Raw genomic sequence first — 88,870 nt, forward strand, 5'->3', positions numbered from 1 at the left:
ACACATCTGATCCGTAGCAAGCCAAATCTTTTTAAGCGGCTCCAATAATATACTAGGGTCATAAATTTTCTTTTTGCCTGGTTTTTTAGGTTTTTTATCAGCGATGGGTAACTGCCTTAATAACCTAGCTGCAGCTTTACGATGATAACCATGGGTTTCGCAAAACTCATCCAACATACGTTTTTTTACAGCACGATTACCACAGCGATAACGCCAACGTTGTGTTTTTAAATATAAATCCATCCTCAATTCTCCCATGCCATTCTCCCTCCTTCGGCAACAGTGATATTGAGGCAACGATGCAATTTATATGCTTATCTGGCTTCGGCTTCGGCAACAGGTAATTTGAGGCAATGCGAATATACAAAAAGATCAATTGATTTAATATTATCTTAAGAATTTAACGATAAAATGCCGTCATTTTTAAACTATTCATGCGAATGCTGGGATAAAAACGCCCAAAATCAAATTCTGTATGAGCGGAGGACTGGTACAACTTAAGTGATCTTAAATCAATAAGCTGGATTTGTTGAATAGATTTTTAAGTTTATCAGCGGCGTTTAACAAAAACTCAACCTAAAAGTTACGTTTTTTCTATATTTTGTTGCTCCTTTTCTTAAATCATCTCATCACATCAAGATCTGCACCAATTGATACGACTCCTTAAGACTAATTCAATACTTGTTTCTTTTCATTTTAAATTAATTAATTTTTTAAGGTACAAAAATGACAATACGCTATTTATCTTTTGATTTTGATGGATGTTTATTTAATAGGGAATACGCTGCTTTACCACATGACAATTTTAGCAAGCATCTGGGTGATGCGGTTCTTGTTAAAAACAGAACGTTCCTCAATTGGCTTAAAGAGGAAAATGTTAAATTTTCAGCAGCCTACGCATTTATTGGTTCTACCCGGCAAGATTATCTTACCGATCTAATGAATAGTGGTTTTATGTATAATTTTAGGGGTTCCTGTTGCTCGGCAATAAAAACTATTTGTAGCGACCTCGGTATAAACCTGGATCCATTAATGCTGGCAGATATAGAAGGAGACTTGGAAAGTGGTACTTCATTCAATCGCATAATGGATGAGATTAACAATAATACGTGGATGGACTCTGATAAGAATATCCATAAACACGTATCTTTGGACGTGGACAAAGTAGATGAATTTAAAAGAACTATTCTTTTTGCACAGATGCAAAAAGCGGCAACAGAGCATCCGAATGAAGAAATAATATTCGATTTTTTTGATGATCGATTGGATATATTGTTTACTTTAAAAGATTATTTTACCAAACATCCACATCTAATCCCCAAGAATGTACATTTACGTTTACATGCTTATGCAGGAAAGGATGTTAGCCTAAAGGCAGAAATTTCTGGTGTGGGAGCGCCCCTATCTAAATATAGATTCTGCCTCAAAACAATGCATGAAAATCTTCAAGCCTTAGATGATTTTGCTGTAGCTCTTAAAGAATTTACGATCCAAGATCCGTCTGTAGAAAAAGTAGTGTCTATTATCAAAGAGATAGCTGACCTTGGATTATTTATCGATCACAAAGATAATGTAAATAGATTCTTTACTGAAAATCCCAATGCCCCTTTTGCTGTCCATCCAAGTAACCTCACTATTCCAGGCTTATTCACCTTCACTGCTGCTCAGAAGACAGATCAGGGTATTAATCATATAAGATATGGTTTGGATAGAGATGGTAAGTTATTTGCAGTTGATGAGCATAAACAAATTGAAATAGAGATTCTTCCTGAGGGATTACTGGCTACTTTGGCAATGCATTTTAGAGTACTTAAACAATCTTGCAAACATCAAGAAAAGGAACAAAAGCCTGAAATTCAAGCTGAGCCCAAGGCTGAAAAAATTTCAACAGGCCAAGCTCTTTACCAGAAAATGACAAAGAGTCCTTACTTTGTGGCAGATGCATCGCAGGTTAAAACAGTTCTTGAACATCATGATTATCCTTTTGTGATACGAGAGAGTAGTGCCAAAGTATATGGAATGCTCACGTTTACCCTCGTATCCAGTACCGATAAAGGGATTATTTCTTCACGCTATGGACTGAATCATCAAGGTGAGCTCTTTGGCCTCGATGATAAAGACGCTTATAAGATAGAATTTTCAGGAGATTTATTGGATGCTTTGAAATCAGATAATTTTAAGGTGAAAGAACGTATAAAGAACACGAAAAACCTGGAGAGTATTACGTTTATTCCGAGTCAAAAAACAGCGAATGCAGAAAATAAAGCGGGGGTAGCAAATAGACTTTTTGTTGCAGAAAAAGGATTCTTTGCAAATTCACCTAAACCGCAACCCACTGAAGCACCTAAACCTAGCTTGGATATGCAATACTAAATAATACAAGACAAGCATAAGCGTAGGCCTATGCTTGTCTCCTACCGGTTCTTAAAACACTTCAGATTATTTCCATCCATTCACATTGATCCAATCTCACCAACAACGCATTTTTATAAGCATTTTTATCAAAATCCTCTTGAACCTTTTATAGAGATAAGTTAATTATCAAGATGGGCCCTAAATATTCAATGGCATTGATTGGTGTACAAAAAGGATTTACTATGCAAACAAAAATACCTGCCTCAAAAAAAAATTCAAAAACAAATCCTATTGACAGCAGAGCCTTGCCTCTTCAATTAATACAACATGCCGAACCCGATCGAACATACTATATAAGAAGCACTGCTACAGAAATAGGCAATTTTTTTTCGCTACGGGTCAAAGAGCTCTATAACACATTGGCCTGGACTTTTTCTTTAGACTCTATGGATTGGAGCACTTTTAAAAAATATATGTGGCCGGCGATTTCATCAGGGGCTGCGTTACTTGTTGGCGATTATCTAACCCCATCTCTCAGTGAATACCTCATAGGAAGCCCGGAATATGATTTTGTTATCAAATTTCTTTATGGCGCTGCCGTATTAGGCTATTGCGCATTAAACCGGATTACAGACAAGAAACTTGATTCAGGAGCCGCGCTATCTGTCGCTGTAGCCAGTGAAATTACAGCAATTGTTTATATGTACAGCTCCGTTTTTAAAGGCACCACTTTTTTACTCAATGAGCAAATTTCTGATGAATATTCATTAATTGCTGGTCTGGGAGCCAGTGCCTTAGTTGTTCCAAGCGGAGTTTCTTATCTGACTCAAAAAATACAAGAGCTGCTGGTCCGCCTTCAATACAATCGCGGGGCACAGCGCTCAGACACCTCAGTGATTTCCAGTGGCCTAACTCCCTTATCCAATCTTTATTTTCAAATAAATCACTTCATCGCCAGCGAGTTGATGGTCAGTTCGCGCGCTTTTCAATTAGGATTGATTTCTCATAATATTCGTTATGCCGACAGAATTGTCCAAAAATTTCGTAACTTACCGGCATTATTGGCGGATTTGGCCCCATCAACCATAAAAAAAATGCGTGTGCAGCAAGAAAAGCTGGACCATGATTATGAATACAATCATAAAGTACACAAGGTTTTAAGATGTACCGCAAGCGGTCCAAAATTTGTTCAAATTCCTCGCTATCAGCTTCGTACAGGAGATTTGGTTTTTTGTGATGAGAGCATCAATTTAGATTGTGTGCCGATATCTGGAGAGTTGATTGCTTTACAACGAAATTTAGAAGGTAATTTTACACAAACGCTGGAGCGAAAAAAATTTAGTGTCAATCTTAAAGCTCAAAATGGTGAAGATGTTTGGATTGAACATCATACCAAACCTGATTTTACGTCAAATTACAAAAAAGTAGATTTGTATGCGGTAAGGGACGGTAAACAAGCGGGAGTGCTGGTAGGTGACAAGCTAAACACATACGGCCAGGATAATATTTTTATTCAAATCAAACCTGAGAAAGAACTGTTATTAAATAGCAATTATGAGAAAAAAGCCTACATTAATGAGCTTATCGCAAAGCGCAAACAAAGAAATGTCTTATATTCTATTTTAGGCTCCATAATTATGGCGGCTTTCTTACAAAGGGACATTACCCAAATACCTGCAGAAACACTTAGGCTGATGTTCACGCTTTTTCAAACAATGATTCCCTTTTCTGAAGCTTTTTTACGTGAAACAGTAAATAGTCGTTTGATGAAAAAACTGAATAGTAATTTAGGAGATCAACCATTTGAGACTATTGACGCACTTCGAATCGTGGATTTATGTAATGCCTTGGGCGGATACTATCGTGAGCAGTTTGCCAATGGCGTTGCTATTATTTCGGATAAAACGGGAACCCTAACTACGACACGCATGGACGTGCTCGGTTTATGGACCTCGGACATGCCATCAGAGATACAGCATCTCCTCAAGGAAAAAAAAGACAATATGCTTCTACCTGAAACGGCACGATGGCTTAAATCATTTGAAGTATTTTGTTATGCCTTTACAAACAATAAAAAAGAATTAGAACCCGAAGAACATGCTATTTTGGAGTTGTTCAAAACTTTATTGGTGGATCAACACTGTTTGGAAGTAACGACTCTTGGTAACAATCATTATAGAAAGGTGATTACTGCCGCAGAAAAGCAAAAAGAGATCGAGACATTTCATTTGGGTTTATATCGTACGTTTGGGGGACGCTTTACCCTTGTTCATGATGGGGCGGATTACGCTCTTGTCTTTTGCGGAGTGCCTAAAGCCGATGCGTTTCAAAAAACACCGCTGTTGCAAGACTATAGCAAAATGCAAAGTCGCACCGCAGTCTTATCCCGTGATTGGTGTATCGCTCAAGCCAAACTTAATGAACACGACTTTACGATTTTAAAGAAATTATTTGATATAGATGATAAAAAAGAGATTGAGCGTTTCCTTCTAGAACATTCCGACTTACTTAAAAACTTGGAATATCACGGAACATTTATTATTGATAATCCCGTTAAAAAGGGTGCAGAAAAGTTTATTGCTCAGTGTAGAGAAATATCGGTCCCAGTATTTGTAGCTACCGGTGATACAACGAAAGCTGCCGTAAATATTGCCAAAGTATTATGTCCGGAAAATGCAAAAAACATTATCACTATTCGAGCAGCCCATATTGAAGAGGAAAACATTAAGCTTTTAAGCGAAGAACTTTGTACAGCTGATTCCGCTGTGATATTTGCGGGTATTAATGAAGCGATATTAGCGCGCTTTCAAAAATTAATGGATCGAGATAAAGCAAAACGCCCTGTAATTATTTTTGCAGAAATGAGCACTGAGGGCAAAGGTACTCTGGCTCGTTATCTCAAAGATCATAATTATTTTGTTGTTGCCAATGGGGATGGCACGAATGATGTGATGATGATGAACAATTCGAATGTAGTCATTGCCCATCATTCAGATGATGGTACTTTTGCCCCCGGGGTGGATGCGTTATCGAACATCAGTGAAGAACAGCTACGAAGATTATTTGGTTCCGAGAAAACCTTTTATGAGCTTTTTGATATTCATCTTCCCCAGAGCTTGTTTGTACAGCAATTCGCTCCTTTAGCAAACTCACAAGAAAAACCGACTATGGCCTTGGCACTAAAAAGTGGAAAAATGACCTTTGATTTGGCTAAAGCAGTAGGAGCTAATGTGACCGAAATGCATCAGCAACATTGGTATAGTGTTGCCTTTGATTTGTTGTGGTTATGGATTGCGTTTTACGAAATCAATCAAAGCGCCGATTTACCCATGGATAATCGAAATATCAATGCATCCACGTTGATTTCCAATACTATAGGAATTGCTTTAATCATTGCGGTTTTGGAATCTTTAACCAATTATGCTTTATTTAACGAGTCGACCAATTTGGCCAGTATGCTGATTATGTTGAGCGTATTGCCTCTAGTTCTCAAGAGCGTTTTTTCGGGTTTTAGAATGGTTCAGGAACGCTTGTATCCAGAACCCCAAATCGTCGAAGTTAAAGAAGAAGCAGAACCGCCTTCTAATCGCTCCATCTTCAGTTATTTGGGTTCTTTTTTTTCGCGTAAACCCACAAAACAATTGGACAATGTTCCGAAGGTACCTGAGTTAAAGTAGAACACACTTTGCTGGTTACATTCATCCCGAACGTAGAGAAGGGTCTGTGGTCAGGTGGAGTGGCATTATCATCATGCAAAAATCAGCAGATCCTTCGTCGTAAATTACTCAGGATAACTGGGGCGCTATTTTGCTCTTCAGCTTAATGAGGCAATCCACTGCATTAAACGCAGAAGGATACGCTGAAAGACACGGGTTTGAACTACGAACATGCTCACTTAATTCTTCAATAGTTGATCCAGTAATAATTCCATTACCCACAACAACATCGTTTAGCGCAAATTGAGTGAAGCAGTATCGAATATGAGACATGATATGCTCATAGTGATCAAGATTTAATTTAAGGATTAATCCCAGTGCAATATAACCATCAAAGGTTTTTTGTTGATGGTAGGTATTAATCACAAACGGAATCTCATATGCACCTGCTTGTAATAACTCCACTTGATAATCGTAACCTGCATTTTTGACTAGCGTTTCACAAAGGCCGAGTTGTTCTGATGCCAGATCTTTATGGATACCAGAGGAAATAATTAGAATCTTAGGCATATGCAACTTTATTATTTTTTCTATTTTTAAAACGGATTAAATAGTCCACGGCATTAATTGCTTCTTGAACTCGTTCTCCATTTTCAACTCGTTCGCACAAAATATCCATACTTGGAGCAGAAATAATTCCATTGCCCAGGGTTAGTCCATCTAAAGCAAATTGAATAAAACATTCTTTAACATGTTCCCAAATAAACTCATAATGATCCGTACTTCCTTTAAGTAACAAGCTCAATGGTAAGTAGCCATCAAAGGGATTAACGCGGTGGTAATGTTGTATCACAGTCGGGATTTCATAAGTTCCTGCTTCAACAGTTTCAACCTGATAATTGTAGTCATATTGTTTTAATTTATTTAAACAAATTTCTAACTGTCTTTCAGCTAAATCTTTATAATAATTAGACCAGACTATCAATATATTCGGTTTTTGCATCGCTTACTGCTCGCCTCCAAGTGAATAATAATTTTACATAAAAAAGGAGCCCCCCACAATATTATTATGAGTACAAATAGGTAACCCTTTTGGCTAACTGAGCTGTTAATAAAACAGAAAAGCCCGAGCAATTGCACTTGAAACATAATAACAAAAGCTACACGGTTCTATTTCTTAGTAAAAGTAACGCTGAAATGAGCAGCAATACGCCACCAACGGCAATCAAACCAGCACTGGATAGAATGGATAATAAATTAGAACCAAAACCGGTGACCATCCAGGCAAATGCCATTACTGCACCGGAAATTCCCATTACCCATCCTTGCGATTGAGCATCCACAGCATTGGAAAATAAAGTTAATAAACAGGCAAATGCCATAATATCAAAAGTTGCAATAGCTATTGCCAAGGGCCATTGTAACAAAGCATTAGGGATAACATAAACCAGTAACTGCCCCAAACCAGTGAGAACGAGAGTCAATACAGCAATGTGGTGTACTTTATATCGATTCACACACAAAGGCATGCCAATTAGGATACCAATAGCAAAGCCCAAACCAATCATGCCTTGTACGGCACCTAGCTGCCAATTGGTGTAATGATAAGCCATCTTCATATGCACAATGATGAATTGAAAATAAAGACTAAACCCCATTTGCATCAATAAAAACACCAAAGCGAGAATACGTACCGATTGATGCTGAAATGCTTCAATAAAAATTTGTATCGGGCGAAAAATGGAAATTTTCTTATGAGACAAAACTAAAACAGTATCTTGATATCCAAACTCTATCCAAACCCAGGCAATGAATGCAAGCAATGCGGCCATCAGAAACGGCGTGGTAAACGTAAACCAGGGCAGTAATTGTTGATCGGACATCACTCCGCCAAGTAAGGGGCCAAGAACGGAACCAAAACTAAAACTCATGGAAATTAAACTCATGTTTAAGGCTTTGGTTTCGGGAGTACTCAAATCAGCAATGGAGGCTTGCGCTATGGGTTGGCTACCGGCCATTAAACCGGAGAGCGCTCGACCAATAAGTAATAAACTCAAACACGAAAAGGCGACTCCCATCCCCATTAGCAGAAAACTGATGGTTATCCCCAGCATGCATAATAACAATACTTTTTTTCGTCCCCAAACATCGGATAAATCGCCCATAAATGAGGTGCCAAAAAACATGCATAAGGGATAAAGCATATAACTCAATCCCAAATAAAAATGTTTCACTGCGATACTGGCATCGGCAGTTAATACAGGACTATGCTCTGCTGTAAATAGTGCCGTCATCACTGGATAAACGAGCCCAAAACCTAAAGCATCAATGACGACTGCGAAAAAACAAGGGGCAGTTTTTCGAAACATATATGAAACCTTGGGATTAAGAATATAATTACTAATATAGTGATATTGCAATGGGTTTGTCTAATAAAGAATAAGTAAAAAAACTTTTTTCTGGCTCATTGCCTTGCTTGCTGGAGAGGATCGTTGCTCGTTTTTATAGATCGAGTGATAATTTATTTTCTGCAATCAACTTTAATGCGGCATCGACAACTTGTTCATCATAAAGCACACCCCTGCCCCGTTTAATTTCTGCTACTGCAACCTCAATACCTAATGCTGGTCTGTAGGGTCTGTGAGAGGTCATCGCCTCCAAGACATCTGCTACAGAAACCACCAAGGTTTCAGGCAAAATCTCTGTTCCTTTTAATCCTCGAGGATAACCACTGCCATCCAGACGTTCATGATGCTGTAAGATAACCTCTGCAATGGGTTCTTTAAGAGGAACATCTTTTAAAATATCATAACCCGCTTGTGGATGTATCTTTATGAGTTCCATTTCAATTGCGGTAAGTCGAGTTGGCTTGGAAAGAATTTCTGCAGGTATTGAAATTTTCCCTATATCATGAACGAGGCCCATGAGCTCAAGCGATGAACAACGTTCAGGAGACCATCCCAATTCCTCACCAATTGCCTTCGCAATTAATCCTACGCGACGCTCATGGCCTGCTGTATAGGGGTCACGAAGCTCAACCATATTGGAAACCGCGAGAAAAGTTCCTTTTATAGCAGATTCTAACTGAGCTACATAATGATCGATTTGCTCTCTTGCATGTTGAATCTGTGTCACATCATCCACTATAGCAAGAAACTCGAAATGTCCCTCCCAGGAAACCACCGTCGTATCAATCCTTAGAATTAAAGAAGCACCATCACTTTTTCTCTTTAATGGGAGGTTATAGGCAATACTCGATTTGCCACAATCCAACTGTCGCCAATAATTGAGAACCCGTTCTTTGGTTGATTTGTCCTCTACTAAATCCAGTAATCCCATCGATAACAGTTCTTCCTCTTTGCGGCCGACAAGCTCGCAAAAGCGTGGATTGACATACAAAAATCGTTTTTTGCTACGTATAAATACGCCAACATGTGCTTGTTCAATAAACGCACGAAAGTGCTCTTCGCTTTCTTTAAATCGCTTTTCGGCCTCCGTCGCTTTTTGCTCCGACTGAAATCGGGTCAGTGCATTCTGTAATAACGTAGCTATCGAGTCTAAGAGCTTTGATTCCTCCGGTAAAAAAACAGGCTCTGACCTTGGTGGTTGCGCACGATAAGATACGTTGATTTTTACTGGAGAATGATTTTCAATTCGAAATTCTTTTTCTAATTGGTAAGGCATTTTTTCCGCTTTTGGGTCTGACTTAAACTCGCCCCAGTCGCTTTCTATAGTTGCAGTCATTAGCTCCGGAAATTGAAACGCTTGCGGCAACACGTTCACTGTTTGTATAAATAATTCTTTAATATTCAAATTTCTAAGTGCGACTAAATTAGCAATCGTATAAAGACAGCGAAGTTCTTTAATGCGTTCACTCAAGTCATAAGTCAATTTGTTCCGCTCTTTTTCAAGAGCCTTACGCAATGTAATATTTCTTACTATTTGTACCCATGAATTAGGAAAAAAATCAGAGGCAATAGCTGATATACTGCATTCTACCCATTCATTCTTTTCAGTCTCAATTTCCACAATAAACTGGCGTCTTGAAGTAGACAATTGCGAGCACACAGGGCATCGTTCTTGTTCTATAGACTTATTATGAAAAAGCTTGTGGGACGATAAGCCCACTAACTCCTCTGATTTTAAATGAGCGAATGCTCCGGCAGCCCTGTTCGCTTGACTAATTGTACCTTCGGATTGAACAATAAGAGTAGGATCAGGAATGTTATCGTACGTCGTTGCAACACGTGTCAACATTGCAAAAGGATGACGTAATGTTTGTACCACCAACGCAACGTAGATAAACCAAAAGGAGAATATTCTTAATATATGGCCAACTATATTTTCTATACCAAATAAACTTTTATAATGAGACAGTGATAAATCGGAACCTATCATCGAGATAATGCTCAAGCTCATATACAATAACATCTCTTTCGACATCATTGCTTTTTCATACCAAAGCAATATGAGGGTTATACATAAGATGAGAATAACACCCAGTTCACAATAGAGTTTGAACCAGGTAACCCCGTAATTCTGAATATAGGTCGTGGGAAAATTACCCGTAAAAATAGCAGTAAAAATGGCTAGCGTTATAAAAAATAAAAAAACATTAATTACCCAAAGCCTCATGGTATGTCTAAAGAAATAAATAGCAAAAAGAAAAGATAAAGCTTGATAGATTCGGGCAGAAACCCAAAGCTGAGTGCTCAGATTCCCTCCGCCATGCGGTAATATATTCATTCCTTCGTAAGCTAGAAGATGAGCTATATCGAGGATTGCATACCATCCTGCTGCTAAAGAAATAAAAACCACATACTGATTTTTTGTGAATTGATTCGTCGTCGCCGCTACTGTCATGGTCGTTAATGCGATAAACACTGAAATTAACTCTGCCAAGGTATGGAAAACGAGAAAATTCGTTTCACGCTCAATTAAGACACAGACTAAGGACAGGATTACAGGCGGCAAAAAAACGCGCCAAGTAGGTGGGGGTTCTGCAACATAACTAGCATAGCTTCCCCTATCGATACGCATCCATATCCTCCCAGTCACTAGGCCTCTTGGTGGGTCTCCATAAACCTGAAATGGAATTGACCAGTATAAAAAATCTCACTTTTAATTATAGTTGCAATTAAGCAATTTAGGTTGAAGAGCTTTGCAATAGTTCTTAAAACTTGAGTACGACATTTAAATAGGCCTGAACCATCTTTATTGCCTCCCACCATAAAGAACAAAAAAAACACAAATTGTATTTCAATTTCATATTGCCTTAATTATTTATTGTTAAAATCGATTTAAATTTATCCAACATCATATTAATGAGGCTTTTTATGCAAGAGAAGAGAGATCCATCCACCATTAAAACAGCAAAGAAAAAAAATGTTTCCTGGAATGATGGAAAAACCGAAGGAAAAATAGAGGAAAATTTCCTCGAGGTGAATACGAGTGCATCTCCAACCAGACAAGTATTAGAAAAAGAGATCTCCGAATTAATGCAAAGTGGGTATTCAGAGATTGAAGCCTCATCTATGGTTGGCAAGGCACAAACACCTAGTGGGGAAGTGATTATAACCAATCCGGTATTTTATGATTCAAAAGAAAAAATAGCGGAACGCAAGTTTTCAGCAGCACAAACAAAGCCCATAAACGGTAATACCTCTGATATTCCACAAGAAAATGCTGGAAAAACTGAATCTTTAGAGAGAGAAGCAGCAAACCGATATAGCTTTTTCACACCAACGGTTATTGGGGTGGGTGTGGGTGTAGCTGTAGCATTTGCTGCAACAATAGGATTCTCTAAGAGTTAATTAGGAAAGCCCTTTTTCATTTTGTGTTTTTAATATGCCTGGTGGGTTTACCCAGGCTATCCAGTCAGGTGTTAAAATAACCACTCTTTAAACCCTTGCGCCCCCTTATGCTCCCCTAAACTATTGCTCATTAAATTCAGTTATCCAAAATTTTTGCGATGCGTTTATGTTTTTAGGAACAGAGGTTACTACTATTGTTTGAACCATTGGAGGGTTAAATGGTCCATCCGCGGTTGCCCATTGGTAGGTTATTTTAAATTTCCAAGCGTTTTTACTTTGGACTACTTTTTTAATTTCGTAAGAAGTAATCCATGGGCTGGAAACACCAGAAACCCAATAAGGCCAACGATCTTTAAACTTGTCTTTTAATTGATCCGAAAACAACATGAATTGGACCGCGCCATTACGTTCTTTATTAGCTTTTGCAAACAAAGTTGCAACTTCATCGAGCTTTTTCGGGGCCAACGCCTTCTCCAACATGGAAATTCGCGCGGCATCTGATTCCGCTTGTGATACCTGTTCAGACATACTGCTTGCTGTAGCAGAAAACAAAATCATTAAACCGCTTATGAGGTATATTTTTGCAGTGTTCATCTTTTTCTCTTCATTAGGAGGGCTTAGATCTATTATTTTATATGTTAATTTGACATTGATGTCTAATACTCCAAACTAGGTACTGGAGGTGTACTTTTTAAAAAGCTCAATCAAAAGCTTTGCTGATGGCCCCATTTCTTGAGGTTGGTGGTGCACTAAATAGACTGGATAGGTTCTTATATTATTTTCTTCCATATTCAAAGCAAGGATGGGTAAATTTCGCCCCTCAACCATTTGCTGCGGTAGCCAGGCAAACCCAATCCCATGTACAACACATTGAATTTTCATTTCCAGGGTACTTACTTTCCAATGAAACTCAGATCCTAACCAACCTTCGTTTCGTTTTTTATTTAACCCCGAATCCTGAGCAATGAGGTAGCGTTCATCATAGAGATCTTCAAGGATAACCTGTTTTTGATGCAAAGGACTGTCTCTGTGGGCATAAGGAAGAAAATGAACATCCATCAATTTATTGCCGGTATAACCTTCCGGGATTTTTGAAATAATGGCTAACTCGGCATCACCATTAATTAGTTGATCGCTCGGACCTGATAACAACCCATGAGTGATAATCAGCTTGGTATGTTTATTCTGCTGGCCAAATTGTTGCAACACGGCCATCAATACAGAGGATGGAAAAATCTCATCAATTGCCAGTCGGAGTGATTTTTCATAAATTGATTTTAAATTAATTGCCGCATTCTCTACATTTTTTGCCGCCCTGGTAATTTGTCGTGATAATTTTAGAATTTCCACGCCTTGTTCTGTCAGCACAGCCTTACGCCCATCAAGCCGCAGTAATTGTAACCCCAGCATGTCCTGAAGTTTTGCAATTGTATAGCTGATATTCGATTGGCTTTTATGCAGTTTCAATGCTGCTTTAGCAAAGCTTCCTTCGTCAATTACAGCATGTAATACACGCCATTGTTCAAGAGTGACTTTTGTCATAGTGCATCAACGCGAATCCATCAAAATATTAGATATATCTAGTCAAAATTATGCGCTTTTTTAATTTAAATAGCCAATTATAATCAATTTGTTTGATTAATAAGGAGCAATAATGAAGAAATTACTGTTATCACTCATATCCAGTGGTCTATTGATTCATTCCGTTTCCGGGATTGCAGGAGCGCTTCAGGAAACGAATAAACAGATTGTCACTCAATTTTATCAAAAGGCCTTGAATGAAAAGGACTTTGATGGAGCACAAAACTACCTGGGAGCCTGGTACATCCAACATAATCCTATGGCTCAGGATGGAATTGACGGTTTAAAAAATTACATTAATTATCTGAAAAATACTTATCCGCAATCACACAGTGAAATCAAGCGAATTTTTGCCGAAGGGGATTATGTGATGGTACATGTCCATTCGGTCTTGGAGCCTGGAGCGCAAGGACAAGCCATTATTGATATTTTTCGTCTGGAACACAATAAAATTTATGAACATTGGGATGTTACGCAACCTATTCCCGATGAATCTGCGAATAGTAATGGGATGTTTTAGAGGGTAATTTCTACTCCCCTCATCCGCCCGATGGCCCCTTCTCCTCAACAGGGAGAAGGGATTCAATAGTTCCATAATGAAAAAACATCAATATTATCTACTCTCCGATTATTGGAGAGGGTAAGAGCCATATTTGACCACCTACAAAACCATTATGTACACTTATTATGTAGCAAAACTATGGATTCTATTTATGTCAAAGCCATTTATATCCCAAATTCATCCCCCCACTTCATTTGTTGAACCCCCATTCTGGTTTATCTTTCATGGCGAAGACATTCTTTTACAGAACCATTCCATACCCCAATTTTTTAACAACAGCACACTTAATCTTGCTATTGAGCGTCAAATTTATTTAGGGACATATGGAACTACTCCATGTTTTGCGGTGCAGATTCATAAGCAACCCGAGGTACTGCCGCAAAATGCAACTTTTCAACATATTCGTCAGGCTCATGAGCTTCTAGGTGACGAAGATCTCTTTTTCCTTGTTTCCAAGGCCAAGCAACTCTTGCATTGGGATCGAAGTACTCAGTTTTGTGGGTGCTGCGGCCACCAAACCCAATACAGCACCAAAGAGCGTGCTAAAGTATGTTCCGTATGCAACTCATTAATTTTTCCTCAAATTGCACCCGTTATGCTGGCATTAATTTGGCGTGATGATGAACTCTTGCTTGCCCGTTCTCCGCATTTCATGCCCGGAATTTACAGCATCTTGGCAGGTTTTGTAGAACCTGGAGAAACGCTTGAACAGACAGTTATGCGCGAAGTAAAAGAGGAAGTGGGCTTAACGATAAAAAACCTGGCCTATTTTTCTTCCCAACCCTGGCCATTTCAAAGTAATTTAATGCTAGGCTTCATTGCCGAGTATGACCGTGGCGAAATTCAAATCGATGAAACCGAAATTGAAGATGCCCAATGGTTCTCTATCAAAAAACTCCCTCAACTACCCAAACCCATCAGCCTTTCACGCCAAATGATTGATAAATATTTGGCCATGCGATCTCGGTGATGTCTACAAAACCCACCAAATGATATATGATTGCTCAATCCATCAATTAGAAAGACGAACTGTGCATTAAATTCAATGAAAACCCATACTGAAATTCTCGATGATCTCGACTTATTATATGAAAAAAATCAATTACCAACGATTGAATCGTCAGTTGAGCCTAATGGCGGGGTCTTAAACATTGATAAAGTCCTGGCGGATAATCCAGAATGCTGGGATACCATCGCCATAAATTCCGCACAACTCGAAAAAAAAACGATCATTCTCAAATGCAGCTTGAGCGAAACCTCCGAAAATCTCTATCTGAAACAACGGATTATAAAAAAGCTGCTTGATGATAATTTTTCTGTGTATGTTCCCACAAAGGAAGGTTTAAAAAAATTAGAAGATGCGGAGGAAGTTGATTACATCCATCTCCAATATAGTGCACTGAATCCATCCCAAGAAGCAGATGCATTAAAAAAATTAAATCTCGTCGGTGATCGGATTTCTTTTTTGGATGCTCCTAAATTTGATGCGCTCTGTATCAAAGTTTTAAGTTCCCCTGATGTATTTTTTAATTTTCTCAATTCATTAACGCTGTATTTACCTGATCTTTTCAGTGATCTGAATGACTCTGAATTTGTTCGGAGAGATTTAGTCGGCGCACTCGAATGGTCATTTGATTCTCAACCTAATAAGGATAGAGATTGGCGGCGAAAATACATTCATTTTGAAAAAGAACTCGGATGTGAGCCACAAAAAAAACCAATTCCTCAATTTTTACAATCCAGTTTGTCACCTCATCAACCCACCATCGAACCGGACAAACTTTATTTCGCCTATTTATTAAAAAATCATCCTGAGATACTTAAAAAACCAACTCATATCTCATTAACAAACAGCACCGTACCTCTATCTTCTTTTCTCAATAAGCGAGAAGGTCTACTCTCCTTGGCTATGGAAAATTGCGAATTGGAGTCCTCGTCTGAAGATGAGGAAAATGAAGAGCCACTCCTTACTACTTCATTAAGATTTTTATTGGCAGAACAGATTAATTTTTCTCCTGAATGGCTATCAATCTTATTAAACAATTCACCAAACTTGATATCACTTTGCCTCATTGACGGGACAATTGCAAAGAATTCGCCGCTCCACCTGCACTCTAAAAAAATAGCCAATTTAAATACGCTTTCCTTAAGCAGTGTTAAAACATCGATACGCCACATAAATACATTAATTAATGCCATAACCAACTTAAGGGAGTTGGCACTAACCAACCTGTTCCTATCCTGGGAGGAGCCGCTGCAAATTAATACTCCTCTTATTCACTTAAAAGAACTTTCCATTAGCTCCAGTTTCATTTTGGATGATATATACACCCTTGTAAACTCTGCTCCTAATCTCGAAACGTTAATTATTTCTGCATTTGATTGGACAGAATATGGCGAGCCTCTCATCCAACCTGATAAACAATTCAAATCGTTAAAAAAAGTTATCCTAGGCCAAGGTCAAATAGCTCCCGAGCAGCTCTATAGCCTATTAACTGCTGCACCGAATCTAACTCATCTTGAAGTATCATCCTGCTATCTTGATTTTGAATCGATTCATTTTGCATCGAACTCATTGCCCAATTTAAAAACACTCATTGCCCCAGGAACCAATCTTTCCTCCGAGCAACTGCTCAATCTTTTCGCCGCTGCACCAAATTTAAATGAAGTTAAAATTGATAATCCAGATGATCTTCTTGCTTTACTGACTTACCTAAAACATGGTTCGCTTTGGTCTTTAAATCACATTACTTTTTCTTTAAATGCATTAAGGCTTTCGGAATTAAATCAATTAATTAAAATAGCACCTAATTTAAAATCAATCTCGTTCCCCACACCACGAAACAGAAATGATTTAGTTGCGATACAATGGTTTCAACACAGTTATCCGCACATTGAAATCAACTTATCAGAAATCACATCCGCACCAACACAAAAATATGAATATACTGATGGCTCTTTATCTCTTGATGGAAATATAGGCGAGACAGAGCAGATTCCAAACTTGCCTGCACGCACGATGTTCAAAGCGAAAGAAGGCCCCACCCCTCCCGTTTCGAGTTATCATCTTAATACATTTTTTTGGTTTCCTATCAGTAAAAACTTTAAACCCTTTATCCCCTTAGAAGAAAATTTGGAGTCAGTTCCTGCATCCCTAAAATGCACCACTCAAGATTTAGAAGAACAATTTAACCAGCCAGAAACGGCTAAAAAACTCGTTTATGGTCAAATTACTTTTGAAAACCCCTTAGTGGATGAATGGATTCAGTTACCTGCATTAAGCAATTGTGATAAATTGCTCAACTATGCAGCAGAAATCCCTGATTTTGAGTTAAAAAAGTGTAACACTTCTGGTTATCATTTCATTAAGTTTAAAAAAGAACTTGAATCCTGTCTTGTTAATTACGTCATTGAACCAGGAAGTAACGTTGATTTCACCCTGAAAAACAATGTACCCAAAGAACATTTAGAATGGATCTCCAAATTATCTTTTGATGTCACAGGATCGTTAATTAACTGTCCTGAGTATCAGAAACTGTTAAAACTTGATGCGACACAACGCATTCAAGCTCTGGCCAAATATTGCCGCTTTGAAAAAGAATCCGCTGCATCCGACATAAAAGGGAATGCAATTGACGTATTAAACTCCTTAATCAAACAACGAGCTGGAGTGTGCAGACATCGAGCCCAGCTCTTTTCCGCGTTGGCAAACGCATTGCAAATTGAGGCTAGCCTTATCGGTAACGATGTCCATCAATTCGTTCTTATTAGACACCAGGATATGCATTTTACGCTGGACTTAGGAGGTGGTGTTGCTCACGTGATGGATCTCCCCCTGCCGCCGCTGACCAAAAGAAAGGCCGAAAAGACGTATGAACAAAACAAAACTAAAAAAACAGTTAGCCCTTTAAAACCAGATAACCGCTTTCAAACTTGGAACAGTGTACCGATTCAAGCCCAAAATGCAGATGAACTTGCAAAAAAACTTACCTCCAGGGATTGGTGTGCGAAGCAATGGCTTATTTTTAAAGACAACCAGGGAATAGAAGCGCTACACCAAGCATCTTCAACATATAGAAACACTTTTTTCTCGCGTGACCTGGACTCCCTGGTTCTCCATAATTTGCACGTGGAACACAATAATGAACAACAAGTGGATAGCCCCATAAGTCAGTTTTTAAAGAATGCAGCTTTAAATCCGGGCGAATCATATAGCTGGTTTATTAACTGGTCAGATCCTAAGGCTCGCCATGTTAGCTTAAACAGCATTATTGACAATGAAGCCCCTAATCTTGGCGGTCTTTCTGTGCCACCGAACGTGCATGTAGTTGTGGGAATGGATGAGGGATCTGCGTTTAAAATGGGTGATGATTTTTATTCACGATTTGATGCCATCAGCCAGGCACCTGAAATACCCTCGATAGCATTACCAGAAATTAAGCTCAATCAACCTGTAGGTGATGATGACGTCCTTTTTCCTTCCTCCTTAAATTGGGAATCTATTTTTCTAGGAAAACATACATTTGATGAGGGAACTTTAGATATTCTTCCTGGCGCACTCCTGAAAGCCGCCAAGAATAAGACCGCCAAATTAATTGTGCATAATCCACCGTTTGAAGATCCTAAATTTCGTTTCTTGATCACTGAATTAATGGCAAAAAAAGGTTTTTTCTTTAATGGAGAGTGGCATGAATTGCCTAAGGACTTTCATCTGGAATTTGCACAACCTGACTTGAGTACTTATCCTGACGTCATCATACCCATGGCCGCGGCCGGGAAAAAACGAATTGTTAACCAAACAACACTCCCTCTATTTTCCAATCAATACAAAATTACCGAGAATCATACGCTTAAACCACTTCCCGGATTTTTTGCTTTGGATCAATCACTTGAACTGCTGGTGACCGACAATTTAACAGAAATTCAATGGTACAGCCTCTTGAAGGAAGCAAAAAAAGCACAATGTGCACTAACGATTAAGGCCACACCCAAAGTATTTGTTCCAGAACCTTTAAAAAAATCAGTCATTCCCATCGAAGCATTAGGACAGAACAATCGCCTCATTATTGCTAATGATTTAGATGATGCTGAAGAACACTACAAACCTGCAGATGCCATCACGATTAATATCGATCCAAAAACCAATTTTAACAGTTTGTTTTTCCACGTCTCTTTAAAAAACAAACTGTTTAAAGGTGAAGAAACAGAATTACTTAAAGCCATCAAAAAAGGCAAACCAATAATTCTCAAAGGACAATTTTCGACAACCTTAGCGCAACAATTACAAACTCTTTTTATTGATCCCCCTACTCTTTGGGTCAATGGAGAGACCGTTTCCACTCAAAACATCACTTTAATTAGTGATAATGCAGCCCCGTTTAAAGCCATCCATAAGATCATTCACCGTTATAATCCGGAAGAAGACTTTGCACGATTAACTTCCGAACAGGCAGAACAATTAAAAAAAACCTATCAACAGCTCAAACTAACACCATGTCATAGCCATTTCATTAATTTACCCAACAACACAGCACACCATTCACAATGGCTTGCTGCTTTAATAAAAAACTTGGAGTTAAGCACAGGAATCCTTCCAGAGATTGCAGAACCAACCACACCTGAGATGGTAATGAACCATCTGGCTCATCATCCATTTGTATTTCTAACCAGTAAAACCGGAACTGGAAAAAGCTATTTTGTCCAAAAAATCTTGCCTAAGTATGGAAGAGAACATCATAAACCCATCACCATCTATCATGAATTGACAGGAGTAAAAAACTGGCTTGAACATAAAGGTGAGAGTCAACCTATACTATTTATTGATGAAGCCAATTTAAGTCAGGAGCATTATGCTTTGTTTGATGCATTTGCTCGCGGCGATAAAGAATTTTGGTATGAAGGTACATGTTATCCATTAAAAAATCATAAAATCATCTTTGCTGGCAATCCTACTCATTATGAGGGACGTTTTGAGCCTAATTTATTTAAACGGTTCCCCAACTACTTGCCTTTCGAAGGACAACCGCTACAAAAAATATTAACGCCGCTACTTGAGCCCAATGATGATGCGAATGATTTATTAAAACTCATTGAGGCGTACTATGCCAAAGCACAAGATGCCGGACTCAATATTACTCCTCGTAATGCTCAAATGATCTGTTTGCGCTATTTTATTTTAAAGGAGAATTCGCAAACCAAGTCCATGACGCATGATTTCTTGATGCGTTATGCTATTTTAAGTGAAATCAAAACATTAAGTCTGGATAAAAAGCTGAGTCAACACCTTCGCTATGACATAAAGCAAGGAAAAACCTGGCGCGATGAGAAGAAACAACTCAAAGCAGTATTGCAACAACTCCATCCAAAAACTGCCGATACGAAATTCATCTGGACGGATTCGCGGAAAAAAGTTGCTTTAAGCATTGAAATGCTGCTGCTGATTCGAGAAAAAAAGATAAGAGGTGAATGGGATCAGGAGCTGGGTATTAACGGGATTATTCTTGAAGCAGAGCCAGGCCTTGGCAAAAGCCAGTTAGTCCATACCTTACTCAAAGCAAAAAGAATTGAATACATAACGATTTCGCCCACCAATCCTAAAGAAGTACAAAAAAAACTCCTAGATGCATTTCATAAAGGCCAGGTTGTTTGTATTGAGGAGTTTAATACCCAAATACATGAACAACTACTCAATGCCATGCTTTCAGGCTATGATTTAGAAGGCAATACGCCTAATAAACCAGGTTTTTGCCTCATTGGCACTCAAAATCCAACGACATTTCACGGCAGACAGCCCTTATCCAAAGCGCTCGATAATCGGCTGATGCTCACCCAGTTAAGTCATTATAACTTTGATGAATTTATCAAAATTCTGACAGAAAAATTTAAATTACTTGTAGATACGGCCCAAAACATCACTATGGAGTATTTTGCAGCCCGCACCTATGCACAAAGCCAAAGCTTATTCCCTCCTCCAAACCCACGTAATGTCATGAATGTTGCGGAAGAAGAACGCAACAGGCAAGAAATATTAGTGTACAAATAATAACTTCGGTAGCTTGGGTACAGCGCGGAATCCTGAGCAAGCGCTATACCCCCCAAAAAAGCCACGGGTTAAGGCGTTACCTTCATCCAACTAAAATAGTCAGCAGTCAGGGTGAAGGACTACATTCAAAAAACTGTTGAATCCATAGAACTTCTTCTAAGCAAGGGCTACACTTGAGCTATATAGTTAAAAAGGAATAATCAAAATGGACAAATCAAAGTTTTTAAGCAAAGTTCTAGGACTTTATTTGATTCTTGTTAGTTTAGCGATATTTCTCAACTTGGAACAGTTTACAATCTACGTCCAAGAACTGCTTAAAAATGCACCCTTAATGCTTGTACTCGGTTTTTGGACTCTTATTCTTGGGTTACTTATGGTTGTAAGCCATAATATATGGCAGGGGAATTGGCGGCTTTTAATAACTATTATTAGCTGGATCGTATTGCTAAAAGGGGCAAGTATGATTTTGTATCCTCACTATATCGACTACGCAACCTTTCTCTTTATGCAAAATAAAAATATCGCCTACAGCACTGCCGGATTTGAGCTGATTTTGGGAATAATCCTTAGTTATCTCGGTTTTAAACGTTAGGAATGAATTTCAATCCCACTTCCTGATAGGTGTAATAAATTCATTGGGTTCCTAGTCAATTCATAGCTTATTAGGTTAAAGTATGATGTCCGATTATTTTTTCAATTAAGGGAATACTAATGAAAATTTTAGCAAAATCACTTTTTTGTACTGTCTTTTTGGCCAATATTGCTTTTGCTGATGATCAAGTAGCACAATTTAATACGCAAATCCAAAATCAGTTAAAGCAATTACAAGCGCAACAACAGCAACAAACACAACAACTTAACACGCAACTCCAGGCACAAATTCAAAAAGTTCATAATGATTTACAGCAACAAATACAAACACTAAATAGCCAACTGCAAAATCAGATAAAAACAGTACAAAGTCAATTGCAAACCCAAATACAAACGGTGAATACACAAGTGCAACAATTAGCAGGGAAGCAAGCTCAACCAGTATCCGTACCTGCTCCCCAAAAATAGTCAAAAATCCATTCCCGCGAATGCGGGAATCCTTCTGCGCTACGTCTGTTTATCTGCCTTTTTTTATTAACTTGTAAATCACTTGATTTCTTTTTAGGCAAAAATCCATTAAGAGTATATAATTAAAATTGAACTGGCTTCGAGCAATAAGTTAATTCATGAGCTAGTCCAGTGAGGGGAATGAGTGAGGGAACATGGCAAGACGTAAACTAGATTACAAAGAGGTGGCTGAGGCTGCTGAACGAGTTAAAAGGCAAGGCCGAGAACCATCCCTTATTAATGTGTGTGAAGAATTAGGAATAATTACACCTACCTCTAACCTATCTATCCTGCTTGAAAGATGGTATCACACCCAACCGGAATTTCAGCGTTCTGTTAAAGCGCCGCTTTCAGAAAATATTAATGTAAAAACTCATGATATTCTTGAAAAGAATGTAGAGCTGGAAAAATCTTTATCCCTATTGCGTGCCACGCTTGAATCAACTGCTGATGGCATTATGATGGTAAACGGCAAAGGGCAAGTAGTTGATTGGAATCAAAAATTCGTAGAAATGTGGCGTATCCCCTCCCATATGTTGGAATCAGGTACTGAAAGTATTGGTTTTGAATATATTTTGCAACAACTAAGCAACCCCGAAGCAGTAATTGCAGATGTAAAATATCTTTATGAAAATCCAGAGTGGCAAGGAGAACTACCTGTTTTGCAGTTTAAAGATGGCCGAATTTTTGAGCGATTTACCCAGCCGCAACGAATCGGTGCGGAAATTGTTGGAAGAGTATACAGTTTCAGAGATATTACCCAAAAATTGCTGGAAGAGGATGAACTTCGTATTCGAGAACGAGCCATTGAAGCAAGTACACACGGGGTTGCGATTCTTGATATTTCTAAACCCGATTTGCCAATTATTTACGTTAATAAAGCATTTGAACGCATTACAGGATACAGCGAAAGACAAATATTAGGACAAAATCTGTCTTTTTTACATGGTAGCAAAGTAGAGCATGTAAATCATAAACGGATTACTCTGGCGATTAAGGAATTACGTGAAGAAACTGTGGAATTAGAAAGTTATCGACGCAGTGGTGAGGTTTTTTGGTGTGAAGTGAGTGTAGCACCAGTCAGAGATTCATTTGACAACGTCAAGCATTATGTTTGCATCATTAACGATGTCACCCAACGCCGTGAGATGGAACAACAATTAATTCAACAAGCAACTCATGATTCGCTCACCGAATTACCCAATAGGGTTTTATTAATCGACCGTGTCGATCAAGCAATTTTACTGGCCAAGAAAAAAGGCTCTATGCTGGGTTTCTTATTCCTTGATCTCGATCACTTCAAAATGACGAACGATACTTTGGGGCATAGTATTGGCGACAGACTGTTGCAAGCCGTATCCAACCGTTTGTTGATTGCTACTGATGATTTTGATACCGTCTGCCGCTTGGGTGGTGATGAGTTTGTGGTTTTGTTACATGATGTAGCTACTGAGCTGCAGGCACAACAAAAGGCAGAAGAAATACTTACCTCTATAGCCAAACCGATTCAGATTGATCAACATAATTTAAAAATCACTGGTAGTATAGGCATCAGCTATTACCCTAAGGATGGCGATGACTATGAATCTTTAATGAAATGTGCTGATTTATCGATGTATCATGCTAAAGATAGCGGTCGCAATACGTATCGTACCTATGATAAAGAAATGAATATGCGCATCATTAATCGCATGCAACTGGACAATGCATTGCGTGATTCACTCAAGCGAAAAGAGTTTCATCTGGTGTATCAACCCTTTATTAATTTGGCTACGAATAAAATTATTGGCTTTGAGGCGTTATTACGCTGGCATAGCCATATTTTAGGAGATGTTCCTCCTAATGAATTTATAGGTATGGCCGAGGAAAATGGCTTAATTCTTGATATTGGCATGTGGGTTTTGCGAGAGGCATGCAGTCAACTTGTACGTTGGCATCGTCAAGGTTATGACCAATTAACTATGGCTGTAAATATTTCCGGCCGACAATTCCGTCAGGCTCACTTATCGGAAGTCATTGAAAACATTCTTCTTGAAACAGGTTTACCTGCCAAATTTCTGGAATTGGAACTCACAGAAAGCCTGCTTGTTGATAACGTAAAACATGCAGTCGAAACCATGTATGAGTTGAAAGACATGGGGACAAAATTAGCTATTGATGATTTCGGGACTGGCTATTCGAGTTTAGCTTATCTCAAGCAGTTTCCTGTAGATAAATTAAAAATCGATCGCTCTTTTATCAGTGAGTTAGTCAATCGAGAAAATGATGCAGCCATCACAAGAGCAATCATTAACTTAGGCCATAGCTTAAATTTACAGGTATTAGCAGAAGGAGTTGAAACCGATTTACAACGCCAATTTATAATGCAACATGGTTGTGACTATGCTCAGGGCTATTATTTTGCAATGCCTCAAAAAGCAGAAGACTTAAAAGATTTTATTCGCCAACACATTTAAATTTCGATAACACCATAAGCCATTCGTTACGGTGCTAAGAAAAATGATGTTATAAATTTCCCTACTATTTTTTCTAATGTTTCTCAAATCGGTACGATTCTTGCTGGTAAAAATTACGCTGTAATTTTGAGTATTTTTTATGGTGAATTGATTATTAATGTATAAGCAGTCGTAGTAATTGTCGTCGGAAGTGAATCTCAGTACGGGCGAGGATATTTTATGCCCATCGGTTTACAACAATATGTTCACTCACGACTGCAATCGTCCCAAGGAGACTGGAATGAAAGAAGTAACCATTATTGGTTCGGGTTTGGCGGGAGCCTTACTTGCACTCTATTTGGCTAAAAGAGGCTATAAACTTGAATTATTTGATGCACGCCCCGATGTAAGACTCATGCGTGCAAATGATGGGCGCTCAATTAACCTGGCTTTATCATGCCGTGGTATTACGGGCATGGAAGGGGTAGGCATCATGCCACTGGTGAAAAAACTCATGGCTCCCATGCGGGCTCGTGCGATTCATGAAATTCAAGGACAAATTAAATTTCAATCGTTTGGCCGACATCATGATGAATACATTAATGCAATCCTAAGAAATGAACTCAATAAATTATTACTTTCTGAGGTAGAAAAATTTCCCAAGGTAAAACTCAACTTCAATACGAAACTCATTGAATTGGATGTTGAGAATAAATTGGCGATGTTTGAATTACCTGATGGCGCCTTTTTAAAACAAAACTATGAACTTCTCATTGGTGCTGATGGCGCTGGTTCCTGTGTTCGTGAGTACTTGCAGGCGAAGCATTTGGTACACGCATCACGTACTTTCTTACCTTATGGATATAAAGAGCTATCTATAGGGCTTCCTGGCCAAAATCACCTTGTTCACGAACATTTACACCTCTGGCCCAGGGAAGCCTTTTTATTGTTAGGTAATCCTAATCTTGATCAATCCATTACAGGATCCCTATTCTTACCACATGAAGGAAAAAACAGCTTTGCTGAGCTGGATAATGAATTGAAAATTAATGCTTTTTTTAAACAATCATTCCCGGATGCTTATGTCGAAATGCCTCATCTAGTTGAGGAATTTACGCAACATCCTACAGGTAATATGAGTACGATTAAATGTGAGCCATGGTATTACCAAGATCAATGCCTCCTAATAGGAGATGCGGCTCACGGTGTCGTTCCTTTTTTTGGCCAGGGAATGAATAGTGCGTTTGAAGACTGCCGTATTTTGAATAAGCTTCTGGATCAATATCATGATGATTGGCAGGAAGTAATGCCCGAATTCTATCGTTCAAGAAAAATAAATACTGATGCAGTCGCACAAATGTCTATGGATAACTTTCATGAAATTCAAATCGACATCAGAGACAGAAGTTTTAACTTAAAAAAACAACTGGAACATGAATTAATGCGTCGATATCCAGAACATTATGTTTCAAAACATGTTTTGGTCATGTTTACCAATACCCCTTATGCAGATGCTCAAGCACATGGGGAATTACAAGCGGAATTTTTAAATGAAATATGCGATAACGTGGAGCGAATTGAAGAGATTGACTGGGATAAAGTAGAGAAAAAACTGAAACAATATGACAAAAAATTGGCATAATTGATTTGAATTTAAAAATAAGCAAAAAATTCAAGGGATTGCTTTGCCAAAAATTTGACATATAGATTATTATTTATTCATTTAAATGGCGGAATCAAGTTGCCTTTTATTGAAAAAGGGCATAAATGACCTTTTTTCATGGTTTTTTGAGGGATCATTAGAAAAAAAGTTGGTATGCGAAATGCATTGTTAAAAGTGTCCAACAAATTTTCTCATGGAGATGGCTATGAAAATCATACAAGATTATATTGATTCCAAACAACAAGAATTCATGAATCATCCTTTTTTTGAAATACTAGAACAATTGAAAAGTTTAAAAGAATTAGGCTATTTTGTTCCTGAATTAACCTTTTGGGCTATGACGTTCCAGGATATTTTAAGAATAAACGAAGAGCGAGTAACCGACCCCTATTTACGAAAAGTCGCTCGTCACCACAGACTTGAAGATGCAGGCCATGAAAAATGGTTTCTACATGATAAGAAGTACATGGGAGCAGTCAATATCGATTCAGTAAATGATACCAATGATGTAAGCTGGCTCTACAGTAAAGAAACTCAATTAACTCGCGATGCTGCTTATGCTATCTTAGCTGAAGTATATAAAGCGAATGATGAAATTCTCAATATTGTTCTCCTCTTAACGATTGAATCATCAGGACATGTGTTCTTTGAAAAAGTTTCAAAACAAGTGAAAAAAACAGGGGAAGATAAAAATCTCAAATATTTCTCCACATCACACTTGGAAGTTGAAATGGCCCATGCCTTGTTTGAAGAAGAAATGGAACGCTCTTTGTTCTCAAGACAAGTACCCATTCACATTCGCCGCGAAGCCTTAAAAATGGTAGACCGATGCTACGATGCATTTAACAAGATGTTCGATGGCTTGATTATTGCTTGTAACCGAAGACTCGAACTGGCAAAACAAAGGAATCATCAAGATGCTGCAAACAAAGAACCAGTGGAATTCATTTCACATAAAGCAGTGTAAAAAAAAGTTTGGACAAGCGATGCTCAGTGATGAGCATTCGCTTGTTTTTTTCCGCGAAGATTTCGGTAAGCTGATTCACTCAGATCCAATTGCCGCTTTTGAACCTCAAACCATCGCAGAAGTACAATCATTCATACAGTATGCTCATGAAAATCAACTACCTGTCACTATCCGTGGTAATGGAATGAGTCAGAGTGGGCAATCACTTACCGTTTCTGGTGGCATGCTCCTTAATATGAAACATTTTAATCATGCTTCAGAAGCTGATTCAAACTCCATCTGGGTTGAAGCCAATACGTCGTGGGCTTCATTATTGGATAATACGTTAAAACAATCTATGACCCCATATGTTGTCCCTCATAATTGTAATTTAACAGTTGGAGGCGTTCTCTCTGCCGGCGGCATGGGTGCTTCATCATTCAAATACGGTAGTGTAACGGCCCATGTCAACGCACTAGAAATAGTGCAAGCTAATGGCGAGTTGATCCAAACAGAACAACAATCCTCTTTAATGCAAGCCTGTTTAGGCGGGCAAGGACGTTTTGGACTGATTACCAAAGCCTGTATTGCACTAAGACCTTGTTTAAAAAATGTTAGAACGTTCTTCTTAATTTATTTAGATAAGGACGAATGGCTTAATGATTTGCTTTTATGTCAAACAAAAGCAGATTATGTAGAATCATTTTGTACCCCGGCAATACAAGGTGCGAAATTATCGGCAAAAGGGCGAGCGCCTTTTGCCCAATGGTTTTATTGCCTTCATGTAGCGCTTGAATATGACAATCTACCACCCGATTTTTGTGATTTAGGATTAAAGCCCTGGCGCTTGCTACATACCCAAGATGAGTCCATTCACTCTTATTTACATCGTCATGATTCACGTTTTAATGCAATGAAAATAACCGGGCAATGGGACTTACAACATCCTTGGTATGAATGTTTCATACCCGGTTCTCAATTAAATAATCTGGAAGAATTATTGGCTACTTTGCCTTTACACTATGCTACCGTGGTACATCTTGCCCGGATTGCGCCTCTTGCTCCAGCTGGATTTCTGCAACTGCCTAAAGACAAGGATATTTTTGCCTTCATGATCCTTAATCCGGGCTTACCTAACTCATTGATTCCAAGTTGTTTAGAAACCATAAAACACTTGGACGCACTCTTTTTATCCCAAGGTGGCAAGCGCTATCTTTCCGGATATTTGGGCGACTCTCCAGATACAGAGTTTTGGCAAAATCATTTTGCAGAGCGGTATGATGATTGGATTAAATTAAAAGAACTATATGATCCACTGCATATTTTTTGTTCTACTTTGTATCATAATTAATTAACCTGGGTGCAACGCATCGGCTCCCCTGAAAACTGTGATTTTTAAATCAGGGTTTCGCTGCGCTGCCCCCAAGCCAATCGATTTACTCACCTGTGCAGGGTCTTAGGCTTAAATTCCATTAAAGTGAATAAACTATTTGTTGGATAACTGTTTTCAAAGATAAATCCCGCAGGTTCAATTGATTGTTGCCATTCGGACAAGGTACGTTGTCTGCCGCCAAGTAATACCATCATCACAATATCCATCGTTTTATTAGGATGGGGCTCATGGTCATCAGGCATTACTTGTTCTGCAATAAATAAAGTCGCATTTTGGGGCATTTGTTGGGCGCAGTTCTTTAATATTTTATGCATCATTTCATCGTTAAAATCATGCAAAACTCCTTTGAAAATATAAGCATCTGCTGGAGGGATACTCGCAAAAAAGTCACCTTCCTGGAGACTCACTTGATTAGAAAATGCTTTTGAATCCAATTGGCAAATCACTGCCGGTGTATCAAAAAGAATAGCCTTTAAAGTGGGATATTGCTTGGTAATTGCTTTTACAAGCCCCCCTCGCCCGCCGCCCATATCAACAAAGTTGGAAAAAGTAGCAAAATTGTATGCATTGCTAATTGCCACATCATCATAAGATGATAATTTAGCCATCCCTCGATCAAAATTTTGCTGTTTCTCTGCATTTTTACCGAGAAAGCTAAAGAAATCATCGCCGTGTTGTAGCTCAAATGCAGATTTTCCCGTCTTAAGGCTGGCGTCCAACTGAGAAAATGCTTGCCACCAAGCATCATCAACCATACATAATACATCGCGCACGGAATGAGGATCATCGTCACACAGCGGTTTGGATAATTCGGTCAATGAATAAACGCCATGGTCGTAATTAAATAAATCATAACTACTTAGAAACTTTAACACCCTATCAAGCAATTCGGGTTGACTCTCTGTGGCTTGGGCCAATTCGTCGATCCTTTTCGGCCCAGAAGCCAGATGATTTGCTACACCCAATTTGGCTACAGCATGTAGTGCTCGTGAAACAACATACCAGCGGGACATAATAGCTAATTGAATATGTGGTTTATCCATGTGAGATTGCATATATAATTCCTTTTAATACGGTCCATTTATTATTTGTTAATTAGATCAAAAAGTTAAGTATTATTATTTATTTAATTCTATCCGAAAAGAAATGTGCGCATTGAAATCGAACTATTCTCAATCGCTTCATAAATGAAAACCAGTTCGTCTTCATCATGTGCAGCACCTAAAATATATAACAATGGATAGTAGTGATCAGGAGTAGGAACACTGAGCTTCCCCGCAATCGTATCACGATAGTGAGTAATTAATGCTGCAAAATCTCTGGCCATTAATTTTTCTTTGAACCATTCATCAAACTCAACTGCCCAATCATAAGGCGTTGATTTGCGCTCCCAACTAATCTTGGAAAGATTATGTACTAAATTACCACTGCTGACGATAAGAATGTTTTGCTCTCGAAGTAATTGTAATTGTTGACCTATTTGATAATGAAACTCCTCAGGTTGTTCTATGTCGATACTGAGCTGGACAATAGGAATATCCGCCCGAGGATATATATGTCGCACCACGGACCAAGTTCCATGATCCAATCCCCATTGTTCGTCATCCAGTTTGATCGAAGTCCGAGTTACGATGGTTCTAATGCGTTCTGCCGTTTCAGGAGAACCTGGAGCGAGATATGCTATGTTAAAAAGCTTTTTGGGGAAGCAATAAAAATCATGGATCGTTCTTGGATTTAACATATGCGTGACCCAGGTACCTTTAGTCAACCAGTGCGCTGAAATGCATACAATTGCCGTTGGTTGAGGAATTTTGTTACCCAGAGCTTGTAAGCTCAACGTAAATTTATTAGTTTGAATTGCATGCATGGGACAGCCATGACCAATAAAAATTAATGGCATGCGCTTGCTGCGTTCCAAATCATCCTTCATGTCCATAATGAAGCACCGTAAAATCAGTACTCGCTTAGTATCATATTAGTTCAAAAAATGCAGGATGCTAAATTAGCGGGCATTTATTATACAAATATCCCTTTTGCAAAATATAGTGTTATGGTTGTATCTCGTATATTAAAGAAAAGCTTATAGTCGCAATCAATCGCGAATAATTAACGACCACTTAATATATTTTTAGTACACTCTGCGCAAATTAACCATAAGGTAATTAATTATGTGGCACTTAAGAGTAATGCGTGAATTATTAAAAACGCTCCCCAAAAAAAATAGAAAAGGTGGAGAAGTTTTTTTAAATGAACTCTTTCTATCTGTTAAAGCAGTAGGGGAAAATCCTGAAATAGAATTTTTTCTAGGTCTTATTGAGAAATCTTTTTTAAAATTTGAAAATCAGAAGCCTTGTTCAGTCTCTTTAACCGAGTTTTCCAGACATATTTTTGGTCTTACTCTGCTTTATATTAAATCCAGTGACGAGCTCGCTATCTGGAATAGTGATTTTATTCCCAAAATAAGAAAAATTGAGCGATTTTTAGCCTTCGAAAAGGGACAGTCGATGGTCCAATTTCTTAACCAACTTGAAATAAATGTGTTTGCAAGTTTAGAGTACAAAATGAACATCAATTTCGCTCATTTAAGGTCCATTTTAAGTAAATGCACCGCCTTGGAGCTAAGCGAAAACGGCACCTCCGAGATAGCTCGATTTTTTACTGATACTTATGCTAAAGAGTTGGATGAAGAAAATTGTTGCGATGCGTTTAAACTGATCATCCAAGATGCCAAGACACACCTTGAAAGTCAGAAAAATGAGACTTTACCGCAGATTTCTCTCGTTAAATCTCAATTAAGCCTATTTAAAACAATTAAAGCATCAAGTGATGGCTCAGAAAGCAAACACGAATACATGAAAATGCGATAGTCATGAATTCCGGGACATCCAAGTCCCGGACAATTAATTCATCCAGGGTGTGAAGTACTATAAGCCTACTCACTCCGCCAACATCGCTGCATGATTTAAGCTTGCGATCCTGACTCCAAAACCGACCAGTAAACCTCCCATAATTTTAACAATGTAATATTGCAACCGATTTAGATTAGTTTTGACATACTGATGGGTAAGCATATAAGCGAGGCAGGAAAACCAAATCATGTGAATTAAGGCAATTTCAACTCCATAACCTAACTCAGTCATAATCGAATGACCGGGCTTTACCACTAAAGTAAAAAATGCCAGTAAGAACATAATTGCTTTGGGGTTTAAAAGATTGCACAACAAACCTTGATTAAAAGCGTGCAAACCGGTAATGGAATGGGATGAATGGTTGGCATCCAATTTCATCATTTCGCGCTTCGCGAGTAAGCTTTTGATGCCAATATAGATCAGGTAAGCAGCCCCCAGGTATTTTATAATGCTGAACGCCAGTAATGATTGTGAGATCACAAGAGCCAATCCTAAAATGCAGTAGCTTGCATGAATTAAAAGACTCACTGAAACGCCAAGAGCAGTATAGATTCCTTCTCTTCTGGAATAAAGTAAGGAATTTTTAGCAACTAGAGCAAAATCAGGACCAGGAGAAATCGCCGCCAACATAATCAACATACTTATAGACAAAAACTCTTGCACAATATTCCTCCCTAAAATCACAAAAAAAATAATTATATCACAACCTTGGATTGCATAGGATGTCCCGATTTGCTTGAAATCAGTTTATGGTTATTAAATCTTGTTATCCCGATAATAGGTAATGAAATTCTTATCTGCGCTCAGAGGCTGCAGTGCATAAGCTTCTTGAGTTAAAGAGCACTGATAGTCAAAAACGGCCCCTATGTTCCCCGCTGTGAAGTGAGACGCATCTTTTCCCCCATGACCATCATAAATCCCTATCAAAAAAGGTTGTGAAGGAGAAAGAGTTTGGATCGCAATTGAAATATTATCCCGCGTCCCCCGTTCGAGCGCTTTATTCGCAAGCATTTTTGCTAATTGGTGTTCTTCTAGTTTGTTTGCCAAGGGTATTTCATTTAAACAATTAAAAAGCCACTGTTCATGTGCTTTTTGGGTTTGGCCTGCTAATGGCTCTGTAAAACCATCACATGTTGTAATAATTTGAACCGTTCTTACGCATTCTGGAGAAATGCCAAGGGAGTCACTCATCTTATCGAGGTAATGAATATCGATTTGTGCATCAGCACAAACTACTCCATCATTATAATCAAAATCACCTATCGCGCGAGATACTGCCAGCTGACCATTGATGCGATCGAAAAAGACTACGCCGCCTGCTTTTTGAATACGCTCCATCTCAAACGCAGGGTGATGAATAATACTATTTAAGCGTACTACACCGCTTAACTTCGCCTGCATATCGTAAATAACCGCAAAACAAAGGGAATCGGCTAAAGTTGCGGTGATTAAGTTCCGATGACCATCATATACTGTCGTCGACGCCGTCGTGCCCCCATGCATCACATTACGCCCTAAAATGTTAATTACGTGATAACTGGTCCATAAACGACGACCTATCTCCTGTGGGGTAAGTAGATTAAAATGATTTGGAGGATACCAACATGCAAAAGCGGCATCTTCTTGGCTCGGGCGTGCGCCCATGGTCTCATATAAACCAAATCCATGTTCCTTTACACGTTCACAAACATCAATCCCATCATCAGGAAGTGACGTGATGTATTGAATGCTTTGCATGCTTTTTCCTACCAATACCCCCTTTAAAAATATAGCACATAGACTTTGCGAGAATCAGTAAAAACTCTTGTCTTTAAAAAAGGAACGATACTTCAAGACCCGATCCTGCTGGCACTTCGCTTATATTGCTTCCTCAGTTAATTGAGTTAAATAACTGCATTGAATTAAATAATCAAGGTATTTATTGAATACTGTTTCATCAATTTTTTCACAATAAATGCCGTGATGAGCTAACTGAGTTTTTGTATAAGTACAATCGATTTTCGCCTTATTGTTGTGGAGATATAAATCAAACAATGAACTGTCTTTATCTACTACTTTTTCCGTAAAGAAGGGACGTAACGGAGAAAATGAGTGATTTAATTGATTTTTCTCTTTAATCATTCGTTCCCATTCAGGGTATGTGACATCCTTTACCTTAAAACCCTTGGCTCTAACATATCCAAATAATTGCTCTACACTAACTTCCTGTGGGTTTATTAGATGATACGTATCAGACTGATGTGGTTTTTCCATAGCCAAACGAGTAATTGCTTTTGCGACGTAATCGACAGGAACAAAATTGAACCCCACGTCCAATATTGGTCGAGCCCCTAGCTCGATACATCCCTTGAGGATACGACACACCACATCATCCTGGTTCCAATAACCGGTTTGACTTTCCCCCGTAATCAGGCTAGGCCTGTAAATCGCCGTTGGAATATTATAGGTTCGGGCATGAAGTACCAATTGCTCTGCCAACCATTTTGTTTGATTATAGCCACCATAAATTCCTTCTTGGGGTGAAAGCTCAGTGTGCTCGCTGATCACCCTGTCATCCATTAAATCAGCCGACATAAAATAGCCTACGGTGGAAATATAATGCAGTGCTTTCAGCTTTCTGTACCCAGCCAGATCAATAAGTTGTTTTGTACCAAAGACATTGCTTGCTGCAAGTTTTTGATATGGATAAATAAAATTAAGTACCGCGGCTCCATGAAAAATAAGATCGACCGTATCCGCCAAATAGTACCAATCATGCTTGGAAAGGCCCAAATTATTTTTTTCCAAATTCCCTAGAACGACTTTAATTCGATCATAATAAACCGGACTCCATACACCATAGTGTTCCATATTTTTTATTACTCTGCTTATTCCTGTCGCGTGTGAACCGGCCTGAACAAGACAGGTAATCTGCCAGCTCGTATTGGATAACAGCTCACGTAGCACATATGCTCCCAAGAAACCTGTGCCGCCGGTTAATAATACATGTTGGGGAGTTGCCTTGGGCAAAGAGTTAATATGGGTTGTCATGTTTTTATACTGATTAAACTCAGCAACCAAATCAATCGGGGTATGAGAAACCAGTAACTCCTTTGTTTTACCTGAGAACAAATCCATTATTTCGCCCAAACTTGGATCTTTGAGTAGAAACTCAATGGATAGGTCTTTTTCAGTGGCTGTTGAAAGGACATAGTACAACTCGCCCAGTTTGAATGAATTGACTCCCAATTCGCTTAACTTTTTTTCTTTATCTAAAACCGTAATATCTTCATTAAAAATGGGGTGAAGCATTTGAGCAATGTCTGCCGTTTCAGCATGCAGTGTCTTTTCAGGCTCCCCTGCTAAATTCTTTGCGAACGTATCGATGCAGATAATATTTAAATCGCCTTGTAGATATTTTTTCTTACATAGTAAACGTTGCGTTTTTCCGCTGGTTGTTTTGGGAACTGATTTACGCGCCACAAGAGCCACAACGTCTGCATCAATTCCATGGACTTGTAGCACATTGCTTCGGATGGTTTTGATTATTTCTTCTAAAGCCAGAGCTTCAACGCCCTTTTTGATTTCTTGAACGATAACCAATAATTCATGATCCTGTTCTTCTATGGAAAAGATGGCACAGCCGTGCTCCTGTAGATGGGGATGGCATGCATGAATGGTATCTTCCAAATCATGAGGGTAATAATTACGACCACGAATAATAATTAGATCATTCAAACGCCCGGTTACATAAAGTGATCCCTGATCCAGATAACCCAAATCCCCGGTGCGTAAAAAAGAATGCGCCTTAGTTGCGAGACGAGCATTAAAGGAGTGTTTTGTTTCCTGATCTAATTGCCAATATCCCTGAGCAACACTTTTACCTGCCACCCATATTTCCCCAACCACCCGTTCTGGACATTCATACAAAGTCTCAGGATTTACAATTGCAAGATAGCAAGTGTCAATGGGCTGTCCACAGTTAATTAAACTGCGGGCATCAGGATGGGATTTATCACAATAAAGTACTTCTCCCTGCTCGAGAGCATTCTTATCAACCCACTGGTAGCTTATTCCTTGTTGGCGATTCCCTCCTGTGACCATCAATGTCGACTCAGCGAGTCCATAGCAGGGATAGAAAACCTCTGGGGAAAAGCCACAAGGTTTAAAACGTTGGATAAAACGTTCAATAGTTGCCCTGCGAATGGGTTCTGCTCCGCTCATTGCACATTGCAAACTACTTAAATCCAAGTGTTCTTTTTCTTTCTCAGTGACTTTACTCGTACATAAATCATAAGCAAAATTGGGAGCTACCGTAGCCGTAGCCCGATAATGTGCAATCGTTTCCAACCAAATTGCCGGGCGTTGTAAAAAGGTCAATGGCGACATCAATTTTACGGGAATCGTGCTAAAAACAGGTTGTAATATCCCGCCGATAAGCCCCATATCATGATAATGAGGTAACCAGGAAACACTGATATCTTCTTCAGTAAGACAATTCGCTTTTTCAATTACTAATAAATTATGCAGCAAATTACCATGGCTCACCATCACTCCTTTGGGTTTTCCAGTGGAGCCTGAGGTGTATTGTAAAAAAGCAATATGATGCTCAGTAAGAGAGGGAGTACGCCAGGTATCCGGAGCATTAACCCAATCTTCGGTAGTGATGAATTGTATCACTGCACAATCATCAAATTTTGCATTCAATTTTTTGATTTGCACCATCAGCTCTGTTGTTGTCAAAACAACATGTGCCCCTGAGTTTTTAATAATACGTTGGGATTTCGCTGCCCAATCTTTTGTGGTGGGTGGATAAGAGGGTACGGCAATAGTCCCTGCATACAAACAGCCAAAAAAAGCAGAAATAAACTCAAGACCAGGAGGATAAATAATTAAGACACGATCACCATGATGTGTTACTTCCTGCAAAACACTTGCTATTTTCTTTGCCTGTTCTGCTAACTCAAGATAAGTCAGGTTATTATTTTCCTTTATTTTTCTGTTTATGAACGTATAGAGTGGAAAATTCGGATTTTTTTCTACTTTTTTTTCCAGTAAATCGACCAAACTAGTGTAACAATTTTCCCCCATACCAAACCCCTAAATCCAAGATAATTATGGCTGAACTTTATTAAGAAATGCATGAAAACTCTTCAGCGTAATTTATTATGGAAGATCTATTTGAAAAGTACAGCAATCTCAGACAAACTAAAAAAGTTAAAACGAAGTTTTGTAGGACTAATCGAATGGCCAAATTCATAGTGAAAGCAATTCTGAAATTAAAAGAAGCGAGCCGTTATTCTTTTGATGGATTCAAAGCGGCCTTTCAAGACGAATTCGCATTTCGCCTTGAGCTCTTAGTGGGCATCATTGCCTTACCCGTTGCCATTTTTATAGGAAAAACCTACATTGAGCGGGCTTTATTAATTAGTACTTTGCTCCTAGTTATCGTAGCTGAATTATTAAATTCAGCTGTAGAAACCACATTGAATCGAATTGATCGCTCTTGGAACCCGTTAACGAAAAAAGCCAAAGATTTGGGCTCCGCTGCGGTGTTCGTCACACTTATTAATGCACTCGTAGTGTGGATTATGATTATTATCTCTCGCCTTCAAGCGTAGATCTAAAGGTAGACTTCGCTCGCAATTAATGCGTAAAAGTTGCTGTATTTTGAATAAATTGAGTGATTTCCTCTAATTGAGTTTTTGCAATATATTCATTTTGCTCTTTTTCCGGGTCGATCTGCGCCAGTTTTTGATACAGTTTCTCAATGTTCTCATGTCGGCCTTTGCCCCAAATTTTGGAATGGCTGAAAAAGTAAAAGAATCCTGCTGTCGTCTTTGATTGACCTAGTTGGTGTAATTGTTGCAATTGATCTAGAGGTGATAAAGGCGAACTTAAAATACTCGCAATTTTTCTCATCCCGGTGCTGTTCGTATTTATAAATTTTTCCGTTAACTGTTTATTATTTACCATTACCTTGACGCATTCATTAAAACTATACATCGCGTTCTTAAATTTCAGATTTTCCTGTTGCAGCATATGAATTACATTTTCTACATTAGGGTAAGGATTATCTTCATCATCAAAATCTACGCTGCGATTTTCCTTTACCAATTTTTTTGACAATTCGTAATGAGACTTAGGTAAGGAAAATTTTGAAATTTCACGGTAAATTGCCATTCTTTTTTGAAGCATTCTTCGATTAAATGCATCACTTAGTACATTATGTTCATACAATTGGTTATCCCTAAATGGGGATAGGGAATGCTTTGCTTTCAATAAATTCATACGTTGATGGTAGGCCTCAAACGCTTCAAAATGTTGAGACATGACCGCCCAGTTATCATTAAAATTTTTATACGCATCCATTCTTGAAGGCAGAGTAATAAGAAATTTATTGACTTGTTCAATTGTAGGACGCTCTTCGGGTTTTCTACTTTGGAGACCGCTCAGTAACATCTTAATGTCGTCTAAAAGATAGGGATCAATTTCGGATACATCATAACCCGTAAATAAACCATCAAAACAATAAGAAACACTAGCTAAATCTCTGAGGTTTGTCGCTAATTCCTTATATTTTAAAATATACTTTGCACCAAAAATTTCACCCAAAATTGCTGCTAACGCATACATATCCGATTGATAAGTACTGCCCTCCCCCAAAATGACCTCCGGAGCCATGTAAGCCAATGTTCCCGAACGTTTTAGATTATTCCTTGAATCAATGTCTTCAGCCAAACCAAAATCGATAAAAATAATAAAAAATTGCCCATTATCTAGCTTTTTATAACAAATGTTTGCTGGCTTAAGATCGCGATGGACCACATTTTTTTGCTGTAACAAAAGCTTCTCGCTAGCAACGCGAGCCGCAACTTCCAGTCGGAACTGAAACGAATAATTGTAGCTGGGCGTAAAAGGCAATAGCTTATCAAGACTGGTGCCACAATCCTCCAGGATTGTAATTACTTTATCTTGTGCTCCAACAACACCAACAACATTTACCCCATGTTTTTTTTGTCTTGCTGCTTCTTTTAAAGTCCGCGACAAGAGTTCAGGATAGCGTGTATCTTCTGTTGGCCGTTGAATTTTGATCACATCATTTACTGGGACTAGTTGGGCTTGATACCCCTTTTTTTTTGAATCATGAGTTACAACTATTTTATATTTTGATTCATTTACTGAACCAAAACCACCTTTGCCTTTGTGGGTATTATCAATAATATGCCATTGATTTTTACCCGATCGAACTAGATTATGACTAAAGGTAAATTGCTCATCGCTTGAAAAGAGACTTAATTTTGATGATTTTCCTGAAATGGAACTATTAAACAGTGAAGGTAGAAAAGTTATACTCTCTTTTTGTTTAAACAAAAATTTTGCAACTTTGCCATCCAGGAAAATAGGGCCTTTTTTATTTTTCCACACTACTTCAAAATCAGTATACACCATATTTTGTCCATAACACTTGAAGCAAAAAACAGGATGTTCATAATATCAGCTTCTTCTTGTAAGAAGAAAAAAAATTTAAATCCACTTACGAGAATTGATGATTCGGGTTAATATAGGCGCTTATTACAGCATTTGCGTACCAATTAAACCGAAAAATGTCCATACCAGTACCTCATAAAAAATGCGTTTCCTGCGTTGTTCCAGTCTACAATGAAGAGGCAGGAATTTCAGAGTTCATTGCTGCATTGACGGATACCCTGCAAAAACTTGGCTATGCTTATGAAATACTTATTGTGGATGATGGCAGCCACGACAACACGCCGCTGATTATTCAACAATTAAGAACTCAATTTGTGCTTCGCTGCATTCGTTTTAGTCGAAATTTTGGTAAAGAAAATGCCATCAGCGCAGGTCTTGATCATGCCCAAGGTGACGCCGTTATCTTAATCGATGCCGACTTCCAACACCCTCTCGAACTTTTAAGTCAATTTCTTTCCAAATGGGAAGAGGGTTATGATATGGTTTATGCCGTACGACAAAATCGTTCCGATGAGTCCTGGCTGAAAAGAACGTGCGCCAAAGCGTTCTATCAATTTACCTCACGAATAAATCGGATTAATATCCCTGCAAATGCTGGAGATTTTAGACTCCTGGATCGAAAAATCGTAAAAGCACTCCAGAAATTACCTGAACGAAATCGATTCATGAAGGGTTTATACAGTTGGGTCGGATTTAAACAAATTGCAATTCCTTTTGAAGTCCAACCTCGTAAAGCAGGTTCGTCACAATGGAATTTTTATTCGCTTTTGGATTTGGCAATCACTGGGATTACATCATTTACTGCATTTCCGTTACGGATGATTGCAATTGGTGGAATTGGCGTGGCAACCCTGGCAATACTTTACGGCCTTTGGATTATTATCAGTACCCTGATTTTTGGTATAGAAACACCTGGTTGGGCAACCATAGTCACCACAATTACTTTCTTTGGTGGTTTGCAACTCTTTGCCTTGGGTGTAGTGGGTGAATACATTGGCCGCGTCTTTGATGAAGTCAAACACCGGCCTCATTACGTTATTGATGAGGAATCCAGTTTTGATGACAACCAAACTGAAATTAAGGCATAGACTCATTTTTTTTATAGGTATTGGTAGTTCTGCTGCGTTGATACATCTCTTTACTGTATTCAATTTAGTGAAATATATGCATGTGCAGGCACTAGTAGCCAATATCTTTGCCTTTTTAATTGCCTTTAATGTCAGCTTTTTAGGGCATAAGTATTTAACCTTTTCTCAATTACATGATGAAAAAACCTTGAGTTTACCCCATTTTTTTATAGTCGCCGCTTCCGCGGGACTCATTAATGAAATGCTTTATTTCTTACTTTTACGTTACACTAGCTTAAATTACCTGTTTGCTTTATTTCTCGTTTTAGGCTGTGTTTCCGTTTATAGCTTCATCATCTCCAGATTTTGGGCCTGCCGTCAGATTCAACGCAATAAGTCCTGATGGTCAAAACCAACTCTTAAAAATATACTTGCGCTTACTCCTAACCACCAACAACCACGTCATCCTTGTAGATGACGGATATTTTTCGGGCAGTCTATTCCAGTGTGCGCCTACGCTGGAACAAACCAATTAAATTTCGACTTCACTTTGTTCGAGGATAATTTCCTCTTCACCTCGAATGCATTGAACTGTTCTCTTTTTTACATCAAAAACATATTGTAATCTGCAATATTCTCTCGGATTAGAGAGCAGATTTGGATTAAAAACAACGAGATTAATCCCTTGTAAATGGCGAGCAGAAGGAACAATCAATAATGGATGTCCTTCATGAGCCACCCTTCTACCCGTTTCTTGGCATTGAGTATAATTATCCGGATCAACAAGCCAGGGGAACTCTTCTTTTTTTGCAGTCAGATCAAGCCCCAATCCTTGGCAATAAACTTTGGCAACTCGTCTGTCGATGATGACGGTATCTTGTGTTTGAAAAATTTCCCACGAATCTTTGATTTCTTGAATAAAATGATACTTTGTTTCATAAATCGTCGTTTTCAATGTTTCTGAACCATACCAGCATGCAATTGCACCATCGCTATAACGCGAGCTTGTTATCTTTTCAAATGGATAATCAATAAAATCATTCTTACTGTAATCAAATGCGCGTTGTATTAACGATTGATGGGTTAATTCAGGATGGGTATAACTTTCTATGCTATTGGCTGCGTCCCAATTTACTGGATCATCACTGAGATCATCAAATAAATCCTGGGATACTTTTATTCCCCTTATATTTCTAAAAACATCTTGTGAATATTCCCTGACAGTATCAAACAAAGACACGTTTACTGACCTCGCATAAAATCTGTGAGCCGCCTTATTTGAGCAATTCCAATGTAACCTTGCTCCAGCATAAGGTCTAAAGGGCGAAGATTATGGAGTTTTTGATTCCTCCCTTTTATCCATTGATAGACTATCTCTCGATTGTATGGATAAAGAATTCTCAGGTTTTTGTGAATTCCCAAAAGATTACCTACTCGCTCGATTGTATCTCTGCCAGATATATGAGCTGTTCCTTTTTTAAATTTGGCAAGTTGCGCGGGACTGATACCCCCTAAAAGCTCACACTCCTCTTCATTTTTCAATTGCCAATGCTTGAAAAGTGCAACCACGTTCTGGGTATTGCGTTTGAGAACGTCTTCACTTAAATCTTGAAAGGTAAAAGGTGCCAATTGTAAATGATTCATGCCAAAACCCTCTATTTATAGATAATTATAGTATATAAATAGATTTATACAATTAATTTTGCCATGAGATGTTGGCATTTGAACCCCATACAGAAAAATTCAAGAAATTAAACCCAGTTTTTAGTCGATAGTAAATTGTCAGTGATTACGTTTTTCGTGGAGGTTTCGATGTTGAATCATGTGTTATCAGGAGATAGAAAATCAGGACACATGCCATTAACTACTTCAACAGGCTCACGAATGATGAGGCGATTTCCAACCATTTCCTTCACTTTGGGTAATATGGCATCCACCTTATCCATTGTATCAATGAATTGCACTACTAAAGGAAGTTTGCTTCCTATATCAACCAATGATGCAGAGACAACGGGATTTTTAAGCGTAAACCCAGCAACTGCGCGCAACACCATTCCACTGGCTATTTCAGCCTTATCAAGCATACTCAATAACTCAAGATGCAAAGGGCGATGTTGCCATTTATCTGCTTCGTTGATATAGATGGAGACTTTTACGTGATTCATTTTAGATTGCCCGAGCGAGCACTATACCCGCAACAACAGCCAATAATGAAAAAAGATTATTGCAAATAAAATTTAGTGCAGCAAGTGCATAATCACTTTGTTCTGCCAGTACATAGGTTTCATAACTGAAACTTGAAAAGGTGGTATAAGCCCCACAAAACCCAACGGCAACAAACGAGCGCCATCGGGGATCAACTTCCACTCGCTCTAAAGTCCAGGCAAGAAAGAAACCTAATATGAAGCTTCCAGTAAGATTAACAATGAATGTTCCAAAAGGAATATCTGCTGATAAATACTTAACGGAAAAACGACCTACGAGATAGCGTAAATTCGCACCGATGATCGCCCCACAAGAGATCCAAAAAACGTCATTCAAGGGTTTCTTCCTTTTTATTCCAACAGCTCATAATTACCAAAAAGATAATACATAAAAAGAATAAGCGAGTAAATTTAACCTGAAGTTACTTTAGGAATATAATAGATGCTCATGCTGCTCCAACTGAATATGAAACTCATCGCAATCCCTTAAAAATTCGTCACTTGAAAAATAATTAAATTCCTTGATGCGTGCCTGAGCGATAGGATCTGTACTGTGAGAATTTTCTCCCGGGTGACACATTATTAAAGTATTTTCTCTGGCAATGCTCATCCATTTTCTAAATAATTCTCTATAGTTTGCATTGGGTGCAAAATCATAAATTCCAGAGAAGTATCGATGATGTGGGATGCCTAATTTGATGAGCTGTTTCAATAGGGCCTTTCCCCCAGTTAGATGCAGTACTTTTGCTTTAAATCGGTATTGAGGCAAATTCATGGAAGGCCAAGTGGAACGAATATATGTTCCATAACTTTTCAATTTTTGTGCATAGAGATCCAAAATAACGTTCCGAATTACGGGAAATTGATGAACATGTTGGTGGCCATCAATAAAATCCGGAGGCTGTTGCATGACCCTGATAAATTGCTCCAGCTGCGCCAAAAATTCTTTTGCAATAAACGACAATTTCATTGAGCGCATATGCGTTTTTATCAACAACTCAGGTAAAGTAAAGCACGCTTTTTCAGGAATAGATGTTAAATAACCTTCTGTCAGATTGAAATGTAAACCAATTTTGATGGGCTTGATTTCTTTTAAGGTAAGAAGTTTTTTGGCATAAGGAATAAATCCAGGACTATTCACCATGCAGCTTACAGCGGACAAACGTCCCATGCGTACTAATTTTAGAATTCCTTCTGAAACTCCGGAATCCAGGCCAAAATCATCCGCACACAAGGTTATGGTTTTCGAATCAATCACAATTGAGGGCCAATATTTATAACAAAGGCATATGATATATCATTTTCTCTAATAAGGTGTAGTTTGGGCGCAGCAAAGCAGAGGGAAATTCGATACATCAAAGCAATAAAAGTCCCAGGTTTCGCTTCGCAATACCCAGGCTACATTAATACATCGAGAGTCAACAATTTATTTTATGCGGCTTCCGAATGTACTTTCACTGCAAAGAAACGCGCACCCAAGATATTGATGCATAAACCACCGATGACCAATAATCCTGCAGCCAGTTTCCATAGCTGGAACGGTTCACCCAAGACTAAAACTGAACTTAGGATGGCAACAATAGGTACCAATAAAGTAAATGGAGCAACCACTCCCACTGGATAACGAGCAATGAGCCAGTTCCAAACTCCATAACCTATCCAAGTTGAAGCAAACACAATGTAAAACAATGAAATAGCACCGCGCCAACTTAAATGTTCATAGGTATAAACAAAACTTGCAGGTCCCTCAACCATTAAAGAAAAAAGAAACATGGGCAAACATGCAACAAAACTTCCCCAAGCAATAATTGCCATCATATTGTTGCTATTCCCTTTAATTTTCTTAGTGATCAGGTTCCCAAATCCCCACGTTGCCGCAGCGGCAAGAATAAAAAGAAAACCAGCCAAAGAGATATCACTATCAAAATGCATCGCAACCAAGCCAATTCCAATTGAAGCAACCAGTGCACCAATAATCTGCCCTATGTTCGGCTGTTCACCTAAGAAAATCCCAGCAAAAAACATACTGAAAAATACTTGTGTTTGCATCAGTAAAGAGGCCATTCCAGCAGGCATGCCGATGTTCATGCCCATAAAAAGGAAGGCAAATTGCAAAGCAAACATAACAAAGCCATACAGAACTATTACTTTGAATGAACCTTGAGGAATTTTAATAAAAAAAATAGCCGGAACACTCGCCAATAAAAAGCGTAAGGAACAGAGCAACAGCGGTGAAATTTCTTCCAGTCCAAAAGAAACAAAAAGAAAATTTACCCCCCAAATTACAACAACTAAAAGAGCTAATAAAAGATGTGTAACAGGCATCATCAGTGCTCCGACAAAAACCTTATTTTAGCCTAAACACTGTAATAAAGCCATTTATTTAGTTTATTTTTTAATCACTTAAGTGATTAAAAAAAGTAAAATTTGATTACTAATAAGTGATTGCTGAACATGACTCTCACCATAAAAATTTAATTTCTATTTTTAATGCATCACGTTAAACTGGATTTCTTTTCTAACTGAGTTGAAAACGCCTGTGAGGTGCCATAAAACGGCCTAATACCTTAGGTTTCGCCATTCACCCAGGCACGTTTCTACATACTCTACTTTTTATGGATTAAATGATGAAAGAAATTATTCTTGCTACCAGTAATCCCGGTAAAATTAAAGAATTGCGTGATTTATTAGCTCCTATTGAGTGCATTCCACAAACCGATTTAGCAATTTCAGATGCAGTAGAAAATGGTTTAAGCTTTATTGAAAATGCACTCATCAAAGCACGTCATGCCAGCTTGCTCGCAGGAAAACCAGCTTTAGCTGACGATTCTGGGTTAGTAGTGCCAGCATTAAATGGCGAACCAGGGATTTATTCTGCGCGTTATGCGGGCAACAAGGCAACCGATGCCGAGAACATCGGTTTGTTGTTGGAAAAAATGGCTCATGTTCCTTCAAATCAACGGGAAGCCTGGTTTTATTGTGCCATCGCATTGGTGCACCATGCAAAAGATCCTACTCCTATCATCGCAACAGGCCTATGCAAGGGAGTGATTCATGACCTCCCCCTTGGCGAGGGTGGATTTGGATATGATCCAATATTTTATATTCCTGATTTTCAATGCACGGTAGCTCAATTACCTGCTAAAATTAAAAATAATATCAGTCACCGCGCACAAGCTTTAAAGCAATTGCGTGATCTACTTAAGAATAGATGATGGATACCGATGCACTCTTTGCGCAAGCATATAAATTCCAGTACGAAGGTCAACTGCCCCAAGCCATTAGCCTTTATGAGCAAATATTGTCCCAGGAGCCCAAACATCTGAATACCTTGCATTTTTTAGGACTCACTTATGCTCAATTAGGCGACATGGATAATGCGATTCTCTATTTGTTACAAGCACTCTCACTAAGTCCTGATAATGCCAGTCTGCTTAATAACCTGGCGAATGCATACAAAAAACTACATCAACTTGACAAGGCAATTGAATATTATCAACACGCCATAGCACTGCAACCAAATTATGCCCAAGCTCATAACAATCTGGGAACAGTCTATGCATTAAAAAAAAATTATGCGCAAGCATTGTTACATTATACCCGAGCGGTTCATGCTGAACCTGATTTTAGTGCAGCACATTTTAATTTAGGCTTGCTCTTGCTACAAAATAATCAATTGGATGCAGCTAAAACTCAATTTAATAATGTCATATCCTTAAACCCTTTTCATACTGAAGCACTTTTCTATCTCGGAGTGTTGCATCTTGAAAAAAATGCACTTGTCGAAGCAGAACAAGCATTTCAAAATGTTTTGGAGCAAGACAGTAAGCAAATAGAAGCGCTTTCCAACTTGGGCGTAATTGCTTTAAAAAGACATCAAAACCAATTGGCAATCGATTATTTCAGCAAAGCATTGGCATTGGACAATGAGAATGTTGAAGCACGTAATAATTTAGCAGCAACATTCATGCACCATGATCGTTTTGAGAATGCGCTCATGCATTATGATGTATTGCTGCAAAAAGAACCTGATAATATTGAATACTTATACAATTCCGGCGTAGCGCAAATGGCGTTAGGCCATTTGAATGAAGCCATAATTCTTTTTGACCATATACTCGAGTTAGAACACAATCATACCTCGTCACTCAATAATCTGGCTGCAATTTTCATTAAGTTAGAACAAAGAGATAAAGCAAAAGAATATCTGGAACGTGCTTTGGCGATTAATCCTCAGGACATAATAAGTGCTCATATGTTTCACGCCCTCACTGGAGGCGAACAAGCAAAAACCACTCCGGAGTATGCACATAATTTATTTAATAACTATGCGCTTTATTATGACCAGCATATGAAAGGAACACTCAACTATTCCATCCCGCAACACGTGGCACGAGTAGTCCACCAACTCGAATTACCAGCAAACACCCACACTTTGGATTTAGGTTGCGGAACGGGTTTAACCGGGATCGTTCTTCGTGAACTCAGTAAACATTTAACCGGTGTTGATATCGCAGAAAAAATGCTGGTTCAGGCCAAAGAAAAAGAGGTTTATGATAATTTGGTGAAAGCTGAAATCAATCAATTTCTTGAACATAATAAAGCATTTTATGATCTCATTGTCGCAGCCGATGTGTTACCGTATTTTGGTGAACTTGACGCACTTTTTCATTCCATTTGTCACCATTTAAAACCTAAAGGCTATTTTATTTTCACTACTGAAATCAGTCTAACGACCCCCTGGTCGCTTGAAACAAGTGCGCGTTTCAGCCATCATCCTGACTATATCAAAAAATTAGCGGAACAAAATCAGTTTCGGTTTGTAAGGCAAGAGAAAATTCCAGCGCGCATTCAAAATGAAAATATTTTGGAGGTTATGCTTTATGTTCTAACAATTTGAATAATTTAAAGCAAGAAAATAAAATAGTAATATAATTATATATAGGGGTCTTAGGAATGACTCTGTCGCTTCTATGATAGAGCAAGGAGCTTATATGTCAAAGCCCATTAAAGGACTTAAATTTATCGAAGTACCGCAACTGAGCTCCAGCGAACAGCGCGAGATCGATCGAAAAATTGCGTTTGAAACAGCCAAGTCCTTTCACAGCATGGTCAAGCTTGGCGCATTTGCCAATATATTTGGTGCGCTACTGTACGTACTTGCGGTGTATAATTCTACCCGGCCTGTGTTAATCATATCCTGGTATAGCATTATGGTGCTTGCAAACTTGTTCAATGTCTTATGGGCCTTTCGTTTTGAATACAATCATATAACCCGCAAAGAAATTCTTAAATGTCGAACAGGTTTTCTCTACTTTGTTATTTTAATCTGTCTGATATGGGGCAGTATTGGTATTTTGTTTATGGATGATGGAATGGATCAACAGATGACCACCATTATCTTTTTATTCGCTGTTTTGATTTGTTTTTCCTTCTCAACTGCAATTGATTTAACAATGGGGATCATCAGTATTGCGTGTTTACTTACCCCAACAATTTTATATCATCTATATTTAATGATTGATTTATTTCATTCTGAAGCCAGTCGCATTAGCATGTCGGTTAGTGGCTCATTTCTCGTGCTTGGGATATTTATGCTCATTGCATGCATTGTTGGGAATAGGATCATTTTAAAAATATTTCGTTTGGGTTATGAAAACGCGTTACTTAGTCATAAACTGGAAAATATGAATACCTTGTTAGAGCAACGAGTTAAAGAGCGCACCGAAGAATTAGAAAAATCACTGAAATTGGTAACCTACCAGGCCACACATGATTTATTAACCGATTTACCTAACGAGCGATTTCTTTATGATCACATTCAAAGTGTATCTGAAAGAGCCGTTAAAGAGCACCAAAAATTTGCCATTGCCTGTTTCTCATTGAACAATATGATGAAAATTAATGACAGTATCGGTCATCAAGCATCCGCTACTATTATTCATCGTATTGCCCAACGGTTGGCACAACTTGCAGAAAAAAATAAGAAATATTTCATTTCGCTATTACGCAAAGATGTATTTGTTATCTTAATAGATCCAATCATTGATGCACTGGAAGTGGAAGACAGTACTCAGGATTTGTTTGCTGTACTAGAAAATCCTGTGTATGTTGCCCAACAAGAATTAAACTTAACAGCAAGCGTAGGCATCAGTATATTTCCGACTGATGGTCGAGATGTAGATACACTGATTACCCACGCAGAGGCAGCGCGAACACTAGCTACCGAGCGAGGAGGAAATAGTGTACGCATTTACAATACCGTTATTACTGCAGACGCCTCCAGACAATTGAATATTGAAAATCAACTCTATCGTGCGATTGAAAACAATGAACTCATCTTACATTACCAACCCTTTATTGATTTAAGAACAGGAACAGTTTGCGGTGCAGAGGCTTTAATTCGCTGGAAAAATCCTATGTTAGGCATGCTTTCTCCAATGGAGTTTATTCCTTTAGCAGAAGCCAACGGCATGATTCTTCCTATTGGTGAATGGGTATTAAACACGGCATGTCATCAATTAAAGCAGTGGCATAACAGTGGCTCTAAATTAGTTTTGTCGGTTAATTTGTCAGCAAAACAGCTCGTACAACACGATCTTGTTGACCGTATTGAGCAAATTTTAAATCAACTAAAGCTTTCACCCAAGTACCTTGAGCTCGAATTAACAGAGTCCAATGCATTTCAAAACGAAGCCATTCCAATTATTAATAAATTTACCGAAATGGGTATCTCTCTAGCGATTGATGACTTCGGTACCGGTTATTCAGAGTTTGGTAATCTTAAGTTATTTAAGGTCAACAAAATAAAAATTGATAAAACCTTTATTCAAGATATCGAAGTCAGCATTGATAGCAGAAATATTGTAATAAACACGATTGCCTTGGCCCATAGAATGAATATTGATTGTCTGGCAGAAGGTGTAGAAACACTGGAGCAAATTAAATTTTTAAAAGAAAACGGATGTTACATCATGCAAGGCTTTTACTTTAGCAAACCCCTGGATGTCAAAGATTTTTCTGAGTTCTTAAAAACTCACTCCACAAATACCTATGAAGCATTGACTAACTGGTGAGACAAATACATCCCTAGCCCAAATGGAGCGAACCCAGATAAGTTTAGATCGGTCGTCGCCGGATTAGGTTTAGCTCTCCCAGGATACAATAATATCTCTCAAGATAGAGATGACATTATTTGCGAGTATTGATAGCATGGTGCAACCAAAATGGAATTTAGCAAATGGAAGTTGCTCATGCAGAACATTGTTAATGTATTACAAAACAGAGCGCAAAAATATCCTCATCAAGAAGCAATTCTTTACTTGGAAGATGGTGAACATAAGACAGCTGAACTGACCTTAGCTGAGTTGGATTACCAAGCAAAAATCATTGCCGCACATTTAAAAACCCGGCAAATCACTGGCAATAGGGTCATTCTTCTTTATCCGACTGGGGTTGAGTTTGTCATCAGTTTAATCGGATGTTGGTATGCCGGCGTCATTGCTGTGCCAATCCCTTGCCCTAAAATAGATGAATTTGCGAAACATGAGGCACTCCTGAATACTATTGCTGAGGATGCTGATATTGCCGCGGTCCTAAGCTTATCTCAGTATCATTCAAATATTGAAACATCCTTAAAAAGAAAGGTACCTGTACTGGCTACTGATGCAATCAAAACTCAGTCCGCAGAAGATTATCAATCAACCCTAATTAGTGATGACACCGTAGCCTACCTACAATATACCTCAGGATCAACTTCAACCCCCAAAGCCGCAATCATCACCCATGGAAATTTAAAGCATAGTTTGCAAGAGACCATTAAAGCCTGGCATTACACCAAAAAAAGCATCACCTTGACCTGGGCTCCCCATACTCATGTATATGGTTTGGTATGTGGGATATTAGTGCCGCTATATCACGGAACGCAAGCCATCATAGTACCCCCGACCGCGTTCATTAACAAACCAGTTACCTGGTTATCCGCTATTTCAACGTATCGAGTAACCCATAGCGGTTGCCCTAACTTTGGGTATGATATTTGTGTGCGTGATATCAAGGAAACAGAACTTACGCAACTCAATTTAAAACACTGGAAAGTAGCAGTTAATGGGGGAGATATTGTTCAATATCAAACGATTATTGATTTCGCTAACAAGTTTCGTTCTTGCGGATTTTCATTAAATAAGTTTTGTTCCGCATACGGAATGTCTGAATTATCTGGTGCAATTGCAGTCACACCTTTTGGTTGTGAACCACATTCCTTACCACCTCAAAACGATGCAAATCCTCTTCAACGACGATTAGTCAGCAGCGGTAAATTATTGGCAGGATTGCGGGCAATTGCTGTTGATCCTGAAACAAAGCAACCTGTTGCTGCTGGAGAAACTGGTGAAATTTGGTTATCCGGAAAATCACTGGCTCATGGGTACTGGCGGCGTCCTGATGAGACTCAAACCGTGTTTCAAGCAACCATTCCAGGAAGTGACCTCCACTATTTTAAAACGGGAGACCTTGGATTTATTTTAGATGATGAAATTTATTTAACCGGCAGATTAAAAGAGGTCATCGTGGTTTATGGAAAGAAATATTATCCTCTTGATTTGGAAATCACAGTAGCCCATGTACTCTCTCAGTTCAAGCTTAATCTTCCGCAAGTAGCATTTTCTACAGAAATTGCTCACAAAGAAAAAATTATTATAGTGCAGGAACTGACAGAAGAAACGCCTCAATCACTATGGCCTGAAATCAAGAACGCCATTCATCATGCAATCACCAAGCATCATGGAGTCGATGTTCATGAAGTGGTTTTATGCCCTAAAGGAGCCATTCCTAAAACAAGCAGTGGCAAATTACAACGAAAAAAAGCGCAATCACTATTTAATGAGCAAAATCTGCTGGTATTGACTCAGGATTTATCCGAGAACACCACTACAAAAAACAATGTAAGCCATAGTAAGCAAAATCAATTCACCGCTTTAGTAGCCAATGTACTAAACATAGATGAGACAGAAATCGACATAGATGCCCCTCTGAGTCGCTATTCTTTCGATTCGATTAATATTATTCATCTTACTACAGTGCTCAACGAAACCTATCAACTTAGCCTATCTCCTGCTGCTTTGTATGAATATGCCACTTTAGCAGAATTTTATACCGATTTATTAGCTAAAAAATGCGTTGAAACATTGCCTTATGGAGAAAGGCAACATGTCGATGAGTCCAATGATATTGCCATTATCGGCATGAGCGGCGTGTTCCCACAAGCTCCCGATGTAGATACCTTTTGGGATAATTTATCGCAGGGGAAAGATTGCATCAGTGAAGTGCCCTTATCACGCTGGAACTGGCGTGATTTGACTGTGAGATGGGGTGGTTTTATTGATCATATCGAGCAATTTGATGCAACCTTTTTTAATATCTCACCTCGCGAAGCTGAGTTAATTGATCCACAACAACGATTATTTCTCCAAACCATTTGGAAAACAATTGAGGACGCTGGATACAGCCCTTCAGCCCTGGCCACATTGAAAACGGGTTTGTTTGTAGGTGTATTTAATCATGATTACGCCGAATTACTGCAAAAAAATGAGGTCATGGACGCCTATCTTACAACAGGTACTATGAACAGCATGATTGCCAATCGTATTTCCTACATTTTAAACCTACGTGGACCAAGTGAGGCAATTGATACCGCATGCTCCAGTTCCCTCGTTGCCGTTCACCAGGCAGTCCAAGCGCTTTTACACGGTGATTGCGATCTTGCCCTTGCTGGCGGAGTGAATGCTTTGATCACCCCCACCTCATTTATCGCCGCCAATCAAGCGGGGATGTTGAGTGCGGATGGGCGTTGCAAAACTTTTGATAAAAATGCCAATGGCTATGTACGTGGTGAAGGTGCGGGTGCCATTTTATTGAAAAAATTAACTCAGGCATTAAACGATGGCGACCATATTTATGGAGTGATTAAAGGCACTGCAGTGAATCACGGTGGACATGTCAATACACTCACCGCCCCCAATCCCAATGCCCAAGCAGAAGTAATCATCGCTGCGTGTCAACGTGCGCAAATAACAGTTGACAGCATTCAATACATCGAGACCCATGGAACTGGAACGCCATTAGGAGATCCCATTGAAATTAATGGCTTAAAAAAAGCATTCCAACACCTGGCATTGGAACAACAACTTGAATCCTTACCCAAACAATATTGTGGATTAGGGGCCGTGAAAACACATATTGGCCATTTGGAATCTGCAGCAGGAATTGCGGGAATCATTAAAATTCTATTAGCGATGCGTCATGAACTTTTACCAGCTAATCTACATTTAAATGAATTAAATCCTTATATTGATATTGAAGACAGTCCATTTTATCTCGTGAATCAGCCAACCAAATGGCCGAAAAAAGCAAATACTCCAAGAAGAGCGGGAGTGAGTTCATTTGGCTTTGGCGGCGCCAATGCTCATATTATCCTTGAGGAAAGCCCCGGGCGAACCCAAACCTCATTTTATAATCACTCATCCTATCTAATTTGCTTATCTGCAGTGACAACATCCGCATTGCAGCAACGAGCGGCTGAGTTACTCAAATGGCTGGAACAACAGCGAGATGTACCTTCTTTAGCTGCGCTCAGTTACACTCTGAATGCAGGCAGGCAGCATTTTTCCAAGCGTTTTTGCGTGATTGTGAAGACAGTTGAAGAATTACAGGAGCATTTGAAGTCTATTTCATCCTGTGAGAATATCGAGCAATACGTGCTTACAGCAGAGCTGTCCAATACAAATCATGAACATACTTCCGATTTGAATCGCATACGCAGTGTATACCTGCAAGGCAAATCGATTGATTGGAGCACTATCTATGGTGATTATAGAGAGAAAATATCGCTTCCTACTTATCCATTCGCCAAAGAATCACATTGGGTAGAACTCAAAAGTAAATCGCCTCAGGGTATGCATCCATTAATCGATGAAAATATCTCTACGTTTTCCGCATCTGTTTTTAGTAAGCAATTTTCAGGCAATGAATTTTATTTGCAGGATCATCGGTTAAATGATGAAGCGGTCTTGCCAGGCGCTGTATGTTTGGAAATGGTGCGTGTTGCCGCCAGTCTGGCTGCAAATAATCAGCAAGTAATCACGCTAAGTAAGATAACCTGGAAAAAACCGATAAAAACTCGGGATTTATCCTCTCCCCTGCATGTCCATTTAGTTCCTGAAACCGATTGTGTCTCATTTGCATTAACCGATGAAGATGGAACTGTTTCCTATATGAATGGGGATATTTATTGCGCAGACCGCTCTCCAGATGCTCCGCACCTTGCGCTTAATATTCAGGAATTAAAATCTGCTTTACCCCAAACTCATGCACCCGATGCCGTTTATACCTATTTTAACAATATAGGTATAACCTACGGTCCTGCTTTTCAAGTGATTAAAACGCTAAACTTTGATGAGAATAACCTTTTAGCAGAACTTACCCTGCCTGCAAACCTTCCCATCAAGAATAACGAATTTATATTACACCCCTGCTTGTTCGATGGAATTTTACAAACCACTCAGGTACTGCTTAAAAATCGCGAAATGCTTTACCTGCCCTTTTCTATAACACAAATCGATATTTATAAGGCGTTAACCAATACGTGTTATGTACGTGCCAACTTGATTTCTGCTGTAGATAATCAGCATATGCCGGTATTTAATATTCAAGTTACCGATACCGAAGGAACCCTCTTATTGGTCATTACAGGATTTACCTTATGCGCAGTGCATGAGGCGGTTAAACCTGAAGCAACGGTAGCTTATTATTCTCCCAAATGGGACATTCAGCCGCTGCACTCATCAAGCAAACATCCAGACTCCATCCTGATTTTAGGAAGTGACCCGCAATTCATACAATCGATTAAGGAACACGTTCCAGTTCACACTGCCTCATCCCTGCGTGTACAAGACACTAATCCCGAAGATATCAGTATCGACTCGCTCAGCGAGTGTATTATTATTGCTCTGGAAAACTTCAATGATGAACCCTATTCAGCCCTAGAAATTCAAAAAAATTTGGAGCGTACCCATCATCTGCTCCAAACGCTAACAACCCAAATCTGCAAATTAAAGCCCAGGCATCCAGTGCAATTAGTTTGTATTAGTAAAAATCATTCTCTTTATTCACGTGCTTTAGTTGGCTTTGCAAAAAGCCTGCACCAAGAACAATCCAATATCTCATGTCGTTTTATTGAATTACACGATCTCAGCCTGCTTGCGCAGGAACTAAGCCAAAATGAGATTGAAGTCCGATACGATGCACAGAACCATCGATACGTTCGCCGTTATGAATTGATTCCTACCTCAATGGCAATAGCACCAATACTTAAGAAGTTTGGCGTTTATTTAATTACCGGCGGTATGGGAGAACTCGGTTATTTGTTTGCTACTTATCTGGCAGAGCATTATCAGGCCAAAATTGTATTAACAGGCCGTTCCCTCCTGTCAAAACAGCATCAAAAACGGATTGCAGCACTGGAACAGAAGAATGCCTCGGTAGCTTATATCGCCGCGGACGTATCATCCTACGAAGAAGTCCAGGCCCTTATTCAAAGTACCAAGGAACGTTTTGGTGCAATTAATGGCATTATTCATGCTGCCGGCCTTATCCATGATGGATTTATTATTAATAAAACACCCCCTGAAATCGCCAATGTGTTAGCACCTAAAATTTATGGCACTTGCAATTTGCATGCGGCAACGCTTAAAGAACCTTTAGATTTCTTTGTGCTTTTTTCCTCTGTCGCAGCCGTGTTCGGTAACGCAGGGCAAAGCGATTATGCCTATGCCAATTGTTTTCTGGATGAATTTGCCAACGAACGTGAACGACAACGAGCGCTGGGTCATTGTTTCGGACATACTGTTTCGATTAACTGGCCACTTTGGGAAGAAGGAGGATTACACATTGCTCCAGAATACCAACGGGTCCTTGAAGAAAACCTGGGCATTATCAGTTTATCAACACAACAGGGATTCACCGCATTTTTGCAGGCATTGCAGCATAATACCCAAAATTGGATTGTGCTTTCTGGATATCAACAAACACTCATGAGTGCATTGCAAAATAAATCGATACTAAATCAATCAATAGCGACTCAGCGCCCCGCACTTAACTCGACTCTTCGTAAACAAACTGAGAATTTTTTAACAAAAATACTGGCTGATACATTGAAGTGTTCCCCAGAACACATTGACCCCAAATCGCCTTTCGAAAAATATGGCATAGACTCCTTGATGATCATTCAGCTCAACCAGCGTTTAGCCAATGAATTTAATGCGTTACCCAAAACATTATTTTTTGAATACCGAAATGTGGCCGATTTAGCGGAATATTTCATGGAACATCGTGCCAGTGAATTAATGCCACGCTTATCTGATGTTGAAGTTCCCATGATACATTCCATTCCTCCGTTGGTCATTTCGCCCAGTGTTATGAAAAATACACCAAGGTCGCAAGATATCGCGATTATTGGTATGAACGGACGTTATCCAGAAGCCAAAGATTTGACCACATTTTGGCACAATCTATATACAGGAAAAGACTGTATACGCGAAATTCCGAAGGAACGATGGGCTTTGGCGGACTATTTTGATCGAAATCAAAATAATCCCGGAAAAACATACAGTAAATGGGGTGGTTTTTTAACCGATGTCGATCAATTCGATCCCCTATTTTTTAATATTTCACCGCGCGAAGCTGCATTGATGGATCCCCAGGAGCGATTATTTTTAGAAACAGCTTGGAAAACCATAGAAGATGCAGGGTATGCCCATGAGACGTTAGCCGGAAAAAAAGTGGGGGTCTATGTAGGCGTGATGTATGGGCAATATCAGTTATTTGGTAATGAATCAGCTCATGCGAATCAATTTGCTCCAACAAATTCAGTATTTGCTTCCATCGCCAATCGCGTTTCCTATTTTTTTGATTTTCATGGTCCAAGTATTGCACTAGATACGATGTGCTCTTCCTCTCTTACTGCAATTCATTTAGCCTGCCAGAGCCTTCACGAAGGCGAATGCGAGATGGCTCTTGCTGGTGGGGTGAATCTTTCCTTGCATCCTAATAAATATCTGTTGCTAAGCCATGGAAAATTTTTGGCAAGTGATGGGCATTGTCGCAGCTTTGGTGAGGGTGGCGATGGCTATGTACCCGGTGAAGCTGTCGGTGCAATACTATTAAAGCCCTTGGATAAAGCATTAGCCGATGGCGATGCTATTTATGCGGTGATTAAAGGCAGCCATCTTAATCATGGTGGAAAAACAAACGGTTACACCGTACCCAACCCCAACGCCCAGGCTGAGTTACTTGCTGAAACATACCAAAAAGCCCATATTAATCCAGCACAAGTGAGTTATATTGAAGCACATGGCACCGGAACCTCACTTGGCGACCCGATTGAAATGGCCGGATTAAATAAAGTATTTAGTCAAAAACAAATGCCATACCATTGCGCCATTGGTTCAGTAAAATCCAATATTGGTCATTGTGAGTCTGCGGCAGGAATTGCTGCCGTAACCAAAGTGGTGTTGCAATTACAACACCGCACCTTGGTGCCTTCTTTATTCTCGGAGACGTTGAACACCAACATAGATTGGTCCACAACACCGTTTCGCGTGCAGCAAACCGTTAGTCAATGGCAAAAACCTTCATCCAATGTACCAAGAATCGCCGGCATCAGCTCTTTTGGTGCAGGAGGTTCCAATGCGCATCTGATATTATCTGAAGCACCAGAAATACTGCCTTTAATATCAAGCAATAAATCACATTATTTGCTCACCATATCTGCCAAAACTGAATTGGCTTTAAATCAGCGTCTCGATGATTTATTAGGCTGGTTGGAACAAAATCCATTAGCCCAATTGGAACAGCTGAGTTACACCTTAAATGCAGGCCGAAGTCATTTTGATTGTCGTTGCGCTATGGTGGTAAGCACGCTTGCTGAAGCAATCCAATTAATCGAACAATTTAAAGCACAGCGACATGCCGCGCCATTGTTTGTGCAAATGCATGCAGGAAAAAATGCGGAACACGCTCTAATTAATTCCACCATCATGCCTATATTGATACAGCAATTGTCGAATCCTTCTCAATATAAAGAGACTTTGCTCGCGCTGGCAAAACTTTATGTAGAAGGCCAGAATCTGGATTGGCATCAAATCCATGCTGGCGAATCCAGGAAAAAAATCTCCTTACCTACTTATCCTTTTGCTAAGGAACGTTATTGGTATTCTGATGAAGAACAACTAATCTCTGTCGAGAATAGAGATGAGGCATTAACCCAAAATGCACTCATTGATAAACTTAATTCTTATCTTGTTCGACAAGTTGTACAGATTTTAAAAATAACGCAACACCGAATCGCACTGGAAAAAAATCTTGGTGAATATGGGATGGACTCCGTTCATTTTATAGAATTGGCTAAACAGCTCGCTGAGCACTACCAAATCGAATTCACCCCTGCAGTGTTCTTCACACACAGTAGTGTACTCTCGATTAGCGAATACCTGATTAACCAATTTCCGCAGGCAGTGGCTCAGGCGCACCACGAAGCAGCTCATCTGCAAATGAATCTCCCTACACTAAAACCAAGGCGTATTGCAACGAGCGAAACTGAAGCAATTGCCATTATAGGTATGCAAGGGATTTTCCCACAATCCGATGATCTTGCTGCATTTTGGCAGCATTTGGTTGAAGGCCATGATTTAGTGACCGAGATCCCTAAAGAACGCTGGAACTGGCGTGATTATTATGGAAATGAAGCTCATCAAAGTAACTCCAAATGGGGCGCTTTTATCAACAAGTTTGATCAATTCGATGCAGGATTCTTTAATATTTCGGCTCGAGAAGCGAATCTTATGGATCCGCAACAACGACTCTTTTTGGAAACGGTATGGAAAACCATTGAAGATGCGGGTTATGATCCTTTTGCATTATCCGCACAAAATGTTGGAGTTTTTGCCGGCGTTGAGTTTAGTGAATATCAGACTTTAATTGCCAAACAGCACAATGAACATCATGGATTTATTGCAACAGGGAACTCGCATAGCATGATTGCCAATCGTGTTTCCTACTTTTTCAATTTCCAAGGACCAAGTGAGGCCGTCGATAGCGCATGCTCCAGCTCGTTGGTTGCAATTCATCGCGCAGTGCAAGCAATTCGCCATGGCGAATGCGATTTGGCTATCGCGGGTGGGGTTAGCCTCATTTTAAACCCAGACACCATTGTAGTTACGAGTCAATTAGGCGCCTTATCTGCAGATGGTCGTTGCAAAACTTTTGATAAAAACGCAAATGGTTACGTAAAAGGCGAAGGGGTTGCCAGTCTTTTGCTGAAACCTTTAAAACACGCTCAAGAAGACGGGGATCATATTTACGGGGTCATTAAAGCCTCAGCAGTAAATCATGGCGGCAAGGCACAATCGTTGACCGCACCCAACGCAAAAGCCCAGAGTGAGTTGTTGATTCGCGCCTACACCCAGGCCAATATCGATCCAAATACCGTAACGTACATTGAAACGCATGGAACGGGAACCGCTTTAGGTGATCCTGTTGAGATTGAAGGCTTAAAACTTGCATTTTCTTCCTTGCTTGCGTCGAAAACAAAACAAAATTCGATTGCATTAGGCTCTGTCAAAACAAATATTGGTCATTTAGAACCTGCGTCAGGAATTGCAGGAATCATCAAGCTGCTTTTGGCCATGACTCATGAAACGCTGCCGGGTATTTTACATTTTCAGGAGTTAAACCCTTATATCAATTTAACAGGAACCCCATTCACCATTGTCAAAGAAACTCAGGCCTGGCAACGCATCAAAAATGAAGTCGGCGCAGACATCCCGCTACGCGCTGGAGTCAGCTCATTTGGATTTGGTGGAACAAACGCTCATATCATATTGGAGGAAGGTCGCCCCCACCAAAGACGAGCCGAGAACCATCAGGCTAAACCCTATTATTTAATCACATTTTCAGCCAAACAGCAGGAAAGTTTGTACCAAAAAATAGTCGACCTGCACCAATGGCTTAATAAGAATAAAGATACGATTTCCTTACCCTCACTTAGTCTTACCTTAAATATGGGCCGAGCTCATTTTATTTGCCGCTGTGCGTTGGTGGTGAATTCTGTCGATGCCTTGTGTGATGCATTAAACATGTTAAGCAATCATGAAACTCCTGAATATTGCATGATGAATGAAGGCCAAACCTGGACGATTCAGGGGCCAGTATTTGATGAAGTTTATCAGGCTGCAATCAAAACCTTACACCAGCCAGAGAATTCCGATCAATATCGTCATAAGTTATTTATTCTGGGTGACTTGTATACGAAACATTATGACATTGACTGGCAACAGGTGTATGCCGGGGAAAAAATACAGCGAGTGGGTTCGCTACCTGCCTATCCATTCATAAAACAACGCTACTGGTATGATCTGGAAACAAATTCCATAGCAACCCCACAACCCTCGATAATCTCGAAGTCTCTTAGCTTGTCCACAGCATCCACGGATCCCGCGCACAAGGCGCGGGAAGTTGGTTCTACGATAGATCATCAACAAACCCTGATGTATTTACAACAGATATTCGCAGAAAAATTACGTACCGCTCCTGAACTTATCCAAGCGGATGAGACCTATGAAGTTTATGGCGTAGATTCTTTAATTGGCTTAGAAATTACTAACCGGTTGGAAAAAGACTTTGGCTCCTTACCCAAAACGTTACTCTACGAACGGAACCGATTAAATGATTTAGCTAAATATTTTATAAAAAATCATAAGGAACAGTTGTCTGCGCTTGTATCGGAGAATAATGGTATGCCGGTGGTAGCCCCTCTTGAGGTGGAAGCGGTTAAACCCGTAATATCTGCCATCAAACATGCAAATCATTCATCTCAAGACATTGCCATCATTGGTTTAAGCGGCACATTTCCTATGGCCAACTCCATGGATGAGTTTTGGCAAAACTTAAGTTCCGGAAAAGACTGTGTGGGTGAAGTTCCTGCTGATCGCTGGGATTATAGAGATTATCCTGTATTGATTGGAGGTGAAGAACACTATTTTCCACATGGAGGTTTTATTCCCGATATCGATAAATTTGACCCACTGTTTTTTAATATCTCGCCACGTGACGCAGGACTGATGGATCCACAGGAACGTTTGTTTATGCAGTCAGTATGGTCCACGCTAGAGGATGCGGGTTACACGCGAGACAAATTAAAACGAAAAGCCCAAAATTCAGTCGGTGTTTTTGCGGGGGTTACTTATAATTTTTACCCATTGTTTATCGCGGAAGAGTGGCAAAAAGGAAATCGGGTACCATTGGATATCCAATCATTTTCAGTAGCAAACCGAATTTCTTACTTTCTTGATGTTAATGGGCCAAGCTTTGTTGTCGATACAGCATGTTCGTCTTCACTAGCAGCAATTCATCTGGCCTGTGAAAGTCTTTTTCGTGGTGATTGTGCCATGGCAATCGCCGGTGGGGTTAATTTGTCGTTACACCCGAGTAAGTATCACTTTCTGGGTAGTTTTAATTTTATGTCCGAGCAAGGCCGATGTGCCAGTTTTGCTGATGGGGGCACAGGTTATGTACCCTCAGAAGGCGTCGGCTCTGTCTTGTTGAAACCTTTAGCGGATGCAATTGCTGATAATGATATGATTTATGGGATTATTAAAGGCAGCAGCATGAACCATGGGGGCAAAACCAGCGGTTATACTGTCCCCAATCCTAATGCCCAAGCAGCGGTGATTTTGCAAGCGTTAAAAAATGCCAATATTGATGCGCGCACCGTCTCTTATATTGAAGCGCATGGCACAGGTACCGCCTTAGGAGATCCTATAGAGATTCGTGGTTTGCAAGATGCCTTTGAACACTATACGGAAGACAAACAATTTTGTGCTGTTGGTTCAGTCAAATCCAATATTGGGCATCTGGAATCTGCAGCAGGCATATCCCAATTGGCAAAAGTGCTCTTACAAATGCGCCACAAAAAATTAGCCCCTACATTACATAGCACGCAATTGAACCCATTTATTGATTTTCAAAACTCCCCTTTTTACGTTCAACAAGAATGTACTGATTGGCAGCCTGAGAATAATGTACCTCGACGAGCAGGAGTGAGCTCTTTTGGTGCAGGTGGGGCGAACGTCCATATGATTATTGAAGAGTACATTTCGCCAATAAAACAACAGAACACGGTGGATGTTCCATATATCTTTTTATTATCGGCATTAAATGAAGAGCGCTTGGCCGCACAGGTACAGCAAATGCATCGTTATCTACAGCAGAACAGCCATCTGGACAATAAAGAATGGCTAAGGGACGCATGCTTCACGTTACAAACAGGACGCGAACACATGATGGCACGATTCGCAGTGATTGCAACAAACACCGATGAATTACTTACGGCTCTAGCAAACTATCCTCACCAGGGTCCAAACACCTGGATAAATCATCATGCTCAAACTAATCCACAACCGGTTGCTGAATTAATCCGTGATGCGCACTATGAAGAATTGGTCCAGCATTGGGTTAATGGGACAAAAGTGGATTGGGAACAATTATACCCACAACAATTGCCGCATATTATCTCTTTGCCCACGTATCCATTTACTAAACGACGCTGCTGGATACCTACAAAAGAAGTAGAAGTAGTATCTGTGGCGCAACCTATAGTGCAACCCGCGATTCAACCCGTTGTTGCTAGCCCTGAAATGATTGATCTTCAAGATTGGCTTTACAGGACCCAGTGGGAGAAAAACCCTCAAGCAACTAAGCCTGGATTAATTGACAGCGAAGGCAAATGGCTTATTTTCTGCGAACCAGAATCAGTACCGTTCTTGAAACAAGAACTTGGTGCGCATGCAGGTATTTATTGTTTTATTCGCGATCAATATTCCATGCTTGAGAAGAATGAATTCACCATCAATGCGTCACAAAAAACCGATTATGAACAGCTCTTTGCTACCATTTACGAACAGCACAGAGATAATTTAAAAGGCATCATCCATCTATGTCCTGCACAGGATCCAAATAAAGAAAACCATAGCGATCCAAGCTTGGCATTATTATATTTGTTGCAAGCCATAGTGCAGCATTCGTGGTCGCATCAAATAACCTTCTGTCTTGCATCCCAAACAGCGCAACAGGTTAATCCGTCCGATACCATCAATATCTGGCAACATCATCTCTGGTCCATGACCCGTATTTTTGCCGCCGAGCAAGCAAAATACCACGCGTTACTACTTGATTTGGATGCAAATGAAGGTATAGAGCATAATACAAAAATCCTAGTCAAGGAATTGGGACGTTACCAAACCCAAGAAAACCATATTGCTTATCGTGCCGGTGAACGCTACACCATCCGCTTCACTCCTCATGGGGAGGCAAAAAATACTGAAATGATTCATTCCTGGAAGCCCCCTGTAGCTGCATTAGTTACTGGAGGATTGGGGGCCTTAGGCTATGAAGTAGCAGAATTTATTGTCGCGCAAGGAACACGTTTTGTATTGCTTACCGGAACAACCGAACTCTCCGCAACAACATTAGAAAAAAATACCTGGCTCAAACAGTTGGAAGCGAGAGGGGCACAGGTTAGGTACGCTGCGGTAGATGTAGCGAATCAAGAACAAATGCATCAAGTCATTATGGACGCTGAAAAAGCATGGCAGCAATCCATCGATGGCGTATTTCATTTAGCGGGTGTAACTACCGATAATATCACCATTGCCGAAATGGATGAAATATTATGGCGTGAGGTGTTACGTGTAAAAATACAGGGTTCTTTGGTGTTGCATGAACTCTTTTTACAAGCGCCATTATCGTGTTTTGTGCTGTTTTCTTCCATTGCAGCAGTTCCCCATTTTGGTATGGCAGGACTCAGCGCTTATGCAGCAGCGAATGAATTTATGAATGGCCTCGCTTTATATCGTCGTAGTTTGCAACTACCCGCATCAAGCATTAACTGGGTCGCCTGGTCAGAAAAAGGAATGAGCCACAGACATAATCATGACGCATTTTTAGATGCTGTAGGGATGGCGTCTTTAAGTATTAAAGAAGGCATTGCCTTGCTCCATGCTCTGCTCAGGCTAAATCCTGCTGAAATTACAGTATGCAAGATTCAATGGAAGAAATTTTTACAGGTAAATGCCACCGCCAAACAGCTTGATTTTTTTAAACATTTGGTTGCTGAATATGCTGCAAATACGCAATCAACTACAGTTTCCGCATTAAATCAGGAAGAAATTACAGCATTAGTGCTGAACCTCTTTGCTGCCGTATTAGGATTGGAGGTCACTGAAATTGACCGAGAAGCCCCCCTCCAGCAATATGGAATGGATTCCATTACTGGCATCGATTATACCGAGCAACTGGGTAAGCATTTCCCTGATGTAGTCGCGCCTATGGACTTATATCGTTACCCTACACTGAAACAACTTACTGAGTACATCATGCAACGCGTGCAAATTAACATTGAGCCAGCCCCTGCACCTCTTTTCAGTGCCGAGAAAACTCTTGATCTGGATCAATTAAATGATGCACAACTGAATGAATTGCTTGAATTGGAATTAAAAGAATTAGAGCTGGCTTATGAATGATACAACTACTTTAAAAAAATCATTATTAATGATCCAAAAGCTCAAGAAGCTTTTGCAAGAACAGAACGACAAGTTATGTGATCCAGTGGCAATTATTGGCATGAGTTGTCGCTTACCCGGAGCCAATAATCCTCAAGAGTTTTGGGAGTTATTATGCGAAGGCAAGAATATCATATCACCAATACCTGAAGAGCGTTGGGAGCTTTTGCAGGGTACTCGAGAAATCATTCAACGTGATACCAATTTACCTTATTGGGGAGGCTATCTGCGTCAAATTGAAGCGTTTGACGCCTATTTTTTTGGCATTAGCCCTCGTGAAGCCATGCGAATGGACCCGCAACAACGTATCTTGTTGGAAGTAGCCTATGAATCCCTTGAAGATGCAGGTTTAACCGTTGATGCTTTAGCAGGCTCCAATATGGGCGTTTTCTCCAGCTTATATGCAAGTCAATTTAGCCACTTGCAAAAACTGGATTCAGATATGGATGCTTTGTTTATTCCCACCGGAAGCGCGATTAGCATGGCAGCTAACCGTTTATCCTATTTGTTCGATTTACGCGGCCCCAGCCTGGTCTTGGATACGGCGTGTTCGTCTTCGCTAATCGCCATTCAATTAGCCTGTTTAAACCTGCAAGCCAAATTATGTGATACGGCACTAGTCAGTGCAGTGAATATCAATTTATTACCGTCTATTCATTCTGTTTTGGCTAAAGCGACCATGCTTTCTCCTACTGGACAATGCCATACTTTTGATGCCAAGGCAGATGGCTATGTACAAGGAGAAGGAGCAGGCTCCATTATTTTGAAGCCGCTTGCCAAGGCATTACAGGATAAAGACAAGATCTACGCTGTCATCACTGGGAGTGCAATGAATCAAGATGGTAAAACAAATGGTTTAACTGCTCCTAATGGCTTGCAACAAGAACAATTATTGCGATCGGCTTATCGAATGGCTAAAACGGATCCGTCTCATGTATCCTATGTTGAGTGCCATGGAACAGGAACATTTCTAGGTGACCCCATTGAAATTCAAGCATTAGGCGAAGTACTTGGCAAAAATCGTGATACAGAACAACCTTGTTGGATTAGCTCAGTAAAAACCAATATAGGGCATTTGGAGCCTGCTGCAGGTATTGTAAGTGTCATTAAAGTAGCGTTGGCTTTAAAGAATGGTTTAATTCCACCCCATCTTAACTTTGCTGACGCGAACCCACATATCCCGTTTGAGCGTTATTCTTTGCGCATTCCAAGGAAACCAGAACAATTACCCAGATACAGTGATGTCTGCATTGCCGGGGTAAGTGGTTTTGGTTTCGGTGGCGCCAATGCTCATCTCGTATTACGTGAACCCTCTTTAAATGAGCAAACCACTGTTAGCAGCACGCTTAATATGGATAAAGAGTTATTTACCCTTTCAGCAAAAGAGCCCTCTGCATTAGCTGATTTAATTGGCCTCTGGTGTGATTATTTAAACAATCATCCCGAAACGAACTTGGCACAGATTTGTTATAACCTCCATATCAGGCGTTCTCATTATGCGCAACGTTTGGCAATAATTACCGATTCAGTTGCTGATCTTTATCAAAAATTGACGGCATTACGAGCAAATTCTGATGCCCCAAATGAGTCAGTTTTTATTAACAACAAGCAAAAAAAATCCAATCATTCAACGCCAATAACCGAATTTGCCGCAATGGACTTGGAAACCTTGGCAAAAAACTATGTAAATCAGGCGTCAATTGATTGGAATAAATATGAAGAAGAACGCACTTACGCACCTCTAGATATGCCGTTTTATCCATGGCAGCGTAAAATATATTGGCCAACCTTGGATCAAGGTTTAAATGAAAAAGCCTCTATAACCTATCCTATGCGAGGAAAATCCCTCCCCTCGCCCCTAGCAGCACGACAATTTGAATTTGTCTTTGATACAAAAGAAATGCCTGAAATACAAGATACCTTTTATGTTTTGCATGCGGGTTATTACCTCGAAATGTTAGCGTATGCAGCAAAACAATTACAGCAAACTATTTCTTTTAAGGTACAAGACCTTAATTATTTATCGCCTATATTAGTCCTGGATGGAACAACTGTTTTGGTACATCTCATCATCGAAACGGATAAAGAAAGCGACACCTTAGCGTTTCGTTTTTACAGCAATGATGGCAAAAAACACTGGATAGAACATGCGACCGGTACTTTAGCCCTGAATTGTTCTCCGCCCAGCAACCAACTTAAAACCAAGATGGAACAGATGCAACAACGTTCTGCCTCCGGAACTATGGACACCTTTTATAACCGAATAACAAACATGGGCATGCCGGCTGGTGATACGATTCGCTGGGCCGATCAATATTGGATAAATAGTGATGAATTGTTTTGTGAGTTACGCGCCCCCAAAACCTCAGAGCGCGGCAAACGATTTGTAACCCAAATGCATCCGGGAATTATTGATGCCTGCATTCAGACACTCTTTTTATTGTTACCCAAACAATTCAACAAACCCTATATTGCATCGCATATGGGGACTCTTGAATTTTACGGTTCACTAGAGGACCAGAAATATATATACACTATACTAAAAGATCTGCATCCAGATGGAAAACATATCATTGCAGATTGGTACTTGCTGGATAAAAACTATGATGTAATCGCCATTTGCCATGACCTGTGCATGAGCGTACTCAATGATACGATGCAAATTAATCAAATCATGGACATTCAATCTCAATTTCAACTTGATTTATCGCTGCCCTATGAAAGGTGTAAAGACAGATTAATCCAGCATTTAATGGAACAATTTGCTCTAATCTTTTCAATGCCACAAAATGACATCAGTCCTTTTCAGTCCTTGCATGAACTGGGAATGGATTCGCTGATGGCGCTGGCAGTAATCCGAATCATAGAAACAACCGTAGGTGTCACTTATTCTTTACCTTTGATGATGCAAGGTCCCTCAATCAATGAGATTGCCGAGTATGTATTAGCAAGCCAATGGATAGGTTCCAAACAAGAAACACCAGAACCTAAAACTCAGTTTGATACACTTTGGATAGCCAATCGAAAAATACAAGCAAATGCCCAGGTACGCTTGTTTTGTTTTCCTTATGGCGGCGGCGGTGCTTCAATTTATCGGGAATGGCAACAGGAATTCCCTGATTTTATTGAGGTATGTCCGATACAGTTACCAGGCAGAGAAAATCGAATGGAGGAGCAACCTATTGATAACCTCGATACCTTGGTTTCATTATTAGCCAATCAGCTAAAACCTCAATTTAATTTACCTTTTGCTTTTTTTGGCCATAGCTTTGGTTCACTTATTGGGTTCGAATTGAGTCGATATTTACGTATTCATCAACTCCCCCAACCCATTCATCTTTTTGCATCGGCCTATCCCGATCCACGTATACCCTCCAAAAGTTTGGATAATCTGCTCACAAAACTGCAACAAATGAATATCAATTTATTTGATTTAAACTCGGAACGAATCAGTGAATTAGACGATGAACAATTAACTGCCTTATCCATCGTGTTTAAAGAAAACGGTATTGTTGATTACAGCGATGAACGGATGAACAAGAGTATCATTAAAGTGTTATTGCCCATTTTTATTGGCGATATGAACATCGTTAGAAACTATAATTATCGTGATGAGTCGCCCTTAACTTTTGGCACTACGGTATTTTTTGGTAAACAAGATACCTGGGTCTCTCCTGAAGACCATTTCGGATGGGCTGATCATTCATTAGAGCATTGTGAGTTCCAACAATTTGAAAGTGGGCATCTTTTTATAAGAGAAAAAGAAATAAGAACAAAAGTAATCAAAAAAATTACCGAAAAGCTTTTGTGTTTTAATGCTGCAGAATGTGAGGTTTAATTCTCAACTTAATACTGTATAAATCATGTTTAAGTATGCTTGTATTAAAATTATGAGTACAAGCATACTAAGATACTTCAAAAGAAGAAGAAAAACTTGACTAGAGCAGGCCACCCTTTTTCATGGAATTTAAATAATCATTAATCCAAAGATGATGACTAAATGGTAAACTTCGAATGTTCTATATTCTTAATCTCTGGTGCATGCTCACGAATACTTCTACAAAGGTCACTTATATCTCGGGTCGGTCCTTGAATTGACAAACAACTTAAGATTTGAGGATTGTGAACCAGTGCATCGTGGATTCTGTGCCTTCCTGTTTCACCACCAAAAGAATTGTCAGTCAAATCCATATAAACTTCAGCTTGCAGTTTATTCGCACGAATAAAACTTGATAGCATTTCAGCGCCCTCTTGTGTAATCGCATTGTACGCCAAATGAAGCTTTATTTTTAAGCCCTCAGGCATGTGTTCTAAAGCCTTAAGAATAACGGCAAAGCCCTGATCTTTTAGTCCTTGCTCACTTAAATCAAGCTCCAGTTGACTAGGAGTCGTTATTGTCTTTAAGGCGTCAAATAATATACTAACTTCTGTTGTAGTGAGATGCTTGACTCCAAATTGTAATGATAATTCCTCGGGGCATTTATTGGATTTTAATGTGTTCGCTAAATTACAGATAACGCCTGTTCCATGTTTACTAAATTCGTAAATTATATTTAAACCATCCTTTTGTGAACCACATTCCATGCCTTCAATTAAAGCTGCAGAACCAAGCTTCGTTGTGGGGTTAAATAATAAATTTAACGATAACTTTTTAGTACTACCGGGTAATTTAAGCATCTCTGCTAATTCAATTACCCCTTTATCTGAAATCTCATTATTGGCCAAGTTTAGCGACACTTTTGCTGGGCTATGTTCTGACTGCAAAGCGTGAGCAAACAAAACAGCGCCTTCATTTCTTAACCTATTGCCCCCTAGTCCCAATTTAACTTCAGAAGCATTACACCCTTGAGTAATAGTAGCTGCCAAGATCTCTAATGATTTCATACTAAGAGAAGTTTTGGCGAGTATTAGGTTAATAGAATTTGGACATTTATCGGATTGTAAAAAAGTGGCCAATTCAGAAATATCTTCATCACTTAGCGGATGATTAGTGAAGTCCAAGCAAAGACTATCCCTTGGATTTTCCATAAGCACTTGACAGATCTCCCCCATCTTATCCGTGACTGGATAAGCCAAAGAGAACTCAAATCGTACATCCTGCTTATTTTTAGATTCGTTAACTAAAACATCAAAACCATCAATGTCTTGTACTTTAATAATTCCTGGCATGAGTACATTCCTTAAACTAAATCATAGAAAGATATTTAATCAATAATCAAAGTATATTACAACGCCACAGTGAGTCAAATTAAATCAATGCTGATGTCAAATTTTCCAAACAACCCCAAAGAGAGTTTAAATTATGTGCTAAATTTAAAGTAAGCAAGCAATTAGAATTTTAAATGAGCATGCATTAATGAGCATTAGCTAAATAAATTTAATTGGGTATTTGAATGGCAACTAATAAATTTCATTATATCTGGATGGGTCGTGTGCCTAGTGGCAAATACGAAGATGCATTTAAAAATGGTCCTAATGCTTTAGCCCAACAATTAAAAGATTATGTGATGGACATAAAGAAAAATAGAGATCCAAATGCTCCTAATCCTCAAGATCAAGAAATAATAATGTGGGTACCAGAGGCCATAATTGAAGGAATTAAAGAAGCTGGATATCTCGATCCTGACATTACGCTAAAACCCATTGAAGATCTTTATAAAGATGCCAAACATTTAACTCAAGAAGAACGAGAAAATCTAAAGAAAACGGTTGATTTATTGGGAGAACATAACGCATATTCCGCTCAAAAAGATATTCTGGAAGCTGCAATACTCGAAGAATATGGCGGATACTATTTGGATACTACATCAATCGTCACATCAATTGAACAACTGATCAATAATCAGCCTAAAGACATATGGTTTCCAAGAATTACAGAAGAGGCTCAAAAGTATTATGACGGAAAGGCCTACGTCCTGCCTGATGTATGGGCTATGTATAATCCTACACCTGGTGAAGGTACCTGTAAGGCTATGCTCAATGGCTATATCCAAAGATGTCAGTTCTATTTTCCAGAACACTTTGAAGGCGTTCAACTTGATATTGAGAAATTAAAAGATAGATCGGGATATGATTTAAAGGAGGATGATTCCTATGGAGCTGGAAGTGAACTCATGTCCTCGGAATATAGAGATGACTTGATCGGACAACTTGTTATTTTTGCGTTATATGATGGACTGCAACAAACAAAAGGTCCCTTAAATAACGCGATAATGCGCCGTCTAAGCTCGTATGCTGAAGATACATCAGAAGGTAAACACATTGCAAAATTCGGCATTGATAAATTTCATAAGGGAACATGGCGACAAGAAGCAATTGCAGATAATATCGAAGATCGAAAAGAAGAGCGTCAAACACAAGTAGCGCTAGATGATCAAATCCAAGAAGTAGCCCAAGACGAACAAATCGAGGAACTCGACAAACTAGAAATTGCATCCCCCCCTCAAAACCGCTTCCACATGTTTACAGTACAAGGAGCTGATTTTGAAAATTTCAAGGCAAAATATCAATCTTTAAAAGGAGATATTTTGAAAAGTCAGATTATAAGTGATTTTGAAAATAAACTGTCCGAAATAAAAGATAGAGATACACTAGATCATTTCGTAGCTGATTTCAAAAAAAGTACTTCTTATGCCGTGTTGTCGAAAGGACAAGATTTAGTAACCAGGATGTTTTCATTAGATACAGACTCTGTAACTAAAGTTGATGAGATGATACAAGCCAAAATATTCGAGCTAGAGGGACAAAAACTATCTATTTCCTAGGAGAGAAGAGGCTGCGTTTGTTAACGTCATGCTCAATATTTCCTTGCTCCCTCAGCAAAAAATAATCCCCGTTGCCTCCCCTTCTCTAGACCGAGATAATTGAATACTATGCAAAACTCCAGGTAATTTGCCCGCCAATAGCGGTTGTTTGAGTATGAGTATGTCCTTTTAGCGCAGTCAAAGGAGTAATCAGATTTACTGACATAGGATTAAAGAACGAATGTCCAATGCCCACATCATAGCCTAAATTCGCATCTTGTTGATAATGAGTGCCTATGGCCAAAATGGTTGCGCTACCCACAGGATCGGCAATACCCCGATCGCGATCATTGGAGGGAGTACTCATAAATTGAATACCGCCGCGGAATAATATTTTTTCAGTCGCCTTATATGTAGCGCCAACTGCATAATCAAAACAATTATGATAATTAAAAGGAATTGTAACTGGAAGCGTTACACCCATTGGAGTTTGCGTATTTTCCATTCTTATTTGATTAAATGTTCTCCAATTGGTATAAAAAACCGTAGCCATTCCAGTCCAGCGTGTTGTGAAATCATGTTGCAAACTTAATTCAGCTCGAGCTGGTAAAGCCGCCTTTGTTTCTTGTTGATCGGTTCTGAAGATTGCTACTGAAGGCCCTATTGCAGGTGCATTAACTGTACTATGCCCAGTCGTGGTAAGCGAGATTCGAGAATAGTAACTAAAACCAATCCGTGTTTCTGGTGAGAAATCAAATAAAGCACCACCGTGCCAACCATATCCCCAGCCACTTAAATGATTCTCAAGTCTTGAATCAAAAGGAAAAGAAACAGGCGGGCCATACATATTATTTAGAGTGAATGCCAAATGCAGCGCATCAAATCCCGCTCCAACAGAAAACCGATCGGTTATTTTAACCCCTAAGCTTGGACCTACATCAATTCCCACAACTTGGGCGCGTGTTGTAGCATAACGCGCTATAGAAGACCGCGTAGAACCATAATTCGTACCTAACCCAAAAGGAGTTGTTACATTAAAGCCAAAAGCGACGCGCTGGGTAAGAGGTGCCGAATAATAAAATGAGGGTAGAAAAGCCCTAATTTGGCTCCGTGCTACTCCTGATTCGACAACAGGGAATGGAAATGGAAAGGTTGGGGTCGTTGCAGTTCCCGTGAATCGAGCAGTACCTATGATACCTAATGCATTACCGACTATTTGTTGATGGGCCAGTTTAACCAGACCCGCCGGATTTGTATAAGCCGTACTTGCATCACTGGCTGCAGTAGCCCAATCGGCATAAGCCACCCCCAAGCCGGAAGTATTTACAAAAGGCAGGTTAAAATCGGAAGTTGCTAAAACTGGAGAAACAAAGAAGAGCGAAGAAAGCGCTAGGTATAAATGAGACCGACGCACGTTTTACTCCTTTATATTTTACTATCCTTTAATAAATTGATAATCATTTCAATTTCTTCTGTCATCGGTCTGCAGTGTTCTATTTTTGCAGAGTACTGACGAACCGTGTGATAAATAGATTGAGCTTTTTTACTTGCTTTTTCAACACCCCGTAATTCAAGTGCCTGAGTTGCCGCGAGCAACAAAATCGCTGTGAGCCGTTCCAAATTAGCGACTGACTCTTGAAAATCAAGAGCAGCATGTGTTCCTAAACTATTCACATCCTGATTATCACCCTCTGTTGGTAGCGTAAATGACTGATGTGCCTGAGCTAATTTACGATTTTGTACTGCCAGTGCTGCTGACAGCAGTTGCATCGAGCGAAACCCATTATGCGTTCCTGGATTAGGTACCAAGTTCACCGGTAAATTATGATTTTTACGAGGATGAACTAAGTTTGCAAGTAGTGCATGCATCCAGGTAGAAGCCTGGGCAATATTCATTTTCAAAATATCACATGCATCCGTGATGTAATAGCCCATAAAATTTGCGCTATGATGAATGGTATTCGCAGCAACATCAATGACAGGATTATCATTAACGGAATTCATTTCATTCTCTATCCAGAGAATCGCGCGTTCCAGGTTCTCTTGAAATGGACCAAATCCTTGAGGAACAGAACGAATTGAATAATAATCTTGCACTGGTTTATAGGTATAATCTGTTGTCCGTAATTCATCTAAATCAGTCAATAATTGACTTCCTTCCCAGAAATCAACAAAAAATTGATTGATGGTGGTTTCGCCCTTTTGCTTTTTCAGTTGATGCACCATGGGATGATAAGCGCTGCTTATTACAAGCAGCGACTCTAAGGTCATCGCAATTGCTGTGAGCATTTGTTTGAATAAACGGTGCAAATCATAAACTGCCAGGCTGGCTATTGCCGTCATAAATGATGTGCCATTGATAAGAGCGAGTCCATCACGCATCACAGGTTTATAAGCTTTAATACCAGCTAATTGAATCGCTTCAGGTGCCCTCATCACTTTATTCTGATAAGTTACCGCGACCGGCTCGCCAATAAGCGCTGCTGCAATCATGGAAAGAGGAATAAGATCACCACTTGCACCAATAGAACCATAGCAACGAACAATGGGAGTGATGCCGGCATTAAGAAAATCTAAAAGTGAATTAATCAGTTCGGGATGAACACCTGAATAACCTTGCGCCAAACAATGGGCGCGCAGCATCATAGTCACTCGGACGATATGAGGCGCAACAATTGTGCCCAAGCCGCAAGAGAGAGAGCGAATGATGTTTTCTTGTCGCTCATTAATCGACTCATAATAATCCAGTGTCTCAGTATCTTTTAAAGCAGCATCGATATAGCGAACCTGATCACCAAAATTTGTATTGACACCATAAATGGGTACTCTCGAATCAACGTGAACTTTCAAAAACTGATATGAAGCTTCGATTACTTCCAGAGCCTGTGGTGGTAAAGCAACCGGAGATGAATAATGTGCCAATACTTGCGAAGAAGCAATGGTTAAATGGCAACCATGGCCAATCCTTATAATGGGCATGTCTGCTCCACCCATACTTACAGTATTAGATATTTTGGAAGGATCAAGTGACTTTAAATGTTCCAAGCGTAAACTCCATTTATCATAGTAATAAAATTCATCATGAATTGAACATAGTGTGTTCTTTTCCAGAATACTTTGCAATAAAAAATTGATACTTTTTTAGAGTGATGAATTAAGAAACCCGGGTTACGGCTGTACCTGCACCCAGGTTACAACCGGATACTAGAATGGCAATTCCAATGTCTCATCCAATAAATGCATTTGTTTTTTAAATAACTGCTGAATTTGCTCCAGGTTATGTTCATCTTCTGCTTCAAAACGAGCAACAAGACAAGGAGTTGTATTTGATGCACGCAACAGCCCCCAGCCCTTATCAAATTCCACACGTAAACCATCAATCGCAATAACACGTGCCTGAGGTGGAAACTCTGCCTTTTCATTAAAACGCTTCATAAACTGGAATTTCTCATCATCCGCTATGGCAATTTTTAGCTCAGGTGTATTAACACTATTAGGAATGACGTCAAACTGTTCACTTACCGTCATCTCCGAAGCACTAATGATTTCAAGTAAACGGCAAGCACTATATAGCGCATCATCGAAGCCATACCAACGATCTTTGAAAAACAAGTGGCCGCTCATTTCACCAGCCAGTGCAGCTCCTTCTTTTTTCATTATGTGCTTCACAATAGAATGGCCAGTAGGACACATTTTAGGTACACCGCCCGCCTCTTTGATCACTGACTCTAAATGACTGGAGCATTTTACATCAAAAACTATAGTTGCTCCGGGAAGACGTGTTAATAATTCACGAGCATAAAGCATCATCAAACGATCCGGCCAAATCATTTCACCTTTATTCGTGACTAAACCGACTCGATCGGCATCCCCATCAAAAGCTAAACCCAAATCAGCCTTATGTGATGCTACAGCAGCTTTCAAATCGACTAAATTAGCTTCGATGGTTGGGTCAGGATGATGATTGGGAAAGTTACCATCTACATCGCAATAAAGCTCAATCACGTCACAACCTAATTCACGAAGCACTTGAGGTACAATTGGCCCCGCAATACCATTCCCACAATCAACTACGACTTTTAGTGGGCGCTTGAATGTTATATCACTTATAATCCGTTGCTTGTATATAGGTAATACATCGAATGCAACGTCTTTACCTTGACCTGCAACGCGTTTCCCTTCCATCACCATCCGATACAAGATATCAATATCTTCATGCATTAAAGTCTTGCCCAACAACACCATTTTGATGCCATTGTAATTTGCCGGGTTGTGACTTCCTGTGACCATTAAACCACAATCGATACCTTGAGTATGGACTGCAAAATACATCACTGGGGTAGGCACTTCACCTAAGTCAAGGACATCAATTCCGCTATCGAGTAATCCTTGTTTTAAAGCTGACGCCATGGCAAAACTGGTGAGACGACCATCCCGTGCCAAAAAAACTTGCTGACGTTGCAAATCACGCAAATAACAGGCCAGAGCCAGTCCAATGCTATAAAAAGCATGTTCATCCAATTCCTGCCCAATTATGCCTCTAATATCATAAGCACGGAACACCGAACGAGAAACTTGCTTTTGCTGATAGTTCATTTAATGCCTCCCCGAACTGCCAAATCCACCTTCGCCTCTCAAGGTTTCAGTAAATTCATCAACGAGTTCAAAAGCCGCTTGCACAACTGGAATAAAAACTAATTGCGCGATACGCTCCCCAGGATTTACTGTGAAATGCTCAATTCCTCTATTCCAGCAAGAAATCTTGAGCTCACCTTGATAATCAGAATCAATTAATCCAACCAAATTGCCTAAAACAATACCATTTTTATGCCCCAAACCGGAACGGGGTAAAATTACTGCTGCTAATTTGGGATCAGCAATATAAATTGATAGACCTGTCGGTAACAGCACTGTTTCTTGGGGTGCAATTTGAATTGGCTCATTAATACAAACACGCAAATCTAGCCCGGCTGAACCAGCAGTAGCATAAGTAGGTAGTGGAATCGTGTCACCTATTCGAGCATCAAGAATTTTTAATTGAATCGCTTGCGTCATAATTTTTCCTGTTAACATTAATGCGCATCATTTTGCAGAGTTGCAGCAATGATTGCAATAATTTGTCCTGCCAACCGTGTTTTATGGGTTAAGGGTAGCTCGATTTGCTTGTTTTTTGCAATTAAAGTTACTTGATTGACCTCGCTGTCAAATCCAAGTCCTTTTCCTACTGCATTAGCCACAATCATATCCAGTTTTTTATGCTGTAATTTTTCAGTAGCATAATGTAAAACATCCGTAGTTTCAGCAGCAAATCCAACCACATATGAAGCCTTGGCTGAGTCCACAACATGGCTTAAAATATCGGGATTTTTTATCAATTTAAGCGTCATCTCATCATGATTTTTTTTCTTTATTTTCTCAGACTCAGGTGACTCAACCCGATAATCTGCAACAGCAGCTGTTCCTATAAATATACCACCTGCGGGCATTTCCTTCTTCACAGCATTCAGCATTTCTTGTGCAGACTCAACCCGAATCCGCTTAATCGCCGCCGAGGCCTGTAAAGAGCTAGGTCCACTAATCAAAGTAACCTGAGCACCAGCCATGGCAGCAGCTTCTGCGAGGGCATAACCCATTTTTCCAGAACTGTAATTGCTGATATATCGCACCGGATCTATAGGTTCACGGGTGGGTCCTGCAGTCACCAGCACTTTTTTACCTCTTAATAACTGATGTACATCATATAAGCGTAAAGCACTAATGATTTGTTCCACTTCACTTACTCGTCCAAAACCTTGCTCACCACAGGCCTGAGAACCTTCTTCAGGACCAACAAAAATAACACCTCGCTCCTGTAACAGCTTACAATTGGCTTGCGTCGCAGGATGAGCCCACATGCTGCGATTCATCGCAGGACAAACAATCACGGGAATTTCTGCGACGAGATATAAAGTGGAGAGCAAATCATCTGCAATACCTTGGGCTATTTTGGCAAGACAATTAGCAGATGCAGGTGCAATCACCAAATAATCAGCCCAGCGCGCCAATTCAATATGTCCCATAGCGCGCTCTGCCTGGGCATCAAATAAATTCGTACGTACATCATTTCCTGATAAAGCTTGCATCAATAAAGGACTAACAAATTCCTGAGCCGATTGCGTCATCACCACTTTGACCTCCGCACCGGCTCGAGTTAATTCTCTAATCAGATAAGCTGATTTATATGCGGCAACCCCACCACAAACTCCAAGAAGTACTTTTTTCCCAATAAAATCTTGCATGGTTCAATGTTTTTGATAAGAATAGCTTCGATCAAAGCATAAACTTCGCAATAAAGGAATAGAAAAATGACGGTTGTCCAATCAACACGGCAGTTAGACCTGCGTGAAAAACTACTTACCCATGGCGCACAAAGCCTTTCAGATCCAGAGTTACTGGCAATTTTTATCAGTTCCGGCAGTAATAAAAAATCCTGTGTCCAATTAGCATTTGATCTCCTCAAACACTTGGGCGATTTACGCGCCATTCTTAATGCCGATAAACAAAGTTTCAAGCAAATACATGGTTTGGGGGATGTGCGTTATGCCCAATTACAAGCAGTCAAAGAAATGTGCCGCCGCAGTGATTACATTCAATTGCAAAAAGAAACTCAAATCACCAACAGCAAACAAACCTATGCCTATTTAAAAAAGCGTATGCGCGATTATAAGAACGAAACCTTTGCCGCCCTATTTCTTGATAATCAACATCGCATCATTGCTTATGAAGAACTTTTTTCTGGAACAATCAATACGGCCACAATTCATCCCAGACCCATCATAGAGCGTGTCCTACAACATAATGCCGCAGCAGTCATTCTTGCCCACAACCACCCATCAGGCCTATCTGATGCTAGTCATCAAGATATTGTCGTCACCGAACGCATCAGAGAGGCCCTTGAATTAGTTGATGCCCGCTTACTTGATCATCTAATCATTGGTGACAATGAAGTCTATTCCATCCTGGCCGAAAGCAAATCGATATGCTGCAACTAATCAACGCTCTCTATACGAAGGGATAAGCCCTCACCCGACGCAACGCGTCGGATGAGGAATTTGTAGATCCTGCTTACTATGAGATGGACTTCAAGTAACTTAACAATTGTATGTTGATTGAGCTTCTATCTCCATTTGTCGCTCTGAAAATTCACGCAATTGATCTTTAGAAATTGTAATTTCAAATTGTTCTACACCTGAATAATTTGTCTCAAGAACAAAACTAAATTTTTTATTTTCTTTTATTGGCTTATCCTTTTCACATGGAGTTATCTTTTCAACAAAGTGATACCCGTCCAAAACTTTGTCAAAATGATGTGTATGACCAAAACCCACTTCCTCCCCGAGTGCGTGTATGTTTAATTTAGCCAAATATTTGACTGCCCTCTCAAGATCATGTTCTGTAAGTTCCGACTGAGATATTTCAGAAAGTTTTTCTTTAAACGAACTGCTTTTACCTTGCGTACTCGTCTCAATCGAGGAGGGAAAATGTTGTTGTTGCAAGGATTGGAGTTTAGTGAATAATTCTGTATTTCGTGATGGACTGTGAGTAATATTTCTTTTTATAAAACTACCACTGCGCTCACTTTTTACTAAATCAGAATCTTTCTCTTTAATTACAATATTGCGAATATTGTGAATGTGTGCAATTGGTTTACCTACATGGGCCTTCATTGTATCGAGTATTTTGCCTAGAGTCAGCGGTTCGCTCGGTTGGAACTTAGCATAATGACGGGCTATTTCTGTAGCGATAAAAAAAGCTTTATCTTTATCGTTTTTTAGACCTCCTTGATTGGCCGCCAGTGCCTCAATAAATGCTTTATTATATTTATCGATTTCTTCTTGTTTCGGTTTATCAAATTCTATATTAAGCCGGTGATCGAGTGCATTGTAGAGATTTTCCTGGTCCTGAAATTTATTGAGAACTGTATCCACGGTGGGTCGGTTAGCTCGTATTAACCATCCAGCATAGGCCCAATCATCCACTGAATCTTGATTAAGCCACGTGTTTCCATGGACACGCGACATGACACTGTTAGTGTAATATTTTTTTGCAATTTGATTTACTATATTAATTTGACAGTGCCACTCTTCAGGCACAGGATAAGAGCCAAGCGAAAATGCTTCTGTAAGGGATTGATCGCCAGCCACTCCGCAAACATCAGATAAACGCATCAAATCAAGAGTTGTATCATGAGAAAAACGGTTCCTGTGAAATACTCTAAACTCTCTACCTGGGTTTGATTCATTCAAAACAATCTCTTTATGCGGTTTTTCTGAGTCTCCAGTATAAAAAACAAGCTTACCATATCCTAGTTCTTTTAATTTAGCTTGAAAATCTTTTGCTTCAAGCATGGGTAATACGTCCTTCTCCTTTGTATCTGAAGCACTTACAAAATAATTTGCATGTTTTCCTTCCTCATTACTTGCCGCAAATACCGTAGCCGCTCTTTTGTAAGAAAAAGCGTGATTATAGTAAGAAAAAGCAAAACTATTTTTTTTAAGAAATGAAGAGGTATCATCACTCTCATTACCGAACACTTGCTTTTTTAAAAGAGGCTCAAGTCCATTCAGTATTTTGCCACGAGCTTGCAATTTTGCATCGGGTTTAAGACGCGAAAACTCTTTTAAATCCGATTCAATTAAAATTCCCGGATAATTCTCTCCCACGCCTACATTTCCACTTAAACTAATTATAGGTGGCTCATACCCTGAATTTTCATAAAGTCCATATTCGCCTATAAAAATTTTGGGGCAGGTACTTTTTTTATGATAATGATTTAATGAGTTATTAAAAATAGCTGTTTCTACTGCAAGTTGAGCACTGTCACATAGCTGACTGCGCTTATGAAGACTCGTCTTATTCGTGTTAACCACTTTGATTTTTGAATGCGTCACTTGTTCTAAAAAATCAGGCTCAATCTCGGTTATTTTTTTTATTGATTTAGTTTCTGCAAAAACATAAATGGGAGCATCTGGATATTTTTTCGTCAGAAATTTAGCTATTTTCATTCCAAGAGTAACATCACCATAACCATTCTGATCAATCATATGTAAGACGATGGGACCTTTAAAATCGGGTTTATCTTTAAAATCAGGTTTAAAAACATCTTCAGCCTGTATCATAATTCATGACCCACAAAAAAATCACTATATGATCAATATTAGACCATCTATAAATCTATTGTAGAATTTGAATTTTTAAGATTGAAGGGAAAATATGAAAAACTAAGCTCTGGTAAAATCAAAAGAAATAATTTTCGCAATTTCAGGTTGTTTTAAAGCCAACGCCAATAAGCGGTCAATACCTAAGGCCACTCCGCTGCATGCTGGCAAACCATGCTCTAAAGCCTGCAAAAGATATTGATCCGCCTCCACCGAAGGAAAACCTTTCTCGCTTCTAAGTTTTTGGTCGAGAACAAAACGATTAGCTTGAGCAGCAGCATCGGTTAACTCATGGAAACCATTTGCTAATTCAACTCCTTGGAAATACACCTCAAAACGCTCTGCTACTCCATGATTAATTTTTGCTAAAGCCGCTTGCGATATTGGAAAATTATATACAGCTACTGGAGCAGCTTCTTTACCCAAAAAAGGTTCTACAACGTGACTCATCAGGAGAAATAGATACTGATCTCTATCTTCTTCTTGAGGAGATAAGACATTATCCAAATTATAGCGCGCCAAGATGTGTCTAAATTGTTTAATTGGCGCAGATAATGGATCGACATCACATGCCTCAAGAAAAGCCTGTTGATAGGTTTTTTTGATCATAGGCTTAGATTGCATCACCATTTGCAAGAAATCATCCATCTCGTCCATCAAGGCATGATGATCAATGCCCAATCGATACCACTCTAACAAAGTAAACTCTGGATTATGCCAACGACCTAGTTCATCATCGCGAAATACTCGTGCTATTTGAAAAATAGAGCCGCTTCCTGCAGCAAGCAATCGCTTCATGTGGTATTCAGGAGAGGTTTGTAAACAATAAGATTCGCCACGAAAAGTAGCTTTGATGTTACTTAGATAAACATCCGTTGTGCCATAACGCGCCATAATTGGAGTTTCTACCTCCAAATAACCACGTTCAGTAAAAAAAGAGCGTATTTTTGCTAATAATTTCGCACGTTGACGCAAGAGTTCGATTGATGCAGAAGGCTGCCACATTAATAAAAAATCCCCAATTCAAGTCGCGCTGCTTCAGTCATTCTGTCTTGAGACCAAGGCGGCTCCCAGACTAACTCTACAGAACAATCGCGAACACCTTCAACTTTATTGACCGCTTGTTCTACTGTTCCTGGAAAAGTTTGAGCAACAGGACAACCTGGGGTAGTTAAAGTCATATGTATTACAACGTGGGCATCGTCATCGATCAAGATATCGTAGATTAAGCCCAAATCATAAATATTTACTGGAATTTCAGGATCATAAATCTCTCTAAGCGCATTAATAATGGCTTCTTTCAGTAATTCCGAATCCTGTTTTTTCTTAAAACCAAACATAAAGTACCTACTTATATTTTGGATAATATATTATTTCTTCGGGACGGGTTCCATTTCGCTAGCTTGAGTAAAAATGACCTGATTTTAGAGCACCGAAGCACAGCACATATATATTATGTGAGCATCGGAGCACAGAAAATCAGGACAGTTTGGCCAAGATAAAAGAAATGGCAACCGTCCCTATTCTGTTTTCACCACATTACTGTCTTTATTCAATGCCGCTTCCAAAGTATGCCAAGCCAAAGTAGCACATTTTACCCGTGCCGGATAAGCTTTCACTCCCGCAAGTACGGTCAACTTATCCATATGACGTAGCTGACCATCCTCATTTTGCGTCAGCATATGATGGAAGCGATGAAACAGTTCATGAGCTTCCTCTATTGTTTTCCCCTTTATCGAGTCAGTCATTAAGGAGGCGGACGCTTGGGATATTGCACAACCACATCCTAAAAAACTCAATTCAGTGATCAGATCCCCTTCTATTTTTGCATAAACAGTTAATTTATCGCCGCATAAAGGGTTAAAACCATTCGCGTGCACCGTCGCATCCTTCATTTCATAATGATGACGTGGATTACGGTTATGATCGATAATGATTTCCTGATAAAGTTCTCGCAGTTCAGCACTCATGCAAATACCTCTTTAACTCGATGCAATGCCTGTATGCATGCATCAATTTCCTCTTTGGTGTTATAAAACGACAAGGAAATTCTTGAAGAAGCGGCAACATTATAAAAGTCCATCAACGGCATCGTGCAGTGATGGCCGCTACGTATGGCAATTCCTTCACTATCCAAAATAGTGCCGATATCGTGAGCGTGGATTGTTCCATGTACCAATGTGACAACGGGAACTTTTTGTTTGGCCGTGCCAATAATACTAAATCCACTTACAGACTGGAGTCCGGCAGTTGCATATTCTAATAATTCCTGTTCATAAGCGATGATTGCTTCCATATCCAAAGATTCTAGATAATCTATAGCTGCTCCTAAGCCAATTGCTCCTGCAATATTAGGCGTTCCCGCTTCAAATTTATAAGGTAGTGGCGCGTATTCTGTTGCCTCGAAGGTAACGTAATTAATCATCTCGCCCCCTCCCTGATAAGGAGACATCGCATTCAAGAGTTCTTCTTTACCCCAGAGAACACCTATACCTGTAGGTCCATATAATTTATGCCCGGAAAAAGCATAAAAATCACATCCTAAATCTTGCACATCTATAGGCAAATGTGGAATTGCTTGGGCGCCATCCAATAACACTTCCGCACCATAATCATGCGCCATCTTAATCATTTCTTTAACCGGATTTATGGTACCTAATGCATTGGAAACATGAGTAATAGCCACAAACTTGGTGTTTTTACTTAATTTCTTGGCAAACTCATCTAACAAAATCTCACCATCCAGTGAAATAGGTGCAACTTGCAATTTGGCTCCGGTTTTTTTGCATACCATCTGCCAGGGAACAATGTTGGAATGATGTTCCATATGGGTAATTAATATTTCTTCGCCAGGTAAAATACGCGGTGCAACCAAGCTTTGGGCAACCAAATTAATTCCCTCAGTTGTTCCGCGGACAAAAATACACTCACGTGGCGAATAAGCATTGATAAAGCGCTTTACTTTGGAACGGGCTGCTTCAAAATGCTCGGTTGCCCTGACACTTAAAGTATGTACACCCCGATGAATATTCGAGTTATCCTGTTCGTAAAAATGAGAAATAGCCTCAATCACTGCTTTAGGTTTTTGTGCCGTTGCCGCATTATCAAAATAAATTAAATCAAAATCATTTACTTTTTGATGGAGTGTAGGGAAGTCTCTACGAATTGCATTAATATCCAAAGCGTCCATTAGCTTACCCCAGCTGTTGTGTTAATAAATGCCCCATATAATCCGCCAGTTGACGATGGGGAATAAGCCGCAGATTATCACTGGCAAAAGCATGAATTAGGTAGTGCGATGCTTCCAGTCGGTCAATTCCACGAGTTGCCAAATAAAATAATGCTTCCTCATCCAATTGTCCAACTGTTGCACCATGAGAACACAATACATCATCAGCAAAAATTTCCAATTGTGGTTTGGTATCAACTTCTGCATTTGCTGAGAGTAATAAGTTTTTATTTTGTTGTTTGGCATCTGTATGCTGTGCATCTTTGGCAACAACTACCTTACCATTAAATACCGCACGCGAACGGCCAGTGAGGATTCCCTTATAATCTTGTTCGCTAGAGCAATTGGCTACCAGGTGGTGCACTGTTGTGTGATGATCTACATGTTGTCCTTCAGCAGGAGCATAAATTCCATTCATCAAAGAATGAGATTTTTCTTCTTGCAGATATAAGCTAATATCGGATCGCACCAATTGTCCGCCAAGGCTTAGGGAATGATTGGCAAACTCACTACCCGCCAATTGTCTTACTGACAGATGACCTAAATGGAAAGCCGATTTACTCTCTCTTTGAATCGTACAATGCGTTAATTTGGCGTCCGCGCCCACTACAATTTCAGTGACTGTATTAGTTAGATAACAACAATCAGCCAAACCTTGGTAGTCTTCAATTATTGTAGCCTGAGTCTTTGCCTCTGCAATAATCAAATGTCGTAAATAAACCGCCTGATTGGTTTGGGTCTGTATATGTGTTAAAGCAATCGGTTCTTCAATCACAACACCTGCTGGAATGTAAATCAATAGACCGCAATGAATCATGGCTGTATTTAAATAATGAAAACCATGCTCTTGCTTTAAAATAGTTCCCAGATAAGGCTGCAGTAACTTTGGATGTTTTGTTAATGCCACAGATAAAGGAAGAACGAGCACTCCTTTGGGCAGAGTACTGGTAAGTTGTTCTATGCCCAAAATAAGCCCATTCCGGATCGATACATGTTGATTTACGGGTAAATCAGAATTTACTTTTTCATCATGTGCTGTAATTGCCGGCGCTTGGAAGCTATCTCCAGAACGCATAAACGGCAGGTTTAATAAAGCATCAACACTAGTATATTTCCAGTCTTCATCATGTCGTGTTGGAAAGCCATGTCGATTCAAATCCCTTAATGCTTTAGTTTGCAATTGGGCAAGCCAAGGCAAAGTAGATAAACTGGCTTTTGCTCGTTGTTGGTAAAAATCCAAAATCTCGCTCATATCATTACACCGTTTCCTCTAGCCAGCTGTAGCCTTTTTTCTCTAATTCAAGTGCTAATGATTTATCACCAGACATAATGATACGACCATTTACCAGCACATGGATAAAATCTGGCTCAATATAATCAAGCAAGCGCTGATAATGCGTTACTAAAATAATCGAACGCTCAGGTGATCGCATGGCATTAACACCATGAGAAATAATACGCAGCGCATCAATATCCAAACCTGAATCTGTTTCGTCGAGAATAGACAACTTGGGTTCTAGAGCCGCCATTTGTAAAATTTCATTCCGTTTTTTTTCACCGCCAGAAAATCCTTCATTGATGCTGCGATACAAAAAGCTTTCATCCATTTCTAGTAACTGACATTTTTCGCGAATGAAGGATAAAAACTCAATCGCATCAAGTGTATTTTTTCCCTGACCTTTACGTACTGCATTAACAGAGGCTTTGAGGAAGTTAACGTTGGTTACCCCTGGTATTTCCACTGGGTATTGAAAAGACAAAAAAATGCCAGCGCGTGCTCTTTCTTCGGGAGATAAAGGAGTCAAATCCTGTCCCAGATAGTTTATTTCTCCACTAGTCACATGGTAGGAAGGATGGCCAGCTAATACTTTAGACAGGGTACTTTTACCTGAACCATTAGGTCCCATAATAGCATGAACTTCACCCGCATTTACCTGAAGATCAATGCCTTTTAAAATGGATTGACCATTCACTTCAACATTTAAGTCTTTAATTTTTAACATATTAACCCACTGCCCCTTCTAAACTTAAACCTAGCAATTTAGTCGCTTCCACCGCAAATTCCATAGGCAATTCTTTTAATACCTGCTTGCAAAAACCATTTACAATCATCGAAACAGCGTCCTCTGTATCAATTCCTCGTTGTTGGCAATAAAACAGTTGCTCCTCACTAATCTTTGAAGTAGTTGCTTCATGTTCTACCTGTGCTGTAGGGCTTTTGACTTCGATATAAGGAAAAGTATGTGCAGAGCATTGAGACCCCATAAGCATGGAGTCACACTGAGTATAATTCCGTGCATTAGTCGCTGTTGGTGCAATACGAACTAAACCACGATACGCATTATGTGCACGCCCCGCACTGATTCCTTTGGAAATAATGGTTGAACGCGTGTTTTTGCCAATATGAATCATTTTAGTGCCCGTATCGGCTTGTTGATAATTGTTGGTTAAAGCAACTGAATAAAATTCACCAACGGAGTCATCACCTTGTAAAATCACGCTGGGGTATTTCCAGGTAATTGCCGAGCCGGTTTCAATTTGCGTCCAGGAAATTTTAGAGCGCTTGCCGCGACAGGCGCCACGTTTGGTCACAAAGTTATAAATACCGCCTTTTCCATCTTTATCCCCTGGATACCAGTTCTGGACTGTGGAATATTTAATTTGTGCTCCATCCAAAGCCACTAATTCCACCACCGCTGCGTGTAATTGATTTTCATCACGCATAGGCGCTGTACAGCCTTCAAGATAAGAAACGTAACTGTCTGCATCTGCAATGATTAGAGTACGCTCAAATTGTCCAGTAGAGGCCGCGTTAATCCGGAAATAAGTAGATAATTCCATCGGACAACGCACCCCTTTGGGGACATAAACAAAAGAACCATCACTAAAAACAGCCGAATTCAAAGCAGCATAAAAATTATCGCGATAAGGCACGACAGAACCCAAATATTGCATGAGCAATTCAGGGTATTTGTGTACTGCTTCAGAGATAGGACAAAAAATAACTCCCTTTTCAGCTAATTTCTCTTTAAACGTGGTTGCCACCGAAACGCTATCAAAGACAGCATCCACAGCAACACCAGCTAACATCTCTTGTTCCCTTAAAGGAATACCTAATTTCTCATAGGTCCTCAATAATTCAGGATCAACCTCATCCAAACTTTTAGGAGCATTTTTTTTCAGTTTAGGCGCTGAATAATAAGAAATAGCCTGGTAATCCACGGGTGGGTAATGCACACTGGACCATTTAGGAGGTGACATGGTTAACCAATGCCTGTAGGCCTTTAAACGCCATTCAAGCAAAAATTCTGGCTCGCCTTTAATAGCTGATAAACGTCGAATTACGTCTTCGTCCAAGCCTGGATCAAAAGTATCTACTTCAATGTCGGTGGTAAACCCATGTTGGTATTCTCTATCGAGCAGAGAATTAATTTGCTCACTGCTTTTAGCCACGATTAACTCCACTTGCCAATTGTCGAACTCGTTCCACATCGTGTGCTTGCAAAGTTGGTTTCGCTAAAGAAGCTAAACTCACACTATCCAGAGCTGTTTCAATTGCTTGACTAATTAATCGCCAATTACCCTGAATCGTACAAACACCTTGTAACGAACAATCATTAGGTTGCAAACTGCATTCTGTGAAACCACGATGTTCTTCAAATGCAAAAATTATTTGCGACACAGAAATCTCAGTTGCAGGTCGTCGCAATCGATATCCTCCAGTCACTCCGCGTACTGAGGCTAACAAACCTGCACTGGTCAAACGTTTCAAAATTTTACTTACCGTAGGTACAGTCAGATGAGTATGTAATGCGATATCACGAGCATTACACAATTCTTGCGCGTGCCTTGCGAGATAAACCATCACCACTGTTCCATAATCGGCCAACTTGCTGATGCGAAGCATAACACCTCAAAATCGAATAATCTAGTACTGAATAAGTCTTAATTAGAGACGAAAATTCGGTTTAATTAACTTTTTTACCTATATACTATAAATATAGTACCAAAATAGTTCTATATTTGGCAAACAGGAATAGTACCTTATTGTTAAGTAACGACGCAATATGTCATGTCAATATATTCAAAATTAATCTTAGCTGATGGGCAAGATGAGTGTCCTGATAATCCCAGAAATTTTCCTAAAAAGAGCGCATCGTACAATGTATCGCCTATCATCTACTTCCGGCAGTCCTATTTTTTAATTGACAAAGAATTAGGACTCAGAAATTACCCTATTACTTAAATATAACTGAAAAAAAATATAAAATGACTAATAAATTTTGAACGATTGACAATACTTTATTCGCTCAACTTAAAACCTTACAAATAACTATTTATCTATATTCTTTACAAAAAATGGAGGAGACCTTTTAAAGGGGTATCATTTGTACCTGATTTGAAAAAAAGACAATTGGTTTATCAATCACCCTCAACCAAGCCTAACAATGGGATGCACACTATCTCCTGACCTAGGTATTAGATACAATTAAAGAGAATCGAAGTACTATTCCATATCCTGCAATTTTATTGCTTACAACGGAATAATTCTAATCAAACTGTTATACACGCTTAAAAAGCAGAGCCAAATACGTAAATACAAGGAAAGAAGGTACAAAAAATGAGTAACGAGTTATTGATTGCATATAAAAATTCTCAACGCGAAACCTGGGGGTTATTTGCACCATTGGATATGATGACTACAGTTACAGCAACAGCATTAGTAACGTTTTCACAACTGCAGCCAGGAAACTCTGTTCTGGATGTTGGTTGTGGTACTGGTGTAGTTGCTATCACTGCTGCACGGAGGGGTGCAATTGTTTCAGGCCTTGATTTAAGTCCGCAATTACTGGAATACGCAGATAAAAATAAAATTTTGGCTAAAGTTAATGTTGATTTTAAACAAGGTGATGTAGAAGCATTACCCTATCCAGATGAATCCTTTGATGTTGTTTTGAGTCAGTTTGGGCACATGTTTGCCCCGAATGCACAATTAGCAATTGACGAAATGTTGAGGGTACTCAAACCAGGCGGGATTATTGCTTTTTCAACTTGGCCACCGGAACATTTTGTCGGGAGATTATTTGCACTAGTAAGTAAATATAATCCACCACCTCTAGCAATAGATTCACCTTCGCAATGGGGAGCTCCTGATGTGGTGAAAAATCGTTTGGGCAATAAAGTCAGTGAAGTAACTTTTGATTATGATTCGATGTATTTTCCGGCTCTAAGTCTAGCTCACTACAGGCGTACCGTGGAGAAAACGCTTGGCCCCGTTGTAACGTTTGTCGAGCAATCCCAAAATGATTCTGAAGCTCTTAAAAATTTTCGTGCTGAAGTTGATAAGTTGGCTGAACAATATTTTGAGGACAATCAAATTCATCAATGCTTTTTGATGACACGCGCGCTAAAGGTATGAAGAATTATGTAATTAATGACCATGCCGTCCTAGTTAAGGGCATTTTTCCAAAATGTCGTAACTCCCCACGTCATCCCGACCCCGAGCGCAGCGAGGGTGAGGGTGAGGGATCTCCTGTCAGGTGGAGCAATTTTTAAAGAATCGATTGATACAAATCATTCCACTCTGGGTTCAATGCATTAATCAAATCATGCTTCTTTTTTCGTGACCAACCCTTGATTTGTTTTTCTCGTTCAATGGCTACAATGATACTCCCACAAGCTTCATAGTATACCAATCATCCACGTTGTATTTTTTGGTGAATCCAGCAACTAGCTTATTTTTGTGCTCATAGACACGACGAATCAAATCATTGGTAACGCCAGTATATAAAACATTATTGTGTTTGTTAGCCAGAAGGTAAATGTATGATTCCTT

At 39.5% G+C, this 88,870-nt stretch carries 57 protein-coding genes and 2 pseudogenes; 24 read left to right on the forward strand and 35 right to left on the reverse strand.

Annotated features, from left to right (window positions below; genetic code table 11):
• Nucleotides 1–258: pseudogene (locus BW930_RS12400) on the reverse strand (integrase); the annotation flags it as partial.
• 468 nt (nt 259–726) lie between these two features.
• On the opposite strand from BW930_RS12400, the gene BW930_RS12405 reads away from it, so the two are divergent.
• Together BW930_RS12405 and BW930_RS12410 are read left to right on the forward strand one after the other, a co-directional pair.
• Nucleotides 727–2,373: a hypothetical protein gene (locus tag BW930_RS12405; RefSeq protein ID WP_058466970.1), complete on the forward strand. Its 1,647-nt coding sequence runs from the start codon at nt 727–729 to the stop codon at nt 2,371–2,373.
• A 224-nt stretch (nt 2,374–2,597) separates the two neighbouring features.
• On the forward strand, nt 2,598–6,032 hold the full coding sequence (locus BW930_RS12410) for an HAD family hydrolase (protein ID WP_058467019.1): 3,435 nt from the start codon (nt 2,598–2,600) through the stop codon (nt 6,030–6,032).
• A gap of 108 nt (nt 6,033–6,140) precedes the next feature.
• Here BW930_RS12410 and BW930_RS12415 read toward each other — a convergent pair whose 3' ends face one another.
• The 4 genes from BW930_RS12415 to BW930_RS12430 form a co-directional block, all read right to left on the reverse strand.
• Nucleotides 6,141–6,581, reverse strand: coding sequence for a 6,7-dimethyl-8-ribityllumazine synthase (locus BW930_RS12415; RefSeq protein WP_058466971.1), 441 nt, complete (start codon nt 6,579–6,581; stop codon nt 6,141–6,143).
• Nucleotides 6,574–7,014, reverse strand: a complete 441-nt coding sequence (locus tag BW930_RS12420; protein WP_058466972.1) for a 6,7-dimethyl-8-ribityllumazine synthase — start codon at nt 7,012–7,014, stop codon at nt 6,574–6,576. Before BW930_RS12420 ends, BW930_RS12415 begins: the two co-directional genes overlap by 8 nt.
• Before the next feature lie 157 nt (nt 7,015–7,171).
• Complete coding sequence (locus BW930_RS12425; RefSeq protein ID WP_058466973.1) at nt 7,172–8,380, reverse strand: MFS transporter; 1,209 nt, start codon at nt 8,378–8,380, stop codon at nt 7,172–7,174.
• A gap of 133 nt (nt 8,381–8,513) precedes the next feature.
• The gene (locus BW930_RS12430; protein WP_058466974.1) at nt 8,514–11,051 is read right to left on the reverse strand and encodes an MASE3 domain-containing protein; all 2,538 of its coding nucleotides are present in this window, start codon (nt 11,049–11,051) and stop codon (nt 8,514–8,516) included.
• Between the two features lie 296 nt (nt 11,052–11,347).
• Between BW930_RS12430 and BW930_RS12435 the strand changes: the two genes are divergently transcribed.
• A complete protein-coding gene (locus BW930_RS12435) occupies nt 11,348–11,824 on the forward strand; it encodes a hypothetical protein (RefSeq protein WP_058466975.1) in 477 nt (158 codons plus the stop codon).
• Nucleotides 11,825–11,944: 120 nt separating this feature from the next.
• Here the strand turns inward: BW930_RS12435 and BW930_RS12440 are convergent, their stop codons facing one another.
• Together BW930_RS12440 and BW930_RS12445 are read right to left on the reverse strand one after the other, a co-directional pair.
• On the reverse strand, nt 11,945–12,418 hold the full coding sequence (locus BW930_RS12440) for a hypothetical protein (RefSeq protein ID WP_076547542.1): 474 nt from the start codon (nt 12,416–12,418) through the stop codon (nt 11,945–11,947).
• A 75-nt stretch (nt 12,419–12,493) separates the two neighbouring features.
• Entirely contained in the window at nt 12,494–13,366 is an 873-nt protein-coding gene (locus BW930_RS12445) for a LysR family transcriptional regulator (protein WP_058466976.1), read from the reverse strand.
• Between the two features lie 112 nt (nt 13,367–13,478).
• Between BW930_RS12445 and BW930_RS12450 the strand changes: the two genes are divergently transcribed.
• The 9 genes from BW930_RS12450 to BW930_RS12490 all read left to right on the forward strand — a co-directional run bounded on the left by BW930_RS12450 (nt 13,479) and on the right by BW930_RS12490 (nt 28,502).
• Nucleotides 13,479–13,925, forward strand: coding sequence for a nuclear transport factor 2 family protein (locus BW930_RS12450; RefSeq protein ID WP_058466977.1), 447 nt, complete (start codon nt 13,479–13,481; stop codon nt 13,923–13,925).
• Between the two features lie 193 nt (nt 13,926–14,118).
• Nucleotides 14,119–14,937 carry an NAD(+) diphosphatase gene (nudC, locus tag BW930_RS12455; RefSeq protein WP_058466978.1) on the forward strand — a complete coding sequence of 273 codons (819 nt, stop codon included), beginning with the start codon at nt 14,119–14,121 and terminating at the stop codon, nt 14,935–14,937.
• Nucleotides 14,938–15,012: 75 nt separating this feature from the next.
• Entirely contained in the window at nt 15,013–21,009 is a 5,997-nt protein-coding gene (locus tag BW930_RS12460) for a hypothetical protein (protein WP_058466979.1), read from the forward strand.
• 205 nt (nt 21,010–21,214) lie between these two features.
• Nucleotides 21,215–21,601 carry a hypothetical protein gene (locus BW930_RS12465; protein ID WP_058466980.1) on the forward strand — a complete coding sequence of 129 codons (387 nt, stop codon included), beginning with the start codon at nt 21,215–21,217 and terminating at the stop codon, nt 21,599–21,601.
• 119 nt (nt 21,602–21,720) lie between these two features.
• Nucleotides 21,721–22,068, forward strand: coding sequence for a hypothetical protein (locus BW930_RS12470; protein WP_058466981.1), 348 nt, complete (start codon nt 21,721–21,723; stop codon nt 22,066–22,068).
• Between the two features lie 194 nt (nt 22,069–22,262).
• Entirely contained in the window at nt 22,263–24,563 is a 2,301-nt protein-coding gene (locus BW930_RS12475; protein WP_058466982.1) for a bifunctional diguanylate cyclase/phosphodiesterase, read from the forward strand.
• Nucleotides 24,564–24,843: 280 nt separating this feature from the next.
• Nucleotides 24,844–26,184 (forward strand): FAD-dependent oxidoreductase, encoded by a 1,341-nt coding sequence (locus BW930_RS12480; RefSeq protein WP_058466983.1) that lies wholly within the window; start codon nt 24,844–24,846, stop codon nt 26,182–26,184.
• A gap of 226 nt (nt 26,185–26,410) precedes the next feature.
• Nucleotides 26,411–27,172 carry a hypothetical protein gene (locus tag BW930_RS12485; RefSeq protein ID WP_058466984.1) on the forward strand — a complete coding sequence of 254 codons (762 nt, stop codon included), beginning with the start codon at nt 26,411–26,413 and terminating at the stop codon, nt 27,170–27,172.
• A complete protein-coding gene (locus BW930_RS12490) occupies nt 27,123–28,502 on the forward strand; it encodes an FAD-binding protein (protein WP_058466985.1) in 1,380 nt (459 codons plus the stop codon). Before BW930_RS12485 ends, BW930_RS12490 begins: the two co-directional genes overlap by 50 nt.
• A gap of 89 nt (nt 28,503–28,591) precedes the next feature.
• Here BW930_RS12490 and BW930_RS12495 read toward each other — a convergent pair whose 3' ends face one another.
• On the reverse strand, nt 28,592–29,599 hold the full coding sequence (locus BW930_RS12495) for a methyltransferase (RefSeq protein ID WP_058466986.1): 1,008 nt from the start codon (nt 29,597–29,599) through the stop codon (nt 28,592–28,594).
• 77 nt (nt 29,600–29,676) lie between these two features.
• Complete coding sequence (gene ygiD / locus BW930_RS12500; RefSeq protein WP_238587822.1) at nt 29,677–30,480, reverse strand: 4,5-DOPA-extradiol-dioxygenase; 804 nt, start codon at nt 30,478–30,480, stop codon at nt 29,677–29,679.
• 232 nt (nt 30,481–30,712) lie between these two features.
• On the opposite strand from ygiD, the gene BW930_RS12505 reads away from it, so the two are divergent.
• On the forward strand, nt 30,713–31,411 hold the full coding sequence (locus BW930_RS12505) for a hypothetical protein (protein WP_058466987.1): 699 nt from the start codon (nt 30,713–30,715) through the stop codon (nt 31,409–31,411).
• 69 nt (nt 31,412–31,480) lie between these two features.
• Here BW930_RS12505 and BW930_RS12510 read toward each other — a convergent pair whose 3' ends face one another.
• From BW930_RS12510 to BW930_RS12520, 3 genes are all read right to left on the reverse strand, one after another.
• Nucleotides 31,481–32,116 (reverse strand): LysE family transporter, encoded by a 636-nt coding sequence (locus tag BW930_RS12510; protein ID WP_058466988.1) that lies wholly within the window; start codon nt 32,114–32,116, stop codon nt 31,481–31,483.
• Between the two features lie 93 nt (nt 32,117–32,209).
• Nucleotides 32,210–33,190 carry a PP2C family serine/threonine-protein phosphatase gene (locus BW930_RS12515; RefSeq protein ID WP_058466989.1) on the reverse strand — a complete coding sequence of 327 codons (981 nt, stop codon included), beginning with the start codon at nt 33,188–33,190 and terminating at the stop codon, nt 32,210–32,212.
• Between the two features lie 120 nt (nt 33,191–33,310).
• Nucleotides 33,311–36,523 carry a thioester reductase domain-containing protein gene (locus BW930_RS12520; RefSeq protein ID WP_058466990.1) on the reverse strand — a complete coding sequence of 1,071 codons (3,213 nt, stop codon included), beginning with the start codon at nt 36,521–36,523 and terminating at the stop codon, nt 33,311–33,313.
• Nucleotides 36,524–36,678: 155 nt separating this feature from the next.
• Between BW930_RS12520 and BW930_RS12525 the strand changes: the two genes are divergently transcribed.
• Nucleotides 36,679–37,053, forward strand: a complete 375-nt coding sequence (locus BW930_RS12525; protein WP_058466991.1) for a diacylglycerol kinase — start codon at nt 36,679–36,681, stop codon at nt 37,051–37,053.
• A 25-nt stretch (nt 37,054–37,078) separates the two neighbouring features.
• Here the strand turns inward: BW930_RS12525 and BW930_RS12530 are convergent, their stop codons facing one another.
• Nucleotides 37,079–38,884: a protein kinase domain-containing protein gene (locus BW930_RS12530; RefSeq protein ID WP_058466992.1), complete on the reverse strand. Its 1,806-nt coding sequence runs from the start codon at nt 38,882–38,884 to the stop codon at nt 37,079–37,081.
• A gap of 155 nt (nt 38,885–39,039) precedes the next feature.
• Between BW930_RS12530 and BW930_RS12535 the strand changes: the two genes are divergently transcribed.
• Both BW930_RS12535 and BW930_RS12540 read left to right on the forward strand, forming a co-directional pair.
• Nucleotides 39,040–40,011, forward strand: coding sequence for a glycosyltransferase family 2 protein (locus BW930_RS12535; RefSeq protein WP_058466993.1), 972 nt, complete (start codon nt 39,040–39,042; stop codon nt 40,009–40,011).
• Entirely contained in the window at nt 39,983–40,393 is a 411-nt protein-coding gene (locus tag BW930_RS12540; protein ID WP_058466994.1) for a GtrA family protein, read from the forward strand. Before BW930_RS12535 ends, BW930_RS12540 begins: the two co-directional genes overlap by 29 nt.
• A gap of 129 nt (nt 40,394–40,522) precedes the next feature.
• On the opposite strand, the gene BW930_RS12545 is transcribed toward BW930_RS12540, so the two are convergent.
• The 6 genes from BW930_RS12545 to BW930_RS12570 form a co-directional block, all read right to left on the reverse strand.
• Nucleotides 40,523–41,230: an RES family NAD+ phosphorylase gene (locus tag BW930_RS12545; protein WP_076547544.1), complete on the reverse strand. Its 708-nt coding sequence runs from the start codon at nt 41,228–41,230 to the stop codon at nt 40,523–40,525.
• A 2-nt stretch (nt 41,231–41,232) separates the two neighbouring features.
• A complete protein-coding gene (locus BW930_RS12550; protein WP_058466995.1) occupies nt 41,233–41,634 on the reverse strand; it encodes a hypothetical protein in 402 nt (133 codons plus the stop codon).
• Nucleotides 41,635–41,810: 176 nt separating this feature from the next.
• Nucleotides 41,811–42,155, reverse strand: a complete 345-nt coding sequence (locus BW930_RS12555; protein ID WP_058466996.1) for a DUF190 domain-containing protein — start codon at nt 42,153–42,155, stop codon at nt 41,811–41,813.
• Nucleotide 42,156: 1 nt separating this feature from the next.
• Nucleotides 42,157–42,531: a fluoride efflux transporter CrcB gene (gene crcB, locus BW930_RS12560; RefSeq protein ID WP_058466997.1), complete on the reverse strand. Its 375-nt coding sequence runs from the start codon at nt 42,529–42,531 to the stop codon at nt 42,157–42,159.
• A gap of 90 nt (nt 42,532–42,621) precedes the next feature.
• The gene (locus BW930_RS12565) at nt 42,622–43,452 is read right to left on the reverse strand and encodes a ChbG/HpnK family deacetylase (RefSeq protein ID WP_058466998.1); all 831 of its coding nucleotides are present in this window, start codon (nt 43,450–43,452) and stop codon (nt 42,622–42,624) included.
• A gap of 173 nt (nt 43,453–43,625) precedes the next feature.
• Nucleotides 43,626–44,519: an EamA family transporter gene (locus BW930_RS12570; RefSeq protein ID WP_058467023.1), complete on the reverse strand. Its 894-nt coding sequence runs from the start codon at nt 44,517–44,519 to the stop codon at nt 43,626–43,628.
• Nucleotides 44,520–44,821: 302 nt separating this feature from the next.
• On the opposite strand from BW930_RS12570, the gene rdgB reads away from it, so the two are divergent.
• From rdgB to BW930_RS12595, 5 genes are all read left to right on the forward strand, one after another.
• Nucleotides 44,822–45,409 (forward strand): RdgB/HAM1 family non-canonical purine NTP pyrophosphatase, encoded by a 588-nt coding sequence (gene rdgB / locus BW930_RS12575; RefSeq protein ID WP_058466999.1) that lies wholly within the window; start codon nt 44,822–44,824, stop codon nt 45,407–45,409.
• Nucleotides 45,409–47,094 (forward strand): tetratricopeptide repeat protein, encoded by a 1,686-nt coding sequence (locus tag BW930_RS12580; protein WP_058467000.1) that lies wholly within the window; start codon nt 45,409–45,411, stop codon nt 47,092–47,094. The genes rdgB and BW930_RS12580 overlap by 1 nt, the downstream gene beginning before the upstream one ends.
• A gap of 94 nt (nt 47,095–47,188) precedes the next feature.
• Nucleotides 47,189–49,270 (forward strand): putative bifunctional diguanylate cyclase/phosphodiesterase, encoded by a 2,082-nt coding sequence (locus BW930_RS12585; RefSeq protein ID WP_058467001.1) that lies wholly within the window; start codon nt 47,189–47,191, stop codon nt 49,268–49,270.
• 150 nt (nt 49,271–49,420) lie between these two features.
• Nucleotides 49,421–63,826 (forward strand): SDR family NAD(P)-dependent oxidoreductase, encoded by a 14,406-nt coding sequence (locus BW930_RS12590; protein ID WP_238587823.1) that lies wholly within the window; start codon nt 49,421–49,423, stop codon nt 63,824–63,826.
• Nucleotides 63,819–67,703 (forward strand): beta-ketoacyl synthase N-terminal-like domain-containing protein, encoded by a 3,885-nt coding sequence (locus BW930_RS12595; protein ID WP_058467002.1) that lies wholly within the window; start codon nt 63,819–63,821, stop codon nt 67,701–67,703. Before BW930_RS12590 ends, BW930_RS12595 begins: the two co-directional genes overlap by 8 nt.
• Nucleotides 67,704–67,861: 158 nt before the next feature.
• Here BW930_RS12595 and BW930_RS12600 read toward each other — a convergent pair whose 3' ends face one another.
• A complete protein-coding gene (locus BW930_RS12600) occupies nt 67,862–69,034 on the reverse strand; it encodes a leucine-rich repeat domain-containing protein (RefSeq protein WP_058467003.1) in 1,173 nt (390 codons plus the stop codon).
• Between the two features lie 224 nt (nt 69,035–69,258).
• Here BW930_RS12600 and BW930_RS12605 point away from each other — a divergent pair, with 224 nt between their 5' ends.
• Complete coding sequence (locus BW930_RS12605) at nt 69,259–70,629, forward strand: hypothetical protein (protein ID WP_058467004.1); 1,371 nt, start codon at nt 69,259–69,261, stop codon at nt 70,627–70,629.
• 106 nt (nt 70,630–70,735) lie between these two features.
• Here BW930_RS12605 and BW930_RS12610 read toward each other — a convergent pair whose 3' ends face one another.
• From BW930_RS12610 to coaBC, 5 genes are all read right to left on the reverse strand, one after another.
• On the reverse strand, nt 70,736–72,022 hold the full coding sequence (locus BW930_RS12610) for an OmpP1/FadL family transporter (protein WP_058467005.1): 1,287 nt from the start codon (nt 72,020–72,022) through the stop codon (nt 70,736–70,738).
• An 11-nt stretch (nt 72,023–72,033) separates the two neighbouring features.
• A complete protein-coding gene (locus BW930_RS12615; RefSeq protein ID WP_238587824.1) occupies nt 72,034–73,653 on the reverse strand; it encodes an HAL/PAL/TAL family ammonia-lyase in 1,620 nt (539 codons plus the stop codon).
• 159 nt (nt 73,654–73,812) lie between these two features.
• On the reverse strand, nt 73,813–75,204 hold the full coding sequence (locus BW930_RS12620) for a phosphomannomutase/phosphoglucomutase (protein ID WP_058467006.1): 1,392 nt from the start codon (nt 75,202–75,204) through the stop codon (nt 73,813–73,815).
• A complete protein-coding gene (gene dut, locus BW930_RS12625) occupies nt 75,205–75,663 on the reverse strand; it encodes a dUTP diphosphatase (protein WP_058467026.1) in 459 nt (152 codons plus the stop codon).
• 17 nt (nt 75,664–75,680) lie between these two features.
• Entirely contained in the window at nt 75,681–76,886 is a 1,206-nt protein-coding gene (gene coaBC, locus BW930_RS12630) for a bifunctional phosphopantothenoylcysteine decarboxylase/phosphopantothenate--cysteine ligase CoaBC (protein ID WP_058467007.1), read from the reverse strand.
• Nucleotides 76,887–76,952: 66 nt separating this feature from the next.
• Here coaBC and radC point away from each other — a divergent pair, with 66 nt between their 5' ends.
• A complete protein-coding gene (radC, locus tag BW930_RS12635) occupies nt 76,953–77,639 on the forward strand; it encodes a RadC family protein (protein ID WP_058467008.1) in 687 nt (228 codons plus the stop codon).
• A gap of 99 nt (nt 77,640–77,738) precedes the next feature.
• On the opposite strand, the gene BW930_RS12640 is transcribed toward radC, so the two are convergent.
• The 9 genes from BW930_RS12640 to BW930_RS12680 all read right to left on the reverse strand — a co-directional run bounded on the left by BW930_RS12640 (nt 77,739) and on the right by BW930_RS12680 (nt 86,941).
• The gene (locus tag BW930_RS12640; protein WP_058467009.1) at nt 77,739–79,766 is read right to left on the reverse strand and encodes a hypothetical protein; all 2,028 of its coding nucleotides are present in this window, start codon (nt 79,764–79,766) and stop codon (nt 77,739–77,741) included.
• Nucleotides 79,767–79,868: 102 nt separating this feature from the next.
• Nucleotides 79,869–80,810, reverse strand: coding sequence for an elongation factor P--(R)-beta-lysine ligase (gene epmA, locus BW930_RS12645; protein ID WP_058467010.1), 942 nt, complete (start codon nt 80,808–80,810; stop codon nt 79,869–79,871).
• The gene (locus BW930_RS12650) at nt 80,810–81,145 is read right to left on the reverse strand and encodes an SUF system Fe-S cluster assembly protein (RefSeq protein ID WP_058467011.1); all 336 of its coding nucleotides are present in this window, start codon (nt 81,143–81,145) and stop codon (nt 80,810–80,812) included. Before BW930_RS12650 ends, epmA begins: the two co-directional genes overlap by 1 nt.
• 180 nt (nt 81,146–81,325) lie before the next feature.
• Complete coding sequence (sufU, locus tag BW930_RS12655; protein WP_058467012.1) at nt 81,326–81,775, reverse strand: Fe-S cluster assembly sulfur transfer protein SufU; 450 nt, start codon at nt 81,773–81,775, stop codon at nt 81,326–81,328.
• Nucleotides 81,772–82,995, reverse strand: coding sequence for a cysteine desulfurase (locus tag BW930_RS12660; protein WP_058467013.1), 1,224 nt, complete (start codon nt 82,993–82,995; stop codon nt 81,772–81,774). Before BW930_RS12660 ends, sufU begins: the two co-directional genes overlap by 4 nt.
• A 4-nt stretch (nt 82,996–82,999) precedes the next feature.
• Nucleotides 83,000–84,286 carry a Fe-S cluster assembly protein SufD gene (gene sufD, locus BW930_RS12665; RefSeq protein ID WP_058467014.1) on the reverse strand — a complete coding sequence of 429 codons (1,287 nt, stop codon included), beginning with the start codon at nt 84,284–84,286 and terminating at the stop codon, nt 83,000–83,002.
• A 4-nt stretch (nt 84,287–84,290) separates the two neighbouring features.
• Nucleotides 84,291–85,037: a Fe-S cluster assembly ATPase SufC gene (gene sufC, locus BW930_RS12670; RefSeq protein WP_058467015.1), complete on the reverse strand. Its 747-nt coding sequence runs from the start codon at nt 85,035–85,037 to the stop codon at nt 84,291–84,293.
• Nucleotide 85,038: 1 nt separating this feature from the next.
• Nucleotides 85,039–86,487 (reverse strand): Fe-S cluster assembly protein SufB, encoded by a 1,449-nt coding sequence (gene sufB, locus BW930_RS12675; protein WP_058467016.1) that lies wholly within the window; start codon nt 86,485–86,487, stop codon nt 85,039–85,041.
• Nucleotides 86,480–86,941 (reverse strand): SUF system Fe-S cluster assembly regulator, encoded by a 462-nt coding sequence (locus BW930_RS12680; RefSeq protein WP_058467017.1) that lies wholly within the window; start codon nt 86,939–86,941, stop codon nt 86,480–86,482. Before BW930_RS12680 ends, sufB begins: the two co-directional genes overlap by 8 nt.
• Nucleotides 86,942–87,655: 714 nt before the next feature.
• Between BW930_RS12680 and BW930_RS12685 the strand changes: the two genes are divergently transcribed.
• On the forward strand, nt 87,656–88,453 hold the full coding sequence (locus tag BW930_RS12685) for a class I SAM-dependent methyltransferase (RefSeq protein ID WP_058467018.1): 798 nt from the start codon (nt 87,656–87,658) through the stop codon (nt 88,451–88,453).
• A gap of 133 nt (nt 88,454–88,586) precedes the next feature.
• Here BW930_RS12685 and BW930_RS12690 read toward each other — a convergent pair.
• Nucleotides 88,587–88,870, reverse strand: a pseudogene (locus BW930_RS12690) (GIY-YIG nuclease family protein); the annotation flags it as partial.

The sequence above is a fragment of the Fluoribacter gormanii genome (assembly GCF_900156395.1).
Taxonomy (GTDB): domain Bacteria; phylum Pseudomonadota; class Gammaproteobacteria; order Legionellales; family Legionellaceae; genus Legionella; species Legionella gormanii.

What these genes read in the sequence shown, in the direction of transcription:
- BW930_RS12405 (WP_058466970.1), top strand. Translation starts at nt 727, where the DNA reads ATGACAATACGCTATTTATCTTTTGATTTTGATGGATGTTTATTTAAT.
- BW930_RS12410 (WP_058467019.1), top strand. Translation starts at nt 2,598, where the DNA reads ATGCAAACAAAAATACCTGCCTCAAAAAAAAATTCAAAAACAAATCCT.
- BW930_RS12415 (WP_058466971.1), bottom strand. Translation starts at nt 6,581, where the DNA reads ATGCCTAAGATTCTAATTATTTCCTCTGGTATCCATAAAGATCTGGCA.
- BW930_RS12420 (WP_058466972.1), bottom strand. Translation starts at nt 7,014, where the DNA reads ATGCAAAAACCGAATATATTGATAGTCTGGTCTAATTATTATAAAGAT.
- BW930_RS12425 (WP_058466973.1), bottom strand. Translation starts at nt 8,380, where the DNA reads ATGTTTCGAAAAACTGCCCCTTGTTTTTTCGCAGTCGTCATTGATGCT.
- BW930_RS12430 (WP_058466974.1), bottom strand. Translation starts at nt 11,051, where the DNA reads ATGCGTATCGATAGGGGAAGCTATGCTAGTTATGTTGCAGAACCCCCA.
- BW930_RS12435 (WP_058466975.1), top strand. Translation starts at nt 11,348, where the DNA reads ATGCAAGAGAAGAGAGATCCATCCACCATTAAAACAGCAAAGAAAAAA.
- BW930_RS12440 (WP_076547542.1), bottom strand. Translation starts at nt 12,418, where the DNA reads ATGAACACTGCAAAAATATACCTCATAAGCGGTTTAATGATTTTGTTT.
- BW930_RS12445 (WP_058466976.1), bottom strand. Translation starts at nt 13,366, where the DNA reads ATGACAAAAGTCACTCTTGAACAATGGCGTGTATTACATGCTGTAATT.
- BW930_RS12450 (WP_058466977.1), top strand. Translation starts at nt 13,479, where the DNA reads ATGAAGAAATTACTGTTATCACTCATATCCAGTGGTCTATTGATTCAT.
- nudC (WP_058466978.1), top strand. Translation starts at nt 14,119, where the DNA reads ATGTCAAAGCCATTTATATCCCAAATTCATCCCCCCACTTCATTTGTT.
- BW930_RS12460 (WP_058466979.1), top strand. Translation starts at nt 15,013, where the DNA reads ATGAAAACCCATACTGAAATTCTCGATGATCTCGACTTATTATATGAA.
- BW930_RS12465 (WP_058466980.1), top strand. Translation starts at nt 21,215, where the DNA reads ATGGACAAATCAAAGTTTTTAAGCAAAGTTCTAGGACTTTATTTGATT.
- BW930_RS12470 (WP_058466981.1), top strand. Translation starts at nt 21,721, where the DNA reads ATGAAAATTTTAGCAAAATCACTTTTTTGTACTGTCTTTTTGGCCAAT.
- BW930_RS12475 (WP_058466982.1), top strand. Translation starts at nt 22,263, where the DNA reads ATGGCAAGACGTAAACTAGATTACAAAGAGGTGGCTGAGGCTGCTGAA.
- BW930_RS12480 (WP_058466983.1), top strand. Translation starts at nt 24,844, where the DNA reads ATGAAAGAAGTAACCATTATTGGTTCGGGTTTGGCGGGAGCCTTACTT.
- BW930_RS12485 (WP_058466984.1), top strand. Translation starts at nt 26,411, where the DNA reads ATGAAAATCATACAAGATTATATTGATTCCAAACAACAAGAATTCATG.
- BW930_RS12490 (WP_058466985.1), top strand. Translation starts at nt 27,123, where the DNA reads ATGCTGCAAACAAAGAACCAGTGGAATTCATTTCACATAAAGCAGTGT.
- BW930_RS12495 (WP_058466986.1), bottom strand. Translation starts at nt 29,599, where the DNA reads ATGCAATCTCACATGGATAAACCACATATTCAATTAGCTATTATGTCC.
- ygiD (WP_238587822.1), bottom strand. Translation starts at nt 30,480, where the DNA reads ATGGACATGAAGGATGATTTGGAACGCAGCAAGCGCATGCCATTAATT.
- BW930_RS12505 (WP_058466987.1), top strand. Translation starts at nt 30,713, where the DNA reads ATGTGGCACTTAAGAGTAATGCGTGAATTATTAAAAACGCTCCCCAAA.
- BW930_RS12515 (WP_058466989.1), bottom strand. Translation starts at nt 33,190, where the DNA reads ATGCAAAGCATTCAATACATCACGTCACTTCCTGATGATGGGATTGAT.
- BW930_RS12520 (WP_058466990.1), bottom strand. Translation starts at nt 36,523, where the DNA reads ATGGGGGAAAATTGTTACACTAGTTTGGTCGATTTACTGGAAAAAAAA.
- BW930_RS12525 (WP_058466991.1), top strand. Translation starts at nt 36,679, where the DNA reads ATGGCCAAATTCATAGTGAAAGCAATTCTGAAATTAAAAGAAGCGAGC.
- BW930_RS12530 (WP_058466992.1), bottom strand. Translation starts at nt 38,884, where the DNA reads ATGGTGTATACTGATTTTGAAGTAGTGTGGAAAAATAAAAAAGGCCCT.
- BW930_RS12535 (WP_058466993.1), top strand. Translation starts at nt 39,040, where the DNA reads ATGTCCATACCAGTACCTCATAAAAAATGCGTTTCCTGCGTTGTTCCA.
- BW930_RS12540 (WP_058466994.1), top strand. Translation starts at nt 39,983, where the DNA reads ATGACAACCAAACTGAAATTAAGGCATAGACTCATTTTTTTTATAGGT.
- BW930_RS12550 (WP_058466995.1), bottom strand. Translation starts at nt 41,634, where the DNA reads ATGAATCATTTACAATTGGCACCTTTTACCTTTCAAGATTTAAGTGAA.
- BW930_RS12555 (WP_058466996.1), bottom strand. Translation starts at nt 42,155, where the DNA reads ATGAATCACGTAAAAGTCTCCATCTATATCAACGAAGCAGATAAATGG.
- BW930_RS12570 (WP_058467023.1), bottom strand. Translation starts at nt 44,519, where the DNA reads ATGCCTGTTACACATCTTTTATTAGCTCTTTTAGTTGTTGTAATTTGG.
- rdgB (WP_058466999.1), top strand. Translation starts at nt 44,822, where the DNA reads ATGAAAGAAATTATTCTTGCTACCAGTAATCCCGGTAAAATTAAAGAA.
- BW930_RS12580 (WP_058467000.1), top strand. Translation starts at nt 45,409, where the DNA reads ATGGATACCGATGCACTCTTTGCGCAAGCATATAAATTCCAGTACGAA.
- BW930_RS12585 (WP_058467001.1), top strand. Translation starts at nt 47,189, where the DNA reads ATGTCAAAGCCCATTAAAGGACTTAAATTTATCGAAGTACCGCAACTG.
- BW930_RS12590 (WP_238587823.1), top strand. Translation starts at nt 49,421, where the DNA reads ATGGAATTTAGCAAATGGAAGTTGCTCATGCAGAACATTGTTAATGTA.
- BW930_RS12595 (WP_058467002.1), top strand. Translation starts at nt 63,819, where the DNA reads ATGAATGATACAACTACTTTAAAAAAATCATTATTAATGATCCAAAAG.
- BW930_RS12600 (WP_058467003.1), bottom strand. Translation starts at nt 69,034, where the DNA reads ATGCCAGGAATTATTAAAGTACAAGACATTGATGGTTTTGATGTTTTA.
- BW930_RS12605 (WP_058467004.1), top strand. Translation starts at nt 69,259, where the DNA reads ATGGCAACTAATAAATTTCATTATATCTGGATGGGTCGTGTGCCTAGT.
- BW930_RS12620 (WP_058467006.1), bottom strand. Translation starts at nt 75,204, where the DNA reads ATGAACTATCAGCAAAAGCAAGTTTCTCGTTCGGTGTTCCGTGCTTAT.
- dut (WP_058467026.1), bottom strand. Translation starts at nt 75,663, where the DNA reads ATGACGCAAGCGATTCAATTAAAAATTCTTGATGCTCGAATAGGTGAC.
- coaBC (WP_058467007.1), bottom strand. Translation starts at nt 76,886, where the DNA reads ATGCAAGATTTTATTGGGAAAAAAGTACTTCTTGGAGTTTGTGGTGGG.
- radC (WP_058467008.1), top strand. Translation starts at nt 76,953, where the DNA reads ATGACGGTTGTCCAATCAACACGGCAGTTAGACCTGCGTGAAAAACTA.
- BW930_RS12640 (WP_058467009.1), bottom strand. Translation starts at nt 79,766, where the DNA reads ATGATACAGGCTGAAGATGTTTTTAAACCTGATTTTAAAGATAAACCC.
- epmA (WP_058467010.1), bottom strand. Translation starts at nt 80,810, where the DNA reads ATGTGGCAGCCTTCTGCATCAATCGAACTCTTGCGTCAACGTGCGAAA.
- BW930_RS12650 (WP_058467011.1), bottom strand. Translation starts at nt 81,145, where the DNA reads ATGTTTGGTTTTAAGAAAAAACAGGATTCGGAATTACTGAAAGAAGCC.
- sufU (WP_058467012.1), bottom strand. Translation starts at nt 81,775, where the DNA reads ATGAGTGCTGAACTGCGAGAACTTTATCAGGAAATCATTATCGATCAT.
- BW930_RS12660 (WP_058467013.1), bottom strand. Translation starts at nt 82,995, where the DNA reads ATGGACGCTTTGGATATTAATGCAATTCGTAGAGACTTCCCTACACTC.
- sufD (WP_058467014.1), bottom strand. Translation starts at nt 84,286, where the DNA reads ATGAGCGAGATTTTGGATTTTTACCAACAACGAGCAAAAGCCAGTTTA.
- sufC (WP_058467015.1), bottom strand. Translation starts at nt 85,037, where the DNA reads ATGTTAAAAATTAAAGACTTAAATGTTGAAGTGAATGGTCAATCCATT.
- BW930_RS12680 (WP_058467017.1), bottom strand. Translation starts at nt 86,941, where the DNA reads ATGCTTCGCATCAGCAAGTTGGCCGATTATGGAACAGTGGTGATGGTT.
- BW930_RS12685 (WP_058467018.1), top strand. Translation starts at nt 87,656, where the DNA reads ATGAGTAACGAGTTATTGATTGCATATAAAAATTCTCAACGCGAAACC.